This is a genomic window from Streptomyces solicavernae, from assembly GCF_029968095.1.
Lineage (GTDB): Bacteria > Actinomycetota > Actinomycetes > Streptomycetales > Streptomycetaceae > Streptomyces > Streptomyces solicavernae.
The window spans coordinates 1-112,070 of the sequence record NZ_JASCIR010000004.1; the positions used below are offsets into that span (position 1 = coordinate 1).

The following is a 112,070-nucleotide window of genomic DNA, read 5'->3' on the forward strand; positions in this document are numbered from 1 at the left end:
GTGTATTGGCTCGCAGGGGCGTCGCGGGCGGGTCCGTGCAAGACCCGCCCGCGCAGACACGCTCAGGCCCGTGCAAGACCCGCCCGCGTGGGCCCGCGCAGACACGCTCAGGCCCGCGCAGACCCGCGCCGCAGGCCCCTCTGAGGCCTCGTACCAACGAATTTGCGCTGGTCGAAAGCCTCGCGTACTGTTGTGTTCACCGACGCGGGGTGGAGCAGCTCGGTAGCTCGCTGGGCTCATAACCCAGAGGTCGCAGGTTCAAATCCTGTCCCCGCTACTGAAACCGAAGGCCCGGATCCGATGCAGGATCCGGGCCTTCGGCATGCACCCGGGCTCAAGGCCGATGGCCCACCGCCTCCGCGTACAGTCTGCGGTCCACCACCTTCTCCTCCGGGACCGCCTCGCCCTCGGCGACGCCCGCCTCGCGGTACGCGGCCTGCAGCCGGTCCGTGGTGCCCGAGCGGATCTCCCAGTCCATCCGGAGCGAGGGCGTCGACCTGAGCACCTGCTCCTCGATCTTCAGCAGCTTCGCCAGCTCGGTGACGAATCCGGGGTCCTTTTTGTAGTCGCCCGCGAAGTATGTGTTGATCGTCCGGATGTACGCGCGCAGGAAGGCGACGCCCGCGTCCGGGTCCTTCTGCAGCAGATTCGGGCCGAACAGCAGGCCGCCGAGGGGCTCGCCCTGCGGCTGGCCGCCCAGGAAGGCGTACTTCTTGTCGCCGTCGACCTTCCGCCACACCGGGTCGAGCAGCCAGGCGGAGTCGACGCCTCCGTTCTCCAGGGCGGTCAGGACGTCGGCGGAGCCGAGTCGGCGGAAGCTGACCTCGTCGAGGCCGCCGCCGTGCTTCTTCAGGGCCTTGCTCATCGGGTACGCGATGACCGAGCCCTTGCCGATCATCGTGCCGAGCGTGCGGCCGGCCATCGGCACGTGGTCCGCGGACTGGCCGTCCTTCAGGCGGACCCACAGGCCGCTGCGGGACTTCGGGTCGGAGGAGTAGTTCGCGGCGACCCACTTGATGGTGAAGCCGCCGTTGATGCCGTTCATCACGGCGGCCTCGGGGGCGGCCCACTGGGCGTCGATCTCCCCCTTGGCGAGCAGCGGCAGGGCGTCCGGCGTGGGCAGCACCTTGACGTCCACGTCCAGGCCCTCCTTCGCGAACTCGCCCTTCTCTACGGCCATTTGGAGCGGAGCCACGTACTCGGCGCTGACGGTTCCGGTGGCGACGGTGAGCTTCCGCTTCTTCTTCAGCTTCTGCGGGGCGGGGGCGCCCTTCTCGCAGCGGGCGGGTGCGCGGTCGGGGGCGAGGTCTTCCGGGTCGGTCCAGCCGTGCGCGGTGCAGCCCTCGACCGGTTCGATGGTGCGGGGTTTCGCCGAGCCGCTGCCGCCGGTGTCGTCCTCTTTCGCACAGCCCGCCGAGGCCGTGGCGAGCAGGGCTGCGGCGAGCAGTGCGATGGGCCAGGTCTTTCTCGTACGTATGCGTATGCGTATGTGTATGCGCATGCGGGGCCTCCGTCGGGGCGTGAGGGTTTCAGGACTGGCCGCGGCCGTGGTCGCGTGGGGCCCAGGGGGTGAGCAACCGGCCGACGAGGCGCACCAGTTCGGAGAAGAGGACGCCGAGTGCGGCGACGCAGACGATGCCGACGAACATGATGTCGTTCTGGAACAGGGCCCTGGAGTCGAAGATCAGGTGCCCCAGGCCCTCGTCGGCGGCGATGGACTCCGAGGCGACGATCACCAGGACGGCGACGCCCGCCGCGATCCGCGCGCCCACGAGCACCGTCGGCAGCGAGGCGGGCAGGAGCACATGCCGGAACATCTGCCAGGGCGTGGCGCCGAAGACCTGGCCGGCGTCGCGGTGCCCGGCCGGGACGGCGAGCACGGCGGCCATGGTCGAGATCCACACGAAGAAGAACACGGTCGCCGCGACCAGGGCGATCTGCGGGCCTTCGCCGAGCCCGAACATGTTGAGGAAGACCGGCAGGAGGGCGAGTTTGGGTACGACGTAGAGCGCGTCGAGGAGCGGTTCGAGTGCCGCCCGTACCAGCGAGAGCGAGCCCATGAGCAGGCCGAGGGCGTAGCCGCTGACCGTGCCGACGGCGTATCCGGCGAGGACGCGCTTCAGGGTCGCCCAGACGTCCGGCCACAGCTCGCCGGCGGCCGCGCGCGCGATGCCGTCCTCCAGGATGGTCTGCGGCGCCGGGTAGACGCGGTCGTCGATCCAGCCCTGGACGGCGGCGAGCTGCCACAGCAGGAGGAGGGCGACGGGCACGGCGGCCGCGAGGGAGAGTTCGAGGGTGCGCCGGCGGCGGTGGGTGCGGACGGGGTCGAGCTCCTGCGGGCCCGGCTCTCTGACCAGCAGGTCCGGATGGGGCGACGTGGCCGTCGTACTCATACGGGCACCGCCTCCGTACGTACCTCGCCGCGCAGAAGTTCCCACAACTCGCCCTTGAGCGCGGTGAATTCGGGGGAGTCGCGGATGTCGCCGGTGCGGGGGCGGGCGAAGGGCGGGCGGCGCTCGGCGATGATGCGGCCGGGGCGCGAGGACATCACCAGGACCCGGTCGCCGAGGACGATCGCCTCTTCGAGGCTGTGGGTGATGAACAGGGTGGTGGTGCGGGTCGCCTGGGTGAGTTCGAGCAGTTCGTCCTGGAGGATCGTGCGCAGCTGGGCGTCGAGCGCGGCGAACGGCTCGTCCATCAGCAGGATCTCGGGTTCTACGGCGAGGGCGCGGGCGATGGCGACGCGCTGCCGCATTCCGCCGGAGAGCGCGCTCGGGTAGGCCTGTGCGAAGTCGGCGAGGCCCATCCGGGCGAGCAGGGCGTGCGCGCGGGCGTCGGCCTCCTTGCGGGGAACGCGCTGGATGTCGAGGCCGAAGCGGACGTTGGCGAGGACCGTCTTCCAGTCGTAGATGCCGTAGTCCTGGAAGATCATCGCCGCCGGGCGGGCCGGGTCCGTACGGATCTCCAGGCGGCCCGAGCTGGGGCGGAGCAGGCCTGCGGCGATGCGGAGGAGTGTGGACTTCCCGCAGCCGGAGGGGCCGACGACACAGGTGAACTCGCCGGGGGCGACGGCCAGGTCTACGGGGCCCAGGGCCTCGGTGCGGGTTCGGCCGCGGCCGAACGTCCGGGTGAGGGAGGTGGCGTGGAGTTTGGGGCGCGGGGCGTCTCTCAGCTGCGGGGCGTCTCTCACGAGGGCTCCTGCGGTGCGGCGGTTTGGCTGGCGCCGCAGGGTATGACGACCCGTCAGATTCTGGAAGAGGGCTGCCTCGCCTGTACGTTCCGGGATCGCCAGGCCCGTGCGCTCCAGGGGGGCTCGCCCGTACGTTCCAGGGCTGCCCGGCCCGTGCGTTCCAGGATTGTCCCGCCTGTACGTTCCAGGGGTATGCCGCCTGTACGTTCCAGGGGTGCCCGGAGGCCGGGAGGGTCAGGCCGCCGCGCAACTGGGGCAGACCCCGCGGTACGTGACCTCGACGCCCGAGACCGTGAAGCCGAAGCGCTCCGAGGCGGGGAGGTCGGACAGCGGGTCGCCCGCCGGGTGTACGTCCCGGATCGCGCCGCACTGGGCGCAGACCAGGTGGTGGTGGGGGCGGTGGGCGTTCGGGTCGTACCGCTTCGCCCTGCGGTCGGTGGAGACTTCGAGCACCTCACCGAGGGTGACCAGCTCGCCGAGCGTGTTGTAGACGGTGGCCCGCGAGATCTCCGGGAGCTTCGTCACGGCGCGCGCGTGCACCTCGTCGGCCGTCAGGTGTACGTGGTCCCCGTCGAGGACCTCTGCCACGACGCGCCGCTGCGCGGTCAGGCGCCAGCCGCGCCCGCGCAGTCGTTCCAAGAGGTCACTCATGGGGGTCAGCCTAACAGTCGGAAGGCTTCAGTCCCGACCGGGTGTGGGTCTGGATGCCTGCTTGACTTAGACATTGTCTATCGTAGGATCGAGTTCGGAAATAGCCAAGGGACAGGACCCGTCGGGAATGACGCAGGAGGCGCACGTGACGCAGGGACCGCTGACCACGGAGGCCGGTGCTCCGGTCGCTGACAACCAGAACAGCGAGACGGCCGGTGTCGGCGGGCCTGTGCTCGTCCAGGACCAGCTGCTGCTTGAGAAGCTGGCGCACTTCAACCGGGAGCGGATCCCGGAGCGCATCGTGCACGCCCGCGGGGCCGGGGCGTACGGCACGTTCACGGTGACCGCGGACGTGACGCAGTACACGCGGGCCAAGTTCCTCTCCGAGGTCGGCAAGCAGACCGAGACGTTCCTGCGGTTCTCGACCGTGGCGGGCAACCTCGGCGCGGCCGACGCGGTGCGCGACCCGCGCGGCTGGGCGCTGAAGTTCTACACCGAGGAGGGCAACTACGACCTCGTCGGCAACAACACCCCGGTGTTCTTCATCAAGGACGCCATCAAGTTCCCGGACTTCATCCACACCCAGAAGCGCGACCCGTACACCGGCTCGCAGGAGGCGGACAACGTCTGGGACTTCTGGGGGCTCAGCCCCGAGGCCACGCACCAGGTGACCTGGCTCTTCGGTGACCGCGGCATCCCCGCCTCGTACCGCCACATGAACGGGTACGGATCGCACACCTTCCAGTGGAACAACGAGGCCGGCGAGGTCTTCTGGGTCAAGTACCACTTCAAGACCGACCAGGGGATCAAGAACCTGACCGCCGGGGAGGCGGAGCTGCTCGCGGGCAAGGACCCCGACTCGCACCAGCGTGACCTGCGGGAGTCCATCGAGCGCGGCGAGTTCCCGAGCTGGACCGTGCAGGTGCAGATCATGCCGGCGGCGGACGCGGCGAACTACCGCTTCAACCCCTTCGACCTCACCAAGGTGTGGCCGCACGAGGACTACCCGCCGATCGAGATCGGCAAGCTGGAGCTCAACCGCAACCCGGAGAACATCTTCGCCGAGGTCGAGCAGTCCATCTTCAGCCCCGCCCACTTCGTGCCGGGCATCGGTCCCTCGCCGGACAAGATGCTCCAGGGCCGCCTCTTCGCGTACGGCGACGCCCACCGGTACCGCGTCGGCATCAACGCCGACCACCTTCCGGTGAACCGCCCGCACGCCACCGAGGCGCGTACGCACGCGCGGGACGGCTTCCTGTACGACGGCCGCCACAAGGGCGCGAAGAACTACGAGCCGAACTCCTTCGGCGGGCCGCACCAGACCGACCGCCCGCTGTGGGCGTCGAGCGCGGTGACCGGCGGCACCGGCAACCACGCGGCCGCCGTGCACGCCGAGGACGACGACTTCGTGCAGGCGGGCAACCTCTACCGGCTGATGTCCGAGGACGAGAAGGGCCGCCTGGTCGACAACCTGGCGGGCTTCATCGCCAAGGTCTCGCGGGACGACATCGCCGAGCGCGCGATCGGGAACTTCCGTCGCGCGGACGGAGACTTCGGCAAGCGTCTGGACACCGCGGTCCAGGCCCTGCGCGGCTGACCAGGTCGTTTGCCGTAGGCCGGAGGGCCGGACGCCAATTGGGAGCCAATTGGGGTCCGGCCCTCTCGGCGTCGAGGGGTGGTGGGGCGGTCAGGCCTGGAGGGCCGCGCCCGCGTGGCGGTGGCGTGGGGCCCAGCAGCGGATGATGTCGCGCACGGAGACGATGCCGACCGGCTCCTTGTGGTCGAGCACGATCAGGTGCCGGAAGCCGCCGTGTGTCATGGCGTCGGCGGCCTCCTCCAGGGTCCACGACGGTGCGGCGAAGACCACGTCGGTCGTGGTGTGGGTGCTCGCGGTCTCCTGGTCCGGATCCTGGTTCGCGCCGAGGGAGTTGAGGATGTCGCGCTCGGTGAGAATGCCGAGGCCGCCGGCGTCGGTGTCGAGGACGACCGCTGCGCCGACCCGGCGGGCGGACATCAGCTTGGCGGCCTGGCGGAGGGTGTGGTCGGGTCCGATCGTGAGGACCATCGTGCTCATGGCGTCGCGGACGAGCATGGGCTGAAGCCACCTCCTGAGGGTTGCGACAAGTGATTCGTCCTTCAAAGAGAAGGGATTCACAAGTTCACAAGTAGGGGGACTCTCAGAGTGGCAGGTCCACGGAGGGTCAACAAGGGGAAGCGCGGGGCGACCCGCCTCAGTACCGCTGGTTGAGGTACCCGAGCAGCTCGTCGTGCAGCTGCCCGTTGGACGCCGCCGCGTTGCCGCTGTGCGGGCCGGGCGTGCCGTCGAGCCCGGTGAAGCTGCCGCCCGCCTCGGTCACCACGATCGCGGTGGCCGCCATGTCCCACAGCGACAGCTCGGGCTCCGCGCAGATGTCGACCGAGCCCTCGGCCACCATCATGTACGGCCAGAAGTCGCCGTACCCGCGCGTGCGCCAGCAGGCCCGCGTCAGGTCCAGGAAGCCGTCGAGGCGGCCCTGCTCCTCCCAGCCGCTCAGCGAGGAGTACGCGAACGAGGCGTCGGAGACCTGGGAGACGTTCGAGACCTGCAGCTTCGTCGCGGAGGTGAGGCTGCGCCCGGTGTACGCGCCCGAGCCCTTCGCCGCCCACCAGCGACGGCCGAGCGCGGGGGCGGAGACGACGCCGACCACCGGCTGGTAGCCCCCCTCGCCCGCTTCCATCAGGGAGATCAGGGTGGCCCACACCGGCACCCCGCGTACGTAGTTCTTCGTGCCGTCGATCGGGTCGATCACCCAGCGGCGGGGGCCCGTGCCCTCGATGCCGTACTCCTCGCCGAGGATCGCGTCGCGCGGGCGGGCGCGCTGCAGCTGGCCGCGGATCAGCTCCTCGGCCGCCTTGTCCGCCTCGCTGACCGGCGTCATGTCCGGCTTCGTCTCGACCTTCAGGTCGAGGGCCTTGAACCGGTCCATGGTCGCGCGGTCCGCGGCGTCGGCGAGGACATGGGCGAGACGCAGATCATCGAGATAGTCGGGCATGAGCGAACAGTATCGACCGCGCCGGATCAGGACCACATGGCCCTCTGGCCCTCTCAGATCCCGCTGGCCCCCTCAGGTCCCTCTGTCCCCTCAGATCCCTCTGACCCCGTCAGATCCCGCTGGTGCGCGAACTCTTGACAGTGCGTACGGTCACGTCAACTCTGCCTACGAAGCCGCAACCTACGCCGGGGTGCCGCCCGGCCGGGGAGGCAACGATGCCGGCAGCGCGGGAGTCACTGCTCGATGCGGCCTGCACGTCCCTGGCGCGCAAGCCGTGGCCGGCGGTGCGCATGGTCGACGTCGCCGCGCTCGCCGGGGTGTCCCGGCAGACCCTCTACAACGAGTTCGGCAGCAAGGACGGGCTGGCGCGCTCGCTGGTGCGCCGCGAGGCCGACCGCTACCTGGCCGGGGTCGACCGGGCCCTCGCCGAGGGCGGGCTGCCCGCCGCGGCCGACTGGACCGTGACGAGCGCAGGCGCGAACGCCCTGCTCAGGGCACTGCTCACCGGATGCTGGCCGGCCGGGCTGCCCGCCCCGGCGTCCGCCGCGGTGCCCTCCACCTCGCCGGTCCCGGCCCAGCGGAGGGCGGACCGGTCGCTGCCCTCGCCCGCCGAGGTCGTCGCCCTGGTCCGGGACCGGGCCGTCGCCGCGCTCGCCCCCGCCTCGGCTCCCGACTCGGCCCGCGCCGCCCTGGCCGCGGAGTGCGAGCTGGCGCTCCGCCTGGCCCTGTCGTGCCTGCTCGCGCCCGCGGGGGAGTGCGGTACGGCGGGGCTCGTACGGGAAGCGGTCGGCCCGGGGGCGTATGGGGCGGGCGGGTGAGCGGGGGGTCCGGGTTGCCGCGGTCCGGATGAGCGAGGCGGTCCGGGTTGCCGCGGTCCGGGTGAGCGGGCGGTCCGGGTGCGTGCGGGACGGGTGAGCGGGCGGTCCGGGTGCGTGCGGGACGGGCGGGTGGGCCCGGCGGCTCAGTGCGCCCCGCCGGAGAGCTGGAGCCCGATGACGCCCACGATGACCAGGGTGATCGAGACCAGCTTCAGCGTGGAGACCACGTCGCCGAGGAAGACCATGCCGTAGATGGCCGTGCCCGCGGCGCCGATGCCCGTCCACACCGCGTACGCCGGGCCGACGTCGAGCCGCTTCAGGGCGAGCGTCAGCAGACCGAAGCTGCTCAGCGCGAAGACCGCGAAGGACACCGTCGGCCAGAGCCGGGTGAAACCGTGGGAGAGCTTGAGGCAGACCGCGAAGCCGGTCTCCAGGATTCCGGCGACGATGACCAGCAGCCACGCCATGGTTGTCCGCCTCCTGCGCCTCGATGTCCGCCTCGTTGCGTCTGCTTCAACCGGAAACGGGCCGGGCGTCCGGCTCGGTGCGGTGCCATGCGATGCGATTATGCCTGCACCGTTCGGCCCGGACGGCACACCACGACGAGGTCAGTCCCCCTCGCGCCGCTCTCTCGTGGCGAGCAGCCGCCGCAGCGAGTACAGCCTGGCCGGGTCGGCGTGACCCTCCTCCACCCACGCGCCGAGCGCGCAGTCCTGCTCGTCGTGGCTGCAGGCGCGCGGGCACTCCGTCGTGCCCGGCTCCAGATCGGGGAAGGCGTGGATGACGCGGGACGGGTCGACGTGGTGCAGGCCGAAGGAGCGCACGCCCGGAGTGTCGATCACCCAGCCCTCGGCGTCCGTCAGTGGCAGCGCCAGCGCGGACGTCGTCGTGTGCCGTCCGCGGCCCGTGACGGCGTTGACATGTCCCGTCGTCCGCCGGCGGTCCTTCGGCACCAGGGCGTTGACCAGCGTCGTCTTGCCCACGCCCGAGTGGCCGACGAACGCCGTGACGTGTCCGTCGAGCAATTCCCGCACCCGGTCCGCCGCTTCCCCGTCGGCCAGCTCCTCGCGGCTCGTCACCACGTACGGGAAATCCAGGGCGCCGTAGGCCTCCAGGAGTTCGTCGGCCGGGGCGAGGTCGGACTTGGTGAGGACGAGGAGGGGTTCGAGGCCCGCGTCGTACGCCGCGACCAGGCAGCGGTCGATGAGGCGGGGGCGCGGCTCGGGGTCGGCGAGGGCGGTGACGATCGCCAGCTGGTCGGCGTTGGCGACGACGACGCGTTCGTACGGGTCGTCGTCGTCCGCCGTGCGGCGCAGGACCGAGCTGCGCTTCTCGATGCGCACGATGCGGGCCAGGGTGTCCTTCTTGCCGGACAGGTCCCCGACGACCGCCACCCGGTCACCCACGACCGCCGCCTTGCGGCCCAGCTCGCGGGCCTTCATCGCCATCACGACCCGGTCCTCGACGAGGCAGGTCAGCCGCCCCCGGTCCACGGTGAGGACCATGCCCTCGGCGGCATCCTCGTGCTTGGGCCTGATGTGGGTGCGGGGGCGGTTGCCCTTGCGGTTGGGGCGGACCCGGATGTCGTCCTCGTCGGGGTTCTTGCCGTAGCGGCGCATCGCGGTGCCTTATCCCTGCCGGTTCCCGGGCTGGTTCCCGAGCTGGTTCCCGAGCATCGTGGTCCACATGTCGGGGAAGTCCGGCAGGGTCTTCGCCGTCGTCGCGACGTTCTCGATCTGCACGCCCTCGACCGCGAGCCCGATCACCGAGCCAGCCGTCGCCATGCGGTGATCGTCGTACGTGTGGAACGTGCCGCCGTGCAGTGCGCGGGGGCGGATGTGCAGGCCGTCGGCGGTCTCCGTGACGTCACCGCCGAGGCCGTTGATCTCCTTGGTGAGCGCGGCCAGGCGGTCCGTCTCGTGCAGCCGCAGGTGGGCCACCCCGCGCAGCGTGGACGGGCCGTCGGCGAGCGCGGCGACGGCGGCGATCACCGGGGTGAGCTCGCCGACCTCGCTCAGGTCCACGTCGATCCCGTGGATCTTGCCGGAGCCGGTGAACTCCAGGCCCTTCTCCGTCAGTTCGCAGCTGCCGCCCATCTCCGTGAAGATCTGGCGCAGCCGGTCGCCGGGCTGCGTGGTGCGCTCCGGCCAGTCGGGGATGGTGACCCGGCCGCCGGTGACCAGGGCCGCCGCCAGGAACGGCTGGGCGTTGGACAGGTCCGGCTCGATCGTCAGGTCACGCCCCGACAGCGGGCCCGGGGCGACCTTCCATACGTTCGGCTCGCCGCCCGACTCCGGCTCCTCCACCTGGGCGCCGACCTCGCGCAGCATGTCGACCGTCATCCGGATGTGCGCCATGGACGGCAGGCTGCTGCCGACGTGGCGCACCTCCACGCCCTCCTCGAAGCGCGGCGCCGACAGCAGCAGTGCGCTCACGAACTGAGAGGACGAGGACGCGTCGATCTCGACCCGGCCGCCCTTCAGGGCACCGGCGCCGTGCACCGTCAGCGGCAGGGAACCCCGGCCCTCGTCGTCGATCTCCGCGCCGAGTGCGCGCAGCGCGTCGATCACGCCGTGCAGCGGGCGCTCGTACGACCTCGGGTCGCCGTCGAAGCGCACCGGGCCGTCGGCCAGCACGGCGACCGGGGGGACGAAGCGCATGACCGTGCCCGCGTTGCCCACGTCGACCGTGGCAGGGGCGCGCAGCGCGGCGGGTGTGACGCGCCAGGCCTCGGCGCCGTCGGATCCGGTCTCCTCCTCGATGCCGACGCCGAGGGCGCGCAGGGCGGCGGCCATCAGGAGGGTGTCGCGGGAGCGCAGCGGGCGGCGCAGGACGCCCGGCTCGGTGGCGAGGGCAGCCAGGACGAGGGCGCGGTTGGTGACCGACTTGGAACCGGGCACGTGGACCGTCGCGTCGACGGCTCCGCTCGCGGTCGGGGCGGGCCAGAGGGCGGTGTGCGCGGCATTCTCGGTCATGCCCACACTTTAATCGCTGCGCCCGCGCCCGGATTTTGCCTGTGGATAACTCTCGTACGCCGCCCGGGAAGTCGTATTACCCCTGGTCGGGACCGGTGGTCGGGGCTGGTGGCCGGGGCCGGTGGCCGGGGCCGGTGGCCGGGGCTGGTCTCACAGATCGAGAAGCCACCGTCCGCCGCCGAGCAGCGAGCAGATCGAGACCGCGTGGAACAGGAACAGCCAGAGCCAGGCCGGGACATGCGTGAGCCGCGACAGCTGGTCGGCGTCGGAGTCCGGCGCCCCGCCGTGGCGTCGCTTGCCCTGCAGCTCGAAGGCCGGGCGCACCCCGCCGAGCAGCAGGAACCAGACCACCACATACGCGAACAGCGCCTGCACCTCGGGGGCGGCCAGCCAGGAGACCAGCACGAACGCGCCGCCGGTGACGATCACCGTGAGGGCGCCGTAGGCGTTGCGGATCATCACGAGCAGGGCGAGGAGCAGGGCCGTCGCCAGCCAGAGCAGCAGCGTGATGTGGTGCGCGGCGAGCAGCCAGGCGCCGCCGAGGCCGAGCAGCGGCGGGGCGGTGTAGCCCGCGGCCGCGGTCAGGATCATGCCGATGCCGGTGGGCTTGCCGCGGCTGACGGTCAGGCCCGAGGTGTCGCTGTGCAGCCGGATGCCGTCGAGCTTGCGGCCGGTGAGCAGCGCGATCAGGCCGTGCCCGCCCTCGTGCGCGATGGTGATGGCGTTGCGGCTGAGCCGCCACAGGCCGTGCGGGACGACCGCGGCGAGGGCGACCACCGCCGTGGCGATCACCAGCCACAGGTCCGGGTCCGGCTGAGTGCCGAAGACGCGGTCCCACAGGTCGGCCATGGCCGTGGCTGAGGTGGTGTGCATACGCGGAACAGGCTCCCGTCTCGGTACGACGATCTGGCAGTGTGGCACGTATGTGCGGACGGTATGCATCCAGTCGTGGGCCCGAGGATCTCGCGGACGCCTTCGAGGTCGAGAAGTGGGAGCCGAAGGAGGCGCTCGCCGCGAACTACAACGTGGCCCCGACCGATGAGGTGTACGCGGTCCTCGACCGCCCCCTCAAGGACGCGTCCGACCGCACTCCGGTTCGCCAGCTGCGCACTCTGAAGTGGGGCCTCGTCCCGTCCTGGGCCAAGTCGCCCGAGGGCGGCGCCCGGATGATCAACGCACGCGCGGAGACGGTGCACGAGAAGCCCGCGTACCGCCGGGCGTTCGCCGCCCGCCGCTGCATCCTGCCCGCCGACGGCTACTACGAGTGGGTGACCGGCTCCGTCGAGCGGAACCTGGAGGTCGAGGGCAAGAAGAAGCGCCCCCGTAAGCAGCCCTATTTCGTCACCCCGGCCGACGGCTCGGTCTTCGCGATGGCCGGGCTCTACGAGTTCTGGCGCGACCGCACGCTCCCGGACGACCACCCGCAGGGCTGGTGGGTGACGTGCTCGGTGATCACCACGGAGGCGGAGACCGGCCCCCTGGGCGTCGCCCCCGCAGACGGCCCGCAGTCGCTCTCCGACATCCACCCGCGGATGCCGCTGATGCTGACCCCGGACCGCTGGGACGCCTGGCTCGACCCGAGGCACACCGACGTGGAGGACCTGCGTTCCCTGCTGGCCGCGCCGCCCGAGGGCCTGATGCGCGCGTATCCGGTGTCGACGGCGGTGAGCAACGTACGCAACGACGGGCCCGAGCTGCTGAAGGAGCTGGAGGGGCCGGAGGAGGGCACCCTCTTCTGAGGTGCCGTTCCGGAAACCGGCACACGCGCGGAGCGGAAACCGGCACACGCGCGGAGCGGAAACCGGCACAGGCGCGGAGCGGAAACCGGCACACGCGCGGAGCGGAAACCGGCACACGCGCGGAGCGGAAACCGGCACACGCGCGGAGCGGAAACCGGCACACGCGCGGAGCGGAAGTCCCGCACGCGCGCGGGGCGGCAGGATGGGACCGTGACCAAGAACGAGACCCTTGTCGAAACCCCGGCGGGACCGGCCAGGATCACCTGGCTTCCCGCGAAGAAGGCGCAGCTCGTCCTCGCCGTCAGCCACGGCGCGGGCGGCGGCGTCCAGGCCCGCGACCTGCAGGCGCTCGCCGCCGAACTTCCCGGGCAGGGCGTGACCGTGGCCCTCGTCGAGCAGCCCTGGCGGGTGGCCGGGAAGAAGGTCGCGCCCGCCCCGAAGACCCTGGACACCGGCTGGCGCGCGCTCTGGCCGGTGCTGCAGGAACCCGGCCTGCCTGTGATCGCCGGCGGCCGCAGCGCGGGCGCGCGCGTGGCCTGTCGTACGGCGAAGGAGCTGGGCGCGCACGCCGCGCTCGCCCTGAGCTTCCCGCTGCACCCGCCGGGCAGGCCGGAGAAGTCACGCGCCGACGAACTGCTCGGCAGCGGGGTGCCGACCCTCGTCGTGCAGGGCGGCAACGACCCCTTCGGCAGGCCCGCCGAGTTCCCGGCCGGGGGCTCGTACGAGCTGGTGGAGGTTCCGTACGGCGATCACGGGTTCGCGGTGCCGAAGCGGGCGGAGATCGGGCAGGAGGAGGCCGTCGCGGTGATCACGAGCGCGGTTTCCGCCTGGATCAAGGAACTTCGGGGGTAGCGGGCGGTTTCGTGCGCGGCTTCACACTCACGCGCGGCTTCCTTCGCGGTTTCACGCGCGGCGTCGGGAATGCTGAAGCCCTGACTGCTGTTGTGGCGGACGTCAGCCGAGAACGCAGAGTGTGAGGGAGTCCGCCGCATGGGTTCGATCGCCTGCCCGAGCCGCGCCAGCGCCGCCGACCTGGGAAGGTCCATGCTGGCTGCGGCCAAGACCGCCCCTATTCGGGCGGCGGGCGGACCGGATCGTCGTCTATCCTCCGATTCGAGCGGGGTCGGCCTCGATCCCGTCACGTCGCTTGAGGAGGTGGGTCAGGTCACTGGGACCGACGAGGGCCGTGCGCAGAAGGCGGCGGAGGAGAGCGCTGTCGAGCGCAACGCCCGCTTCGAGCGCGACGCGCTTGAGTTCCTCGACCAGATGTACTCGGCCGCGCTGCGGATGACGCGCAACCCTGCCGACGCCGAGGACCTGGTGCAGGAGACCTACGCGAAGGCGTACGCGTCCTTCCACCAGTTCCGCGAGGGCACCAACCTGAAGGCGTGGCTCTACCGCATCCTCACCAATACGTTCATCAACTCGTACCGCAAGAAGCAGCGCGAACCCCAGCGCAGCGCTGCCGAGGAGATCGAGGACTGGCAGCTGGCACGCGCCGAGTCGCACATGTCGACCGGACTGCGCTCCGCCGAGTCGCAGGCCCTCGACCGGCTGCCCGACTCGGATGTGAAGGACGCCCTGCAAGCGATCCCCGAGGAGTTCCGCATCGCCGTCTATCTGGCCGATGTCGAGGGCTTTGCCTACAAGGAGATCGCGGACATCATGGGAACCCCCATCGGTACGGTGATGTCCCGGCTGCACCGCGGCAGGCGACAGCTGCGCGGCATGCTTGAGGACTACGCGAAGGACCGCGGCCTCGTCCCCGCGGGCGCCGCGACCGGCGCGACGGAGTCGTCGAACGGAACGAAAGGCTCAGGCTCATGAGCTGCGGAGAGCCGCACGAGACGGACTGCTCTGAGGTCCTGGACCATCTCTATGAGTTCCTGGACCACGAGATGCCCGACAGTGACTGCACCAAGTTCGAGACGCACTTCGAGGAGTGCTCGCCGTGCTTGGAGAAGTACGGCCTGGAGCAGGCCGTGAAGAAGCTGGTCAAGAGGTGCTGCGGGCACGACGACGTACCGACCGACCTGCGCGCCAAGGTGATGGGCCGGATCGACCTGATCCGCTCCGGCCAGGCCGTGCCCGAGCACGACCTGACCGCCGCCCCGCCCGAGCCGGAGCAGTCGGCCGCGCAGCGTCGCTCCGCGCCGTCCCCCTCGCCCCAGGAGTCCTGAACTCCGTTCCTGTCCCGCCCCCGGAGTCCTGAACTCCGTTCCTGTCCCGCCCCCGGAGTCCTGAACTCCGTTCCTGTCTCGCCTCAGGAGTCCTGAACTCCGTTTCCGTGACGGAGAGTTGAGGCTCTCCGGGGCGCATCGTGGGCGTCCGTGCGACACCGTCACCCGATGGTGCGAATCCGCGGTCGCATAAGCCGCGGAATCACTCGATCCTCTCTCCCCGCGAGCGCCGCCGTCCTATTCTCCGGAATCTGAACGGCTCGGCGGCGCAGGGGGAGGAGAGCGTGATGCGGTCTGTTCCCCTCTGGGCCGGTGTCTACATCGGCCTCACCGCGACCGGCGCCGCCCTGTGCGCGGCCCCCGCCCTCGCCCCGTCCGCCGGCACCCCCTGGGGCGCGGTCGGCCTGCTCGCCGTGCTGTACGCGGGGTGCGAGCAGATCACCCGCTGCCGGTTCATCGGGCGCCGGGCGCCGCGCAGCATGGCCGGCTTCTTCCCCGTCCTGCTCGCCGGGGTGTTCCTCGTGCCGCCCGCCGCGGCCGCGCTCGTCGCCGTGCCCGGCGCGGCCCTCGCCCGGGTCGAGCTCGGGCCCGCGCCGCCCCGCCGGATCTGGCGCCCCGCGCGGTACGGCCTCGCCTGCTGGGCCGCGGCGAGCGTCCATGTCGCTTTGGGCGGGCGGGAGTTGCTGGCCGCCGGTACGCCCGCCGCACCCGACTTCCCGCTGGCGCTCGCGCCCGCCGCTGCCGCCGCGCTCGTCTTCGCCCTCGTCGTGGCGGCGCTCGACGGCGGCATCCTGGCGACCGCCGAGCGGGTCCCGCTGCGCGCCGCCTGGCGCGGCCTCTTCCCGCGCTCGCTCGCTCCCGTCCTCGTGCACGGCTTCGCCGGGCTGATGATGGCCGTGCTCTGGCGCAGCCCGTACGGGGCGCTGGCCGCGCTGCTCGTGCTGCTGCCGATGTACATCTCCTGCTGGGTGTTCGCCCAGTACCACCGCGAGCGGTCCGCCCACCAGGCCACCATCCGGGCACTGGTGCAGGCCGTCGACATCAAGGACGAGTACACGCGCGGGCACAGCGAGCGCGTCGGCGAGGCCTCCGTCCTCATCGCGCGGGAACTCGGCATGGAGGACGAGCGGGTCGAGGTCCTCCGCTTCGCCGGGATCCTGCACGACGTCGGCAAACTCGGCGTTCCCACCCGGCTGTTGCGCAAGGACGGACCGCTCACCCCCGAGGAGCGCCGCGTCATCGAGCTGCACCCGGAGTACGGGCACGAGATGGTGCGCGGCATCGGCTTCCTCGGCGAGGCCCGTTCGGCGATCCTGCACCACCACGAACGGCTCGACGGCAGCGGCTACCCGTACGGATTGATGGGCAGGCAGATCCCGGAGTTCGCACGGGTGGTGGCCGTCGCCGACGCCTTCGACGCGATGACCTCGACCCGGTCCTACCGGCGCGGGCGGCCCGTCGCCGACGCGCTCACCGAGCTGAAGCGGTGCGCGGGACGGCAGTTCGATCCGCAGATGGTACGGGCCCTCGTCCGCGCCCTCGACCGGCACGGCTGGCGCCCCGCCGTCACCTCCGACGAACCCGAGGCCCAGCAGGCGGCAGCCGCATCCGCAGCCCGAGCCGGCGGGGCCGCCGCACCCGTGGCAACCGCCGACCCCGCACCCGCCGCCGACCCCGCACCCGCCACCGACCCTGCCGCCGTACCCGTGCCCCACCCGCGCTCCACCCGGACTCCGCTCGCCGGGGACCTCCCGAGATGACCCGCAAGCCGACACCCCGCAACCCGCCCCCGCGCAACCTCGCGCCCCATAACCCCGCCCCCCGCAACTCCGCGCCTCCCCGCAACTCCGCGCCGCCCCGCAACCCCACCCCCCGCAAACCCCCCGCCCGCCACCCCCGCGTCCCGCTCCCCGTGCGGGCCGTGCACGTCGGGGCCGGGCTGCTCGCCGCCGGTGCGCTGGCGCACGTGCTGTGGTCCGGGCTTGCCGAGCGCGGTGTGGCCCTCGCCTTCGGCGCGCTCGTCGTCGTCGGCGAGCTGGCCCGCAGGGGCGACGGCGGCCAGGAGGAGCCCCAGGAGCGCGAGCCCGCACCGCTCGGCGCCGCCGGGGCGCTCGCGTACGCCCTGCTCGGCGAGAACGCCGGGCAGCCCACGTACCACGGCGTGCTGCAGGTGGTCGCCGTGACCGCGGCGGCATTCCTGGTCGGAGCCGTGCCGCAGCTCGCGCGCGGGCGGGCGCCCACGCCCGACCACATGGCGCGCCGCGTCCTGACCGTCGCCTTCGCCTCGGTCTGCTTCCAACCCCTGTACAACTCGGGCAAGTTCGCCGAGCTGATCGGCCACGGCCCGTACTACGCGCTGTGGCTGGTCGTGCTCGTCGCGCTCACCGGACTGTGCGACGCCGTGCTCGCCGCCGCCCTCGTGCGTGCCCGCACCCAGTGGCCGTACGGGCCGCTGCTCCGCGACGAACTGCGGGCCAAGCGCGGCATCGGCTCGGCGGTCGGGGCGAGCGGCGCGGTGATGGCGCTCGCGGTGGCCGTGGCCGGGCTGTGGGCGCTGCCGCTGTTCAGCCTGCCGCTGCTGCTCACCCAGCTCTCCTTCAGCCGGTACGCGGCCGTGCGCACGACCTACCGCCAGACCATCACGTCCCTGGCGCGCGCCACCGAGATCGCCGGGTACACCCCGCAGGGCCACGCCCGCCGCGTCGCCGCCCTCAGCCGCGCCGTCGGCCGTGACCTGGGCCTCTCCGGGGCCGACCTGGTGGTCCTGGAGTACGCGGCGCTGATGCACGACATCGGGCAGCTCTCCCTGGTCGACCCCGTGCGGCACGGCGCCACCGCCGACCTGCCCGCCGTGGAGCAGCGCCGGATCGCCCTGCTCGGCGGGGCCGTCGTACGCCAGACCGGGGTGCCGTCCGACGTCGCGGTGGTGGTCGAGCGGCAGGCCGATCCGTACCGTGACCAGCCGCTCACCGCGCGGATCGTGCGGGCGGCGAACGCATACGACGAGATGGCGCGGGGAGAAGGGCCGGGAGGGCCGCTCGCCGCCCTGGAGCGACTGCGCCTCGCCACCGGCCGCGACTACCAGCCGGAGGTCGTCGAGTCCCTCGCCAGAGTCCTCTCCCGGGGCGCCGTGGCCCCGGCCGGCGGATGAGCCCCCGGCCGGCGGATGAGCCGCCCAGTCCCGGTGCCGAGCCGTGCGGGCAGGGCCGGATCGGCGGCCCCGGGCAGGGATTGCCCGGCCCCGCACGGGTAACCCATGGGTAATGAGCGGGCGTCCGACCGGGCATGGTTGGATGCGAAGTGCAGGGTGTCCGGGGGCAAAGGCCCGAGGCTGCACTGAGAGTGGAACGACCTGGGCAGGCGGGAATCGTGAGGATCTTCGGCAAGGGACGGCACCGGCCCTCCGCCTCCTGGCGGCAGGCCACCGACCGGGCGTTCACGCTCATCGGCGACGGCCGGTACGAGGACGCGGGAGCGCTCCTGACCCGCGCCGCCGACCTCGAACCCTGGCTGTCCGAGTCCTGGTTCAACCTCGCCCTGCTGCACAAGTTCCGGCACGACTGGGAGCAGGCGCGCGCCGCGGGCCTGCGGGCCGTCGCGCTGCTCGACCGCGAGGCGGGCGCCCCGGACTGGTGGAACGTCGGAATCGCCGCGACCGCCCTGCAGGACTGGCCCCTTGCCCGCCGCGCCTGGCAGGCGTACGGGCTGAAGGTCCCCGGCGGTGCCGTCGGCGGTGAGCCCCCGCTCGGCATGGAGCTCGGCAGCGCGGCCGTGCGGCTCTCCCCGGAGGGCGAGGCCGAAGTGGTGTGGGGCCGGCGGCTCGACCCGGCCCGGATCGAGGTGCTGTCCATCCCGCTGCCGTCGTCGGGCCGGCGCTGGGGCGAGGTCGTGCTGCACGACGGCGTCCCGCACGGCGAGCGGACCACCGGCGCCGGGCCGTCGTACCCGGTCTTCGACGAGATCGAGCTGTGGGCGCCCTCCCCGGTGCCGACCTGGGTGGTCCTCCTCGAAGCCGCGTCGGAGGCCGACCGGGACGCGCTGGAGCGGCTGGCGGCGGACGCCGGTTTCGCCGCCGAGGACTGGTCGTCCTCGGTGCGCCTGCTGTGCCGGATGTGCTCGGAGAGCCGGATGCCCAGCGACGAGGGCGACGGCGAGCACCTGGACCCGCACGACCACAGTGAGCCCGGCCACCCCGGCCCGCTCGGCCACCGCAGCCCCGGCGCGCTCTGGGTCCCGGAGCGGGAGTGCGGCATCGCGGCGCCCGCGGGCCTGGTGCGCGGACTGCTCGACGGCTGGGTGGCGGACAGCCCGGACTCCCGCGACTGGCGGGACCTCGAAGAAGTCTGCTGACCGGAAGTCTGCTGACCGGAAGTCTGCTGACCCGGGACACCCTTCCGGCAGGCCCCCGTAGGCTGTACTTCCACACTTGGCTTGTCGAGGAAGGCGTACGTCGGACATGGCGCAGCAGGACACCGATCAGCAGACCGCGGCGGAGGCGGGCGTGCTCCCGGTCGACGACGAGGGCTTCGTCATCGACACCGAGGACGCCGAGGCGCGCGAGGCGGCCTACCGCGGGCGCGGCACGTCCCGGCCGATCACCGTCGTCGGCAACCCGGTCCTGCACAAGGAGTGCAAGGACGTCACGGAGTTCGACGCAGAGCTGGGGCAGCTGGTGGACGACATGTTCGCCAGCCAGCGCACCGCCGAGGGCGTCGGCCTGGCCGCGAACCAGATCGGCGTCGACAAGAAGGTCTTCGTCTATGACTGCCCCGACGACGAGGGCAAGCGGCACGTCGGCGTGATCTGCAACCCCGTACTCCAGGAGCTGCCAGCCGAGCAGCGCCGCCTCGACGACGGCAACGAGGGCTGCCTCTCGGTGCCCACCGCCTACGCCGAGCTGGCCCGCCCCGACTACGCGGTGGTGACCGGCCAGGACGAGCAGGGCAACGCGATCACCGTGCGCGGCACCGGCTTCTTCGCCCGCTGCCTGCAGCACGAGACGGACCACCTGTACGGGTACCTGTACATCGACCGCCTCTCCAAGCGCGAGCGCAAGGACGCCCTGCGCCAGATGGAGGAGGGCACGCCGCGCTACGAGGTCGTGCCCAACGGCTGAGCGTCACAAGGCGGTTCAGGGGCCGGTCACGCCACGCGGGCCGGCCCCTGAAACGTACGCCGGTACGCGTGCGGCGTGGTGCCGAGGGTGCGCAGGAAGTGGTGGCGCAGCGCGGCCGCGGTGCCGAAGCCGACGCGGCCCGCGATCGCGTCGACCGTCTCGTCGGTGGACTCAAGCAACTCCTGCGCCCGCAGCACGCGTTGGCGCAGCAGCCAGCGGTACGGGGTGGTGCCGGTCTCCTGCAGGAAGCGGCGGGCGAACGTGCGCGGCGACATATGGGCGCGGTGTGCCAGCTGCTCGACCGTGACGTCCTCGTCGAGGTGCCGCTCCAGCCAGACCAGGACCTCGCCGACGGTGTCGCAGGGCGTGGCGGGCAACGGCCGCTTCACGTACTGCGCCTGGCCGCCGTCGCGGTGCGGCGGTACGACCATGCGGCGGGCGATGGCGTTGGCGACCTCGGTGCCGTGCTCCTTGCGGACGAGGTGCAGGCAGGCGTCGATGCCCGCGGCGGTGCCGGCCGAGGTGATCACCGGGTCCTCGTCGACGTACAGGACGTCGGGCTCGACGCGGGCGCGCGGGAAGCGGACGGCGAGCTCCCGCGCGTACCGCCAGTGGACCGCGCAGCGGCGGCCGTCCAGGAGGCCCGCCTCGCCGAGCAGGAACACCCCGGAGCAGACGGACAGCACGCGGGCGCCGCGGTCCACCGCGCGGCGCAGGGCGTCGAGCAGCTCCGGCGGGTACGGACGGCCCGGGGTCTGGGCCCGGACCGCGGGGACGGCGATGAGGTCGGCCTCCTCCAGGCGGTCCAGGCCGTGCGGCGTGGAGATGGTGAAGCCCGCGTGGGTGGACAGGACCGGGCCCTCGGCGGAGACCACCGCGAAGTCGTGCACGGGCAGGCCCTCGTCGCTGCGGTCCAGGCCGAACACCTCGCTGACCACGCCGAGTTCGAAGGGGTGCACCTGGTCCAGGACCACGGCGGCCACGTTCTTCAGCATGGCTGTCAGTGTGCCGCATGGTTGGCAGGATGTCGATGGCTCATGTCAGTCCTGCCACTGCCGTCGGGGTGCCGCGGGCGCGAGAGTAAGGGGCATGGAAAACACACACACCTTTCTCAACACCCTCGGCGTCCTCGCGGTCTTCGCCCTCCTGGCCCTGCCCTCGCTCGTCGGCCACCTCCACGACCGGCGCGTGGACCGGCAGTTGAGGGCCGCCGAGCGGGGCGGGCGGCCGCAGCTTCGTACGGCTCAGGCTCAGAACTCGTCGTCGAACGACACCGAGCCCTCCACCGCCACCTGGTACGCGGACGGCCTGCGCTCGAAGAAGTTGGTCAGCTCCTGAACGCCCTGCAGCTCCATGAACGAGAAGGGGTTCTCGGAGCCGTAGACCGGGGCGAAGCCGAGGCGGGTGAGGCGCTGGTCGGCGACGCACTCCAGGTACTGCCGCATCGACTCGGTGTTCATGCCCGGCAGTCCGTCGCCGCACAGGTCCCGCGCGAACTGCAGCTCGGCCTCGACGGCCTCCCGCAGCATGTCGGTGACCTGGGCCTCAAGGCGGTCGTCGAAGAGCTCGGGCTCCTCCTTGCGGACGGTGTCCACGACCTCGAACGCGAAGTTCATGTGCATCGTCTCGTCCCGGAACACCCAGTTGGTGCCGGTGGCCAGGCCGTGCAGCAGTCCGCGGGAGCGGAACCAGTACACGTACGCGAAGGCGCCGTAGAAGAACAGGCCCTCGATGCAGGCCGCGAAGCAGATCAGGTTGAGCAGGAAGCGGCGCCGGTCGGCCCGCGTCTCCAGGCGGTCGATCTCCTCGACGGAGGCCATCCACTTGAAGCAGAACTCGGCCTTCTCGCGGATCGACGGGATGTTCTCGACGGCCGCGAACGCGGCGGCGCGGTCGTCCGGGTCCGGAAGATACGTGTCGAGCAGCGTCAGATAGAACTGGACGTGCACGGCCTCCTCGAAGAGCTGGCGGGAGAGATACAGCCGCGCCTCGGGTGAGTTGATGTGCTGGTAGAGCGTGAGCACCAGGTTGTTCGCGACGATCGAGTCACCGGTCGCGAAGAACGCGACGAGCCGGCCGATCAGGTGCTGCTCGCCCGGCGACAGCTTCGCGAGGTCGGCGACGTCCGAGTGGAGGTCGACCTCCTCGACGGTCCAGGTGTTCTTGATCGCGTCCCGGTAGCGCTCGTAGAAGTCCGGGTAGCGCATGGGGCGCAGGGTCAGCTCGAAGCCCGGGTCGAGCAGGTTCTTTTCCGAAGCTGGGGTACTCATTACTGGCAGGCCTCGCAGGACTCGGGGTTTTCCAGGGAGCAGGCGACGGCGTCGGGCTCGGCCATCTGGACCGGCACCCGGGCCGCCGCCCGTGCGATCCGCGTCGCGGGGCGGGAGCGCAGGTAGTACGTGGTTTTCAGGCCCGACTTCCAGGCGTACGCGTACATCGAGGAGAGCTTGCCGATGGTCGGGGTCTCCAGGAACAGGTTCAGGGACTGCGCCTGGTCGAGGAACGGGGTGCGGGCGGCGGCCATGTCGATGAGGCCGCGCTGCGGGATCTCCCAGGCCGTGCGGTACAGGTTCCGCACCTCCTCGGGCAGCCGGCCGAAGCCCTGCACCGAGCCGTTGGACTCGCGCAGTGCCTCCCTGGTCTGCGCGTCCCAGGCGCCGAGCCGCTTCAGCTCCTCCACCAGGTAGGCGTTGACCTGCAGGAACTCTCCGCTGAGGGTTTCCCGCTTGAACAGGTTGGACACCTGCGGCTCGATGCACTCGTACACGCCCGCGATGGACGCGATCGTCGCGGTCGGGGCGATGGCCAGAAGCAGCGAGTTGCGCAGGCCGGTGACGGAGATCCGCGCGCGCAGCGCCTCCCACCGCTCGGGCCACGCCAGGTCGACGTCGTAGTGGTCCGGATGAAGCACACCACGCGCGGTGCGCGTTTTCGCCCAGGCGGGCAACGGGCCGCTGCGCTCGGCGAGTTCGGCGGACGCCTCGTACGCGGCGAGCATGACGCGCTCGGCGATCCGGGTGGAGAGCGCCCGCGCCTCGGCCGAGTCGAAGGGCAGCCGCAGCTTGAAGAACACGTCCTGCAGCCCCATCGCGCCCAGGCCCACCGGGCGCCAGCGCGCATTGGACCGGCCGGCCTGCTCGGTCGGGTAGAAGTTGATGTCGACGACACGGTCGAGGAACGTCACGGCGGTACGAACCGTCTCGTCCAGGCGCTCCCAGTCGATGCCGCCCTCGGCCACGAAGGACCCCAGGTTGACCGACCCCAGGTTGCACACCGCCGTCTCCCCGTCGTCCGTGACCTCCAGGATCTCGGTGCACAGGTTGGAGGAGTGCACGGTGTGGCCGGGTTCGGCGGTCTGGTTGGCGGTGCGGTTGGCGGCGTCCTTGAACGTCATCCAGCCGTTGCCGGTCTGCGCGAGGGTGCGCATCATCCGGCCGTACAGCTCCCGCGCGGGGAGCGTTTTACGGGCGGTCCCCGCGGCCTCGGCCCTGCGGTACGCGGCGTCGAACTCCGCGCCCCACAGGTCGACGAGCTCCGGCACGTCCGCGGGCGAGAACAGCGACCAGTCGGCGTCGGCGGCGACCCGGCGCATGAACTCGTCGGGGATCCAGTGCGCGAGGTTGAGGTTGTGCGTACGGCGGGCGTCCTCGCCGGTGTTGTCCCGCAGCTCCAGGAACTCCTCGATGTCCGAGTGCCAGGTCTCCAGGTAGACCGCGGCCGCGCCCTTGCGCCGCCCGCCCTGGTTGACGGCGGCCACGGAGGCGTCGAGCGTCTTGAGGAACGGCACGATGCCGTTGGAGTGCCCGTTGGTCCCGCGGATCAGCGAGCCCCGGCTGCGGACCCGGGAGTACGAGAGGCCGATGCCGCCGGCGTGCTTGGAGAGGCGGGCGACCTGGTGGTAGCGGTCGTAGATGGAGTCCAGCTCGTCCAGCGGGGAGTCGAGCAGGTAGCAGGACGACATCTGCGGGTGCCGCGTACCGGAGTTGAAGAGCGTCGGCGAGGATGGCAGGTAGTCGAGGCGGCTCATCAGGCCGTACAGGGCGGCGACTTCGTCGACGGCGCGGGGCGAGTCGTCCTCGGCGAGGCCGGCCGCGACGCGCAGCAGGAAGTGCTGCGGGGTCTCGACGACCTTGCGGGTGATCGGGTGCCGGAGCAGGTAGCGGCTGTGCAGGGTGCGCAGGCCGAAGTAGCCGAAGCGGTCGTCGGCGGCGGGGTCGATCAGGGCGTCGAGGCGCGCGGCGTGCGCCCGTACGAACTCCGCCGTGCGGTCGGCGATCAGGCCCTCGCGGTGGCCGGTCCCGACGGACTCGGTGAAGCGGGTGACGCCCTGCGAGGCGGCCTCGTCGGCGATGGCGCGGGTGAGCAGGCGGGCGGCGAGCCGGGAGTAGGAGGGGTCCTCGGAGATCAGGCCGGCGGCGGCGTCCGTGGCGAGGTCGCGCAGCTCCGCCGCGTCCGACCCGGCGTGCCGGCCGCGGAGCGCGGCGGCGGCGACCCGTCCGGGGTCGGTGTCGGGCAGGTCGGCGGTCAGCTCGGTCAGGGTCCGCAGCAGCGATACCGAGGGGCGATCCGCAGGATCTCCGTTGAGGGTGGTGGCGGGAGACGGGCGGGCGGTACCCGGGGCGTCTTCGGTTGCCCGGCCTGCTTCGGCCTGGGCTGAGACCGGATCGGCTGGCGCGATGGTCACGGTGGGGCTCTCCCTCGCTCGGCGCGGGGCCTTGGGCGGGCGGGAGTGGGCGCACGGCACCGCGGGACGGCACACCGTGTCGCGTCCACCGGCCCATTCCGCGAGGCCCGGACGACATGAGCACCCGGACCGGACGGCACGGGTGCGCCGTCGGCAGGTCCTCGGACTTGACGGGTACGCGAAAGCGCACCGGTACACCGTTGCGGGACAGTTCCGGATTCGCACCGGATTCCCCTGCGGCGACAGCGAGGACGAGCATACATGTGGTGGGTGATGCTTGCGGCTGCCCCCATATGTTGTGTCGTACGACGGAGTCTTGGGTCGTACGACGGAGTCTCGGGTCGTGCGACGGAGCCTCGGGTCGTGCGACGGAGTCTCGGGTCGTACGCGCATACGGCGACGGGCCGCCGGATCGCTCCGACGGCCCGTCGTCGTACGGGAGTTACAGGAGTTACAGGAGTTGCAGGAGTTACAGGAGTTACAGGAGTTACAGGAGTTACAGGAGTTACAGGAGTTACAGGAGTTACGGGGGACTTCAGGCGGGGCTCAGTGCGAGGAGCCCGCCGTGGCCGGCGGCAGGTCGGCCTTGACGCCCGGGTCGCCCGCGTCCGCCGTGTAGTCGCCCGGCTGGGTCTGGTCGACGCCGTCGGGGGCCTTGGCCGCCCGCAGGACGAAGGTCAGGACCACGGTGACCGCGACGTTCAGGACGAACGCGGTGAGGCCGATGTAGCCGATCTCGCCGATGCCGGGGATCTCCGCGGAGGACCCGCCGAAGTGCTTCTGCGTCGGCGAGGCCACCCCGTACGCCGCGGCCGTGCCGTACACCATGCCGACCGCCCAGCCGCCGAGCAGCGCCCAGCGGTGGAACCAGCGGGTGAACAGGCCGCCGACGAGGGACGGGAAGGTCTGCAGGATCCAGATGCCGCCGAGCAGCTGGAAGTTGATCGCGACCGTCTTGTCCATGCCGAGGACGAAGACCAGTGCGCCCACCTTCACCAGGAGCGACACCAGCTTGGAGACCTTGGTCTCCTGTGCCGGGGTGGCGTCCGGCCTGATGAAGTCCTTGTAGATGTTGCGGGTGAACAGGTTCGCGGCGGCGATCGACATGATCGCGGCCGGGACCAGGGCGCCGATGCCGATCGCCGCGAAGGCGATGCCGGCGAACCAGTCCGGGAACATGTTCTCGAACAGCTGCGGGATCGCCAGCTGCCCGTTCTCCACCTTGACCCCGGCCGCGATCGCCATGAAGCCGAGCAGCGCGAGGAAGCCCAGCATCAGCGAGTACAGCGGCAGGATCGTGGTGTTGCGGCGGATCACGTCACGGCTGCGCGAGGACAGCGTCGCGGTGATCGAGTGCGGGTACATGAACAGCGCGAGCGCCGAGCCGAGCGCAAGGGTGGCGTACCCCCAGTGCCCGCCGTCGCCCGGCACCAGGCCGCCCTTGCCCTGCTCGGTGAACTTGTCACTCGCCGAGGAGAAGATGTCGGCGAAGCCGCCCAGCTTGATCGGGATGTAGATGATGGCCACGGCGATCACGATGTAGATCAGCGTGTCCTTGACGAACGCGATCAGCGCGGGCGCGCGCAGCCCCGACGAGTACGTGTACGCGGCGAGCACGCCGAAGGCGATCAGCAGCGGCAGGTCCTTGATGAACCAGTTGGTGTTCTCGCCGCCGCCGACGCCCATCACGTCCAGCACGGCCTGGATGCCGACCAGCTGGAGCGCGATGTACGGCATGGTGGCCAGGATGCCGGTGACGGCCACCGCAAGGGACAGCCCCTTCGAGCCGAACCGGCCGCGCACGAAGTCCGAGGTCGTCACGTACCCGTGCTTGTGGGAGACCGACCAGAGGCGCGGCAGGAACGTGAAGATCAGCGGGTAGACCAGGATGGTGTACGGCACCGCGAAGAAGCCGGCCGCGCCCGCCGCGTAGATCGCCGCCGGGACGGCCACGAAGGTGTACGCGGTGTACAGGTCGCCGCCGAGCAGGAACCAGGTGACCCAGGTGCCGAACGAGCGGCCGCCGAGGCCCCATTCGTCGAGGCTGTTCTCGTTCTCGGCCTTGCGCCAGCGGGCCGCCATGAAGCCCATGGCGGTGACCAGGACGAAGAAGAGGATGAAGACGGCGAGTGCGACGCCGTTCACGCCGTCGTTCACTTGGCCCCGCCTTCCCGGCGCGCGCGCTGGTCACGCTGCCAGAGCCGGTACGCGAGGACCGTGAGCGCGGTCGAGATGAGCACCCACGCCATCTGGTACCAGTAGAAGAACGGCAGCCCGATGAAGGCCGGGTCCGTCTTCGCGTAGGAACCGACCCACAGCATGGCGATGAACGGTGCGACGAGACAGAGGCCGATGACGACGCGCACCGGCGTCACCACCGGTGGTCTGTTCTCTTCTGAAGCTTGTGACATGCGGCGGGCTCCGTCCCCCTCGCTGGTGACCTCGTGCGGTGCGCACGAAATCTAGGTGACGGTGTCAAGACAGCGGAAGACCTCGTCCGCATATCGGTCCCCAACCGCAATCTCGCCGCCGCGCGTGTGCGGATTTCGCCGGAATGGCGCAGGTATCGCGGCGGCGACTTCCGGCCGTTGTGGCGACCGCCGCTACTTCTGCGGCCGTTGCAGCCGCGCCACGAACTTGTACCGGTCCCCGCGGTACACCGACCGCACCCACTCCACCGGCCGCCCCGAGGCGTCGAGGGAGTGCCGGGACAGCATCAGCATCGGCAGGCCCACGTCGGTGCCGAGCAGCGCGGCCTCGGTCGGGGTGGCGAGCGAGGTCTCGATGGTCTCCTCGGCCTCGGCGAGGTGGACGTCGTAGACCTCGTCGAGCGCGGTGTACAGCGAGGTGTACTTGGCGAGCGAACGGCGCAGCGCGGGAAAGCGCTTGGCGGACAGGTGCGTGGTCTCGATCGCCATCGGCTCGCCGTTCGCGAGGCGCAGCCGCTGGATGCGCAGGACCCGGCCGCCGGCCGCGATGCCGAGCAGCCCGGCGAGCCGGTCGTCGGCCGTGACGTACCCGATGTCCAGGAGCTGCGAGGCGGGTTCGAGCCCCTGCGCCTTCATGTCCTCCGTGTACGACGTGAGTTGGAGCGACTGGGACACCTTCGGTTTGGCGACGAACGTGCCCTTGCCCTGGATCCGCTCAAGCCGCCCCTCGACGACGAGCTCCTGCAGCGCCTGCCGCACGGTGGTCCGCGAGGTGTCGAACTCGGCGGCGAGGGTGCGCTCGGGCGGTACGGGCGTGCCGGGCGGCAGCGTTTCCGTCATGTCGAGCAAGTGCTTCTTGAGGCGGTAGTACTTGGGCACACGCGCGGTGCGTGCCGGGCCCTGCGGCTCGGCCGCCGCGGTCCCCGCCGTGCTCTGGGTGCTGTCCGCCTCGGTGGTCATCTCTCGCCCGCCCGTCTCCCGGCCGCCGCTGTTCGAAGACGCCTTCCGCGCGGCGCCCTGCTGCGGCTCCTGTGCTGCTGCCGTCACCGGCTCCTCCGTCTGTCGCGGCTCACATCGTGGCACGCCCCGGCCGGGACCGGTCGCGCTCCCTCAGGTGTCGGTCGGGTAACGGGATGGGGGACCCGTCTGATGACCCTTGACACCCCTAAAGGTCTAGGCCAAGCTCCCCGTGCTGGTCTACACCATTAAAGACCAGGTCCCAGTCCCACGAACAGTGCACTGCCACATGTCGCCGAAGTGGGTGGGGGGTTGCTGGCATCCCTGAGGAGGGTGACGTGAAGCGCAAGCTCATAGCCGCGATCGGTGCAGCGGGCCTGGTGGTGTCGGTCGCTGCCTGCGGCTCGGACGACGGCAAGGACGCGGGGGCGGACGGCTTCAAGGGTCAGACGCTGACCCTGTGGGCCATGGACGGTTCGACCCCGGACGGCTGGACGAAGGACGTCAAGGCCGCCTTCGAGAAGAAGACCGGCGCCAAGCTGAAGATCGAGATCCAGCAGTGGAACGGCATCCAGCAGAAGCTGACCACCGCACTCTCCGAGGAGAGCCCGCCGGACGTCTTCGAGATCGGCAACACCCAGACCCCGGCGTACGCGCAGACCGGCGGCCTCGCCGAACTCGACGACCTGAAGAAGTCCATCGGCGCCGACTGGACCGAGAGCCTCAACAAAGCGTCCGTCTTCGACGGCAAGCAGTACGCGGCCCCCTGGTTCGCCGCCAACCGCGTGGTCGTCTACAACAAGAAGGTCTTCAAGGAAGCCGGCGTCACCGAGATCCCGAAGACCCGCGCCGAACTCTTCAAGGCCTTCGACAGGATCGAGGCCGAGACCGACGCCGAGCCCATCTACATGCCCGGCCAGAACTGGTACTTCTTCGACGGCCTCACCATCGGCACCGGCGCCGACCTGGTGAAGAAGAAGGGCGACAAGTGGGTGTCCAACCTCGCGGACCCGAAGGTCGGCGAGGCCATGGAGATCTACCAGAAGTACGCCTCGTACTCCACCGCCCCCAAGGACAAGGACGAGGCCACCCCGCAGCAGGCCGAGGTCTTCGCCAAGGGCAAGACCGGCGCGTTCATCGGCATGGGCTGGGAGGCCGCCACCGCGATCAAGGCCAACCCGGAGATCGAGAAGCACATCGGCTACTTCACGATCCCCGGCGAGACCGCCGACAAGCCCGAGGGAGTCTTCCTCGGCGGCTCCAACCTCGCCGTCGCCGCGGGCAGCGAGCAGCAGGAACTCGCCAAGGAATTCCTGAAGATCGCGCTCTCCGACAAGTTCGAGGGCCAGCTGTCCAAGGAACTCGGCGTCATCCCCAACAAGGAGTCGCTGCAGCACAACCTGAAGGGCCAGCCCGCCGGCGAGGCCGCCGCGGCCGCCGTCGCCTCCGGCGGCACCACCCCGCTGATCCCCGAGTGGGCCGCCGTGGAGAACCCGCCGAACCCCATCAAGACGTACATGACCGCCGTCCTGAACGGTAAGTCGCACGCCGCGGCCGCCAAGCAGGTCGAGGGCGAGTTCAACAAGCGCCTGGCGCAGAAGCAGTGACCACGCGCCGGGGGCGGCACCCGGCCTCCCCGCCCCCGCCCCCGGCGCGTACCGCCTGCTCTGAACCCTCTCGTACGAAAGTGATGGCGAGCATGACCGTGCAGAGCGCACGCGCCCGCACCACCGCACTCGCGCCCTATCTGCTGCTGCTTCCCGCCCTCGCGGCGACCCTGCTGCTGCTCGGCTGGCCGCTGGTCAAGAACGGGCTCCTGTCGTTCCAGAACCTCAACATGAGGCAGCTGATCCAGCACCTCACGGAGTGGAACGGCCTCGACAACTACGCCGAGGTGCTGAGCAGTCCGGACTTCTGGCGGGTCACCGTCAGATCCGTCCTGTTCACCGGCGCCAACGTCGTACTGATCATGATCCTCGGCACCCTCGTCGGCCTGCTCCTCGCACGGCTCGGCAAGCGGATGCGGCTCACCCTGCTGATCGGGCTGGTCCTCGCCTGGGCGATGCCGCCGATCGCGGCCGTCACCGTCTACAAGTGGCTCTTCGCCCAGCGCTTCGGCGTCGTCAACTGGGTGCTCGACCGGCTCGGCTTCCACTCGATGGCCGACCACAACTGGCTCGCCACCCAGTTCTCCACCTTCGCCGTGGTCACCCTGCTCATCGTCTGGCAGTCCATCCCGTTCGTGGCGATCAACCTGTACGCCGCCACGACCACCATCCCCAAGGAGCTCTACGAGGCCGCCGCGCTGGACGGCGCCGGTGCCTGGAAGAGCTTCACCTCGGTCACCGTGCCGTTCCTGCGGCCCTTCCTCTACGCCACCACGTTCCTGGAGATCATCTGGGTCTTCAAGGCGTTCACGCAGGTCTTCGCGATCAACGAGGGCGGCCCGAACCGGCTCACCGAGATCCTGCCCGTGTACGCGTACATCGAGGGCTTCGGCAACCAGCACTTCGGCATGGGCTCCGCGATCGCGCTGCTCACCATCGTGATCCTGCTCGCCCTGACCGCGTACTACCTGCGCATCGTGCTCAAGCAAGAGGAGGACGAGCTGTGAGCCGCCCCCGAGCCGCGTCTTCGGTGCTCCGCCGCGTCTGGCCCAACGCCCTGGCCACCGTGCTGACCCTCGTCTTCGTCTTCCCCGTCTACTGGATGTTCGCCACGGCCTTCAAACCGACCGGCGACATCATCAGCGAGGACCCCGTCTGGTTCCCCGTCGACTTCACCTTCGAGCACTTCCGCACCGCCGTCACCGCCGACAACTTCTGGACGCTGGTACGGAATTCGGTGACCGTCACGGTCCTAGCGGTGCTGTTCTCCCTGGTCATCGGGTTGCTCGCGTCGTTCGCGCTGGCCCGGATGCGGTTCCGGGGGCGGCGCGGCTTCATCGTCGCGTTCATGCTCGCGCAGATGGCGCCCTGGGAAGTCATGGTCATCGCGATCTACCTGATCGTCCGCGACGCCGACATGCTCAACAGCCTGATCCCGCTCACCGTGTTCTACATGATGATGGTGCTGCCCTTCACGCTGCTCACCCTGCGCGGCTTCGTCGGGGCCATACCGAAGGACCTGGAGGAATCCGCGATGGTCGACGGGTGCAGCCGGCCGCAGGCCTTCGTCAAGGTGATCCTGCCGCTGCTCGCGCCCGGCCTGATGTCGACCTCCCTGTTCGGCTTCATCACCGCCTGGAACGAGTTCCCGATGGTGCTGATCCTCAACAAGCAGGCCGAGGCGCAGACCCTGCCGCTGTGGATCTCCAAGTTCCAGACCGTCTTCGGCGACGACTGGGGCGCCACCATGGCCGCCTCCTCGCTCTTCGCCATCCCGATCCTGCTCCTCTTCCTCTTCCTGCAGCGCAAGGCCGTCAGCGGCCTCACCGCAGGCGCCGTGAAGGGATAAACCCGCCGTATGACGACACTCCGCACCCGTGCCACGGACACCCTCACCCGGGACGCGCTGACCGTTCTGCAGCCCGGCTTCGTCGGCACCAGCGCACCGGACTGGCTGCTCCGCCGCATCGGCGAGGGCCTGCACTCGGTCGGCCTGTTCGGCCGCAACATCGCATCGCCCGAGCAACTGGCCGCGCTCACCGCCCAGTTGCGGGCCGAGCGGGACGACGTCCTGGTCGCCATCGACGAGGAGGGCGGCGACGTCACCCGCCTGGAGGTCCGCACCGGCTCCTCCTTCCCCGGCAACCACGCCCTCGGCGCGGTGGACGACGCGGCCCTGACCCGCGACGTCGCCGCCGAACTCGCCCGCCGCCTCGCCGCCTGCGGGGTCAACCTCAACTGGGCCCCGTCGGCCGACGTCAACTCCAACCCCGACAACCCGGTCATCGGCGTACGGTCCTTCGGCGCCGACCCGGCCCTCGTCGCCCGGCACACCGCCGCGTACGTCGAGGGCCTGCAGTCCACCGGGGTCGCGGCCTGCACCAAGCACTTCCCGGGCCACGGCGACACGGCCGTCGACTCGCACCATTCCCTGCCGCGTATCGACGCCTCCCTGGAGGTGCTGCGGGAACGGGAGCTGGCGCCCTTCCGCGCGGCGATCGCCGCCGGCACGAAAGCCGTGATGAGCGCGCACATCCTGCTCCCGGCCCTCGACCCTGACCACCCGGCCACCCTCTCCCGCCGCATCCTCACCGGCCTGCTCCGCGAGGAGCTGAACTTCGACGGCCTGATCGTCACCGACGGCATGGAGATGCAGGCCATCTCCGCCACCTACGGCATCGCACGCGGCAGCGTCCTCGCCGTCGCCGCGGGCGCCGACGCGATCTGCGTGGGCGGCGGCCTCGCCGACGAGCAGACGGTCCTGCGCCTGCGCGACGCCCTCGTCACGGCCGTACGCGACGGCGAACTCCCCGAGGAACGCCTCGCCGACGCGGCCGCGCGGGTGCGCGCGCTGGGGGAGTGGTCCGCGTCTGCCGTACGCGTCGAGAGCGGAACCGGCCGCGACATCGGCCGGACGGCGGCCCGCCGCGCCCTCGCGATCACCGTCAACGGCGAGCACCCACGGCTGACTTCACCCGCGTACGTGGCCGCGCTGACGCCGATGGCCAACATCGCGGTGGGCGACGAGACCCCCTGGGGCGTCGCCGCCGAGCTGGCCCGTCTGCTCCCCGGCACGGAGACCGGCAGCTACACGGCGGAATCGGACCCGCGCCAGATCCTCGCGGCGGCCGGCGACCGCCGCATCGTCGCCGTCGTCCGCGACGCCCACCGCCACGGCTGGATGTCCGAGGCCCTGGACACGCTCCTCGCCTCCCGCCCGGACACGGTGATCGTCGAAATGGGCGTCCCCCAGTCCCCACCCCGCGGCGCGATCCATCTCGCGACGTACGGCGCGGCAAGGGTGTGCGGGGCGGCGGCGGCGGAGGCGTTGGTGGGGGAGGTGTTGGTGGGGGAGGCGTAATACCGCTCGGGGCTGAAAAGAAAGGCGCCGGGCCCAACGGACCCGGCGCCTGAGGGCGAGGGGCACCCCTCAAATCCCCTGCCACTCCGGCTTGTTGTCGTACGCATGCCGAAAATACTCCGCAAGCTTCAACTTCGACGCGGCGGCCTCATCCACCACCACCGTCGCACGCGGATGCAACTGCAGGGCCGACGCCGGCACGAGCGAGGCCACCGGCCCCTCCACGGTCTGCGCCACCGCCTCCGCCTTCCCCTCGCCCGTCGCGAGCAGCACCAGATGACGCGCGTCCAGAATCGTCCCGATGCCCTGCGTGATGACGTGGTGCGGCACCTGCTCGATGTCGTTGCCGAAGAACCGGGCGTTGTCGATGCGCGTCTGCTCGGTCAGCGTCTTGATCCGCGTACGCGACGCCAGCGAGGAGCACGGCTCGTTGAACCCGATGTGCCCGTCGGTCCCGATCCCCAGGATCTGCAGGTCCACCCCGCCGGCCGCGGCCAGCGCCTCCTCGTACGCCTCGCACGCCGCCTGCACGTCCGCCGCGCTGCCATCGGGCCCCATGAACTGCTCCGCGGGCAGCCCGAGCGGCTCGACGACCTGCCGCAGCACCGTCGCGCGGTACGACTCCGGGTGTCCGGCGGGCAGTCCCACGTACTCGTCGAGCTGGCAGATCCGGGCCCGCGAGGCATCCACTCCGCCGCCCCGCACCTTCGCGATCAGCGCGTCGTAGATGGGCAGCGGGGTCGAGCCGGTGGCCACGCCGAGCAGCGCGTCGGGCTTGCGGGCCAGCAGGTCCGCGACGGCCCCCGCGATGAGCTCTCCGCCCGCCTTGGCGTCCTTGACGATGACAACTTCCACGCTGGGCCTGCCGATCTGGGTAGTGGATGTGCACGCTCTGCGGTCTAGTGGTTTAGACCAATCTAACAGAGTCATGCCCTCCCCGCCCGTCGAATCCGCACACTCTCCGCCCGTCGAATCCGCACACTCTCCGCCCGCCGAACCCGCGGCCGTCACGAAAAGTCTGCACCCCTCGGGCCCGTTTTTCTAGCGCCCGCTATACAATTCACTCCATGGTGGCGAACCCAGCAGCGCAGAGACGCACGAGCCGTCCGTCGGAACAGGCGGCCGGCGGCACGAAGCAGCGCGGCCGCCCCCGCTCCTTCGACCGCGAACAGGCCCTGCGCCAGGCGATCTGGACCTTCTGGGAGCGGGGTTACGAGGCCACGTCCGTCTCCGACCTCACCCGGGCCATGGGCATCGGCCCGCCCAGCCTGTACGCAGCCTTCGGCGACAAGCGCACGCTCTTCGAGGAAGTCCTCACGGAGTACGTGGACACGTACGGCGCCTTCGGATCCCGAGCCCTCGACGAGGAACCGACCGCCCGCGCCGGCTTCGCCCGCATGCTGCGCGAGGCCGCCGCCGAGTTCGCCGCCCCCGGCCGCCCGCACGGCTGCCTCGTCATCCACGCGGCCACCAACTGCACGACACCGGAGGTCGAGGAGACGTTGCGGGAGCGGCGCAACGCCAACATCGCCGAGTTCGCGACCCGCATCCGCGCGGACGTCGCCACCGGCGAACTCCCCGGCGGCTGCGACGCCCCCGCCCTCGCGCGCTACACCGCCGCCGTCTTCCAGGGCATGTCCCAGCAGGCCAGGGACGGCGCGAGCCGACAGGAACTGGAACGCGTCGCCGACCTGGCCATGACCGCTTGGCCCCCGGCATCATGAGACCGTTGACCCCGGATGCGGTCGGAGGAAGAAACAAGAAGAACAATCTCTGCCGACGCATGGACATCGGATAATGGTCTAGTCCACAATGCACAGGTAAAGCTTCAAAGCTCCAAGTTCCACCGCTTCGAAGCTCCACAGCTTCAACGATCCAAGCTTCCGCTCTTCCCGCACAGAAGAGCGGAGGAGGCGCCCGACGCTCTCTGCCCTGACCGCGTCGGAGCCTCCCGGTCGCGCGGGACCGCACACCCGACGACCGGATCAGCTCCGGGCTGCGGTGCCGGTGAGGGTTGAGGGTCCCTCTCAGGCGCCGCGGCCCGCGGGTGTTTCCGGGCCCGAAACCGCCGGGCCCCGCACTGTCCGAGCCGAAAGGTACGCTCGCACACGTGCCCTCCATGAACGAACTCGTACGCCAGCACACAGCCCTCGGCGACACCGACCTTGAGTGGCTGCACCTGCTGGTCTCGGAGTGGCAGCTGCTCTCCGACCTCTCCTTCGCCGACCTGGTCCTGTGGGTCCCCACACGCGACGGCACCCGTTACGTGTCGGTCGCCCAGATGCGCCCCAACACAGGCCCCACGTCGTACCAGGACGACATGGTCGGCCACCTCGTCCCCCGGGGCCGCCGCCCCCTGCTCGACGCCGCGCTCGACGAGGGCCGCATCGTGCGCGAGGGCGACCCGGAGTGGCGCGAGGAGGTCCCGGTCCGCGTCGAGTCCATTCCCGTACGCATGGAGGGACGCGTCCTCGGCGTCATCGCCCGCAACACCAACCTCCTCACGGTCCGCACGCCCAGCCGCCTGGAACTCACCTACCTCCAGAGCGCCTCCGACCTCGCCCAGATGATCGCCGCCGGGTCCTTCCCGTTCCCCGGCCAGCAGGTCGACATGGACGCGTCCCCGCGCGTGGGCGACGGCCTGATCCGCCTGGACGCCGACGGCATCGTGCAGTACGCCTCGCCGAACGCCCTCTCCGCGTACCACCGCCTGGGCCTCGCCGCCGACCTCGTCGGCCATCACCTCGGCCGGACCACCGCCGACCTCGCCCCGTCCCGCGGCCCCGTGGACGAGGCCCTGGTCAAGCTGGCCAGCGGCTGGGCCCCGCGCGAGACCGAGGTCGAGGGGGAGGACGGCGTGATCCAGCTCCGCGCCATCCCCCTCAAACCCAAGGGCACCCGCATCGGCTCCCTCGTACTGCTGCGCGACGTCACCGAACTCCGCCGCCGCGAGCGCGAGTTGATCACCAAGGACGCCACCATCCGGGAGATCCACCACCGGGTGAAGAACAACCTCCAGACCGTCGCGGCCCTGCTCCGCCTGCAGGCCCGCCGCATCGAGTCCGACCGCGGCCGCGAGGCGCTCGAAGAGGCCGTGCGCCGGGTCGGCTCGATCGCGATCGTGCACGAGACGCTCTCCCAGAACCTCGACGAACGCGTCGAGTTCGACGAGATCGCCGACCGCGTCCTCGCCATGGTCGCCGAGATCTCCCCGGGCAAGGTGACCGGCCGCCGCAGCGGCCGCTTCGGCATCCTGGACGCCGAGACCGCCACCCCCCTGTCGATGGTCCTCACCGAAGTCCTGCAGAACGCCCTGGAGCACGGCTTCCGCCAGGGCGACACCGGCACGGTCGAGGTCTCCGCGGTCCGCGGCGGCACCCGCAAGGACGCCCGCCTGCTGATCACCGTCCAGGACGACGGCGTGGGCCTGCCCGCCGACTTCGACCCGACCCGCGCCGGCAACCTCGGCCTGCAGATCGTACGGACCCTGGTGGAGGGCGAGTTGGGCGGCACGTTCGACATGGTCCCGGCGCCGGAGAAGGGCACCCGGGTGATCCTCGACATCCCGGTGCAGGGCGAGAAGTAGCACGGATCACACCGGCCCGGCGGGGGAGTCCGGCCTCAACCCGGCGTTCCCGTAAGGCAGTTGTGCCGCACCCGAACAGCAGTAAGCCCCGGACTCTGATGGGTCCGGGGCTTACTGCTCACGTTGCTGAGCGCATCGGGGGGTACTGCGCGCTGCGGCTCGGGGGCGGGAGATGCGTACTCGCCGTACGCGCCGCCGGGCTCAGGCTCGTTAGGGGTGGGGGTGTCAGGCGCTGGCCTGGCGGGCCCGGTTGCGGGCGGCGCGGCGCTTCATCGCGCGACGCTCGTCCTCGCTGAGGCCACCCCAGACGCCGGAGTCCTGGCCGGACTCAAGCGCCCACTGCAGGCACTGCTCCACGACGGGGCAGCGGCGGCAGACGGCCTTGGCTTCCTCGATCTGCAGCAGCGCAGGACCGGTGTTGCCGATGGGGAAGAACAGCTCGGGGTCTTCCTCGCGGCAAACGGCGTTGTGACGCCAGTCCATGGCTGCTACCTCTCCTTGGTGTTACGTGCTTGTGAATGTGAACGCTTTCACGAATCCCCTCGCAAGGGAAGGGCCAACCACCAGTTGCCTGGTGCAGGTCCTGTGTGAGAGAGGGGGTTCGGGCTCTCTGTGGGGCCGGTGTTGCGGGCCGTCCTGAGCGCCAAGAAGAGATTCGCAAACCTCGGCGGCGGATACAACCCCTTCCGGGAAGTTTTTTTTGATTCCTCGGTGTCGGCTAGGTCACAGCCGTCATTCTATGGGGTGGATCCTGGTCTAAACGTTCGAGTGCAAGGACTTTAGCGCCTTCCGCTCACACAATCACACGCAGTGCACGGCGTACGCCTGTGAACGTCACGCTTGTACGCAGTCCCAGGTGGTCTCCGTCCATCTGGAAGGGGAGCGGGGCCTTGGATTGCAAGGTGAAGTCCGTCAGATCGTGCAGCGCCGCCGCGTGCTTGCCGTGCGGTCCGCGCTCCGGCGTCGAGGTCAGCAGCTGGGTCGCGTAACGGGCCATCGCGGGGGTCGACAGCTTGCTCAGTCCGAGCACGTCGAGGCCGGTGTCGAAGCTCGCCTGCGGGGACGCGTACACCGGGCGATTGCCCAGGTAGGTCCAGGGTGAGGTGTTGCACACTATGGCAAGGACAAGATCGCTGACCGGGTCGTCGCCGGGCTGCTCCAGGGTGATCGTGCCGTGCCTGCGGTTCTGCTCGTCGAGGAACTGCCGCACCATCTGTCGTACGTAGAGCGCATGTGTCGAACGTTTGCCGCGCTCGCGCTCCTTCTCGACCCGGCCGATCACGCTGGCGTCGAACCCGAGGCCCGCACAGAACGTGAACCAGCGCTCCGGCACCCCTTCGTCGTCCGTGCCGGGGGTGCCGGCGGCCAGGCCGAGCCCGACCGTGCGTTCACTGCCGGTGCGCAGGGCGTCGAGCAGGGCGCCGGTGGCCTCGACCGGGTCGTTGGGCAGGCCCAGGGCGCGGGCGAAGACGTTGGTGGAGCCGCCGGGGACGATCGCGAGGCCGGGCAGGGAGGCCGGGCGCGGGCCGTTGTGCAGGAGGCCGTTCACGACCTCGTTGACCGTGCCGTCGCCGCCGAGGGCGACGACCATGTCGATGTCCTTGCTCTCCGCGGCCTGCCGTCCCAGGTCGCGGGCGTGGCCGCGGTACTCCGTGGTCACCGCCTCCAGCTTCATCTCGCTGGCGAGCGCGTGGATCAGTACGTCCCTGGTACGGGCACTGGTGGTGGTTGCCGCCGGGTTGACCACGAGGACTGCACGCATGAGCAGCAGCGTACCCATCGCTCCTTACGCGCCCCGCGCCCGCCCCGGGCCCGGCCCGCGCCCGCCCCGGGCCCGGCCCGCGCCCGCCCCGCGCCCGGCCCCCGGCCCCCGGAGTGGTCATGGGGTGGGGCTGGCTACCCTGCAGGGGTGAGCAGTGCTGAGCAGAACCCGAAGCCCGAAGGCCCGCGCCCGCCCCGCCTGACCGCCGCCGCGGCGCTCGCCGCGCTGGAGGGCCTGGTGCTCGTCGCCGCGGGCGGCTACCTCGCGGTGCGGGGGCTGGCGGGGAGCGCGGGGGACCAGCGGACCGCGCTGACCGGCGGACTGACGATGATCGCGCTGGCGCTGCTGCCGCTGATTGCCGCGCGCGGGCTGTTCAAGCTGCGCAGCTGGAGCCGTGGCCCGGCGATCATCACGCAGATCATGGCGCTGCCGGTGGCCTGGCAGCTGCTGCAGACGAACAGCGTGGCGATCCCCGGCGGGATCGCGCTCGCCGTGGTGGCGGTGACGTCGCTGGTGCTCCTGGTGAACCCGGAGACGACGGAGGCATTGGGCATCGGCCGACGGGACGCCGCCTAGACGGCCTTGCCGGGTGCGTGCGCGGGTCCGCTCGGCGACTCCGGCCGGTTGACTCGGCCGGTTACTCCTCGACCAGCAGGCGCTCGCGCAGCTGCGCGAGGGTGCGGGCGAGGAGCCGGGAGACGTGCATCTGCGAGATGCCGACCTCCTGCGCGATCTGCGACTGCGTCATGTTCCCGAAGAACCGCAGCAGCAGGATGCGCTTCTCGCGCGGCGGCAGATCCTCCAGGAGCGGCTTCAGGGACTCGCGGTACTCGACGCCCTCCAGCGCCTCGTCCTCCGCGCCCAGGGTGTCCGCGACGGCCGGGGACTCGTCGTCCGTGTCCGGGACGTCCAGGGACAGCGTGGAGTAGGCGTTCGCCGACTCCAGGCCCTCCAGGACCTCCTCCTCGGAGATGCTCAGCCGCTCGGCCAGCTCGTGCACCGTGGGGGAGCGGCCGTGCTGCTGGGAGAGCTCGGCGGTCGCGGTGGTGAGGGAGAGCCGCAGTTCCTGCAGGCGACGCGGGACGCGCACCGCCCAGCCCTTGTCGCGGAAGTGCCGCTTGATCTCGCCGACGACGGTGGGCGTCGCGTACGTCGAGAACTCGACGCCGCGCTCCGGGTCGAAGCGGTCCACCGACTTGATCAGGCCGATCGTCGCGACCTGGGTCAGGTCGTCGAGCGGCTCGCCGCGGTTGCGGAAGCGGCGGGCCAGGTGCTCCACCAGGGGCAGGTGCATGCGGACCAGCTGGTTGCGCAGCTCCGCGTACTCCGGGCTGCCGTCGGGCAGCTTGCGCAGTTCGAGGAACATCGCCCGCGCGCCGCTGCGGTCCTGCGGATCGTGGTGGTGCCCGTGCTCTGTCATGTGTCCCGCCCTCCCCCGGCTACCGCTGGGAGGCGCCCCAAGCCCGCCGCCGACCTGACGCTCGCCCGTGTCATCGCGCTGTGCCCGCTCCGTCGTGCCCGGCTCCTCCGGGTGCGGCCTGGCCTGTTGCTCGGGGATGTCCGGGGCGCGCCGCGCCCTGGGCACTCCGTCGCTGCCGTCGGTGTTCTCGGCGGGCAGACTCCTTGTGCTGCGCTCTTCGTCACGCACCGGCCCGTCCCCGTTCCTCACGCCGGCCCGGGTCCCGCGCCGCGCTGTTTGTACAGGCTGATCGAGACGGTCTTGTCGTCGGCGACATGGGAGTCGACCTTGCCCGCGAGGGCCGACAGGACCGTCCAAGCGAAGGTGTCGCGCTCGGGGGCGCGGCCGTCGGTCGTGGGCGCCGAGACCGTGACCTCAAGTGAGTCGTCGACGAGGCGGAAGACGCAGCTCAGCACCGAGCCCGGCACGGCCTGCTGGAGCAGGATCGCGCAGGCCTCGTCGACCGCGATGCGCAGGTCCTCGATCTCGTCCAGGGTGAAGTCAAGGCGTGCCGCGAGGCCGGCCGTGGCCGTCCGCAGCACCGACAGGTAGGCACCCGCAGCCGGCAGCCGGACTTCCACGAAGTCCTGAGTCCCGGGCTCGCCTGCGATCTGGGACACCCTCACCTCCAAGGTGGTACAAGCACGTTCGGGGTTCCGGCCCGCCGCTCGGCGGCGGTCCGGCACAGCGTCGCACGGGTGATGCGCTGTGTGTTCAGCAGGTGACGCTATCGCGCTCCCGCACTCCCTGTCCCGGCGGACCCCGGACCCGTCTGTTCACTCATAGTAAGTCTACGGGTACGGACAGTGGCTAGGGGTTGCGCGGTCCCAATTCGAAAGAGCGCGCGCCGGGTTGACGTACCCAGGTCGCGGGCGGTCGAACCGTCCGAAGCGGTCTCGCGGGCCGTCACTGTCCGTCGCCGTCAGACGATCGCGTCGTCCGCGAAGCACCAGCGCCAGCTCTCGCCGGGCTCGAAGCTGCGCATCACCGGATGGCCGGTGTCCTTGAAGTGGGCCGAGGCGTGCTGCAGCGGGGAGGAGTCGCAGCAGCCCACGTGTCCACAGGCCAGGCAGAGGCGCAGCTGCACGGGGTGGCTGCCGACCGCCTCGCACTCGGGGCAGGTGGCGGTGAGGGGCGGCGGCTCGGGGTGCGGCAGCAGGGAGACGTGCGGGCACTCGTTCATGATGGCCAGGTTACGACGCACCTGTGACAACGGACTTGCCGAAGGGGACGGCCCGGAGCCATGTATGTCTTGCCGTTGCTGTTGTTGGTCGCCGGCAGCGCCGCGGTCGCCGGAGCGGCCCGCCGCACCCCGGTTCCCGCGCCCCTGCTGCTCGTCGCCGCCGGTCTCGCGGTGTCGTACGTCCCCGGGGTGCCGCCGTACGAGCTCGACCCGCACGTCGTCCTGCCGCTGCTGCTGCCGCCCCTGCTGTACACCGCCGGGGTGGAGAGCTCGTACCTCGATCTGCGGGCCAACTGGCGGCCGGTGGCGCTGCTCTCGGTCGGGTACGTGCTGTTCGCGACGCTGGTGGTCGGCTACGCGGTGCATCTGCTCGTGCCGGGGCTGCCGCTGGCCGTCGCGTTCGTGCTCGGTGCGGTGATCGCGCCGCCGGACGCGGTCGCGGCGACCGCCATCGCGCGCCGGGTGGGCCTGCCCTCGCGGATCACCACGATCCTGCAGGGCGAGTCCCTGGTGAACGACGCCACCGCGATCACCGCATACAAGGTGGCGCTCGCCGCGGCCGTCGGCGAGGGCGCCGGCTGGGCGGGCGGGATCGCGGAGTTCGCGGTGGCGGCGCTCGGCGGTGTCGGAGTCGGCCTGGTCCTGATGGTGCCGCTGCACTGGCTGCGTACGCACCTCAAGGAGGCGCTGCTGCAGAACACGCTGTCGCTGCTCATCCCGTTCGTCGCCTACGCCGCGGCCGAGGAGGTGCACGCGTCCGGGGTGCTCGCGGTGGTGGTCGTCGCGCTCTATCTGGGACACCGTTCCTGGCAGGTGGACTTCGCGACCCGGCTCCAGGAGGCGGCGGTCTGGAAAATGGTGGCGTTCGTCCTGGAGTCCGCCGTCTTCGCGCTCATCGGGCTGCAACTGCCCGTCGTGCTCAGGGATCTCGGCGCGTACGAGGGTGCGCGGGCGCTCTGGTACGCGGTGGCGGTGTTCCTCGTGGTCGTGGCGGTGCGGTTCGTGTGGGTCTATCCGGCGACGTTGCTGCCGCGCGTGCTGTCGCGGCGGATCAGGGAGCGGGAGGCCGACCAGAACTGGACCGGGCCGCTGGTCGTGGGCTGGGCCGGCATGCGCGGCGTGGTGTCCCTCGCGATCGCGTTCTCCATCCCGCTCACGCTGGACGACGGGGAGCCGTTCCCCGGCCGCAACCTGGTGCTGTTCCTGACCTTCACCACGGTCATCGGGACGCTGGTCGTGCAGGGGCTCACGCTGCCGTGGCTGATCCGGGTCCTCAAGGTGCGGGGGCGGGACGAGCGGGCCGAGACGCTCGCCGAGGCGCAGGCGCAGAGCGAGGCCTCACGGGCGGCCGAGCGGCGCCTGGAGGAACTCCTCGCCGACGAGCGCAACGCCCTCCCGGGCCCCCTCGCCGACCGCCTGCGCACGGTCCTTGAGCGGCGCCGCAACGCCGTGTGGGAGCGCCTCGGCACCACCAACGCCTTGACCGGCGAGTCCGCCGACGACACCTACCGCAGGCTCTCCCGCGAGACTCTGGCCGCCGAGCGCGCCGTCTTCGTACAGCTGCGGGACCGGCGGCGGATCGACGACGAGATGCTGCGTACGCTGCTGCGCCGCCTCGACCTCGAAGAGGCGGCCGCCTATCGGGAGGAGGCCGGCTGAGCCGGTTCCCAGGGGCGGCCGGTGAGCACCGCGACGAGCCGCGTGCCGGCCGGGAAAACCCCTTCTTCTGTGAGCGTTTTCAGGGCGTACAGCATCTTGGCGACATAGTGACGTTCGAGCGGCAGGCCATGGCGGTGCTCGAAGTCCGCGGCGAAGGCGTCGAGTTCGGGGGTCGTGCGGGCGTATCCGCCGCAGTGGAAGCGGTCCTCCAGGCGCCATGCGCCGGTGCGCTCCCCGAACGTCTCGCGCTGCAGCCGCTCCACCTCCGCGGTGAGGAAGCCGCCTTTCAGTACGGAAACGCCGATCGCCCGCTGACCTGGGGCGAGTCCCGCCGCGAGGCCCGCGAGGGTGCCGCCCGTGCCGCAGGCGACGGCCACCACGTCGGCCGCCTCGCGCAGTTCGGCGCCGAGCTCCGTACAGCCCTGTACGGCGAGGGGGTTGGAGCCTCCCTCGGGGACGACGTGGATCTGCTGCGGATCGACGCCGGCCGCGGCGAGGAGGGCGTTCCGCACCTCTGGTTCGCCTTTCCGGCGATACGTCGATCTGTCGACGAAGTGCAGCCGCATGCCGTCGGCCGCGCACCGCGCGAGGGACGGGTTGAGGGGGCGGTGGGCCAGTTCGTCGCCGCGGACGACGCCGATCGTGTCGAAGCCGAGGAGGCGGCCCGCGGCGGCGGTGGCGCGCAGATGGTTGGAGTAGGCGCCGCCGAAGGTCAGGACGGGGCGTCCGGCGGCGGCCCGCAGGTTCGGGGCGAGCTTGCGCCACTTGTTGCCGGGCAGGTCGGGGTGGATCAGGTCGTCGCGCTTGAGGAGGAGCCGGACGCCGTGGCGGGTGAAGCGCTCGTCGTCGAGCCCGTGCAGCGGCGAGGGGAGCCGGGGGTGCAGTCGGGTCAGGTCGGCGGCGTTCACCTCGTCATTGTCGCCGCGCGTCCGGCACGCGCGCGTGCCGGGTCATTTGAGGCGTTCGGCGATGCGCTGCCTCATGGTGTCCATGCCGAAGCCGCGCGGGTCCACCTTGCCCGGCTGCCACTCCAGGTGGCCGATCACGGACCGCTCGTTCCAGCCGTAGCGGCGGCAGACCGCTGCGGCCGCCTTCTCGATGGCCTCCAGCTGGGCCGCCGGCCAGGGGTCCGTGCCGTCGCCGCGGTTCTCGCACTCGAAGCCGTAGAAGTAGCGGTTGCCGTCGGTGTTCGCCTCGTTGTCATGCGGCAGGCGGCGTTCGGCGATGACGGCGCGCAGCACGTCGTCGTCACCGAGGCCGGCGTGGTTGGCGCGGCCGTTGCCCACCAGGTGGACGCTGCCGTCCTTGGTGATCACGCCGTGGCAGAGCGGGCCGGGGAGCGAGGCGTGGCCGTCGTAGCAGATGCGGACGGTCTCGGCGCTGCCCGTGGTCACCGTGTGATGGATCATCACGCCGTGGACCGGGCCCCACGGCCCCTTGTGGTTGCGGCTGTGCGTGCGCCACTCGCGCACTTCGACGACCGTGAGCCCTTCGTCCCTGAGGGCGTCGAGGAAGGTTCCCGCGGACATGGGATCGGACATGACGCCTCCGTCATGGGCCGCGGCGGCGGCCGAATGCGCACCACCTCATGTCCCGCTTGTACCGGAACGTCGGTACGGGGGCCAGCAGTTCTGGCGCTTTCGACGCGGTGTGCGACACGATCCGGACACCGGGGTGACGGGTCGTCGGGGTCAGCCCCTGAGGATGCCGTCGCCATGCGCCGCGATGTGCGCCTCCACGGCCTGCAGGGCCTGCAGCGTGGCCCGCGGGTCGCCCCCGCCGTTGCGCTCCGCGTAGTACGCGGCGCCCAGCTTCTTCAAGAGGTCTCCGCCCGCGCGCTGCGCCTGCGCCTCGTCGAGCTTCTGCCTGCCCTGCGTGATGCCGCGCTGCGCCTGCTCCTTGGCGCGGTCCAGGAAGCCTGCCATGACTCGTCTCCTGTCGTGGTGCCTGTGGTGCCTGTGGTGCGGTTCGGGTGCGTGACGTGAACGGACGGCCCGATCTTCGAGTTCCTGCGGGGGTGCCCGGCGGCCGGGCGGCCCGGCTCGGAAGCGGAACACGGGATTTCGTGCAGGTGCCCCGTCAATGGGTGATCCATTCCCGCTCGTTTGTGTGATGGCGTGACAACTCTGCGTGATGAAAGCCTGGTTGTCCGCGCCGGACAGCTGACCGGCGCGGGTCACGACCGAGGGAGAGGGCACAGACATGTCGGTAGGCGAAGAGATCCGCACGGAACAGGCCGGGGCTCAGCAGAGTCTGGCCACCGGCGCCGCGCGGAATCTGGCCACCACCACGAAGTCCACCCCCCAGATGCAGGAGATCAGCTCGCGCTGGCTCCTCAGGCGCCTGCCCTGGGTGCAGGTGCAGGGCGGCACGTACCGCGTGAACCGACGGCTGAGCTACTCGGTCGGCGACGGACGCGTCACCTTCGTCAAGACCGGGGATCAGGTGCAGCTGATCCCCGCCGAGCTGGGCGAGCTGCCGGCGCTGCGGACGTACGAGGACCTGGAGGTCCTGGGCGAGCTCGCCCGCCGGTGCGAGCAGCGGGAGTTCGCGCCGGGCGAGACCCTGGCCTCGTTCGGCAGCCGGGTGGACGGCGTGTTCCTGCTCGCCCACGGCCGCGCGGAAAAGGTCGGCTCGGGTCCCTACGGCGACGACTCGGTGCTCGGCGTCCTCGCCGACGGCTCGTACTTCGGGGACGCCTGCGTCCTCGACCAGGAGGCCATCTGGGAGTACACGACGCGGGCCGTGACGAGCTGCACCGTGCTCGTGCTGCCCCGCCGGGAGCTCGAAGCGGTCGCGGCCGGCGCGGAGTCGCTGCGCACGCACCTCGCGCAGGTGCAGGCCATCCCGCAGCAGCGCACCAACAAGTACGGCGAGAAGGAGATCGACCTCTCGGCGGGCCACGTCGGCGAACCGGCCATCCCGGCCACCTTCGTGGACTACGAACCGTCCCCGCGCGAGTACGAACTGAGCGTCGCCCAGACCGTGTTGCGCGTCCACACGCGCGTGGCGGACCTCTACAACCAGCCGATGAACCAGACCGAGCAGCAGCTGCGGCTCACGGTGGAGGCACTCAAGGAGCGCCAGGAGTACGAGCTGGTCAACCACCGGGAGTTCGGCCTCCTCAACAACTGCGAGTACGACCAGCGCCTCCAGCCCCACGACGGCGCGCCGAGCCCGGACGACCTGGACGAACTGCTCAGCCGCCGGCGCGGGTCCAGGCTCTTCCTCGCCCACCCGCGCGCGATCGCCGCCTTCGGCCGCGAGTGCAACAAGCGCGGCCTGTACCCGGGGAGCGTCGAGGTGGACGGCCGGCCGGTGCCGTCCTGGCGCGGCGTGCCGATCTTCCCGTGCGACAAGATCCCGGTCAGCGAGGCCGGTACGACGTCCATCATCTGTATGCGTACGGGCGAGGAGGACTCGGGCGTCGTCGGGCTGCGACAGTCCGGCCTCCCGGACGAGATCGAGCCGGGCCTCTCGGTGCGCTTCATGGGCATCAACGAGCAGGCGATCATGTCCTATCTGGTGACGGCCTACTACTCCGCTGCGGTCCTGGTGCCCGATGCGCTGGGAATCCTGGAGAACGTCGAGATCGGGCGCTGGCGGTGAGCGAGCGGATGCTGACGGTGGACGAGGCGTCCCGCACCGCCGGCGAGGTACGAGGCGCGGTTCCGCAGGCCCGCGAGGGCGGGGGCGGCGAGAGCCAGGAGGTGGCCGCGCTCCTCGACCGCACCCGGGAGGCCGTCGAGCCCGAGCTGCGCAAGGCGGTCGACTCGATGCCCGGGACGATGCGGCGGATCGTGACGTACCACTTCGGGTGGGAGCACGCGGACGGCCGGCCCGCGGCGGGGCGGGGCGGCAAGGCGATCCGGCCGGGCCTGGTGCTGGCGGCGGCACGCGCCCTCGGCGGCTCGCCGGCGGCGGCCGTGAAGGCGGCCGCCGCGGTGGAGCTGGCCCACAACTTCACGCTGCTGCACGACGACGTGATCGACCGCGACAGCACCCGCAGACACCGCCCCACCGCCTGGACGGTGTTCGGCGACGCGGACGCGATCCTCGCCGGTGACGCGCTGCAGGCACTGGCCCTGCGGGTGCTCGCGGACGACCAGCACCCCGCCGCGGGGCGCGCGGCCGCACGGCTCGCCGCGTGTCTGGTGGAGCTCTGCGAGGGCCAGCACGTGGACACGGCCTTGGAGGACCGGCCCTGCGACCAGGTCACGCTCGATGAGTGCCTGGGCGTGGCAGAGGCGAAGACGGGCGCACTGCTCGGGTGCGCGTGTGCGCTCGGTGCGCTGTACGCGGGTGCGGGGGTGGAGCAGGTGGAGGCGATGGACGCCTTCGGCAGACAGGCGGGGCTCGCCTTCCAGTTGATCGACGACATCATCGGCATCTGGGGCGATCCGGCGCGCACCGGCAAGCCGGTCGGGGCGGATCTGCTGGCCGGCAAGAAGTCGCTGCCCGTGGTGGCGGCGCTCACCTCGGATGCGGCGGCCGGGGCGGAACTGGCCGAGCTGTACCCGGCGTTGAGACCGGCCGACGTGGACCGCGCCGCAGCCGCGATCGACCGCGCGGGCGGCCGCGACTGGGCCCAGACGCAGGCCGCCGACCGGATGTCCCAGGCGGTCGCCCAACTCTCCCGGGCGATCCCGGACCCGGAGGCGGCGGGCGGCCTGCTGGCACTCGCGGAGTTCATGACGCGACGGGTGTCGTGAGGTCCGGCCGATGAGGTCCGGTCGAGAGGTCCGTTCGGGCGAGGAAGGGGGTGGCGGAGGGGCGTAGTCGACCGCGCGGAGGAAGGTCCGGGCGGTTCGGCCGGGACGGACCACGGCAGGGTGGCCGGCCGGGCCGCGGCAGCAGAGGGGAGGAGTGACAGGGGCTACAGGCGGAGACCGGCCCGGCCCACCCGGGAGGGAGGCCTGGCCGGGCCGGTCCGAACGGGGGCGGGGGTTACAGGGGGACGGGGCGAGGGGGCGGAGGGGAAGAGAGGGAAAGAGAGGAGGGGGAAGAGAGGAGGGGGCGGGCCCTCGTGCCGCCGACATGGAGAGGAGGAGGAAGGGCGGTCGGTTCGCGCCAGTGTGCGAGGGGGCCGGGCCCGGCGCGAGGGAGTGGCGTCTACGCTTCAACAGCTCGATGTACGCCGGGAGTTGGGGGAGTGGCGCGGATGGGTGTGGCGATGCGCAGGGCGGGCGAGGGGGACAGGGAGCGCCTGGTGCGGCTGCTCGACGAGGCGTTCCAGTACGACCCGGTGAGCAGCTGGGTGTTCCCCGACGAGACGCATCGGCGCAAGGTCCACGGCGCGTTCATGGGCGTCTTCCTGGACGTCGCCCTGGGTGAGGGCTGGGTCGACATTACGGAGGACGGCGCTGCGGCCGCGCTCTGGCTCCAGGTGTCGGCGGGTGTGCCGGAGGAGGAGGACGGCACCCCCGCGCGCATGCGGGAGATCGCCGACCCGGAGAACGAACGGGCCGAGCTGGTCGGCCGGCTGACCGGCGCCGTCCACCCGCACGACCGGGCGCACCACTACCTGCTCCTGATCGCGGCGACTCCGGAACGGCAGGGCAAGGGGCTCGGCACGGCGCTCCTGACGTCGGTCCTGGAGCGCTGCGACCGCACGGGATCGCCCGCGTACCTGGAGGCGAGCAGCGAACGCAGCCGGGAGCTGTACGAGAGGCTGGGCTTCGCGCTCAGGGGTGAGCCGGTCCGACTCCCGGACGGGCCGCAGATGTTCCCGATGTGGCGGGAGCCGGTAGCCACGGCCACGCCCTGACCGGGGCCGCGCCCCCAACCGCTTTGCGTAACCACTACAACTGAAGCAGTATGAGTGCAGTGCTGCGAACGCAGTGTCGAATGTCGGGTGCAGCCAAGCTGGGTGCAATCAAGTCGGGTGCAGTCAAGCAGTGGAGGGGTCGCGTTGCGCAAGCTCTCGTATCTGATCGCCACCTCGATCGACGGGTTCATCGGAGACGTCGACGGTGAGGCGGAGTTCTTCACGAAGTACGTCGACGAGGAGTTCCTCGCGTACGGCTTCGCCGAGATGCCCGAGGCGCTGCCCACGTTCGCGCGGCGGCACTTCGGGATCGACGACCGGCCGAACCGCCGTTACGACACCGTCCTGATGGGGCGCGGTACGTACGAGGTGGGGCTGCCGCAGGGGCTCACGAGCCCGTATGCGCACCTGAAGCAGTACGTCGTCTCGCGCAGCATCGAGAAGGCGCCCGAGCCGGAGGTGGAGGTGATCGCCGGTGACGTGGCCGCCAAGGTGCGGGAGCTCAAGCAGCAGGACGGGCTCGACATCTGGCTCTGTGGCGGCGCGGACCTGGCGGGCCAACTGGTCGACGAGATAGACGAGTTGGTGATCAAGACGTACCCCTGCTTCCTGGGGTCCGGCATGCCGCTGGCCAAGGCGGGGTTCGGGATCAGGGAGTTCGCGCTGGAGGCGGTGAGGTCGTTCGGCAGCGGGGTCGTGATCACCACGTACGGCAGGGAGTAGCAGGTCGCGCACGGCTGGGTGCGGACGGCTGGTCGGGGGTGACGAACGGGAATAACCTGGACGTATGGCCAAGGAAGAAGACCGGGCCGCGCCGCGCCGTGCCGAGCAGGTGTGCCCGGCGTGCAAACAGCCGGTGGAGACGGTCGTCAAGCGCCGCAAGGTGCTCGGGGCGTACGTCCCCAGCTGGGGTCCGGGCCCGTGCCACCACGACGGATGCGCCGCGCGTGTGGCGGAGGGCGAGGGTGAGGGTGAGGGCGACGACCGGGCCGAGAACGCCACGTCGCACGGGAAGCCGAGCCGCAGCGAGCGCCTTGAAAGGCTGCGCCATCCGTGAACGGGCAAGCACCGCCGTAGAAGACACGCCGCCTTACCCGTAGAAGACACGCCGCCTTAGAAAACACCGCCTAAGAAAACACTTCGCCGCGATTCGTCGAGTGGTGTCGAGAACCGCCGGGGCGCTCCGACGTCCCCTGTGACAGTCGCCCCACAGGGGCCCGAGCAAGGAGTGGACCATGAAGTACCTGGTGATGGTGCAGGGCACGCAGTCCGACTACGAGGCCATGAGCGGCAAGCCGAACGAGCACAGCCCGGCGGCCTGGAGCGAGGAGGACATGCAGGCGATGTTCTCGTTCATGGAGAACCTCAACAACGACCTCGCCGAGTCCGGCGAGATGGTCGACGGGCAGGGGCTCACGGAGCCGGCGCAGACGCGGTTCGTCGGCAGGGACAAGGAGGGCCGTCCTGTCATCACAGACGGCCCGTACGGGGAGTCGAAGGAGGTACTCGCCGGGTACTGGGTCCTCGACTGCGAGAGCCTGGAGCGGGTCACCGAGATCGCCAACCGGATCATGGAGTGCCCGCAGCCGGCCGGCGCGCCCGAGTACCCGGTGGTCATCCGGCCGATCCAGGGCGCCGAGAGCTGAACCGAGAACCGGGCCGAGGGTCCTCCTGGAGCGCGCCGGCGACCGGCGACCGCGAGGCTGCGCGCTTCGCCCGCGCGTCCCGGCGCACGCTCAGCGCCCCCGAAATGCACTGCCTACGCGTGCGACCGTCCCGACTGGGCGAGCGGGACGCGGACTGATCAGCACGTACCAGCCGCCCCGGCCGTCCCGGTCGTCCCGGTCGTCCCGGTCGTCCCGGTCGTCCCGGCCTCCCCGGCTGCCGCCAGGCACTCCCGCAGCGACCGCACCATCCGCCCCACGAACCGCTCCCGCACCTCCGGCGCGACCAGGTCGAGCGAGAGATACGGATTGAGGTCCTCCAGCTCCACGAGCAGCAGTTCGCCGTCCGGGGCGCGGCAGGCGTCGACGCGCTGGATGCCGTGGTCGAGCGTGTTCCAGGCGATGAAGCGCCGCGCGAACTCAAGGTCGGCGGGGGCCGGTTCGTACGGCTGAAGCTCCCAGCGCTCGCCGCCCTCGGCGGTGCGCAGGGCGTACTGGAAGTCGTCGTCGACGAAGTAGAACGACACCTCGTACGAGAACGGGATGCGCGGCTGGACGAGGAGCCGCGAGCCGGTGTCGTCAAAGGCTCGGGAGAGCCCGGCGCGCGGTACGACCCGCAGGCCGATGGAGTCCGCCCCGAGCGCGGGCTTCACGACGTACTCGGCCGCGGCGGGCAGCCGGTCGAGGTGCGCGGCACGGTCGACGGTCGGGATGACGGGGAACCCGGCGGAGGTCAGGTCGAGCAGATACTGCTTGCCCGCCATGTCGGCCCGGCCGGTCAACGGGTTGTGGACGGCCTTCCCGGAGGCGAGCGCGCGGGACCTGAACTCCTCGTACGCGTCCAGGTAGTTGAGGACGGGTCCGCTGTTGCGTACGACGACCAGGTCGAAGGCGTCCAGGAGCGCGGCGGCGTCCAGCGGGTGGCAGAGCGCGACGTCGAAGCCGGACTCGGCCCGCAGTCGCCCGCTGAGAAAGATGTCCTCGTCGCAGTACCGCCGCCCGCGGGCCTCGTAGCCGAGGTCGGTGACGTAGAGGAGGCGGGGGTGTGGGTGTGGGTGGGGGTGGGCGTGGGGGTCGCGGGGACTCATGGTTCTCCTATCCGCTATCCGCTATCCGCTATCCGCTATCCGCTATCCGCGCAGCCACGCCGAGGCGTCCAGGCCGAACGACTCGGCCGGGGTGACCGTGCGCAGGGCGTCCTCCAGGTCGCGCAGGCGGTCGCCGCCGAGGGCCGTGGCCCAGCGGGTGCGCAGAGCCTCGAAGATCGCCGCGGAGCGGGCCAGGGCGTCGCGGCCGTGCGGAGTGAGGCGCACCAGCTTGCGGCGGGCGTCGGCGGGGTCGTCGGAGCGCTCCGCGTAGCCGAGTTCGACGAGCCGGTCGACGGTCTTGCCGGCCGCCTGCTTGCTCACGCCGAGGCTCCGGCCGACCTCGGTGGTGCTTGCCGCGTCCGGCCCGAGGCCGATGGCCTGCAGGGCGAAGCCGTGGGCGGGGCGCACGTCGGGATGGCCCTGGCGGGCGAGTTCGGCGTGCAGTTCGTCGATGAGGGTGCGGAATCCCGCGAAGAGGAGGAGGGGCAGCTCGAAGCCCGGAGTCTCCCGCTCGCCCGGCGCCTTGTCGAAATCGACAACCTGCTTTACTTTCTTTTCGTCAAGCACGTTGTCGATTCTAGTCGATTCCAGTCGATTCCAGTCGATTCCAGGGGGAGTCATGTCGCAGCAAACGATGTTCGAGGAGTACACGCCGGCCTCCGCACCGGCCGGTTCCCGGCGGGCCCTTGAGCGGATCGAGCGCAGCCTGGGGTTTGTGCCGGCCGCGGCGGCGCGCCTCGCAGGGTCGCCCGAACTCCTCGACGGATTTCAGCGGTTGAGCGGAATGTTCGAGCAGAGCACGCTCGACCCGCTCGCCCGCGAGACGGTCATCATGACCGTGGCCGTGCGCAACGACTGCCAGGTCTGCGTGGCCATGCACACCGCGAAGCTGGCCGCGCTCGGCGCCCCGCAGGCGACGGTCGACGCGATGTGCGGGCAGCGCCCGCTGGACGACGAACGCCTCGAAGCCGTACGCCGGTTCACCCTCGCGGTGCTGACCTCGGCCGGCGCGGTCAGTGACGCGGACCTGTCGGACTTCCTCGCCCACGGTCACACCCGGCGCAACGCCCTGGAAGTCGTCCTCGGCATCGGCACGTACACGATGTCAACCTTCGCCAACCGCCTGGTGCGGGCGCCGGCGAACGAGCGCCGAGACCCAGCGCAGACCGCCTGAGGCGTGACCGACCGCGACCGCCTCGCGGGGAGCGCCTGCAACGGTGACCGGGACCTGGCCGCCCGGCAGTCCTCTACCAGTGGCAGCGGCCCCGCTACGACCTGCCCGGCATGCTCGCCGATGCACCTGGTGCGGTCGCGGTCGCGGTGGCGGATGCGAGGCTTCCGTTGGCTTCGGCGAGTGTCGACGCCGCTCTGGCCATGCACATGCTCTACCACGCGCCGGACATCCCCCACTTACGGGTCGCCCAGACCTCGACGTACGGCCCCCGATCCACACCGTCGACCGCGAAGCCCGCATCAGCCACCGCGGCGGCGAACTCGTCCGGGTCCCAGACCGTGTACCACCGTCGGCCGTCGGGTTCGTCGAGCCAGCCCGTGCTGCCAGAGGCCTTGAGGCACACGTACATCCGGCCCCCGGGGCGCAGCAGTTCGGCGAACTGGCCCAGCACGTCCACCGCGTCCGCCGTGTCGAGGTGGACGAGTGACGCGGACGCCCAGATTCCATCGAACGTTCCGGCCGGGAACCGCCTCCCGACCTCACGCAGGTCGCCCACAGAGGTGGGTGCGTGCGCGTTGGCCATCGCCACGAACACCGGGTTGAGGTCGACACCGCGCACCACATGCCCGTAAGTGCGGAGCCTCGCCAGGTCGCGGCCCGGACCGCAGCCCGCGTCGAGAATCAGTGAAGGCGCAGGCAGGGAGCCCGCGAACCGCTCGGCACGATCCGCCATCTTCGGGGCGTGCACCGCCGCGTAGGCGTCGGCGTGGCCGCTGTAGGCGGCGACCGACTCGGCGACCGGGTCCATGTCCATCTCCATGAGCTGCACTCCAGAAACGCAAGACCGCACCCGGTCCGTCATGGACGTCATACTCGGCGTCCTGCGGACCGGGTGCGGACCAGAAGACCAAGCAACCAAGGAAGTTGCAGGTCAGGCGGCTTGATTCAAGATCAAGCCTTCTTCGTCTCCCAGAAGATCTTGTCGATCTGGGCGATGTAGTCCAGCGCCTTCTGGCCCGTGGCCGGGTCCGTCGAGCCCTTGGCGGCCGAGAGGGCCTTCAGGGCGTCGTTGACCAGCTGGTGCAGCTCCGGGTACTTCTCGAAGTGCGGGGGCTTGAAGTAGTCGCTCCAGAGCACCGAGACGTGGTGCTTGGCGAGCTCGGCGCGCTGCTCCTTGATGACCGTCGCGCGGGCCTGGAAGTGGGCGTCGTCGTTCGCCGCCATCTTCTCCTGGACGGCCTTGACCGACTCCGCCTCGATGCGGGCCTGGGCCGGGTCGTACACACCGCAGGGCAGGTCGCAGTGGGCGCTGACCTTCACCTTGGGGGCAAACAGGCGGGAGAGCATTGAGCTGTCCTTCCTCGTGATCGTCTTCTCAGGGGGGACATTACTCCGTGAGAGAGGGGATTTCGCGGGCGGCCCAGGGGCTGGGACAAAAGTCCAGGACGGAACTCGGACCTTCGGCGGATGCGACCGGCAGACTGGGGAGGCGACCCGGCGGACCCGGGATGCGACCGGCGGACCGGGGATGCGACCGCCGGACCAGGGATACGACCGCCGGACCGGGGGCATCCGTTGACATGCGTGCGAGCGGCATGCGTGCGAGCGGCATGCGTGCGAGCGGCATGCGTGGGAACGGCATGAGTGGGAACGGCATGAGTGGGAACGGCGGGCGAGAGGTGCGGAATGCGGGAGCAGGGGAGCGAGCCGGGGCGGGCCGAGGTGCGGGTGCCGTTCGGGGTGGCCGAGGTGCACGGGCCGTCGATGGTGCCCACCCTGCGCCACGGCGACCAGCTGCTCGTCCGGTACGGGGCGCGAGTCCGGGCGGGTGACGTGGTCGTGCTCCGGCACCCGTTCCAGCAGGACCTGCTCGTGGTGAAGCGGGCCGTCGAGCGGCGCGGGGCCGGCTGGTGGGTGCTCGGCGACAACTCCTTCGCGGGCGGGGACAGTACGGACTACGGGACCGTGCCCGAGGAGCTGGTCCTCGCCCGTGTCGTGGGCCGGTTCCGGCCGCGGCCGGCCGGTCAGCGCTCGCCGCTCCGCGCACTGCTCTGGGCGCTGTCCGCCGTACGTCCGGTGCTGTGCGACCGGTCGGCCTCCTCGCGCTTGCGGGCCCGGTAGGCGGCGACGTTGGCGCGGGTCGCGCAGCGGTCCGAACAGTAGCGCCGGGAGCGGTTGGTGGACGTGTCCAGGTACGCGTTGCGGCAGGGCGTGGCCTCGCAGATGCCGAGGCGCTCCACGCCGTGCTCGGTGAGGTGGAAGGCCAGGCCCATGGAGGCGACGGCGGCGTAGCCCGCGGTCGCGTTCGACGGGTGGTCGGCGAGGTGCATGTGCCACAGCGGGCGGTAGTCCTCGTCGCGGTGGTCGTGCCCGGAGATCTGCGGGCTGACCGGGAATTCGAGCAGCAGTGAGTTGAGCAGGTCGACGGCGAGGGTCTCCTCGCCCCTGTCCGCCGCCTCGAAGACCGCGCGCAGGCGGGCCCGTACGGAGCGGAACCGGGTCACGTCGGCGTCGGTGGCGCGGCGGGCCGCGGTGGAGCCCGGCCCGAAGAGCTCGCGCACCGCGTCCACGGAGGTGAGGGAGTCCGTGTTCCTGGCCGGCTCCTCGCTGTTGACCAGGCGCACGGCGTAGTCCGAGTAATAGGCCAGTTCCACTTGTAGTCCTTACTGGGGCGGGCTATCGTCGACTCTGCTGAGGTAATGGGCGTCTCTGCGTCCAGGGTATTACGAGTACGTGATTCAGTACGGGAGGGTGGGCGCCATGACGGAGACCACTGCGGGCGCCGGCGCGGGAACCGCCGACTGGCAAGCCTGGCAGACGAGCTGGGACCGGCAGCAGGAGTGGTACATGCCGGACCGCGAGGAGCGGTTCCGCGTGATGCTCGACATGGTCGAGGCCCTCGTCGGCCCGAGCCCCCGCGTGCTCGACCTGGCCTGCGGCACCGGCAGCATCACCGACCGGCTGCTGGGGCGGTTCCCGGACGCCGTCAGCACGGGCGTCGACCTGGACCCGGCGCTGCTCGCCATCGCCGAGGGCACCTTCGCCGGGGACGACCGCGTCACCTTCGTCACCGCCGACCTCAAGGACCCGGACTGGCGCGCGAAGCTGCCGTACGAGTCGTACGACGCGGTCCTCACCGCCACCGCCCTGCACTGGCTGCACAGCGAACCGCTCGCCGTGCTCTACGGCCAGGTCGCCGAACTCGTCCGGGACGGCGGGGTCTTCATGAACGCCGACCACATGCCCGACCCGTCCACCCCGCGCATCAACGCCGCAGACCGCGCCCAGCGGCACGCGCGCCAGGACCGGGCCAAGGCCGCGGGCGCCCTGGACTGGGCGGACTGGTGGCAGCTGGCCGCCAAGGACCCGGTACTCGCCGAGCCGACCGCGCAGCGGTTCGCGATCTATGGCGAGCACGCGGACGGCGACACCCCGCCCGCCGAGTGGCACGCGCGCGTACTGCGCGAGAAGGGCTTCGCCGAGGCGCGGACGGTCTGGCGGTCGCCCTCGGACGGGCTTGTGCTCGCGGTGAAGCAGGCCCCCAGTACGTGAAGCAGGCCCCAGTACGTGAAGCAGGCCCCAGTACGTGAAGAGGGCGGTACGGGAAGCTCCCGTACCGCCCTCCACGTATGACGAACCGTTACAGCACCTTGGACAGGAACGACTTCGTCCGCTCGTGCTGCGGGTCGGTCAGGACGTCCCTGGGGTTGCCGGACTCGACGACGACGCCGCCGTCCATGAAGACCAGGCTGTCGCCGACCTCGCGGGCGAAGCCCATCTCGTGGGTGACGACGACCATGGTCATGCCGGTCTCCGCCAGGTCGCGCATGACGTCGAGGACGTCGCCGACCAGCTCGGGGTCGAGGGCCGAGGTCGGCTCGTCGAAGAGCATCAGCTTCGGCTCCATGGCGAGCGCGCGGGCGATCGCCACGCGCTGCTGCTGGCCGCCGGAGAGCTGCGAGGGGTAGTTGCCCGCCTTGTCGGCGAGGCCCACCCGCTCCAGGAGGGCGCCGGCGCGCTCGCGGGCCGCCGCCTTCGACTCGCCCTTGACCTGGACCGGCGCCTCCATGACGTTCTCCAGGGCCGTCATGTGCGGGAACAGGTTGAAGCGCTGGAAGACCATGCCGATGTCCCGGCGCTTCAGGGCGACTTCGCTGTCCTTGAGCTCGTGGAGCTTGTCGCCCTTCTGCCGGTAGCCGACCAGCTCGCCGTCGACGTAGAGCCGCCCCGCGTTGACCTTCTCCAGGTGGTTGATGCAGCGCAGGAACGTCGACTTGCCGGAGCCCGACGGGCCGATCAGGCAGAAGACCTCGCCCTGCTTGACCTCCAGGTCGATGCCCTTGAGGACCTCGACGTGCCCGAACGACTTGTGCACGTTCTCGGCCTTGACCATGGCGTTCATCGGGCGACCTCCGGACGGCGCAGCGACAGCATGTTGGCCTTGACCTTCTGCCAGGGCGTCGGCGGGAGCTGGCGGGACGAGCCGCGGGCGTAGTACCGCTCCAGGTAGTACTGCCCGACGCTCAGGATCGACGTCATGATCAGGTACCAGGTCGCGGCGAGGAACAGCACCTCGACCGTGGCGCCGGAGCTCTGGCCGATGTCCTGGGCGTTGCGCAGGAGTTCGTAGTACTGGACGGCGGCCACCAGGGACGTCGTCTTCAGCATGTTGATGACTTCGTTGCCGGTCGGCGGGACGATCACGCGCATCGCCTGCGGCAGCACCACGCGCCGCAGGGTCTTGCTGTGGCTCATGCCGAGCGCGTGCGCCGCCTCGGTCTGGCCCTCGTCGACGGCGAGCAGGCCGGCGCGGCAGATCTCCGCCATGTACGCGGCCTCGTTGAGGCCGAGCCCGAGCAGCGCCGTCAGGAACGGCGTCATGAAGTCGGACCACTCGTCCTTGTAGATCGGGCCGAGGTTGATGTACTCGAAGACGAAGCCCAGGTTGAACCAGACGAACAGCTGCACCAGGACCGGGGTGCCGCGGAAGAACCAGATGTAGAACCAGGCGATGGACGATGTCACCGGGTTCTTGGAGAGCCGCATCACCGCGAGCAGGATGCCGCCGGCCACGCCGATCGCCATCGAGAGCACGGTCAGGAGCAGCGTCTCCCGCATGCCGCCGACGATGCGGGAGTCGAAGAAGTACTCGGGGATCGCGTCCCAGTTGATCTCTCCCTGCGCGAACGCGAAGACGATCGCGCCGAGCGCCGCGAGGGCGACGACGGCCGAGACATAGCGGCCGTAGTGCCGTACCGGCACGGCCTTGATGGCCTGCGGGGCCGACGGAGGGGTGTCCTCCGGGCCCTTCTTTTCAGTGTCCACAGTCACGAGGTGCCTTTCACCGATGCCTTTCACCGACGGCCCGGAGCCGTCGTACCGACGACTGGGAGCCGTCTCACCGACGGCTCGGAGCCGTCACTTGCCGCCGTTGACCTTGGCCTCGGTGACGGCGCCGGCCTCGACGCCCCACTTCGAGATGATCTTGTCGTACTCGCCGTTCTTGATGATGGCGTCGAGCGCGGCCTTGATGGCGTCCCGCAGTTCGGGGTTGTTCTTGGGTACGGCGATGCCGTACGGAGCCGCGTCGACCTGCTTGCCGACCAGTTCAAAATCCTTGCCGCCGCCGGAGGTCTTCACGGCGAACGCGGCGACGGGGAAGTCGGAGGAGCCGGCGTCGGCGCCACCGGAGCGCAGCCGGGTCTGGGCCTGCTGGTCGTTGTCGAAGGCCTCGATGGCGATCTTCTTGCCGCCCTTGCACTTCTCCGACTCGGCCTTGGCCAGGTCGTGCGAGACGGTGCCGCGCTGCAGGACGACCTTCTTGCCGCACAGGTCGGACCAGGTCTCGATGCCCTGGGTCTCGCCCTTGTTGGTGTAGATCGAGACGCCGGCGTTGAAGTAGTCGACGAAGTCGACGCCCTCGCCGACCTTCTTGCCGGTGTCGGAGTCGATGCCGTTCTGGCGGTGCTTCGTGTCCGTCATGGCGGACATGGCGATGTCGTACCGCTTCGAGCGGAGGCCGCCGAGGAGGGTGTCGAAGGTGCCGTTCTTGAAGGTGAACTCGACGCCGAGCTGCTCGCCGAGCGCCTCGGCGATGTCCAGGTCGATGCCGACGACCTTGCCGTTCTTGTCCTTGTACTCCACCGGGGGGTACGCGATGTCGGAGCCGACCTTGATCTCGCCCGCGTCCCTGATGCTCTGCGGGAGCTTGTCGGCGAGCGGCGCGTTCTCGTTGCTGCGGGCGCGCTGGGCCGCGTCCGTCTGGTCCCCGCAGCCGGTCAGCAGCAGGGCGCCCGCGACCGCGAGGGCACCGACCGCGCGTATTCGTGACGTGCCTGCGGCCGTGCGACATGTGGTGCTTGCGGTCATGTTGTGGTTCCTCCGGCGGATGAGGGAGCTGCCGTGCGATGAGGCCGTCCGGCACGCGCTTCGGGTGCTCCGGCCTCGGGTGATTGACGCATCTTGCCATTCGGACGCACGGCTTCAGGGGGTCGGCGATGTCAAAATCGGATAACGGGTGCCGGATACCGGGCGGAGGGGCATGTGCGGTCCGTCTTCTGGGGAGAACGCGGCGTAACCGGTGAACGTGCGCTAACTCCACCATCTCCGGCGAATCTCGCCATGTGGACAGAAGTGACCGGGGCTGACCGGGTATTCAGTGTGCGCCTTGTGCCCTTTTGTGGCGACTCGGGTACGGCCGGTCCGCGGCGGGCCGCCCACTCACCCGTACGGAATCGGGGCTACGGGCAACACCGCAGGTGGGAAGCGTGCAGGGCAACGCCCGATGGCCGCTCGATGAACGATGATCGTTCGTTTCGCACCCGATGTGCGGGTGGGCAAAAGGGCCTTACCGGGCAGTGACGAACGCCGCTCGCCGGGCCGTGCGGTCTTCAGGTAAAAAGGGCTGTTACACCCCTCATCCGGGGCTCAGGGCGCGTGTGCGGCGCGCCCGCGCGTACGTACCTCCCCTCGCGGAGGCGGGCCAACCGCCGAAGCGAGTCACGGACGCGGTGCCCGCCCACCCCTAAACAGGAGTGGTCACCCTCAACGAAAAAGACTTAAGGGGTCAGACAAAAGTGGCAGCGGAGATCGTCAACCCTCGCAGCGACGCCGGTGCGGAGGGCGCGGAAGAGCCCTTCGATCCCGCGTTCGCCCTGCACCGCGGCGGCAAGATGGCCGTCCAGGCCACCGTGCCGGTGCGTGACAAGGACGACCTGTCCCTCGCGTACACGCCTGGCGTGGCCAAGGTGTGCAGCGCCATCGCCGAGCAGCCCGAGCTCGTGAACGACTACACGTGGAAGTCCAACGTCGTCGCCGTCGTCACCGACGGCACGGCCGTGCTCGGACTCGGCGACATCGGTCCGGAAGCCTCCCTCCCCGTGATGGAGGGCAAGGCCATTCTGTTCAAGCAGTTCGGCGGCGTGGACGCCGTCCCGATCGCCCTCCAGACCACCAGTGTCGACGAGATCGTCGAGACCGTGGTCCGGCTCGCCCCGTCCTTCGGCGGCGTGAACCTGGAGGACATCTCGGCGCCGCGCTGCTTCGAGATCGAGGACCGCCTCAAGGAGGCCCTCGACATTCCCGTCTTCCACGACGACCAGCACGGCACGGCCGTCGTCACCCTCGCCGCGCTGCGCAACGCCGCGAAGCTCACGAACCGGACCCTCGGCGACCTGCGCGCCGTGATCTCCGGTGCGGGCGCGGCCGGCGTCGCCATCGCCAAGTTCCTCCTGGAGGCGGGCATCGGCGACGTGGCGGTGGCCGACCGCAAGGGCGTCGTCAGCAAGGACCGGGACGACCTCACCCCGGTCAAGCAGGAGCTCGCGGAGCTCACCAACAAGGCGGGCCTGTCCGGTCCCCTGGAGTCGGCGCTTGCGGGCGCGGACGTGTTCATCGGTGTCTCCGGCGGTACGGTCCCGGAGCCCGCGGTGGCGTCCATGGCGGAGAACTCCTTCGTGTTCGCCATGGCCAACCCGAACCCCGAGGTGCACCCCGACATCGCGCACAAGTACGCGGCGGTCGTGGCCACCGGGCGCTCGGACTACCCGAACCAGATCAACAACGTGCTCGCGTTCCCGGGCATCTTCGCGGGCGCCCTCCAGGTGCGCGCCTCGCAGATCACCGAGGGCATGAAGATCGCGGCGGCCGACGCGCTCGCCGAGGTCGTCGGCGCGGACCTGTCCGCGGAGTACGTGATCCCGTCGCCGTTCGACGAGCGGGTCGGCCCGGCGGTCACCGCCGCGGTCGCGGCGGCTGCCCGGGCGGAGGGCGTCGCCCGACGCTGAGCGTTCGACACGGGAATTCGACACGGGAATTCGACACGGGAAAGGGCCTTGCCGGTGGGCGGGGCCCTTTCCCGCGTCTGCGGGCGGCCGCTGCGCCGGGCAGAATCAGCCCGTCAGGCCCTAGCCCGGAGGGCGATCGACGGCGACCGATTCGACGGCGCCGGTCAACGTCACACCCGGGCACGGTTACGGCGCACCCCCTCCCCGCAATACCGTCGGGTACATGTTCGCCGCATACGCCGCCCGTATCGACCGTGACCAGCCGCTGAACGGCCTTGAGTTGGGGGAGCGCCCGGCCCCCGAGGAACGCCCCGGCTGGACGACCGTCAACGTCAGGGCCGCCTCCCTCAACCACCACGACCTCTGGTCCCTGCGAGGCGTCGGCCTCGGTGAGGACAAGCTTCCGATGATCCTCGGCTGTGACGCCGCCGGGGTCGACGCGGACGGCAACGAGGTCGTGCTGCACTCCGTCATCGGCCAGTCCGGGCACGGCGTCGGCCCGGACGAGCCCCGCTCGATCCTGACCGAGCGCTACCAGGGCACCTTCGCCGAGCAGGTCTCCGTACCGACCTGGAACGTGCTGCCCAAGCCCAAGGAGCTCAGCTTCGCCGAGGCCGCCTGTCTGCCGACCGCCTGGCTGACCGCGTACCGCATGCTGTTCACCAACGCCGGCGTACGGCCCGGGGATTCGGTGCTCGTGCAGGGCGCGGGCGGCGGCGTCGCCACGGCCGCGATCGTGCTCGGCAAGGCGGCGGGCCTGAAGGTCTTCGCCACCAGCCGCGACGAGGCCAAGCGCAAGCGGGCCCTGGAGCTCGGCGCCGTGGAGGCCGTGGAGTCGGGCGCCCGGCTGCCGCAGCGGGTGGACGCGGTGATCGAGACGGTCGGCGCGGCCACCTGGTCGCACTCCGTGAAGTCGCTGCGGCCCGGCGGCACCCTGGTGATCTCCGGCGCGACCAGCGGCGACCGGCCCTCGCACGCCGAGCTGACCCGGATCTTCTTCCTGGAGCTGAAGGTCGTCGGCTCGACGATGGGCTCCAAGGACGAGCTGGAGGACCTGCTCGCGTTCTGCGCCAACACCGGCATCCGCCCGGTCATCGACGAGGAACTTCCCCTGGACCGGGCCCGCGAGGGCTTCGAGCGGATGGCGGACGGGGGGCAGTTCGGCAAGATCGTGCTGACGGTCTGAACCGCCCCTTCCGCCGACCGGCCCGGCCCCTTCGTACGGGGGCCGGGCCTTTCGCGTATCCCGCACTCGTGTCCGGTACGCATCCCGCACTCGTATCCCGCACTCGTATCCCGTACTCGTATCCCGTACTCGTATCCCGTACTCGTATCCGGTCCTCGTCTCCCGTACGCGATGTGTCAATCGTGGTTGACGATGCCGGGATGTCAACGTAAGTTGACAGCATGACCGAGGCAACGGATCTCGCCGAGCGAGCCGGAGATCGTGACCCACGCGTCGGGCTGCGGGCCGTCGCCGCGCTGCGGCGGCTGCTCGAACAGCTGGAGTCCGTCCAGGTGCGCAGCGCCCGGAATCAGGGCTGGTCGTGGCAGGAGATCGCCGCCGAGCTGGGCGTCAGCAGGCAGGCCGTGCACAAGAAGTACGGGAGGCAGTGATGTTCGAGAGGTTCACGCGCGGGGCGCGGGACGTGGTGGAGGGCGCGGTCGGGCACGCCGAGCGGGCCGACGACGCCGAGGTCACCGCGGAGCATCTGCTCCTCGCCCTCCTCGACGCCGAGGGGACGAAGGCCGCGTACGCCCTCGCGGCCCTCGGTGTGACGGGCCGGCGCGAGGCGGTCGTCGCCGCGCTCGCCGAGGCGCGGCGGCGCGGGGGAGTGTCGGCGGCCGACGAGGAAGCCCTGGCCGGGCTCGGGATCGACGTCGGGGCGATCGTCTCGTGCGTCGAACAGGCGCATGGGGAGGGGGCGTTGGGGCGCGAGCGCACGCGCACGAAGCGCCGGTTCACCGGGCACCGCCCGTTCGCCCGCGAGTCCAAGGACGTCCTGGAGCAGGCGCTGCGGGTCGCGATCGGCCGCGGGGACCGGACCATCGGCGATGAGCATCTGCTGCTGGCGTTGGCCGTACGGCCGGGGGTCGCGCGGGATGTGCTGGGGGCGTACGGGTCTTCTTACGATGCGGTGGTGCGGGTGTTGGGGACGGGCTGATTCGTCCCCTGAATTGAACCCCTCCGGCGATAAATTGAGCCCCTCCGGCGATTGAGGAGCGGGGTCCGGGGGCGGAGCCCCCTGGGGGCGGGGTGCCTCAGTCCCCGTCCGCCCCCCGCAGTACCACCCCGATATGCGCCGCCGCGGCGGACAAGTGACGGCGTGCGTCGCGGAGTTGGGCCTCCGTCACCCCGTGGTCGCGGGCCGCGTCGCGGATGTCGTCGCGGAAGCGGTCCAGGAGGCGGTCCAGGTCGCGGGCCGGGTCGCCGGTGGAGACCGCGTCCTGCGTGGCCCACTCCGGCTCGGCCACGGACCCGGGGGCCGGCCGGGGCCTGCCGAAGCGGCCGAACTCCTTGGTGATCTCGGCCAGTCCCTCCCGGAGCCCCGTCGGCCAGTCCCCGCGCGTGAAGTGGTCCTGCACCTGGTCCTGTACGCGCTTCGCGATCCGCTGGACCTCGTCGCGCGCCTCGTCCTCGGCCTCCTTGGCCTGGCGGCGGGCGCGCTGCGCCTCCTCGCGGGCCCGGCGCGACTCGTCCTTCGCGCGGCGGGCCTGCTCCTTCCACTCCTGCTTCGCGCGGCGCAGCTCCTCCTTCGCCGCCCGCCAGGACTCCGGCTCGCCCTGCGCGGTCGTGCTGCCGGACCCCCGCCGCGTCTCGTTCGCCGCGGCCCGCATCTCGCGCCGCAGGTCACCGGCGGCGCCGCGGACGTCGTCCCGGATCTCGGCGGCCAGCTCCGCTACGGACTCGCGGATCTCCAACTCCAGGTCCGCCAACTCGCCGCTGCGGTCCGCCAGTTCGGCCCGGCCCGCGTCGGTGATCGAGTAGACCTTGCGGCCGCCCTCGGTGGTGTGCGTGACCAGCCCCTCGGCCTCCAGCTTCGCCAGGCGCGGGTAGACGGTGCCCGCCGAGGGCGCGTACAGGCCCTGGAAGCGCTCCTCCAGGAGCCGGATCACCTCGTAGCCGTGGCGCGGCGCCTCGTCGAGGAGCCCCAGGAGGTAGAGGCGCAGGCGGCCGTGGGCGAAGACGGGGGGCATGTCAGAGCACCTTCCCGGTCGTGCTGTCACCGGCGGGCGGAGTGTCCGCCGGGGGCGTGTCCGTAGGAGGATTGTTCCCGTCCGCTTGTGGACCCGGTGCGCCGGGGGTGGGGCCCTCGCCGTGCGTCCCGTACGCGTCCGGCTGTGGGCGGCGCAGCAGGGCGATGGCGCCGGAGACGGTGGTGGCCTTGAGGGTGCCGGTGCCGGCGCCGAGGCGGCCGGTGATCCGCTTCGTGCCCCAGCCGCCGCCGACCCGCAGGTCCTCGAACGCGTTGGAGACCGTGCCGCTGGTCGTGTCCGCCTCCACGACCGCGTCCGCCGGGTGCGGGAGCCGGATCGCGATCTCGCCGGAGACGCTGGACAGCCGTACGTCCGGGGCGCGGTCCGAGCCGTCCAGGTCCACGATCATGTCGCCGCTGACGGACTCCGCCCGTACGGACGCGCTCGCCGCGACGACCGTCAGGTCGCCGGAGACCGAGCCGAACTTCAAGTCGCCCGTCACGCCCTGCGCTTCGACGGTGCCGCTCACCGTCTCGGCGCGCACGTCGCCGGACAGGCCGGCCAGGGTGGTCTCGCCGTGCACGCCCCGGACCGTGGTGCGGCCCTCGACGCCGGAGACCATGGCGGTCGCGCCGACCGTGCCCACCTCGACGTCGGCGCCCGACGGCACCGCGAGCGAGACCACCGCGTGCCGCCGCCACCCCTTGGGGTCCAGCCACTTGAGGAAGCCCTTCCAGGGCAGGTCGTCGTACGCGACGCTGAGCGTCGTGCCCTCCCGCACCACCCGCAGCGGCGGTCCGTCGATCTCCGAGAGCTCCAGGTGTGTCGCGCCCTCCTCCGTGCCGACCACGTTCACCGCGCCGCCCGCGATGCGTACGCGCACCGAGCTCACCGGTTCGCCGAAGCTGAACTTCCGCGGCTCGGCGATCTCCCAGCTGGACTCCGCCATGGCTGCCTCCCTCGGCCGCGACGCTGACGCGCCATATCGCGTTCTCTCGTACACACGATATATCGCGGATACGTGACGTCAAGAGTGCCGGGCCCGCTGCGCTGCACGGCATACCAGAGCCAACGCGGACAAATTGCCCTAGCGTGGATCTGTGCCGACCCCGCGCGAACCCGATTCCGAAGAATCCGGCGTACCCGCCGCCGGCGCGCTGCTGTTCTGCCGCGCCGCACCCGCCGACATCCGCCCCGCCGCCGGGCTCCTCCGCACCCGCCTGCACCTCGCCCCGGCCGGGCCGGAGTGGAGTGTCCTGGTGCCCGACGGCGCCCCGTGGGTGCGCGCGGGCGAGCCCGTCGACCGGGTGCTCGCGGGCTGGGCGACCGCGCTCGCCGTCGGCGCGCCCTGGCCGGTGCTCGCGCTCTGGTGGGACGGGGACCGCAGCGGCTACCTCCTCGCCGCCGGCTTCCGCCGCGGTGTCGGGTACGTGTGGCTGGCCGACGGCACGCCCGTCGGCGAGGACGAGGCGATGCGTACGTTCGCCGCCCGGCTCGGCCTCGACCCCGTCCTCGACGTGCAGTCCCTCGAACCGCTGACCCGGTCCGACCCCGCGGCCGACGCCGACGACCGGCTGCGCGTCCTGCTCGCCGTGCTCGCCCGCGCCGGACTCACCGTGCCCAGGGGCCTCACCCCGGGGGCGAGCGCGGACGGCCTGCGCTCGGCGGCCCGCGCGCTCCCGGACGCCGAGACGGTGGAGTGGCCCGGCCTGCGCGAAGCCGTACGTGCCGAACTCGCCCCCGAGGGCGGCAGCCTGACCGCCCGCGCCCTGGCCGCCGCCCACCTCGCGGCGGGCCTCCCGCTCACCCTCTGGGGCCTACGGCGCCACAGCGCAGGCTGGACGGCGGCAGGAGTGCTGCTCCTCGTCCACGGCGCGCTCGGTCTCGTACGGGAGATTCGGCGGCCGCTCGACTGACGGGGTCGTCCCGTCGGCCGGGCTCGCGCTGCGTGTCCCTACTTACCCCTGTTTTCCCTGGTCGTCACAGCGCATCCCTGCTTGCCCCTGATTGCCCCTGCTCGCCCCTACTCGTCCTCGTCCTCGTCCTCGTCGTCCAGGCGGGCCAGCCAGGTGGCGAGGCGTTCGACCGGAACCTCGAAGTCCGGGTTCAGATCGACGAACGTACGGAGCTGCTCGGCGAGCCACTCGAAGGTGACCTCCTCCTCGCCGCGCCGCTTCTCCAGCTCTTCGATGCCTCGGTCGGTGAAGTACATGTGCTTGCTGCTCCTGTCGCCACGTCCGAGCGGCGCCGGTGGTGATGCGGGATCTCCGGGCCTCGCGGGGGCCGGGACCCCGTCCACTTTAATCGAGCGCGACCCGACCGATCAGATCGAGCCAGCCCCTGACCGGCCTGAACAGAGTTATCCACAGGGGTCGCCCCGCAACCGGCCCGGTGGCTAACCTCGTCGTAGATCAAGAGCCGGTGCGGCCAAGGGAGTTGGCGGGCGCGCACCGGCCGGTTGAGGCTGCGTACGGACGGGGGCGTCATGGCGGACAGCATGTGGACGGACGAGGCGGCGGGGGAGCCGGACCGGAGTCGGGGAGAGGCCGGCGAAGCGCCGGGGGTGATCCCCGGGGACGCGCTGCCCCAGGGCGTGTGGCCCATCACCCTGCCCGGCGGCGCGGGTCGGATCATGGCCCGGGTCACCCCCACCGACCAGTACGAGGACCAGGACATCGGAGTCCTCGACACCGCGGGCGCCAGGCTGGAGCAGCTGGGCGAGCTGATCCAGGGCGTGGGCACTTCCGTGCTCGACGCCGCGCGGGCGGTGCGGCCGGACGAGGCGGCGATCACCTTCGGCGTCGAGCTGAGCACGAAGTCGGGCCGGGCGTTCGCGATCCTCGCCGAGGGGGAGGCGAAGGCGTCCGTGCAGGTCACCCTCACCTGGCGCCTCGGCGACGGCGATGCCTGACCTGTCGGACCGGCTCGGGCGGCTGGTCGGGGCGGCCACCGTGCAGATTCACGCGCCCAAGTCCGACGCCGCCGAGCGGACCCGGCTGTGGGGGACGGGGTTCTTCGTTGCGCCGGGCTGGATCCTCACCTGCGCGCATGTGGTCCGCCCCTACCTGGACGCGTCGCGCAAGGGACGCTTCGGTGTGACCGGCGCGGTGGTCGGCGCGAGCACACCGGTGGAGGCGCGGCTTGAGGGCATGCTCTGGCGGGGCGGCAAGGACGGGGACATCCCCTTCGAGCAGGACCTCGCCCTGCTGCGCCTCGCGGACGACGCCTCGGCCGAGCGGCACTCCTGCGTCTGGTTCGCCGATTGGGCGGGGCGCACACTCGGCGACGAACGCTTCGTCCACGGGTACTACCTCGACGGATCCGGTCAGGTGCGGACCCGTGAGGCGCTGGCCAAGGTCAGCGTGGCGGACGGCGCGGCGCGGCGGTTCGAGCCCATGGTGCAGTTCAAGAGCGGCCTGTCGGGGTCCCCGGTCGTCGCGCCGGAGTCCGGGGCCGTCGTCGGGGTGATGAAGGCGGGCCAGCAGGGGTACGGCGGCGCGGCCATGGACATCACGGCCCTGCGCGGCTTCGGCGAGCTGTACGCGGAGGTCGCCGCCGCCCACGATGTGTGGCACCACGGACGGCTCGGCCGGCCGGACAGCTGGGTCGCTCTGCAGGACCGGGCGGCCCGCGCCCCGGGCCGCGGCGCCACCGCTGACGCGTGGACACCCGTGGACCGCGCCACCGCCCTGCACCACCTCGCCGTGCTGCGCCGGGCCGTCCCCCGGAGCGCGGAGAGCGAGAAGCCCGGGGACATCTGTGTGCTGGTGCGCCAGGCCATGGGGCGCCGCTGGCTGTCCAACAGTCGCCCGCTGCCCCGGATTTGGCGGGACGGTCACGGCGAGCTGTACGACGGCGCGCGTCCCCTGGAGGCCCGGGTCTTCCTGCGGTACCTGCGCCGGGTGACCGAGTACGCGGAGTCCGACGGCCTGCACACCGGCCCGCTGACGGCCTGGCTGGACGCACGGGAGGCGCGGCTCTCCGGGAAGCGGGAGGCCGCCGGGCCACGCAGCCCCGCACCACCCCCGGCCCCTCATGCGCCCGGGAACGGCGGCCTGCCCGGAGAGGCCCCGCCCGCGCACCTCGACACCGAGACCCGCCCCGCGCACCCCGCCCCGGAGGCTCTGCCCGCGCGCCCCGGTCCGCAGGCTCTGCCCGCGCACCCCGGCCCCGAGGTTCTGCCCGCGCACCTCGACCCCCGGACCCGCCCCGCTCGCCCTGACCCCGGGCCCCGCCCTGACCCCGGGCCCCGCCCTGACCCCGGGCCCCGCCCCGACCCCGGGCCCCGCCCCGGCCCCGCGGTCCAGCCGGTCCACGCGCGGGCCGCGGAGGCCGCGGAACCGGTGGCGTACCCGCACCCGGGCAGCGCGCGCTCCATCGTCGTCCTGGAGATAGAGGAGGTCTCCTGCGAGGACCGCCGCTTCCGCTGGACCGTCCGCCTGGACCACATCGGCGAGGACGAGGAACTCCTCGGCGGCAGCGACGCGGGCGGCCCCGGCGTGCCCTACCGCGACCTGCTGCACGAGGTGGGCGAAGCCCTGACCGGCGCCTTCGAACGGGTCGACCTCGGCGGCTCGCCCGCACCGCTCGAAGTCGCCCTGCCGTACGACCACTTCGACGAGCCGGTGCACCAGTGGCAGCTCAACCACACCGTTCCGCTGCACCAGGACCCGGCCAAGGAGCCGCTCGGGGTGCACCGGCCGGTGGTGGTGCGCAGCCTGGAGCGGTTGCGCGCACCGGACCCTGAGCGCAACGCCCGCCACGCCGACCGCTGGCACGACCTGCACGCAGCCGAGCGCATCAGCTCCCTCCGGCTGCCGCCCGCGGGCAAGTCGCTGCAGGCAGCGGTCGAGGGGAAGGCACCCGGCGAGGTGCCCGTGATGTGCCGGTCGGCCGGGGAGCGGACCGGGAAGCACGCGCTCGGCGAGGTCCTCGGGCAGGACCACGGTGTCGCCCTGTGGCACGGCACGGGCCATGCGGGCAGCCCCTGTGGCGACGCCTGCACCGCACTGCACGAACAGATCGGCGACGTCTTCCGGGTCAGCCGACGGGCCGACCGGCTCGCCTACTCCGTATGGCAGTTGCGCCGGGACATCGCGCGTCACAACAACGGCCCGCACCCGGCATCCGGCCTCGTGCTGTTCTACGACCGCCCGTTGGAGGACACGGACGTACTGGACGCACCGGCATGAGCGCCCGGACCGCGGGGCCGGAGTTCGGCCAGGAGTGCGCGCCAACGGTATGGCTGGAAAAGGCCGTTCGCGAGGGTGGCTTTGGGTACATTTTCAGGGGCCCGTTGTGGGCGAGGGCCACCCTCGTCGGCCAGCGCGCGGCAAGCCATCGAACGCTGACGAGGAGCGAGCCATGAGCGACTGGCTGATCTTCCGGGGCACGGGGAAGCCCGCCCGGAACCGCATCGCGGACCTGCCCGAAGCACCCCACTGGCGGCGCTTCGACGGTACGCCGCCGCCCGAGGACGAGGACCGGGCTCCCGAGATCGACCACTCCTCGCTGCGCCGCCTCGGCGACAACCCGATCCTCCGCATCCAGGAGGAGCGCACCCTCCAACTGATCAACGCCGCCCTCTATTTGAGGCGTCCGCTCCTGGTCACCGGAGCCCCCGGCGCCGGCAAGAGCACCCTCGCGCACGCGGTCGCCCATGAGCTCGGGCTCGGCCGGGTGCTGCAGTGGCCGGTGGTCAGCCGCACCGAACTGAAGGACGGCCTGTACGCCTACGATGCCATCGGCCGCCTCCAGGACACCCAGCTCGACGCCCACCGGTCGGGCGCGCCCCGGTCCGCAGCCGCGCGGGCAGGCGGCGGTGCCCGCCCACGCCCCGGCGGCCGCCTCGCGGGGACCCGGCGCAGGAGCGACATCGGCCGGTACATCAGGCTCGGGCCGCTCGGCACCGCACTGCTGCCGACCCGGCAGCCGCGGGTGCTGCTCATCGACGAGCTGGACAAGAGCGACATCGACCTGCCCGGCGACCTCCTCAACGTCATGGAGGAGGGCGAGTTCGCCATCCCCGAGCTCGAACGCATCGCGGGCCGCGACGGCCGGGACCAGGTGACGGTGCTCAGCGACGACGGCCGGCCCGTGGTCGTGACCGGAGGACGGGTGCGCTGCCGGGCCTTCCCGTTCATCGTGATGACCAGCAACGGCGAGCGGGAGTTCCCGCCCGCGCTGCTCCGCCGCTGCATCCACCTCAACCTCGAACCACCCAGGGGCCGGCGCCTCGCCGCCATGGTCCAGGCCCACTTCGGCGAGCGGGCGGACGAGACGCACAGCGATGTCTTCGACCTGTTCACCCAGGACGGTGGCGGGATCCACCGCCCCACCGACCAGCTCCTGAACGCCATCTTCCTCACCCAGCACGCGGCCCAGCAGGAGGACCCGGCCCGCCGCGCGGAGATCGCCCGGCTGCTCATCGAGGCCCCCGACCAAGAACCCAGGCGCTAGCCGTCATGCCCGTCGAGCCCCCGCACGTCGAGCCGTCGGCCGTCGAGCCGTCGCACCCCGACCCCCTCACCCTGCTCGTGTCGCGGCTGCGCGACGTGGGCGTGGAGCCGGACCCGGAGGAGCTCGCCGACGCCCTGTGGCTCGCCCGGTGGGTGCCGCCCGACACCGTCGCGGACCCCCGCCCGGGCGCCGCCGACCCCGTGCACCCGGCGGAACCCGCACCGCCGCATCCGCCCGGCGGGCAGCACCGGCAGCAGCCCCCCGCCGTACCCCCGGCGCCCGCCCCGACCGCCGACCGGCAGCAGCGCAGGCCGGCCGGGACCGTCGAGCTGACGGTGCCGGGCGCGGACGGCGACCGCCTCCGCGAGGGCACGAGGCCCGTGCGGGTACCGACCGCCGTCACGTTCCCCGACGCCCAGTCGCTGCAGCGCGCCCTGCGCCCGTTGCGCCGGTTCCGGCCCGGCGGCGGAAGCGGCGGAGGCGGCGGTGCGCGCAGCGTCCTTGACGAGCGGGCCACCGCCGAGCGCACCGCGGACACCGGCCTGATCCTGCCGGTCCTGCGCCGCTCCCGGCGCCGCGAGGCCCGACTGCGCCTGGTCATGGACGTATCGACGTCCATGGTCGTCTGGGAGGACACCTTCACCGAACTGCGGGAGATCTGCGAGCGGTCCGGCGCCTTCCGCGAGGTGCGCCCGCACTTCCTCCGCGAAGGCCCGCACGGCGAGCCCGCCGTCACCGCGACCCCGGACGGCGGCGGTCCCCCGCAGTCCGCCGCGCAGCTGCGCGACCCCGCCGGCCACCAGGTGATCCTCGTCCTCAGCGACTGCGTGGGGCCGATGTGGCGCGACGGCGGCATGCAGCGACTCCTGCACAGCTGGGCCCTCGACAGCCCGGTCGCCGTGGTCCAGCCGCTGCCCCAGCGGCACTGGCGCCGCACCCATCTGCCCGCGTACGAGGGCGAGTTACGGCGCCACGAGGGAACCGCCGGGCGGATGGACTTCCGGCCCGGGCGTGGCGCGGCACCGCCGCCGCGCGGGGCGCTCCCGGTGCCGGTGATCGCGCCCCGGCCCGGGCCGCTCGGCGCCTGGGCGCGGCTGGTGTGCGGCGGCACCGAGCAGCGGCTGCGCGCCTCCGCCGGCTGGGTGCGGGCCGACCACCCGCGGTCCACCGCCGTACGCGGCTCGGACCGGGTGGTGTCCCCGCGCGAGAGGCTGCGGTCCTTCATCCGCACCGCCTCGCCCGCGGCGGTCCGTCTCGTCGGGCATCTGTCGGCCGCGCCCCTGGTGCTGCCGGTGATGCGCCTGGTTCAGCGGGCGATGCTCTCCGGCAGCGGGCCGGACGTACTCGCCGAGGTGCTGGTCGGCGGCCTGGTGCGGCGCGCGCGGGACATCGAGGGGCTGCACACCTACGCATTCGTCGACGGGGTGCAGGAAGAGCTGCTGCGGCGCAGCGAACAGAGCGACCTGCACCTCGTCCTGAAGCACTGCTCGAAGTACGTCGAGCAGCGGTACGGCAGGTCGGTGCGGAACTTCCCCGCGCTGGCGGCCGCCCATGTCGAGGGGCACGGGCCGGCCGGCGCGGCCCCGCTGCTCGGGCCGGACGGAGTGCCGCAGGACCCGGTGCTCCGGGAGTTCGCGCGGGTCTCCGCCGCGGTGATCGGACGGTTCGGCGGCGACCTCGCCGTACCCCTCGTCACCGGCGCGACCGGAACGGACGGCACCGTCGCCGCACCCGGGGAACTCCTCGCGCGCGCCCGGGTGTTGCTGCGGACCTTCGAGGGGGACGGCGGCGACTGGGCGCTTGACGACGCCGAGGAGCTGCTCCGCCACCTCGGCGCCGACGACACCTTCGCGGACGCCGTCACGGCCCGCATCGAGCTGGGCGACGTACTGCTGCAGCGCTGGCGGACGAGCGCCCGGCCCGGCGATCTCCTGGAGGCGTACGACACCGTCCGGGCGCATGCCGGGCGGCACCCCGTGGCGGCCCTGACGTACGCCCGGGTCCTGGACGCCATGGCGGAGGAAGAGCTGCGCTCGGGGCCGGGCTCGGCGGTGCTGCCGAACCGGGTGCGCGTCGAGGTCGCCCAGATCGCCGCGGAGGCACCGGAGTCCGTCCGCGTCGGCAGCCTGCGCAGAGCCTTGGCGGCGCTGCTGTTGCTGCGGGACGAGGACGAGACGCTGGCCGCTGCCTTCGACCGGCTCGACCGGCTCGACCGGCTCGACCGGCGCGGGGCACCGCAGGACGAACCGATGCTCCGCACCCTCGGCGTGCTCCGGGCCGGGGCGCTGCGCCGGGCGGCGCAGTCCGCCGCCGCGGTCGCCCGGCTGGCCGGACAGGGCGAGGCCACCGTGGACCGCGCCTTCGGCGAGGCCCTGGACCGGCTGGCGGAGTGGACGGACCACCTGGTGCGGAGACTGGAGCGCGGTACGGGCGTCAAGCCCGACCTGCGCCTGCTGCGCGGACTCGCCCAGCTCGACCTGGCCCGCCGGAACGCCGGACGCGGCCCGCAGCCACGCCCCCCGGCCCGGCGGGACCCGCAGGCGCGGCGCTGGAGCGCGGAGCGGGCGGTCCAGGACCTGGAAACCGCGCTAGGGAGTGGCTCCCCGATTTCTGCGGGTCAACGACGATCGGAGGGGCACTCCCTAGGCCTCCCGCGCGGCGAGCGCCCGCACCCCCCAGGCGAACTGAGCATGCACTGGCTGGAGTTGGCCGCGGCGTACGAGCTCTGCGACGAGCCGGAGGACGCGTCGCCCGAACGTCTTGGCCGGATCCGCGCAGCGCTCGACCAGGCGGCGCTGGCGGCCGAGAGCACCCCCCAGCTGATCAGGAGCCTGACGCACCGGGCGCTGCACTACGCCGGGTTCGGCCACCCGTACGGCACCCCCGCGGACGACCGCGCCAGAGCCGTTGCCGACCTGGACCGGGCCGTCGGACTCGGCTCCGAGGACGCCGGCCTGTACGCCCTGCGCGGCCGCCTCCTGCTCGGCGCGGACGAGGCGCCGGGGACGTACGGCTACGCGGTCCGGTACGAGGCATCCGACCCGCAGCTCGAAGACGCGGTGCGGTCCCTGCGCGCGGCCCTCGACCTGACCGTCGGCAGCGACCCCCGGGCGTCCGGCCGCCACCTGCTGTTCGCCGTGGCGCTGCGCGCCAGGTTCCGTCGCGGGGCGGCGCTGTCCGACCTCCACGAGGCGGACTGGGCCCTGGGCGTGGCCATGCGGGAGGGGGAGGACGACGTCGTCGCGTATGCCGCGTACCACCGCGGCCAGGTCGCCGACGCGCTCGCTCGCCGCACGGGGGCGCACAAGTACCGGGTGACGGCCGCCGACCACTACCGCAGGTGCGCGACGCAGGCCGAACAGCTCGACTTCGCCACGCTGGCCGCGGCGGCGCGCGTCGAACGTGCCGGCGCCCTGCTGGCGACGGCGGGCCCGCACGTGGCCAGGGCGGAGCTGCGGCGGGCCGCCGCCCTGCTGAACGACGGACCCGAGGGGGACGACGGCCCCGCAGGGGACCCGGAGGGCGCGGTGGACGCCTCCGGTCTGCTGAGTCGCGGCCGGGAAGAGGACCCGGAGGAGCCGGAGGAGCCGGAGGACCCGGAGGAGCCGGAGGAGCCGGAGGACCCGGAGGACCCGGAGGACCCGGAAGGCACGGTCGACGCCGGCGGCCTGCGCCGCGCGGATCTCCTGAGGCGCATCCGGCGGGAGCTGGACGCCTTGGACGCGGCGGCCCCGGCCGCGCACCGGCCCCACCGATCCCCGGACTCCCGCCCATGACGCCTCCCCACCTGGGGGCCGACGCCTCCGCGGAGAAGCCCCTGCCCGCATTCCCCCGCCCGGGCCCCGGCACGGTCAGCCACCCCGTGCTCGCCGCGGTCCTGGCGGAGGTCGAGGAGCGCGAGGCGTCCGGCGAGGCGGGGCCGGCGTACTACTCGGACGCGGCGGACCCCAGGTGAGCAGGCCCGGGAGGTACGGGGAAGAGCCGGGCGGCGGACACGGGGGCGGAGCGCGGGACGGGTTCCGGCAGTTCGTCCTCAAGGTCCACAGCCGCTGCAACCTCGCCTGCACCTACTGCTACATCTACACCGGCCCGGACGGCAGTTGGCGGGACCGCCCCCGCCGCGTCCCCGACGCCACGGTCCGCCAGGTCGCCCACCGCATCGCCGAGCACACCGCCCGGCACGGCCTCGCCCGGATCCGGATCGACCTGCACGGGGGCGAGCCGCTGCTCTCCGGCGCCGGGTTCCTCGTCGCGTACGCCGACACGGTGCGTGCGGCGGTACGGCGGGCGGCGCCGGCGGCACGCGTCGACGTCACCGTGCAGACCAACGGCACCCTCCTCACCGAGGCCGCCCTGGACCGGCTCGCCGCCGCCCGGATCCGGGTCGGCCTCAGCCTGGACGGCGGCACGGCCGCGCTGAACGCCCGCCGGGTCGACCACACGGGCCGCTCGTCCTGGCCGGCAGTCCGCCGGGCCGCCGGACTCCTGGCGTCCCGCCCCGATTCGTACGCGGGCCTGCTGAGCACCATCGACCTGGCCACCGACCCCCGCGAGGTGTACCGCTCGCTGCGCCGCCTCGGCCCGCCCGCCCTGGACTTCCTGCTCCCGCACGCCCACTGGGCCGACCGGGCGCCCGGCCGCCACCGGCCGAGCCCCACGCCGTACGCGGACTGGCTGATCCCCGCGTTCGAGCTGTGGTGGGCCGACCGGGAGGAGGGGCGGCCCCGGCTGCGGCTGTTCAGTGAGATCCTGGCCGTGCTGCTCGGCGCCGACAGCGCCACGGAGGCCGTGGGCCTGTCCCCGCTGGCCGTGGTCGTCGTCGACACGGACGGCGCGATCGAGCAGGTGGACGCGCTCAAGTCCGCGTACGAGGGCGCGCCCGCCACGGGGCTCGACGTGTTCCGCCACTCCTTCGACGAGGCGCTCCGCCACCCCGGGGTCGCCGCCCGCAGGCAGGGGCTGCGAGCGCTGGCCGAGGTGTGTCTGTCCTGCCCCGTGGTGCGGGTCTGCGGGGGCGGCAACTACGCCCATCGGTACGCCGCCCGCACCGGGGGCTTCCGGCACCCCAGCGTGTACTGCGCCGACCTGGAACGCCTCATCCGGCACCTGGCCGACCGGCTGGCCGGCGAACTGGACCCCGCCCGCGACGCCCGCGCCCGCGAAGCCCCCGCCCGCGACGCTCGCCCCCATGACGCACCGGAAGGGACCGCTGAGGCATTCCTGAGCAATCGGGGAACAGACTGTTGCAACTGACCTATCTTTAACGGTACTTGACGGTACTTGACGAACAGCAACGTAACCTCCCGAAGAGGCACGGAGGAGGCTCCCCCGCATGACCGCTCCAGACCAGCCACAGCACCTCGCCCTCGTCCACGCAGGCCAGTCCGCCCACTGGGCCGCCTGGATGAGCGAGCGGCTGTCCAGGCTGGGCGCAGAGACCAGCTCGGTGCTGTGGGACCCGCTGCGCCGGCGTCCGGACGCCGAGGACCTCGCCGGGATCACCGCCCGGCCGGGGCCGATCGTGCTCGTCCTCGACGACTGGTTCCTGCGCGTGGACCACCGCCGCCCCGACGCCTGGGGCGACCTCGTCCGCGAGCTGGCGCCGGACGTCCGCGAACGCCTCGTCATGGTCTCCGTGACCGCCTCACCGGTGCCGGAGGGGCTCACCCGGCTGGGGCCGGTCCTGGAGCTCCGCGGGTTCAGGGCCGAGGTCGTCGAGGCCCGGCTGCTCGCCGCCATCGGCCTGACCCCGGTGTCGGACCGGCCCGTCGACCTCAGCCGCGGACGCTTCCCCGACACCACCTGGAAGGCGCGGAACACCCCCCGCCACAACAGCCGCTTCACCGGCCGGGAGGCCGTACTCGCCGAGCTGCATGAGAAGTTCACCACCGGCGGTGACGGCGCGCGCGTCGCGCTGCACGGCGTCCAGGGAGTCGGCAAGCGGCACACCGCCATCGAGTACGTGCACCGGCACGCCGCCGAGTACGACACGGTGTGGTGGGTCAACGCGGCCAAACGCGCCACCGCCCGGGAGGAGTTCGCGGGACTCGCCGACAAGCTGGGCCTGCCCGTGGACCACGGCGACGCGCTGCCCGGCCGCATCGACGCGGTCAAACGGGCGCTGGAGAAGCGGAGCGGCTGGCTGATCGTCCTCGACGGGGCCGAGGAGCCCGAAGAGCACGCCGCGATCCTGCCCGAGGGCCCCGGCGACCTGCTGATCACCACGACGAACACCCTGTGGGGCGGCAGCGGAGCGGAGCTCGTGGAGCTGAAGCCCTTCGAGCGGGACGAGTCCGTCACCTTCGCCTGCCTGCGTACCAACAGACTCAGCAGGGACGCGGCGGCCGAACTCGCCGACGCCGTGCAGGACCTGCCCCTGCTGCTCGCCCAGACGGCGGCCTGGCTCGACAGCAACGCCACCGTCGACGTCGCCGGCTACCTACGAGACCTCCGCGAGGCGAACCCGCACGAGATCGACGTCTCGACCGACGGCGCCGACCGCACGTTCCAGATGGTCTGGGGCATCACCCTCAACACGCTGCGCGACAAGCACCCGCACGCGCACGAACTCCTCTGCCTGCTGGTGTTCTTCTCGCCGGACGCCATCCCCGTACGCCTGCTGCGCACCGCGCGGGCAGCCGACCTGCCGGACCATCTGGCCGCGCTCGTGGCCGAGCCGAGCAGCTGGAACGCGACCCTGCGCAAGCTGTCCGAGGCCACCTCGATGCGCCTGGAGTACGACCAGGGGCCGTATCTGGACACCAAGGTCGTGTCCGCGCTGCAGATGCACCGCATGTTCCACCGCTTCGTCCGCCTGCAGCTCAGCGCGGAACGGCAGGCGGCGGCCTCCGCGATCGCCTGCCAGGTACTGGTCGCGGCCGATCCGAGGGACCCGGGGGACGCGGGCAACTGGGCGCGGTACGCCGAGCTGATCCCGCACCTGGAGGAGACCGGCGCGCTCACCTCCACCTCCCCCGACGTGCGCACCCTCGTCCTCAACTGCATCGAGTACCTGCGGGTGCGCGGCGAGTACAAGGAGGGCGTCCGGCTCTGCCGGGCCACCGTGGACGCGTGGACGCCGGTGTCCGGGGCCACCGACCCGAAGGTGCTCGTCGCCTCCCACCAACTCATGGTGATGGAACGGCGGTTGGGCGACTACGGCGCGGCGGAGCAGCTGGGCCGCCAGGTCCTGGCCGCGGTGACCTCCGTACCGGAACCGGGCCCGGTCCAGGTGGTGCGGGCCAAGAACGGGCTCGCCGGCACCCTGATGGCCCTCGGCCACTACGAGGAGGCCCGCTCCCTGCTCGCGGACGCAGCGGCCCTGTCCGCCGATGCCCTCGGCGAGGAGGGGGTGCCGCGCACGCTGGCCACGCGCAGCAACCTGGCCATCGCGCTCGGCCTCAGCGGCCGCTACGAGGAGTCGCACGAGCTGCACCAGGCCGTTCTGCGGTCCAGCATCGAACTCCTCGGCGGCAGAAGCCAGTCCACCCTGCACGCGGGCCTGCACACCGCCTGGATGCTCCGCCTTCTCGGGCGGTACGGCGAGGCCCTGGACCTCCAGGAGCAGAACAGCCATCTGCACTCCCAGGTCTTCGACAAGAACCACAGCCAGAGCCTGCTCTCGCAGCACAACCTCGCGCTGTGCCGGCGCCGCGAGGGCGACATCGGCTTCGCCCGGCTGATGATGAAGTCGGTCCTGGACCGCCTCTCCCGCCGCCGCGGCCCCGGCCACCCGGAGACGCTGCTCGTGAGTACGGACTACGCGATGCTGCTGCGCGAGCAGGGCACCCTCGACGAGGCGCGGGAACTGGCCGAGGACACCCTCGGCCGCTACCGGCTGCTGCTCGGGGGGCACCACCCTTACGCGGCGGGCGTGTTGGACAACTGCGCGCTGATCCAGCGCTGCCAGGGCGAGCACGAAGGCGCCCTGGCCCGCGCCGAGGAGGCCCGCTGGCGGATGGAGCGGGCCCTGGGCCGGCAGCACGTCTGGGCCATCGGCTGCGCGATGAACAGCGCGTCCGCGCGGGCGGCCACCGGTGACCTGGCCGGTGCCGTGGACCTGGGGCGGGACGCGCTGGGCCGGGCCCGCGCCGAGATCGGCGAGCGGCACGTGCTGTCCCTGAACGTGGCGGCGGGCCTGGCACAGGACCTGCGCGCGAGCGGTGCCGCCGAGGAGGCCGAGCAGGTGCACCAAGAGGCGCTGACCGTCCTTGAGGAGAACCTCTACGACAAGCACCGGCAGGTGCGGTACATGTTCGAGGGGCGTCGGCCCTACTGGGACTTCGAGCCGCAGACCATCTGACGGAGCCTGCCCGGCAGGCAAGGAAACCGCGCCGCACCCCGACCACGAAACCGCGCCGCACCCCGACCACGAAACCGCGCCGCACCCCGACCACGAAACCGCGCCGCACCCCGACCACGAAACCGGGCCGCACCCCGAAAAAGGGGTGCGGCCCGGTTCACGTACCGCTCAAGCTAGCGCGGCGTCACGCGTCGAAGACCTCCGCGACCAGCGCCTCCTGTTCGGCCTGGTGGCGCTTGGCCGAGCCGACCGCCGGGGACGAGCCGTGCGAACGCGAGATGCGGCGCAGGCGCTCGCCGTGCGGGATGTCGGCGCCGACGGCCAGGTCCAGGTGGTCGATCAGGTTGAGCGCGATGAACGGCCAGGCACCCTGGTTCGCCGGCTCCTCCTGCGCCCACAGGTATTTCTCGGCGTTCGGGAACTTGGCGATCTCCTCCTGGAGCTCGGCACCCGGCAGCGGGTACAGACGCTCGATGCGGATAATCGCCGTGTCCGTGGCGCCGCGCTTCTGCCGCTCGGCCTCCAGGTCGTAGTAGACCTTGCCCGCGCAGAAGACGACCTTGCGGACGGCGGCCGGGTCGACCGACTCGTCGCCGATGACCGGACGGAAGCCGCCCGTCGTGAACTCCTCCGCCTTGGACGCCGCGGCCTTCAGGCGCAGCATCGACTTCGGGGTGAAGACGATCAGCGGCTTGTGGTGCGGGTTGTGCACCTGCCAGCGCAGAAGGTGGAAGTAGTTCGACGGGAGCGTCGGCATCGCGACCGTCATGTTGTTCTGCGCGCACAGCTGCAGGAACCGCTCCGGGCGTGCGGACGAGTGGTCCGGGCCCTGGCCCTCGTACCCGTGCGGGAGCAGCAGGGTCACACCGGAGTGCTGGCCCCACTTCTGCTCCGCGGACGAGATGAACTCGTCCACCACCGTCTGCGCGCCGTTGACGAAGTCACCGAACTGCGCCTCCCACATCACGAGCGCCTCGGGACGGGCCAGCGAGTAGCCGTACTCGAAGCCCATCGCCGCGTACTCGGAGAGGAGGGAGTCGTAGACGTTGTAGCGCGCCTGGTCGTCCGAGAGGTAAAGGAGCGGCGTGAAGTCGTCGCCGGTCTCGCGGTCGATGAGGACCGCGTGGCGCTGGCCGAAGGTGCCGCGGCGGGAGTCCTGGCCCGCGAGGCGGACCGGGGTGCCCTCCAGGAGCAGCGAGCCGATGGCCAGGGTCTCGCCCATGCCCCAGTCGATCGTGCCGTCCTCGACCATGGCCGCGCGGCGCTGCAGCTGGGGCAGCAGGCGCGGGTGCACGGTGACCCGGTCGGGGATGTTGACCTGGGACTCGGCGATCCGCTTGACGACCTCCTGCGAGACGGCCGTCCTGACCGTGACCGGGAACTCGGCCTCGGCGCCCGGGACCTCACCCGGAACGGACTGCTGGGTGGCCTCGCGGACCTCGGTGAAGACCTTCTCCAGCTGGCCCTGGTAGTCCTGCAGCGCCTGCTCGGCCTCTTCGAGGGTGATGTCGCCGCGACCGATCAGGGACTCGGTGTAGAGCTTGCGCACCGAGCGCTTCTTGTCGATCAGGTCGTACATCAGCGGCTGCGTGAACGCCGGGTTGTCCGACTCGTTGTGCCCGCGGCGGCGGTAGCAGATGAGGTCGATGACCACGTCCTTGTTGAACGCCTGCCGGAACTCGAAGGCCAGGCGCGCGACGCGGACGACGGCCTCGGGGTCGTCGCCGTTGACGTGGAAGATCGGGGCCTCGATCATCCGGGCCACGTCGGTCGAGTACATGGAGGAGCGCGAGGACTCGGGCGCCGCCGTGAAGCCGACCTGGTTGTTGATGACGACGTGCACGGTGCCGCCGGTGCGGTAGCCGCGCAGCTGCGACATGTTCAGGGTCTCGGCCACGACGCCCTGGCCCGCGAAGGCCGCGTCGCCGTGGATCGCGACCGGCAGGACCGTGAAGTCCGTGCCGCCCTTGTTGATGATGTCCTGCTTGGCGCGGGCGATGCCCTCCAGGACCGGGTCGACCGCCTCCAGGTGCGAGGGGTTCGCGGCGAGGGAGACCTTGATCTGCTCGCCGTCGAGACCGGTGAAGGTGCCCTCGGCGCCCAGGTGGTACTTCACGTCGCCGGAGCCGTGCATCGACTTCGGGTCGAGGTTGCCCTCGAACTCCCGGAAGATCTGCGCGTACGACTTGCCGACGATGTTGGCGAGGACGTTGAGGCGGCCGCGGTGGGCCATGCCGATGACGACCTCGTCCAGGCGCGACTCGGCGGCCGAGTCGATGACCGCGTCGAGCAGCGGGATGACGGACTCGCCGCCCTCCAGGGAGAACCGCTTCTGGCCGACGTACTTGGTCTGCAGGAACGTCTCGAACGCCTCGGCGGCGTTCAGGCGGCGCAGGATGCGCAGCTGCTCCTCGCGCTCCGGCTTGTTGCGCGGGCGCTCGATGCGGTCCTGCAGCCACTTGCGCTGCTTCGGGTCCTGGATGTGCATGAACTCGACGCCGGTGGTGCGGCAGTACGACTCACGCAGCACGCCGAGGATGTCGCGCAGCTTCATCATCGACTGACCGGCGAAGCCGCCGACCGCGAACTCCCGCTCCAGGTCCCACAGGGTGAGGCCGTGCTCGGTGATGTCCAGGTCGGGGTGCTTGCGCTGGCGGTACTCCAGCGGGTCGGTGTCGGCCATGACGTGGCCGCGGACCCGGTAGGAGTGGATCAGCTCGAAGACGCGGGCGGCCTTCGTGACGTCGTCGTCGTGCGAGGCGTCGATGTCCTTGAGCCAGCGGACCGGCTCGTAGGGGATGCGCAGCGACTTGAAGATGTCGTCGTAGAAGCCCTCCTCGCCGAGGAGGAAGTTGGCGACGATGCGCAGGAACTCGCCGGAGGCGGCGCCCTGGATGACCCGGTGGTCGTAGGTCGACGTGAGCGTCATGACCTTCGAGATGCCGAGCTTGTTCAGGGTGTCCTGGGAGGTGCCCTGGAACTCCGCCGGATAGTCCATGGAGCCGACGCCCATGATCACGGACTGGCCGGGCATCAGGCGCGGCACGGAGTGGACGGTGCCGAGGCCGCCGGGGTTGGTCAGGGAGACCGTGACGCCGGAGAAGTCCTCCATCGTCAGCTTGTTGTTGCGGGCGCGGCGGACGATGTCCTCGTAGGCCTGCCAGAACTCGAAGAAGTTCAGGGTCTCGGCCTTCTTGATGCCCGCGACCACGAGCTGGCGGTCGCCGTTGGGCTTGACCAGGTCGATGGCGAGGCCGAAGTTGATGTGCTCCGGCTTGACCAGGGTCGGCTTGCCGTCCTTCTCGGCGAAGGAGTGGTTCATCGACGGCATGGCCTTGATGGCCTGCACCATCGCGTACCCGATGAGGTGGGTGAAGGAGATCTTCCCGCCCCGGGCGCGCTTCAGGTGGTTGTTGATGACGATCCGGTTGTCGAAGAGCAGCTTCACCGGGACCGCGCGCACGGACGTGGCCGTGGGGACGTCGATCGAGGCGTTCATGTTCTTCGCGACGGCCGCGGCGGGGCCGCGCAGCGTGACCAGCTCGGGGCCCGCGGGGGCCTCAGCGGCGGGCTCGGCCTTCTTCGCCGCGGGCGCGGCGGGCGCGGGCTTCGCGGCGGGAGCGGCGGCCGGCTTGGCGGCGGGCGCGGCCTGGGCCGCGGGCTTCGCCGGGGCGGCAGCGGGGACGGGAGCGTCCGCTGCGGGCCTGGCCGGGGCCGGGGTCTGCGTCGAGACGCCGGCGGGGGCGCTCGGCTTGGTGGGGGTCCCCGCAGCCCCCGCGGCCGCGGTACCGGTGGCGGGAGCCTGCGTCGGCTGCGCCGGAGCGGCGGTGGCGCCCCCCGGCTTGTAGTCGGCGAAGAAGTCCCACCAGGCTCGGTCAACCGAGTTCGGGTCCTGGAGGTACTGCTGGTAGATCTCGTCGACGAGCCACTCGTTGGGACCGAAGGCGGCGGCAGGGCTCTTGCCCTGCTGGCCTTGGCCGGTCTCGGTCGTGGTGCTCGCGTTACTGGGGGACTCTGGCGACACGGCGGTAACCGCCCTCTTCCGCTTCACAAGGTGATGGACAGCGGGAATAAAGGCTACGCCTCCGTGGCCGAGAGGTGCAGACCGGGCGGGACTTTGGTCGCGTAAGTCACATTGGATCGCGTGTTTCGGTGCCGTAAATGGCGGGAAACAAGCGAGGTTCCGCTGCGGCTGGGTACGACGGCCCGCGGTTGCGGCCTCTTCGCGGGCCGCACCCTCGGCTCGGAGCACGTCGCTCCCCGTGAACTCCCCGCTGCGATGTTCGCGTCGAGCCGAAGATTCGAAGATCTTGTGCTTCCGCTTCGAACCCTACGTCAACGGCGGGTGTCAGGGGATTCCCGGAAGGGTGACCTGGATCCGGGCGCCGCGAGTGGATTCGGCCACCCCGATCCGGCCGCCGTGCAGATCGACCGCCCAGCGCGCGATGGCGAGGCCGAGACCGGTGCCGCCGTCGTTGTCCGGGCCGTGCTTGCCCGCCGCCGTACCGCGGTTGAACCGCTCGAAGACGCGGTGCCACTCGGACTCGGGGATGCCGGGGCCCTCGTCGAGCACTTCCAGGTCGAGCGACTCGGGCGCCGGCCCGCGCCGGGCCCGAACCGTGACCCGGCCGTGCGGCGGTGAGTGCTTCACCGCGTTGTCGATGAGGTTCGCCACGACCTGGTGCAGCCGCTCCGCGTCGGCGTGCGCGGTCAGCTCCGGCGGCGACACGTCGAGGTGCAGATGGACGTCCGTACGCGTGTGCCGGCCCGAGCCGGACGGCATGCCCTGACGCTGCACGCCGGCCGCGCCGGACAGCTGGGCCTCCTTCAGGACGCCCGACAGATACGGCCACACCTCGAAGCGGCGGGCGCGCAGCGGGACCACGCCGTTGTCCAGGCGGGACAGGTCGAGCAGCGTCTCCACCAGGCGGCCGAGGCGCTCGGTCTGCTTCAGGGCGGTCCGCATGGTCTCCGGGTCGGCCTCGGAGACGCCGTCGACGACGTTCTCCAGGACCGCGCGCAGGGCCGCGATCGGGGTGCGCAGCTCGTGCGACACGTTGGCCACCAGCTCCTTGCGGTGCTGGTCCTGGGCCTCCAGGTCGTCGGCCATGCGGTTGATCGTGCCGGCCAGGTCGCCGAGTTCGTCGCGGCGCCCTGCACCACGGACCCGGCGGGTGTAGTCGCCGTGCGAGATGGACCGGGCCACGGTGTTCATCTCGTCCAGGGGCGCGGTCAGCGAGTGCGCCACGAACTGGGTGATGAGCAGGGTGGCGATCACCGAGAAGACGGTGATGAAGCGCAGCTCGGTCTCGGTGCGCACGGCGACCATCAGCAGGCCCGTGGTGATGAAGACCGAGACCACCACGAGGGTGCCGAGCTTCGTCTTGATCGAGAACGGCCGCAGGTCGTGCATCGCGGCCGGCTGCCGCAGCAGCCCCGCGAGGAGCGCCTTGGGCTGCCGCACCGCCGCGAACAGCCGCCTCGACCGCAGCGCCGCGAGCAGCCGCGCGGGGCGCAGCGCCGCGCGCAGTGTGGTGCGCCCGCTCACGGCGTGGGGGTCTCCAGGGCGTACCCCACCCCGTGCACCGTACGGATGCGCTCCGCGCCGATCTTCCGGCGGAGCGCCTTGATGTGGCTGTCGACGGTACGGGTGCCGGAGGCGTCCGCCCAGTCCCAGACCTCGGCGAGCAGCTGCTCGCGGGAGAGCACCGCGCGCGGGGTGTTGGCCAGGCAGACGAGCAGGTCGAACTCGGTGGGCGTGAGGTGCACGTCCTCGGAGCGCACCCGCACCCGGCGCTGCGCGTGGTCGATCTCCAGCTCGCCGAGGCGGAGTATGCCGCTGCGCGGCGTCGCGGCGGCGAGCGCGGCGCGCTCCACCCGGCGGAGCAGGACGTGCACGCGGGCGGCCAGCTCCCGCATGGAGAACGGCTTCGTCATGTAGTCGTCGGCGCCGACACCGAGACCGACCAGCATGTCCGTCTCGTCGTCACGCGCCGTCAGCATCAGGACCGGCACCGGGCGCTGTGCCTGGACCCGGCGGCAGACCTCAAGGCCGTCGAAGCCGGGCAGCATGATGTCCAGGATCAGCAGGTCGGGCTGCCAGGCCTCGGCGGTGTCCACGGCGGACGGGCCGTCGGCCGCGGTCTGGACGAGGAAGCCCTCGGCGCGCAGCCGGGCGGCGATGGCGTCGACGATGGTCGGATCGTCCTCGATGACGAGGACCCGGCGCTGGGCACCCGGCGTGGGCGCCGTGCCGTTGTGGGAGGTGTGTGTCTGCTCCATGGCCCCGCCCCTGAAGATGCGCCTTGAATGCCTTCGGTGGATCCGCAGTAAAGATCCTGCGTGTGTCGGGTCAGAGCGTACGGGGAGTTACGGGCCCTCGGCTACGCAGCCCTGACGCCGAGGTGCACGACGTCCGGAACGCCCCGGGCAACGGCGACTTCTTCCGTACGTACCGCGTCGAAACCGGCATTGCGCAGAGCCTTCTCGAATCCGGCGGACGGCTGGGCGGACCAGACGGCGAGGATGCCGCCGGGGTGCAGCCGGGCCGCGCAGGCGGCGAGTCCGGCGGGGGAGTAGAGGCTGTCGTTGTCCTCGGTGACGGTCCAGTCGGGGCCGTTGTCGATGTCCAGGCAGAGCGCGTCGTACTGCCCGGCGCGCTCGTCGTGGAGGTGGGCGACGAGGTCGGCCTCGACGATCCGGGTGCGCGGGTCGGCGAACGCCTCGGCGGTGTACGGGGCGAGGGGGCCGGTGCGGTGCCAGTCGACGATGGCGGCCTCGCGCTCGACGACGGTGATCCGGCCCCAGCGCGGGTCGGCGGCGGCGTGCGCGAGGGAGAAGCCGACGCCCAGGCCGCCGATCAGGACGGAAGGGCCCGGCCGGTCGTCGAGGGCGTCGCGGGCGGCGTCCACGAGCAGCCGCTCGGAGCGCCCGTCCGAGGTGTCCATCAGGAACGTGCCGTTGGCGATGATCTGCAGCAGCTCGCCGTGCCTGCGCAGCACCACTTCGCCGTGCGGTCCGGTGCGGCGGTCGAGGACGACGGGCTGCTGCCCGGTGGCGTACGGGTCGTGCATGCGGTCCATTCTGCGGGGTGGGGCGGGGCGGCCCGGGTGCGCCCTGCGGGTGGTCACCCCCGTAACGGCCGGTGGCGGCCGGTACGGGGGTGACCAACTCGTGTCCAACCAGTGTCCAACGGGAGGTCAGGGCAAGGGGGTTCGCGGGCTCGGGGCGGTCGGGGTCAGTGGCGGAACAGGGTGTGCTGCGGTTCCGGGCGGGCGGCCTGGCGCAGGAGCAGCGTGAGGAAGCCGAGGGTGCCGCGGTAGCCGCGCAGCCACTCCTCGCGGTGCTGGGCGGCGGTCTGCAGGGCCTCCGCGCTGTCCGGGTCGCCCGGGTTGTCCAGGGCCCAGCGCGACAGGGTGCCGGTCCAGGCCCATTCGTACGCGTCCCACTCGGCGAGCGAGCTGACGTGGCCGTGGACGGGGATCCACTGGTCGAGCAGAGCCTGGTCGACGGTGTTCGACAGGGACATGAACTCGTCCTCGGCGAAGCCGGCCCGCAGGGTCTCGGGGCCGGGCGCCTTCTCCCAGAACCCGTCGCCGACGATCAGCGTGCCGCCGGGCGCGAGGTGTTTGCGGGCCGCCTCCAGGGTGGGCAGCAGGCCGCCGAAGGCGTGCGTGGCGCCGACGCAGAGGACGACGTCGTACTGGTTCGGGGCGCTGTACGCGGTGGCGTCCTCCTGGTGCAGCGCGACCCGGTCGGCGAGCCCGGCGGCGGCGATCCGCTCGCGGCCGATGTCGAGCGCCCACTCGTTCACGTCGACCCCGTCGGCGCGGACGCCGGGGCGCTCGGCGGCGGCCCGCAGCAGCCAGGCGCCCTCGCCGCAGCCGAGGTCGAGGACGCGCTCGTCGCCGTGCGGCAGGGCGAGGTCGAGGAGGTCGCGCACCGTTGATTCGTGCAGGGGGCCGGCGATGGGGTGGTCGCCGTGCGCGATCGTGCTGAGCTTCTGTCGGAGTCGGTCCATGGGCGCATCATGCCGAAGGGGGGCGCGGGTTGTCGTGGGGGTCTGCTCTGCGGCGCCGTCGTGGCTGGTCGCGCAGTTCGCCGCGCCCCCTTCGTGGCCGCTGATCGCTTACAGCGAACGTCCCCGAGGGAACATCCCGCCCCCCAGCGGCATTGAGTCCACATAGCTCAACTTGACTGCCGAAGGGGAGATCATGGCATCGACGTCCGCACCGCTCACCCTGCCCGTCCTTCCGCTCGACGACGAGGTCGTGCTGCCCGGCATGGTGGTGCCCCTGGACCTCAACGACCCCGACGTACGAGCCGCGGTGGAGGCCGCACAGGCCGCGGCGCGCGGGCAGACCGGGAAGCCACAGGTCCTGCTCGTCCCGCGTATCGACGGCACGTACGCCGCGACCGGCGTCCTCGGCACCGTCGAGCAGGTGGGCCGCCTCGCCGACGGCGACCCCGGCGCGCTGATCAAGGGCCGTGGGCGCGTGCAGATCGGCGCGGGCACGACCGGGCCCGGCGCCGCCCTGTGGGTGGAGGGCATCGAGGTCGACGAGACCGTGCCCGAACCGCTGCCGGGCGCCGTCACCGAACTGGCCAAGGAGTACAAGGCGCTGGCCACCAGCTGGCTGAAGAAGCGCGGCGCCTGGCAGGTCGTGGACCGGGTCCAGCAGATTGACGACATCTCCGCGCTCGCCGACAACTCCGGCTACTCGCCCTTCCTGACCACCGCGCAGAAGGTCGAACTCCTGGAGACCGCCGACCCGGTGGAGCGCCTGAAGCTCGCCGCGAAGCTGCTCAGCGACCACCTCGCCGAACAGGACGTGGCCGAGTCCATCGCCAAGGACGTCCAGGAGGGCGTCGACAAGCAGCAGCGCGAGTTCCTGCTCCGCCGCCAGCTCGAAGCCGTACGCAAGGAGCTGCGCGAGCTGGGCGGGGAGGCGGAGGGCGAGGAGTCCGACGACTACCGCGCCCGCGTCGAGGCCGCCGACCTGCCCGAGCACGTCCGCGAGGCCGCGCTCAAGGAGGTCGACAAGCTGGAGCGGGCCAGCGACCAGTCCCCGGAGGGCTCGTGGATCCGCACCTGGCTGGACACCGTCCTCGAACTGCCGTGGAACGAGCGCACGGAGGACGCGTACGACATCCGGGGCGCGCGGGCCGTGCTCGACGCCGAGCACGCGGGCCTGGAGGACGTGAAGGAGCGGATCACCGAGTACCTGGCGGTGCGCAAGCGGCGTGCCGACCGGGGCCTGGGTGTGGTCGGCGGGCGTCGCGGCGGCGCCGTGCTCGCCCTGGTCGGCCCGCCCGGCGTCGGCAAGACCTCGCTCGGCGAGTCCGTCGCGCACGCCATGGGACGCGAGTTCGTCCGCGTCGCCCTCGGCGGCGTCCGCGACGAGGCGGAGATCCGGGGCCACCGGCGTACGTACGTGGGGGCGCTGCCCGGCCGGATCGTACGGGCGGTCAAGGAGGCGGGCTCGATGAACCCCGTCGTCCTCCTCGACGAGATCGACAAGGTCGGCTCCGACTTCCGCGGGGACCCGGCCGCGGCCCTGCTCGAAGTCCTCGACCCGGCACAGAACCACACGTTCCGCGACCACTACCTGGAGGTCGAACTCGACCTGAGCGACGTCGTCTTCCTGGCCACGGCCAACGTCCTGGAGGCCATCCCGGAGGCGCTGCTCGACCGCATGGAGCTGGTCCGGCTCGACGGGTACACCGAGGACGAGAAGGTCGTCATCGCCCGCGACCACCTGCTCCCGCGCCAGCTGGAGCGGGCCGGTCTTGAGCCGGGCGAGGTGGCCCTGGACGAGGGCGCGCTGCGCAAGCTGGCGGGCGAGTACACCCGGGAGGCCGGCGTACGCAACCTCGAACGCTCGGTGGCCCGGCTGCTCCGCAAGGTCGCCGCGCAGAGCGAACTCGGCGAGCGCGAGCTGCCGTTCACGGTCACGGCGGACGACCTGCGCGGCCTGATCGGACGGCCGCACCACGTGCCCGAGTCCGCCCAGGACCCGGCCGAGCGGCGCACCGCCGTGCCGGGCGTGGCCACCGGCCTCGCGGTCACCGGCGCGGGCGGCGACGTGCTGTACGTGGAGGCGTCCCTGGCCGACCCGGAGACGGGCGCGGCGGGGCTGACCCTGACCGGTCAGCTGGGCGACGTGATGAAGGAGTCCGCGCAGATCGCGCTCTCCTTCCTGCGCTCGCACGGCGCCGAACTTGAGCTGCCCGTGGGCGACTTGAAGGACCGGGGCGCGCACATCCACTTCCCGGCGGGCGCGGTCCCGAAGGACGGGCCGAGCGCGGGCATCACGATGACGACCGCGCTCGCGTCGCTGCTCTCCGGCCGGTTGGTCCGTACGGATGTGGCGATGACCGGCGAGGTGTCCCTGACGGGACGTGTGCTGCCGATCGGCGGCGTCAAGCAGAAGCTGCTCGCGGCGCACCGGGCGGGGGTCACGACGGTGGTCATCCCGAAGCGCAACGAGGCGGACCTCGACGACGTCCCGGCGGAGGTCCTGGACAAGCTGGACGTCCACCCGGTCACGGATGTCCGCCAGGTCCTGGAACTGGCGCTGACCCCGGCGGAGGTGGGGGTGCCGGTGGCGGCGTAACGGGGGCTCCGGCCCCGGACCTCCCGCTCCTCAAACGCCGGACGGGCTGAATTTCAGCCCGTCCGGCGCTCGGCGCTCGGCGTCCGGCGCCCGGCGTCAGCCGTTGGCCAGCGCCTGCAGCCGGTCGTACGCCCCGTTGAACCGGTTGTGGTCGCCCACGATCGGGCCGGAGGACGTGTACTGCCACATCGTGTAGAAGCTCCAGCCCGCCGGAAGCTCCCCCGGCGTCGAGTTGTAGCGGGCGATCCACAGCGGATGGTTCGTGGCGAAGCCCGCGTAGTTGCCGGTGCAGGTCTTCCACCAGCTGGTCGCCGTGTAGATCACCGGATAGCGCCCGGTGCGGGTCTTGTAGCGGTTGACGAAGTCCCAGATCCAGCTGACCATCCCGGCCTGCGACTTGCCGAAGCACTGGTTCCCGTACGGGTTCCACTCGATGTCGAGCGCCCCCGGCAGCGTCTTGCCGTCCCGCGACCAGCCGCCGCCGTGGTCGACGAAGTAGTCCGCCTGCGCAGCGCCGCTCGTCGTGTCCGGAGTGGCGAAGTGGTACGCGCCCCGGATCATCCCGACGTTGTACGAGCCGTTGTACTGCTGCGCGAAGTACGGGTTCCGGTAGTACGTCCCCTCGGTCGCCTTCACGTACGCCCACTTGACGCCGCTGTTCCAGAGCGCCGGCCAGTTGACGTTGCCCTGGTGGCTGGAGACGTCCACGCCCTCCGTCTGGACGACGGCGGCGCGCGGGGCGCCGGGCGGCAGCGGGCCCTGGCCGTCGTGCTCGATCACGCCCATGCCCATGTACGCGCTGCCTCGCGGCGGCACGTCCCCGGCCGCCTGCGCGGTGGCGGGGTACGCGAATAACAGGGACAGAACGGTCAGGAGAACCGCGAGCGCCGACCGGCGGGAGCGGTGTGAGCGGTGTGAGCGGTGTGAGCGGAGGGAGCGGAGGGAGCGGAGGGAGCGGGGGGAGCGGTGCGGTCTGGTGGGGGATCCGGATCTGTGCACAGGCATGGCATGCCTCCGAAGGCCTCAAGAGTGCGGTGGGGGGACCTGGAACGAACCGGCGCCGAAGCAGTCGAACGTGTGCATGTCATACCCGACGCTACGCACGTAGAACCCCGTCCGGGAGAGAGTCCGAGGGCTGCCGATGGTCTACTCCTGCGGAATACTGGCCGAGCTGCGGCGATCCGACGCCGCGTGCCGAAACTTTCAGGAACGGGAACCAGATTCATGGCTGCTGACGTGCACGAGAGCGGCGGAGCGAGCGGAGCGGAGCCGCGCCCCGACACCAACGCGGACCGCGAAGGCGTGGACCACGAAGGCGCGGACCGCGAAGGTGCGGACGTCGAATTCCTCGCTCTCGAACGCGAGTTGACCGTCTTCCTGCGCCGCGCCCGCGCCTCCTCCGGTGAGATGGCCCGCGCCGTCCACCCCGACCTGGAGCCCGCCGCGTACGGACTGCTCGTCCGTCTGGAGGAGGGCGGGCCGCAGCGGGCCACCGAACTCGCCGCGTACATCGGTGTCGGCAAGGCCACGATGAGCCGGCAGCTGCGGGCCCTGGAGGAGCTGGGCCTCGTCGCGCGCGACCCGGACCCGGTCGACGGGCGGGCCTCCCTGATGCGGCTCACCGAGGAGGGCCGGGCCCGCTACCGCACGGTCCGGGACGCGCGCCGCGCGAAGTACGTGCAGCACCTCGCAGGCTGGGACCGGCGTGAGGTGGCCGAACTGGCCCGGCTGCTCGGCCAGCTGAACGACAGCGGCGACAGCGGCGACAGTGGCGACAGCTCCGAGAGCTGATCCCGCGCGGGTTACAGCTCGACGAACACCGCCGCCGCGTCGTCGTGCACCTTGCCGCGCGGCGCCGCCCGCCCCTGCGGGTCCGCGGACTCCAGCGCCCTGACCCGGTCGATCAACTCCTGCGGGCCCGCCTTCCGGAGCAGCGCCAGGCACTCCGGCCAGTCGCCCGCGCCGAACCGCTCCACCCAGCGCGCCGCCCCGTCCGTCAGCGCCGCGACACTGCGCACCCCGGCGCGCGCCCGCACCCCGCACACCGCGCGCCGGGCGACCTCCGGGTCGGCCGCCGCCGTGAAGAAGCCGCCCTCCGCGTTCCGCAGCGCCTCCACCCCGGCGACGTACTCCCGTGCCGCCGCGGCCCGTTCGGGCGAGCCCTCGGGCAGGGCGCGTACGGCGGAGCGCAGCCGGTCGATCTCCGGGGGCAGGGTGTCGAGGCGCCCGTCGAGGACCGGGGTGACCGTGCCGTCGGCCGCCTCCACCAGCAATGCCGAGTCGGACAGGACCAGATGCTCGACCCGCTCCTCGTCCCACCGCACGAGCACCACGGTGGCCTGCGGCGTGCGGGAGTGAGAAAGGTCACAGGTTAGGCGGTGGGCTTCGGCGGTACGCGCGATGGCCTCGGCCAGGACCTCCCGCAAGCCCAGATCCCGCCGCGAACCGGACAGTTCACCGAGGGCGCCGCCCAGGCGGGCCGTGAACCAGGGGACGGAATGCAGACAGCCGTAGTCCCCGGCCGGCGGCGTGACCCCGTCGAGCAGGACCAGGGTTCCCCCCTTGCCGGAAGCGGGGAGCGCGACCGAGGCGTAGTCCTCGTTGGGGCGCCCCGGGTCGCCGGGCTCCGTGGCCAGTTCGATGCGCATACGGCCAGTCTGCACGAGCTCTGCACACGACGGGACTTGGGCGGGCCCGGAGCCCGGATGGGCGGCCCGAACGCCGGGTTTCCGCCGGATTGATAGCCTCCGGGCAGCGAGCGGCGGGGCATCCTGCCAAAGCGGGCCCGGCCCGTCCAACCGGCGCTCCGCGTGCGGTCGATGCGTGTTCCAGGGGAACTTGCCGGGGCCCTCCCGTCGATGTTCACTCCTTCGGGTGGCCCGGCGGAGGATGGGCGACCACTGCTCAACCGCACTGGAATGGTCATGAGCCGTACCAGAGGGGCCTGGTGCCGACCCGTCGTCACCCGCGCCCCCGGTGAGGAACGAGAACTTCAAGAATGCGAGCACGGGTGCAGATGAAGCGGCCTCGGGGCAAGGGCGACAAGGCCGCGGCGCGGCCCGTGGACGCCGAGGGCGCGACCTCCGAGGCGCGCGCCAACACACCTGAGAGCACCGGGACACCTGAGAGCACAGGCACGCCTGAGAGCACCGGGACACCCGAGAGCACAGGGACACCCGAGAGCACAGGGACACCCCAGAGCCCCGGCACACCCGAGAGCCCCCAGGGCGCCGCCGCCCAGCGGTCGCAGCCCGAATCCGCGGGCCGCCGCAAGCGGGTCCGCAACCGCCTGGTCGTGGCCGTCGCCGTGGTCGCCGCCACCGTCGCGGGCGCGGGCGCACCCGGCATCACCGCCTCCTCCGCGCAGCTCGCCGAGTCCCAGGAACTCGTCACGTTCGCCGAACTCACCAAGAGCGCGGTCACCCTGGCCCACGTCCTCGCCGACGAGCGCGACGAGGTCACCGCCCACATCGCCGCCGGCCGCCCCACCGACGCCGCCGCCCTGGACGCGCTGCTCGACGACCGCGGCACGGTCGACCGCCGCATCAAGGAAGTACGAGCCGAGGCCCCCGCCGCGCTCCGCAAGGACCTCGACGCCCTCGAACAGGTCCGCCGCAGCGCCACCGAGGGCAAGGGCACCGCCCTCGACGCGCACGACGCCTACAGCAAGGCCATCGGCGAACTGCACGCCCTCGTCGAGGACCTGGCCGAGCGGCTGCCGGCCCGCGCGGGCTCCGGCGCCCGTGCGCTCGCCGACCTGGACCGCGCCGTCGAGCAGGCCGGCGCCACCCGCGGCCTGCTGCTCGCCGCCCTCGCCACGCCCCGCGACCCGGCCGGCGGCATCGACCCGGTCACCGGCCGCCCGCAGACCGCGGCCAGTGTCAACTCCCGCAACCGCAACGCCCTCGTGGCCGCCGCACAGCAGGCCCGGGTCAGCGAACAGGCCGCCCGCGCCGACTTCGAGCGCGCCGCCCCCGACGCCGACCGCGCCAAGCTCGGCTCCACGGTCACCGGACCCGACGTCGCCACCGCCGAGCGGTACCTGGCCCGGCTCACCGACCAGCCCACGCTCTCCGCCGCCGAACTCCGCTACGACCGCAGGCGGGTGGAGGCCGCGCTCTCCGCCCGCGTCGAGCAGCTGCGCAGCGTCGAGAACACCCTGAGCGCGGAGCGCGTCGAGAGCCTGTCGGCCCTCCGCGACGACGACGTCACCGCCCTCGAAGTGCGCATCGCGCTCGTCGGCGTCCTGCTCCTTCTCGCCGTCGGCATCGCCACCGCGGTCGCCCGTACGCTGACCCGCCCGCTCGCCGTCCTCCGGCTCGGCTCCGCCCGGCTCGCCGAGACCCCGGCCACGGACGAGCCGATCCGCTTCACCGGCCGCAACGACGAGTTCGCCGCCGTCGTCCGCTCCGTCAACACGCTGCACGCACACACCCAGCGCCTGCAGGAGCGGCTGACGTTCCTGGAGGGCGACCGCAAGCACCTGGTCGGGCAGCGCGAGAAGCTCGCCGACGAGCGCGAGGAGCTGCGCGAACAGCTCGACGAGGCCATCGCCGCGGCGGAGCGGACCGGCAAGGACGGCGACGGCACCGTCGTCCAGCTGGCCCTGCGCAACCTCACGCTCGTGGAGCGCCAGCTCGGCGTGATCGAGAACCTGGAGGAGCGCGAGCAGGACCCCGACCGCCTCGGCACCCTCTTCAAGCTCGACCACTTCGCCACGGTCATGCGCCGCCACAGCGAGAACCTGCTGGTCCTCGCGGGCGCCGAGCACCGCGACAGCCACCCCGGACCGGTCCCGCTGGTCGACGTCGTACGGGCGGCCGTCAGCGAGATCGACGCGTACGACCGGGTCCGCATCGCAGCCCTGCCGCCGCACGCGCACCTCGCGGGCTCCACGGCCGACGACATCAGCCACCTGGTCGCCGAACTCCTGGAGAACGCCACCACGTTCTCCCCGCCGGACTCCGCCGTCGAAGCCTCCGGCTGGCTCCTGGAGAGCGGCGACGTCACGCTCTCGGTACGCGACGAGGGCATCGGCCTGCCCGAGGACCGCCTGCGCGAACTCAACGCCCGCCTCGCCGGGTTCGATCCGCTTCAGCCGTACGAGCCCGTGGGCGAGGGCGCCGAAGGGCTGGGGCTCGGCCTGTACGTCGTGGCCCGGCTCGCCGCCCGGCACGGACTGCGGGTCGAGCTGCGCGAGCAGAAGCAGGGCGGCCTCGCGGCGCTGGTGGTGCTGCCCGCGTCGATCCTCGCCGCCGCCCCGGCCGAGGCGGCCCCGCAGCACACGGCGGCGGTCACGGCGGTGCCGCAGGTACGGCTGCCGGGCGCGGAGGCGGAGGCCAACTCCCATGCCCTGGACCGGCGTGCGCCGGAGGACGAGCAGGACCGGTTCGAGGAGGCCGACGCGGCCGACGAGGCCGTCGCGGCCGACCCGTTCATCCGCGCGGCGGAGCAGGCCTTCGACGAGGCGGCGGCCGGGCCGGACGCGGATGCCGACGACTCGCTGGACACCTCGTTCGACACCTCGCCGGACGACTCGTACGAACCGCCGTACGCGGAGACCGAGTTCGGGACCGGCGACCTCACGCCGAGCGCCACCCCCGAACACGCTCCCGAGCCCGAGCCCGAACACGCCCCGGAGCCCGCCCCCGAGCCGGGGCACACCTCCGAGCCCGAGCCCGAGCCCGAGCCCGTACCGCAGAGCACACCGGCCGACCTCGACGACCCGCTCTCCCCGGAAGCCGAGGCCGACCGCGAACTCCTCGGCGAGGAGCGGAAGGCGGCGGACGGCTCCGGCCACCGTGACGCACTGGCGGACGCGGCGGACGCGGCGGAGGCGGACGCCGAGGCCCCCGAGCCCCTGCCCGCGCCGGCGACCGAGTCCGCGCTCACGCCCGAGCCGGACGACCGCCACGAACGCGCCGCCGACGCCGGAGACGGAGACGGAGCCGGAGCCGGAGCCGCCGAAACCGTCCCGCACCAGGCCACGCGCGAGCAGCGAGACGCCCTGCTTCGGCGAGACGCCCTGCCGCAGCGGGAGCGCACCACCGAGACGGGGCTGCCCATGCGCACGCCCAAGGCCACCGGGCCCGCCCCCGAGCCCGTGGCCCCTCGGCGCTCCGTCGACCCGGAGGAGCTGCGCCGCAGGCTCGGCAGCTTCCACCGGGGAGCCAACTCCGGCCGCCGAGACGTGAATGCCGAACTCGCCGAGCGGACCACCCGGTCCGAAGCCGGTGACGACGTGCCCCCCGGGGAGGTGCCCGACCGGGCGACCCGGACCGATCAGGGGGACCCAGCCGAGGAGGCCCGCAGTTGACCGCACCCAGTACGTCCCGTGCGTACCGTCTCAGCAGCGAAGCCCAGAACCTGCACTGGCTGCTCGACAACCTGGTCCGGGAGGTGCCCGGACTGCAGTCGGTGGCCGTGGTCTCGTCCGACGGGCTGCTGCTGCTCTCCTCCGACCCGGAGGTGAACGCCGCGGCCCAGGAGCCGCGGGCCGCCGCCGGACCGAAGGGGTCGAGCGCCGACCTCGCCACGATCGTCTCCGGCATCGGCAGCCTCACCATCGGGGCGGCCAAGCTGATGGACGGCGGCGGCATCAAGCAGACCGTGGTCGCCATGGACGAGGGCAGCCTCTTCGTCATGTCGATCAGTGACGGCTCGCTGCTCGGCGTGCACGCCGCGCCGGAGTGCGACGTGAGCGTGGTCGCGTACCACATGGCACTCTTCGTCGGCCGCGCCGGACACGTCCTGACCCCCGAACTCCGCAGCGAGCTGCGGCAGTCGATGGAGGGCGGACGGTGACCGCCGCGGGCGCCGCCGCGCCGCTGCCGGTGCGCGGCCGGGGACGCAGGCCCGCGCGGGTCCGCCCGTACTCGCTCACCGGCGGCCGTACGCGCTTCGCGCACGTGCTGCTCGTCGAGACCTTCGTCGCCGCGAGCCAGGCGCCCGGGGGCGAGGAGCGGCCGGCCGTGGCGCCGCGCGGCCGGGGCGTGGCCGAGATGCGGGCGATCGTCGAGGTGTGCCGCAGGATGCGCACCGTCGCCGAGATAGCCGCACTCCTGAAGATGCCGCTCGGCGTGGTCCGGGTCCTCCTCAGCGACCTCGCCGACCAGGGAAGGATCCGGGTGTACGGCACCGGGCACGGGCCAGGACAGCCGGACCGCGCACTGCTCGAAAGGGTGCTGGGTGGACTCCGCCGCCTCTGACACGCTCGCCGCACACGAACCGGCCGCGCTCCCCGAGGAAGAGGGAGCGCAGCCCTGGCAGTCCGACCTCAGCCGGGCCCCCATATCCACGAAGATCGTGGTCGCGGGCGGCTTCGGCGCGGGCAAGACCACCCTCGTCGGCGCCGTCTCCGAGATCAGCCCGCTGCGCACCGAGTCCCTGATGACCGAGGCGAGCGCCGCGACCGGGGACGACGATCTGGGCCCGGTCCCGCAGAAGGCCACGACCACGGTCGCCATGGACTTCGGCCGGATCACGCTCGACGACGACCTGGTCCTGTATCTCTTCGGCACGCCCGGCCAGGCCCGGTTCTGGTTCATGTGGGACGACCTGGTGCGCGGCGCGGTCGGCGTGGTCGTGCTCGCCGACACCCGCCGCCTGGACGACTGCTTCCCCGCCCTGGACTACGTGGAGGGCTGCGGCCTTCCCTACGTGGTGGCCGTCAACCACTTCGACGGCTCCGAGCGGTTCGAGGCCGACGAGGTGCGCGAGGCGCTCGACGTGCCCGCGCATGTGCCGGTCCTGGTCATGGACGCGCGCCGCCGGATCAGCGTCGTCGAGACGCTGCTCGCCCTCGTGCGGCACGCCTGCGACAACGCCCCGGAGTAGCCGTATGCGGAAGATCCTCATCGCCGGAGCCGGCCAGTCCGGTCTCCAGCTCGCCCTGGGACTCCAGGCGCAGGGGTACGAGGTCACCCTCATGTCCCACCGCACCGCCGACGAGATCCGCGCGGGCCGGGTCACGTCCACACAAGTGCTCTTCCCCACCGCCCTGCAGCACGAGCGGGACCTCAGGCTGAACTTCTGGGAGTCCCAGGCCCCGGACATCGAGGCGCTCGGCGTCACCGTCGCCGCCCCCGACAGCCACGACCCCGGCCCCGCCCACCGCGCCGTCGACTGGCTCGGCCCGCTCGACGGCGCCGCCCAGTCCGTGGACCACCGGGTGAAGCTGGCCGGCTGGCTGGACACGTTCGCGCAGCGCGGCGGCCGGCTGGTCATCCACGGCGCGGCCGTCTCCGACCTGGACCACCTCTCCCGCCTGTACGACCTGGTCCTGGTGGCGTCCGGCAAGGGCGAGCTGGTCGACCTCTTCGACCGCGACCCGGCCCACTCCCCGTACACCCGGCCCCAGCGCTCCCTCGCCGTCTCGTACGTGCACGGGCTCGCGCCGCGCCCCGACGGGCCCGGGACGGGACAGCTCCGGCTGACCATGGTGCCGGGGGTGGGCGAGCTGATCGTCATGCCGACGCTCACGACCTCGGGCCCGGCCGACATCCTGTTCTGGGAGGGGGTGCCGGGCGGCCCGGTCGACGCGTTCCGCGGCGTCGCCGGCCCGGCGGAGCACCTGGCCCTGACCCTGTCCCTGATGGAGCGGCACACGCCGTGGGAGTACGCGCGGGCCGTCAAGGCCGAACTCACGGACGGCGGCTCCACGCTGGCCGGCCGTTACCCGCCCGTCGTGCGCAACCCGGTCGCCGTGCTGCCCTCCGGCGGGCTTGTCCTGGGCGTCGGCGACGCCGTGGTCACCAACGACCCGCTCACCGGCCAGGGCGCCAACGCGGCCGCCAAGTGCGCCGCCGCGTACCTCGCCGCGATCCTGGAACACGGCGACCGGCCGTTCGACGAGGCGTGGATGCGCACGGCCTTCGACCGCTACTGGGGGCCGGTGGGCCGCCCCACGACCCGCTGGACCAATGCGATGCTGGCCCCGCTGCCTGCGCATGCGGTGGGCCTGCTCGCCGCGGCGTCCGATCACCCCGAGGTGGCCCGTCGGTTCGCGAACGGCTTCGACGACCCGTCGGACTTCGAGCACTATTTCTACGACCCGGCGCGCACGGAAAGCTACTTGGCGACGCTGACCTGAGCCCGCTGGATCCGGGCTCAGGATGCGTGCCCCGACAGGGGCGGGGAGGGCCACCCGGCCGGGGGACTAACCCTCCCCGGACCCCTCGCCGGGCGCCTCCCCGGGCCCCTCCCCGGACCCCTCGCCGGGCGCCTCGCCGCGCCCTTCCCCGGGCCCCGCCCCGGGCCTGTACCCCAGGTCCGACCCCTCCGTCGCTCCCTCCGGCAGCTCCGGCGGCCGGTACGCGTCCAACGGCCGCCCACCCGGATCCGGTCGCACCGCCCCGAGCAGCGGATTCGCCGCGATCGGCGAGACCTTGACCCGCGCCCCGGGCCGCGGCGCATGCACCACCTTGCCGTCGCCCCAGTAGAGGGCGACATGCGTGGCCTCGGGGAAGTACACGACCAGATCACCGGGCCGCAGCCGCCGCAACGGCACCCGCTCCAACTGCTCCCACTGCTCCTGCGAGGTACGCGGAATCTCCACCCCCGCCCGCGCCCAGGCCCGCGAGGTGAGCCCCGAGCAGTCGAAGGCCTCCGGGCCCTCCGCGCCCCACACGTACGGCTTGCCGAGCTGCCGCACCGCGTACCGCAGCGCCGCGGCGCCCGCCTTCGACGGGGCCCGGGTGCGGGCGGGCGAGCCGGGCGGGCCGCCGAGCGCGCCGGACCCGAGCAGGTCGCGCTGGGCGTCCGCGGTGCCCTGGTCCTCCAGGCGGCGCAGCGCGTCCAGCTGGTCGGCGGTGAGGTCGGCGAGCATCTCCTCGACGTCGCGCAGGCGCCGCCGCACCTCGTCCCGCTGCTCCTTCTGCCGTGCGGCCAGGGCGAGTTGGGCGTCCAGGGCCTTCCGGGAGCGGGCGGCCAGCGCGTCGGCCCGCTGCTCCCGGTCGACGAGCCGCCCGACCGTACGGACCCGCTGGGCCGCGAGCCGCCGCACCACGTGCTCCTGGTCGAGCGCGCGCTGCGGATCGCGGGAGAGGAGCAGCTTCAGGTACGGGGAGAGCTCGCTCTCGCCCTGGTACTGGCGGCGCGCGAGGCGGCCGGCGGCGGTGCGGCTGTCGTGCAGGTCGGTGCGCGCCCGCTTCAGCTCGGCGGCCAGCTTCTTCGTCGCGGCTCGCTGCTTCCCGAGCTTCTCCGCCGTGGCGTTGTACGACTCGGTGGCCTGCTCGGTCCTGCGGTACAGCTTCCGGAGATCCGTGAGGAGCCCCGCGACGGAACCTTCCCCGGACCCGGACCCGGACCCGGACCCGGACCCGGACCCGGACCCGGACCCGGACCCGGACCCGGACCCGGACCCGGACCCGGGGGCGGCCGTGGCCTGGGGCCCACTCACCAGCCCCGCCACCACCACCGCCGCGGCGCAGACGGCCCTGCCGATGCTCTTGGCTGACACGCCATCACCTCCGCGGCGAGCATGCAGCGCTGGGTGCGGGGGCACCTGGTGGGTGCGGCCCGGTGGGGGTACCGGGTCACTCGTCCCGGGTGGGGCGGGGCGGGCCGGGTGCGGCGCGGTTGACAGCGTCCCCCTCCCCCTCCCGACGCGAACCCCGACGCGAACCCCGACGCGAACCCCGCCCCGGCCACGGCCACTTGACCCCGTCGGCCCCCCGCCCCTCCGGGTCGTACACGTACTTCCATCCCCGCTGGACCCCCAGCCGTCGGCTGAACCCCGCCGCCTCGCGGCGATAGACCAGCACGGTCGGGGGCCCGCCGTCCGCGTCCGGCACCGGCACCTCGTACCGCTTCGGCGGCTGACCGGTCGGGCCGAGGAGGATGGGGAGGGTGCGGCCGTCCAGGGGGCCGCCCTCGAAGGGGATGTCCTCGCTTCTCACGCGACCAGTCTCACAGCAGGTGGGCCGCGTCGCTGACCACCGGCAGCACCCGCCCGGCGAGCGAGGCGGCGATGCCTCCCGACTCCTCCAGTTCGAGCGCCGCCCGCAGCACCTCGGCCGTCTGCGGGTCGGACGCGGCGGTCGCCGTCGTCACGGCGAGGAAGTGGTCGAGGAGCCAGTCCCGCAGCTCCTCGGCCGACGGCTGCTTGCCCTCGTCCAGCCAGATCAGGGACGCGGCCTCGACGGCGGAGATCCAGGTGCGCACCATCAGCTGCAGCCGCGGCCCGGGCTCCGAGACCGGCAGGTGCGACAGGATGCGTTCGGCGGCGACGGCCCGCACCTCGTCCACGATGGCGCTGGTGCTCGACGTGGAGACGACGCTGCCGCCCTGGAGCAGTGCGCTGAACCCGGTGTCGTGCTCGTCGACGAACCTGAGGTACCGGGTCAGGGCGCGGGCGAGGCGGGCGGTGAGGGGGCCGTGCGGCGGCTCGTCGAAGCACTGCTCAAGGGCGTCGGCAGCGGTGCGCAGGGCGGCCTCGTACAACTGCTGTTTGCCGCCGGGGAAGTACCGGTAGACCAGCGGCCGGGAGACGCCCGCCGCCTCGGCGACGTCGTCCAGGGAGACCTCCTCCGGCGCGCGGTGCGCGAAGAGAGACAGGGCGGCGTCGAGGAGCTGGCTGCGCCGCTCCTCGACGCTGAGCCGTCGGTAGGCGGGGGTCGTTGCGCGCGGGGTGGCTGCCGGGGACATGCCCGCAGCGTATCGGCACCACGCGGCACCCGACCCACGGGTTGTGCGCACCGCTTTCGCAGTACGTCCACATCCGGACGGCCCGGACGGCCCGGACGGCCCGGGCGTGCGGCCGCACCCGCCCCTGATCCGGGACGGTGCGCCTTGTTGACCCGGTGTCTCATACGTGTGAGCCTGCCGATGAGCCTCAACGGCCCTGTCCCGTACGGCAGTTCGCGAGTCCGAGAAGCGAAGGAGGCGTCGGGTGTCGACGCAGGAGCTCTACGCAAAAGACCCGGGCGAGCCGGTCTGGCAGGTCCCGGCGACCGGTTCGGCCCGTTTCACCTGGGAGTACGACAACGGCCGCGACCGCCTCCTCGCCCTCTACCAGAAGGGCAAGGACAAGCAGTGGGACGGCGCGAAGCGGATCGACTGGGACCTGGAGGTCGACCCGTACAACCCGCTCGGCACCCCCGACGAGGCGCTGACGCTGCACGGCACCCGGCACTGGTCGAAGATGACCGAGAAGGACAAGGGCGAGCTGCGCCGGCACTACGCGGGCTGGCAGTTCAGCTGGGATCTTGCGAGGAACCCCGGTCGTTTATGGCCGGCCGCGGACCAGGAGGCGGTCGGTGAACACGCCGCCCAGGGCCTTGGACGTGAAGGCCAAGTGTGTGCGACGGCCGTGGACGCCACTGCGTCCACTGCGCATGTCGGGGTTTGGTCCCCATTCCGGGGACATGGGTTGATCGCGGGCGTTAGCCTGGCGGTGTGAAGCTGGTGGTGCAGGTCAGACTTGAGCCAACGCCCTTGCAGGCAGCGGCACTTAAGGCGACTCTCACTGCCTGCAACGAGGCGGCCAGCTGGGTCAGCGGTGTGGCGTTCGACAGGGATGTGAAGCGGAACTTCACACTGCGCGAGTACACCTACGACGAGATCAAGGCCCGGTGGAACCTCGGCGCGCAGGCCGCCCAGCACGTCATCAAGAAAACCTGTGACGCGTACGCGACCCTCAAGGCCAACCTGAAGGCGGGCAACCTCGGCCGGCCCGGGTCCAGGCGCCACACGAGGGCGACCGGGAAGCCGATCGTCTTCCGCTCGGAGTCGGCGCAGCCTTACGACGACCGGATGCTGTCCTGGCAGATGGACGAACGCCGCATCTCGATCTGGACCGTGCACGGGCGGATCAAGAACGTGGCGTTCACCGGCGCCGCCGGGCAGCTGGCCACCCTGGCGCAGTACCGCAGGGGCGAGTCCGACCTGCTGTACCGGGACGGGATGTGGTTCCTGCTGGCCACCTGCGAGGTCCCCGAACAGCCGCTGAACACCGCGGTGGACGACTTCCTCGGCATCGACCTGGGCATCGTGAACATCGCCACGACGTCGGACGGCGAGATCATGGCCGGGCGCAAGGTCAACCGTATGCGGGCGCGGGAACGCACTCTGCGTTCGAAGCTGCAGAAGAAGAACACCCCGTCGGCCCGACGCCGTTTGAACAAGCGGCGGCGCAAGGAGCAGCGGCGGGTGCGGGACATCAACCACAAGATTGCCAAGCATGTGGTGGCCGAGGCAGAACGCACCGGACGCGGTATCGCCCTGGAAGACCTGGGCGGGATCCGTGAGCGGGTACGGCTTCGCAAGCCCATGGGGGTACCTCCCTGCTCGAACGAAGTTGAGAGCTTGGGGGAGGGCCACCCTGCATTCCTGGGCGTTCGCCCAGCTCGGCGACTTCATCACGTACAAGGCTCGCCGTGCGGGCGTGCCGGTGGTGCATGTCGAGGCGGCGTACACCTCCCGCACGTGCGCCGAGTGCGGGCACATCGACAGGGCGAACCGGGCCTCGCAGGCCCGGTTCGTGTGCCGGTCCTGCGGATTCGTTGATCACGCAGACCGGAACAGCTCCCGCAACATTCGTGCGCGTGCGTGCGCGGTGTGGCGGCGACGCGGGGTCGAGTCAACGGCCCCTGTCCCACGCCCGAGACCCGGGCACGGGACTGGACGCAAGCGCACCGCCACAGCCAGTGGCGCCCGCTCTGCAAGCCCCTCGCTTTAGCGAGGGGTCGTTGACCCAGTTCCTGCACGGCGAGCAGGGCGCGATGGTGTGCGCGGCCCGCATCGTGGAGTCGGTGCTGGCCCAGGCGCCGGACGCCTACGACGTCGACCGAGAGTTCAGCGTCAAACTGAACGACCGCAACAGGCCGGAGCCGGATGTGTCGGTCATCCACGCCGAAGCCGCCACGGGCCCGGAACAGACCTGGTACCGCCCCGAAGACGTCCTCCTCGCCGTGGAAGTCGTCTCCAAGGACTCCGAGGACCGCGACCGTGAAGTGAAGCCCCGCAAGTACGCGGAGGCGGGCATCCCGCACTACTGGCGCGTCGAGGAGAACGGCGGGCAGCCTGTGGTCTACGTCTACGAACTGGACCCGGCCACGCGTACGTACGCGCCGACCGGCATCTTCCACGACCGCATCGCGCTCAAAGTCCCCTTCGCCATCGACATCGACCTCACCGCGGTCGACCGCCGTCGTTAGGACTCCTCCGGCGGGAACGAAGTCCGCAGCGTGAACGCGTACGGCGTCGGACCCTCCGCGCGGAGGCGGAGCAGTCGCTGTTCCGCCTCCCTGACCGTCGGCCGGTGCCCCGCGGGCACCCACCACAGGGCCGTCACGGCCGCCTCGACCTGCTCGAACCACTCGCGCCGCCGGGCCAGCAACTCGCGGTGCCGCCCCTGGTACATGAAGGCCGTGAGCGCGTCCGGGTTCCGCCACACCGACATGTTGACGATCAGCCAGGAGTCCCCGAACACCGGCACGTCCGTCGCGTTGCCCGACTCGCTCTGCAGCCGCCACACGAACCCCTCCGCCGCGTCCGCGACCGCGTTCACGGGGTCGAGCGCGTCCACGAAGCCCTTCAACTCCGGTGAGTCCAACGGGTACTTGAGGCGGGCGATGTTGACCTGGGCGAGTTCGTACGCGGAGTCAGTGGCCATGAGCGCACCCTAGGCAGACCCCGCCCCGGCCCCCACCCCCGTCTCACAACGCGAGCGCCGCCTTCATCACGGCCCGCGCGATCGGCGCCGCGCTGCCGCCGCCGCTGATGTCGTCCCGGTCCGCCGCCGCGTCCTCCACGACCACCGCGACCGCGACCCCGGGCCGCGGCTCGCCCTCGGCCTGCGCCCAGGAGATGAACCAGGCGTACGGCAGGCCCGCGTTGCCGATGCCGTGCTGGGCGGTGCCGGTCTTGCCGCCGACGACCGCGCCCTCGATGGCCGCGTTGGACCCGGTGCCCTCCTCGACCACGCCGACCATCAGCTCCCGAAGGAGCGAGGCCGTGCCCGGGTTGAAGGTCTGGCGCAGCGACGTGGGCTGCGTGGTGGACAGGACACGGCCAAAGGCGTCCGTCGTACGGTCCACCAGGTGCGGTGACTTGAGGTCCCCGTTGTTGGCCACGGCCGCGGCGACCATCGCCATCTGCAGCGGCGTCGCCGTCGTGTCGTACTGCCCGATCGCGGAGAGCGCGACGCTCGACGGCTCCATCTCCCGGTTGACGTTGCTCTGCGCGACCCGCGCCGGGATGCGCAGCCCCGCGTCGTTGAAGCCGAACCGCTCCGCCGTCTCGACCAGACCGTCCAGGCCGACCTGCGTGCCCAGGTTGGCGAAGACCGTGTTGCAGGACCACTCGAAGGCGTACCGGAGCGAGGCGTTCTTGCAGCCCTCGACCTCATTGGTGAGCTTGGTGGCGGTGCCGGGCAGCGTGTACGGGTCGGGGGAGCGGGTCCTGGCGTCCAGGTCGGTGACGACGCCCGCGTCCAGGGCGGCGGCCGCGGTCACCACCTTGAACGCCGAACCGGGCGGATAGGTCTGCCGGATGGCCCGGTTGAGCATCGGCTTGCTCGCCGCGTTGTTCAGGGTGGTCCAGTGCTGCGCCTCCGAGACCCCGTTGCCGGAGAGCAGTTCCGGGTCGTACGACGGGGTGGAGACCAGGGCCAGGATCCGTCCCGTCGTCGGGTCGAGGGCGGCCACCGCGCCCTGCTTGTCGCCGAGCGCGTCGTACGCGGCCCGCTGCACGGACGGCGCGATCGTGGTGTGCACCGCCCCGCCCGCGCGCCGGGTCCGCGTCACCTCGTCCACGATCGGGAACGGCGCGAGCCGCGGGTCGGTGCCGGAGAGCAGCGGGTCGGCGGCGTCCTCCAGGAGGGTGGTGCCGTAGGTCTGCGAGGCGTAGCCGGTCACCGGCGCGTACAGCGGGCCGTTCTTGTACGTCCGTTCGTAGCGCAGCTGCTCGCCGGTGTCGACGGAGCCGGTGATCGGCCGCCCGTCGACGTAGATGTCGCCGCGCTCCTGGCTGTAGCGGGCGATGCTCTGGCGGCGGTTGGCCGGGTTGGCGTCGTACGACTCGGCCTCGATGACCTGGATGCGGGTGGCGTTCAGGGCGAGGGCGAGCATCAGGAGCAGGCAGAACGCGGCGGCGCGGCGGATGTGACGGGTCAAACCTCAGTCCTCTTCGTCGAGTGCGAGTGGGTCGTACGCGTCCGGCGGCTGGGAGCGGGCGTAGGAGCTGAGGCGGACGAGCAGCGCGACGATGATCCAGTTGGTGACGACGGACGAGCCGCCCTGCGCGAGGAACGGCATCGCCATTCCGGTGAGCGGGATGAGCCCGGTGACGCCGCCCGCGATCACGAAGACCTGAAGGGCCAGGATCGAGGCGAGCCCGATCGCGAGCAGCCGCCCGAACGGGTCGCGCAGGGCGAGCCCCGCCCTGCAGCCGCGGGCGACGAGCACCGCGTAGAGCAGGAAGATCGCGCAGAGTCCGGTCAGGCCCAGCTCCTCGCCGGCCGTGGCGAGGATGAAGTCGGACTTCGCGGCGAAGCCGATCAGGATGGAGTGGCCCTGCCCGAGCCCGGTGCCGAGCAGCCCGCCGGCCGCGAACGCGAAGAGGGACTGGGCGAGTTGGTTCGGCCCGCGGCCCTCCTCGATGGTGGCGAAGGGGTGCAGCCAGTCCTGGACGCGGCTGTGCACATGCGGTTCCAGCGAGCCGACGGCGAACGCCCCGACGCAGGCGAGCAGCAGCCCCACCGCGATCCACCCGGTCCGACCGGTGGCCACGTAAAGCAGCACCACGAAGATCCCGAAGAACAGCAGCGAGGTCCCGAGGTCCCGCTCCAGGACCAGCACGCCCACGCTGAGCAGCCAGATGGCGACGATCGGCCCGAGCACCCGCCCGGTGGGGAACTGCAGCCTCCACACCCGCCTGCCCGCGTACGCGAGCGCCGTGCGGTTGGCCGCCAGGTACGCGGCGAAGAACACCGCGAGCAGGATCTTCGCGAACTCGGCGGGCTGCAGCGAGAATCCGGCGATCCGCACCCAGATCCGGGCGCCGTTGACCGCCGGGAAGAACACCGGCGAGACGAGCAGGGCGAGCGCGGCGGCGACGGACAGATACGCGTACCGCTGCAGCCACCGGTGGTCGCGCAGCACCAGCACCACCACCATGAACAGCGCCACCCCGGCCGTGGACCAGGTGAGTTGGGCCAGGGCGGCCTGGTCGTCGGGGGTCTCCTGGTCGAGCCGGTAGATGAGGACCAGGCCCAGGCCGTTGAGCAGGACGGCGATCGGAAGGAGCAGCGGATCGGCGTACGGGGCGCGCAGCCGCACCGCCACATGGGCGAGCAGCGCGAGCGCCCCGAGGCCGAGCGCGTAGTCGGTGACGTTGCCCGGGACGGTGCCGTACTGGGCGAGGCCGACGTTCAGGTAGCCGAGCACGCACAGGCCGACCGCGAGGACGAGCAGCGCGAGTTCGGTGCCGCGCCGCTTGGCGACCGGGACCACTGGAACGGACGTATCCACCCTGTCTGTCACATCAGCGGTTCTTCCGGTTCTTCCGGTCATGCGGGGCAAGTTAGCAAGCGGGCGGGGGGATTCCTGGTACGTCGGTCGGGAACGCTGTCCTTTCCCGGCCCGCCCGCCTCGCCCCTTCCCGAAACCCTTCCCGAACCCCTCCCCGAACCCTTCCCCGAACCCCTCCCCACCGCCCCCTTGTTGCCCGTCCGTCCCACACCTGTTCCCATGGTCGTGGGGGTGAGGCGACATGTCCGCACTGCGCGTCGTGCCGACCCGGCGGCACGGCAGGGAGCTCTACCACGTGCTGTTGCCGAACGGCAGGAACGTCGCCTGGTACGAGCGCGGGACGGGCCGCGTCCACCTGCTGAGCGAGGACCGCCGGGAGAGCGTCCTGGACGCGCTCGCGCCGTACCTCACCGGCCCCGTCACGGTCGGCCCGCCGCCCCTGCCCACCGCCGCCGAGCTGGCCGGCCTCGCCCTGCACCCCGACGACGACCTGGCCCCGAACCGTCCCGGCGAGGCCCTGCTCGTCGACCTCGACCGCTCCCCGGCCCCGCCGCACCGCCTCCGTGCCGACCCGCGCCGCCTGGGCCTCGCCGCCGAGCAGGCCGTGGGCGACGCCCTGGACCGGCTGGACGGCGCGGGCTGGCGCGCCCTGCACTCCGTACCGCTGCCCGGTGGCGCCCGGCTGCACCACCTGCTGATCGGGCCCGGCGGCGTGTACTGCCTGCGCAGCCTGTGGGCGCGGGGGCGCCGGGTGCGGGTCGAGGCGCCGTACGTCGCCGTGGGCCGGGCGGCGCCGCAGCCGCTGCTGCGCGGCCTCGCCTTCGACGCGGACCGGGCGTCCCTCGCCCTGACGGTCGAGGTGCGCCCGGTCCTGGCCGTGTTCGGGGCCGCCCGGACCGAGGTCGTACGGGCGGCGCACGAGGTCCGCGTCGTACCGGCGGCCGAGCTCGCGTCCCTCGCCGCGAGCGGCGGACTCCTCAAGCCCGCCGACGTGGACGCCCTCTACGCCCAGGCCCGCGACCGGCACACCTGGTCGCGGGCCTGAGGCGTACGCGTACGGCCGGAGGTTCTGGGGGTTCTGGGGGTTCTGGGGGTTTCAGAGGTTCTAGAGGTTGTCGCCCCAGCCGCCCTGCAGCATCGTCTGGAACGCCCACTTCCCGTCGCGCCTGATCAGGATGTCGGCGTACCTGAGCTGCTGCGACTGTCCCTGGGAGGTCATGGTCGAGTCGGTGAACACCACGGCCATGGCGGGGGACAGGAACACCGGTGTGCGGACGGAGTCAAAGGTGATGTCCTCGCTCCCGTCGCCCATCACCTGGGTCATGGTCTCCGTGAACTGCTTGCGGTCCCACTGCGCCGACCGGCCGTCGCCCGCGGAGTCGTCGCTCACCAGGTTGAGCGGGAACACCGCCAGGTCGGCCATGCGCTCGATGTCCCGCCGCCCGCTCGCGGCGTCGTACTCGGCGAACCAGGCGTCCAGGCTCTCCCGGTCCTCGGCGGTGGGGGCGTATCCGGTGTCGGGCAGAACGGTCATGCAGGCTCCTCCGGAAGGTCGGTCGCATTGGCTGGTCAAGCTTGACTACTCGCCAGAAAAGTACGCCACTGACGAGCATTAGTCAAACTTGATTAATGGGTTACGGCTCCGGGCTGCGGAACCGCACCACCGCCGCCGTCCGGTGCCGCGTCGCCTGCTGCCGGACCTCGGCCGTGAGCTCCGCGGGAACGGTCCGGTACGTGATGTCGCCGAAGCCGATCGCGTTCATCCCGGCCTCCCCGTCCGGCGCGGGCAGCAGCTCGGCGGCCCGCGCCCGCACCGCCGGCGCCAGCGGGCTCGAAAGCAGCGGGTCGTCGTCCCCCGGCAGTACCAGGACCAGCGCCTGCGGCCGCGCCGGGCTGCCGGTGAAGCCGACCACGACCGCGTCCCGGGTGTCGCTGTGCCGCAGCTTCAGCCAGGCCCGGCGGCCGCTCGGGTACGGCTGGTCGAGCCGCTTGATGACCAGGCCCTCCACACCGGTCGCGCGCAGCGACTCGTACCAGAGGGCCGCCAGCTCCGGATCCGTCGTCATCGGCACCGGCTGGAGCGGCGGGCCGAGCGGCGCGAGCAGCGCGAGCAGGCGCTCCCGCCGCTCCCCGTACGCCCGCGCGCGCAGGTCCGCGCCCGCCTCGGCGAGCAGGTCGAACGCCGCGTACGAGGCGGGCAGGGTGCGCGCGAGTTCCGGCGCGCGCCCCGGTGTGGCCGCCGCGCGCCGCTGCACCGCCGCGAAGTCGATCCGCCCCTGGGTCCACACCACCACCTCGCCGTCGACCACCGTCCCCTCCGGCAGCGCCCGCGCCGCCTCGGCCAGGTCGGGGAAGGCCGCGGTCACCGTCCGCCCGGACCGCGCCTGCAACAGCACCCCGCGCGGGCCCGCGCCCCGGAACAGCACGAGCCGGTGCCCGTCGAACTTCGGCTCGTACGCCCACGGCCCCTCCGTCGGCAGCTCCGCCACGGACTCGGCGAGCGCGACCCGGACCGGCGGGGCCGGCGGCCGTGCGGGAGGCGGAGTCACCGGAACCTCCGCGGCAGCTTCCGCGCCCGGTTGAGGTTGATCAGCGGGCCGAGCAGATCCCCGTACGCGGCGAGCCGGGGCGCGATCTCCGGGGCGAGGAACGACAGCTCGCCCGGCTCCTCGCAGCCCTCGATCTCCTCCCAGGTCACCGGCGCGGACACGGTCGGCTCGGCGCGGGCGCGCAGCGTGTACGGGGTGGCGGTGGTCTTGGCGGCCGCGTTCTGGCTGAAGTCGACGAACACCTTGCCGGGCCTCAGGCTCCGCGTCATCCGGTGCAGCGCGAGCCCCGGCAGCTCCCGCTCGGCCTCCACGGCCAGCTCCTTCGCGTACGCGGTGACCTTCTCGGACGGCGTCGGCTCGATCGGCACGAGGACGTGCAGGCCCTTCGAGCCGGAGGTCTTGGCGCAGACGTGCAGGCCGTCCGCCGCCAGCCGCTCGCGCAGCCAGAGCGCCACCGTGCAGCACTCCACGACCGTCGCGGGCGCGCCGGGGTCCAGGTCGAAGACCATCCGGTCGGCCGTGCCGGGGGAGTCGGCCTGCCACTGCGGGGTGTGGAACTCGGTCACCAGATTGGCCGCCCAGACCAGGGACGACATGTCCTGGACGAGGACGTGGGTCGCGGTGCCCTCCTCCCGGTGTCGCGGCACCTCGGCGGTGCGCACCCAGCCGGGCGTGCCGGGCGGCACGTTCTTCGTGAAGAACTGCTGGCCGTCCGGCCCGTCCGGGAAGCGCAGGAACGAGACGGGGCGGTTGTAGAGGTGCGCGAGCAGCGCTCCGGCGCAGGTCGCGTAGTAGTGCAGCGCCTCGCCCTTGGTGAATCCGATGGAGGGATACAGCACCTTGTCGAGGTTGGTGAGCGCGAGCCGCCGCCCCTCCACCTCGGTGATGGGCGTCATACGATGAGGATGACCCGTACGGACATAACGGGCGAATCCTAGCGAATACCTACGTGCTGCTCGTGTGTCACTCCCGTACCCACCCGCGTAAGGGGTTCTCACTGTGCGATCCATATGGAACGGCGCCATCTCGTTCGGCCTGGTCAGCATCCCGATCAAGGTCGTCAACGCCACCGAGAACCACAACGTCTCCTTCCGCCAGATCCACACCGCCGACGGCGGCCGGATCCGCTACCGCAAGGTCTGCGAAGTGGAGGAGAAGGAGGTCTCGGCCGACGAGATCGGCAAGGGGTACGAGGACGCCGACGGGTCGATCATCCCCATCACGGAGGAGGACCTGGCGTCGCTGCCCATCCCGACGGCCAGGACCATCGAGATCGTCGCCTTCGTCCCGCAGGAACGGATCGATCCGCTCCAGATGGACGCCGCGTACTACCTGGCCGCGAACGGCGTCCCGGCCGCCAAGCCGTACACGCTGCTGCGCGAGGCGCTCAAGCGCAGCAAGAAGGTCGCCGTCGCCAAGTTCGCCCTCCGCGGCCGCGAACGCCTCGGCATGCTGCGCGTCGTCGGCGATGCGATCGCCATGCACGGCCTGCTCTGGCCGGACGAGATCCGCACCCCGGAGGAGGTCGCCCCGGACACCCAGGTCACGGTCAGGGACGCGGAGCTGGACCTGGCGGACGCCCTGATGGACACCCTCGGCGAGGTCGACCTGGAGACGCTGCACGACGACTACCGCGAGGCCGTCGAGGAGATGATCTCCGCGAAGGTCGAGGGCACGGAACCGGCGAAGGCCCCCGAGGCGGCGGCCGGCGGCGGCAAGGTGATCGACCTGATGGCCGCCCTGGAGAGCTCGGTCAAGGCGGCCCAGGCGGCCCGCGGCGAGGAGGCGGAACCGGCGGAGGTCACGCCGATCGGCCGTACGCGCAAGAAGACGCAGTCCACGCCGAAGGCCGTGGGCGGCAAGAAGTCCACCGCCTCGGGCGCGAATGCCTCGGGCGCGAAGAAGACGGCGTCCTCCTCGACGAAGAAGTCGACCTCCACGGCGACGAAGAAGACGTCCTCGGCCGGAACCGCGAAGAAGGCCGCGACCAAGAAGACGGCGGCGAAGAAGTCGACCTCGACGCCGCGCAAGAAGACATCGGCCTGAGGGCGCTGCGGCTGCTCAGACGGTCGGGGGCGCCGTGCCGATCACGACGGTGGCCCCGAGCTCATCGCACCCCTCGACCCGCGCGACCAGCCCCCCGTCCACCATCGCCCGCACGGTCCGCTCCGCCTGCCGCTCACTGGTCTCGATCAGCAGCCGCCCTGCGGGCGCGAGCCACGCATGAGCCTGGGCGGCTACCCGCCGCTGCACCTCGACCCCGTCGCCCCCGCCGTCGAGCGCGATCAGCGGCTCGTACTCCCGCGCCTCGGGCGGCAGCAGCCCGATCTCGCCGCTGGGTACGTACGGGGCGTTCACGACCAGTACGTCCACCCGGCCCCGCAGCCGCGCGGGCACCCCCGCGTACAGATCGCTCACGTACACCTGCCCGCCGACCCCGGCGAGGTTGCGCCGCGCACACGCCACGGCGACGGGATCGATATCGGCGGCGTGCACCTCACCCGCCGCCCCGCCCGCCGCGACGGCGAGCCCGAGCGCCCCGCTCCCGCAGCACAGGTCGAGTACGACGCCCTGCGCGGGCAGTACCTCCAGGGCGTGCCGCACCAGGAACTCCGTACGCCGCCGGGGCACGAACACCCCGGCCTCGACCCCGACCCGCAGCCCGCAGAACTCGGCGAACCCGACGACCTGCTCCAACGGCAGCCCGCGCACACGCTGTTCGACCATGGCGCCGACGTGCCCGTCATCCCGCGCCACGGAAAAGATCAGCGCAGCCTCGTCCTCGGCGAACACACAACCGGCCCGCCGGAGTTGCCCGACGACGTCGGAGGGGAAGGCCGGAGAGGAGGCAGAGGACGAGACGGGGGAGGAGGCAGAGGAGGAGACAGGGAGGGAGAAACGGGAAGAACCCATGAGAGAAAGCACCTTTACGCGAAGTGAAAGGGGCCCTCTCAGGTCACCGCTGTCCGGCAACCGCACCACGACAAGGCGAGAACCCCCGACCGACTGCAGCGTTGATGGGACTCACCTCCTCGTTCCTGCGCACTGCGTAGATCAGCAAGGGTAGCGGAGCCGCAGCCGCCCCCGACTCCGGGCGGCCCTAACTCCC

Annotated in this window: 103 protein-coding genes, 1 tRNA gene, 3 pseudogenes and 1 riboswitch (1 of these 108 running past the window's edge); of the genes and pseudogenes, 53 read left to right on the forward strand and 54 right to left on the reverse strand. The window is 71.9% G+C overall.

The window, feature by feature from the left end; translation table 11 throughout:
- The first annotated feature begins 203 nt into the window (after positions 1–203).
- Positions 204–277: transfer RNA gene (locus QIS99_RS06610), tRNA-Met, on the forward strand.
- Positions 278–334: 57 nt separating this feature from the next.
- Here the strand turns inward: QIS99_RS06610 and QIS99_RS06615 are convergent.
- The 4 genes from QIS99_RS06615 to QIS99_RS06630 all read right to left on the reverse strand — a co-directional run bounded on the left by QIS99_RS06615 (position 335) and on the right by QIS99_RS06630 (position 3,841).
- The gene (locus QIS99_RS06615) at positions 335–1,501 is read right to left on the reverse strand and encodes an ABC transporter substrate-binding protein (protein WP_282511446.1); all 1,167 of its coding nucleotides are present in this window, start codon (positions 1,499–1,501) and stop codon (positions 335–337) included.
- A 28-nt stretch (positions 1,502–1,529) separates the two neighbouring features.
- Positions 1,530–2,393 (reverse strand): ABC transporter permease, encoded by an 864-nt coding sequence (locus QIS99_RS06620; protein ID WP_282511447.1) that lies wholly within the window; start codon positions 2,391–2,393, stop codon positions 1,530–1,532.
- Positions 2,390–3,190 carry an ABC transporter ATP-binding protein gene (locus QIS99_RS06625; RefSeq protein ID WP_282511449.1) on the reverse strand — a complete coding sequence of 267 codons (801 nt, stop codon included), beginning with the start codon at positions 3,188–3,190 and terminating at the stop codon, positions 2,390–2,392. Before QIS99_RS06625 ends, QIS99_RS06620 begins: the two co-directional genes overlap by 4 nt.
- Positions 3,191–3,424: 234 nt before the next feature.
- Positions 3,425–3,841 carry a Fur family transcriptional regulator gene (locus QIS99_RS06630; protein ID WP_282511451.1) on the reverse strand — a complete coding sequence of 139 codons (417 nt, stop codon included), beginning with the start codon at positions 3,839–3,841 and terminating at the stop codon, positions 3,425–3,427.
- A 127-nt stretch (positions 3,842–3,968) separates the two neighbouring features.
- On the opposite strand from QIS99_RS06630, the gene QIS99_RS06635 reads away from it, so the two are divergent.
- On the forward strand, positions 3,969–5,438 hold the full coding sequence (locus tag QIS99_RS06635; RefSeq protein WP_282511453.1) for a catalase: 1,470 nt from the start codon (positions 3,969–3,971) through the stop codon (positions 5,436–5,438).
- Between the two features lie 90 nt (positions 5,439–5,528).
- Here the strand turns inward: QIS99_RS06635 and QIS99_RS06640 are convergent, their stop codons facing one another.
- A complete protein-coding gene (locus QIS99_RS06640) occupies positions 5,529–5,933 on the reverse strand; it encodes a CBS domain-containing protein (RefSeq protein ID WP_282511455.1) in 405 nt (134 codons plus the stop codon).
- A gap of 139 nt (positions 5,934–6,072) precedes the next feature.
- On the reverse strand, positions 6,073–6,873 hold the full coding sequence (gene hisN, locus QIS99_RS06645) for a histidinol-phosphatase (protein WP_282511457.1): 801 nt from the start codon (positions 6,871–6,873) through the stop codon (positions 6,073–6,075).
- 215 nt (positions 6,874–7,088) lie between these two features.
- On the opposite strand from hisN, the gene QIS99_RS06650 reads away from it, so the two are divergent.
- Positions 7,089–7,691 (forward strand): TetR/AcrR family transcriptional regulator, encoded by a 603-nt coding sequence (locus QIS99_RS06650; protein WP_282511459.1) that lies wholly within the window; start codon positions 7,089–7,091, stop codon positions 7,689–7,691.
- Positions 7,692–7,834: 143 nt separating this feature from the next.
- On the opposite strand, the gene QIS99_RS06655 is transcribed toward QIS99_RS06650, so the two are convergent.
- From QIS99_RS06655 to QIS99_RS06670, 4 genes are all read right to left on the reverse strand, one after another.
- On the reverse strand, positions 7,835–8,158 hold the full coding sequence (locus QIS99_RS06655) for a DMT family transporter (protein ID WP_282511461.1): 324 nt from the start codon (positions 8,156–8,158) through the stop codon (positions 7,835–7,837).
- 141 nt (positions 8,159–8,299) lie between these two features.
- Positions 8,300–9,310 (reverse strand): ribosome small subunit-dependent GTPase A, encoded by a 1,011-nt coding sequence (rsgA, locus tag QIS99_RS06660; protein WP_282511463.1) that lies wholly within the window; start codon positions 9,308–9,310, stop codon positions 8,300–8,302.
- Positions 9,311–9,319: 9 nt separating this feature from the next.
- Positions 9,320–10,666: a 3-phosphoshikimate 1-carboxyvinyltransferase gene (aroA, locus tag QIS99_RS06665; RefSeq protein ID WP_282511465.1), complete on the reverse strand. Its 1,347-nt coding sequence runs from the start codon at positions 10,664–10,666 to the stop codon at positions 9,320–9,322.
- A gap of 150 nt (positions 10,667–10,816) precedes the next feature.
- Positions 10,817–11,539, reverse strand: a complete 723-nt coding sequence (locus QIS99_RS06670) for a M50 family metallopeptidase (RefSeq protein ID WP_282511467.1) — start codon at positions 11,537–11,539, stop codon at positions 10,817–10,819.
- A 50-nt stretch (positions 11,540–11,589) separates the two neighbouring features.
- On the opposite strand from QIS99_RS06670, the gene QIS99_RS06675 reads away from it, so the two are divergent.
- The 8 genes from QIS99_RS06675 to def all read left to right on the forward strand — a co-directional run bounded on the left by QIS99_RS06675 (position 11,590) and on the right by def (position 19,701).
- Positions 11,590–12,405, forward strand: coding sequence for an SOS response-associated peptidase (locus QIS99_RS06675; RefSeq protein WP_282511469.1), 816 nt, complete (start codon positions 11,590–11,592; stop codon positions 12,403–12,405).
- A gap of 210 nt (positions 12,406–12,615) precedes the next feature.
- Complete coding sequence (locus tag QIS99_RS06680; protein ID WP_282511471.1) at positions 12,616–13,257, forward strand: alpha/beta hydrolase family protein; 642 nt, start codon at positions 12,616–12,618, stop codon at positions 13,255–13,257.
- Positions 13,258–13,560: 303 nt separating this feature from the next.
- Positions 13,561–14,232 carry a sigma-70 family RNA polymerase sigma factor gene (locus QIS99_RS06685; protein ID WP_408909492.1) on the forward strand — a complete coding sequence of 224 codons (672 nt, stop codon included), beginning with the start codon at positions 13,561–13,563 and terminating at the stop codon, positions 14,230–14,232.
- Positions 14,229–14,585 carry a mycothiol system anti-sigma-R factor gene (gene rsrA, locus QIS99_RS06690; RefSeq protein ID WP_282511475.1) on the forward strand — a complete coding sequence of 119 codons (357 nt, stop codon included), beginning with the start codon at positions 14,229–14,231 and terminating at the stop codon, positions 14,583–14,585. Before QIS99_RS06685 ends, rsrA begins: the two co-directional genes overlap by 4 nt.
- A gap of 287 nt (positions 14,586–14,872) precedes the next feature.
- A complete protein-coding gene (locus tag QIS99_RS06695) occupies positions 14,873–16,345 on the forward strand; it encodes an HD-GYP domain-containing protein (protein ID WP_282511477.1) in 1,473 nt (490 codons plus the stop codon).
- Complete coding sequence (locus QIS99_RS06700; RefSeq protein WP_282511479.1) at positions 16,342–17,736, forward strand: HD-GYP domain-containing protein; 1,395 nt, start codon at positions 16,342–16,344, stop codon at positions 17,734–17,736. Before QIS99_RS06695 ends, QIS99_RS06700 begins: the two co-directional genes overlap by 4 nt.
- 218 nt (positions 17,737–17,954) lie before the next feature.
- Positions 17,955–18,935 carry a tetratricopeptide repeat protein gene (locus QIS99_RS06705; RefSeq protein ID WP_282511481.1) on the forward strand — a complete coding sequence of 327 codons (981 nt, stop codon included), beginning with the start codon at positions 17,955–17,957 and terminating at the stop codon, positions 18,933–18,935.
- A 106-nt stretch (positions 18,936–19,041) separates the two neighbouring features.
- Positions 19,042–19,701: a peptide deformylase gene (def, locus tag QIS99_RS06710; protein WP_282511483.1), complete on the forward strand. Its 660-nt coding sequence runs from the start codon at positions 19,042–19,044 to the stop codon at positions 19,699–19,701.
- Between the two features lie 26 nt (positions 19,702–19,727).
- On the opposite strand, the gene QIS99_RS06715 is transcribed toward def, so the two are convergent.
- Positions 19,728–20,696, reverse strand: a complete 969-nt coding sequence (locus QIS99_RS06715; RefSeq protein ID WP_282511485.1) for a helix-turn-helix domain-containing protein — start codon at positions 20,694–20,696, stop codon at positions 19,728–19,730.
- Positions 20,697–20,790: 94 nt separating this feature from the next.
- On the opposite strand from QIS99_RS06715, the gene QIS99_RS06720 reads away from it, so the two are divergent.
- The gene (locus tag QIS99_RS06720) at positions 20,791–21,039 is read left to right on the forward strand and encodes a hypothetical protein (protein ID WP_282511487.1); all 249 of its coding nucleotides are present in this window, start codon (positions 20,791–20,793) and stop codon (positions 21,037–21,039) included.
- On the opposite strand, the gene QIS99_RS06725 is transcribed toward QIS99_RS06720, so the two are convergent.
- The 5 genes from QIS99_RS06725 to QIS99_RS06745 form a co-directional block, all read right to left on the reverse strand.
- Positions 20,952–21,971 carry a ribonucleotide-diphosphate reductase subunit beta gene (locus QIS99_RS06725; RefSeq protein WP_282511488.1) on the reverse strand — a complete coding sequence of 340 codons (1,020 nt, stop codon included), beginning with the start codon at positions 21,969–21,971 and terminating at the stop codon, positions 20,952–20,954. The genes QIS99_RS06720 and QIS99_RS06725 overlap by 88 nt on opposite strands.
- Positions 21,971–24,385: a ribonucleoside-diphosphate reductase subunit alpha gene (locus tag QIS99_RS06730; protein ID WP_282511489.1), complete on the reverse strand. Its 2,415-nt coding sequence runs from the start codon at positions 24,383–24,385 to the stop codon at positions 21,971–21,973. Before QIS99_RS06730 ends, QIS99_RS06725 begins: the two co-directional genes overlap by 1 nt.
- Positions 24,386–24,520: 135 nt before the next feature.
- Positions 24,521–24,650, reverse strand: a riboswitch (cobalamin riboswitch).
- 281 nt (positions 24,651–24,931) lie between these two features.
- Positions 24,932–26,542, reverse strand: coding sequence for a monocarboxylate uptake permease MctP (gene mctP / locus QIS99_RS06735; protein WP_282511490.1), 1,611 nt, complete (start codon positions 26,540–26,542; stop codon positions 24,932–24,934).
- The gene (locus QIS99_RS06740; protein ID WP_282511492.1) at positions 26,539–26,796 is read right to left on the reverse strand and encodes a DUF3311 domain-containing protein; all 258 of its coding nucleotides are present in this window, start codon (positions 26,794–26,796) and stop codon (positions 26,539–26,541) included. Before QIS99_RS06740 ends, mctP begins: the two co-directional genes overlap by 4 nt.
- Before the next feature lie 192 nt (positions 26,797–26,988).
- The gene (locus tag QIS99_RS06745) at positions 26,989–27,774 is read right to left on the reverse strand and encodes a GntR family transcriptional regulator (RefSeq protein WP_282511949.1); all 786 of its coding nucleotides are present in this window, start codon (positions 27,772–27,774) and stop codon (positions 26,989–26,991) included.
- A 335-nt stretch (positions 27,775–28,109) separates the two neighbouring features.
- Here QIS99_RS06745 and QIS99_RS06750 point away from each other — a divergent pair, with 335 nt between their 5' ends.
- The 4 genes from QIS99_RS06750 to QIS99_RS06765 all read left to right on the forward strand — a co-directional run bounded on the left by QIS99_RS06750 (position 28,110) and on the right by QIS99_RS06765 (position 32,739).
- The gene (locus tag QIS99_RS06750; RefSeq protein ID WP_282511494.1) at positions 28,110–29,378 is read left to right on the forward strand and encodes an extracellular solute-binding protein; all 1,269 of its coding nucleotides are present in this window, start codon (positions 28,110–28,112) and stop codon (positions 29,376–29,378) included.
- Positions 29,379–29,461: 83 nt separating this feature from the next.
- Entirely contained in the window at positions 29,462–30,385 is a 924-nt protein-coding gene (locus tag QIS99_RS06755) for a carbohydrate ABC transporter permease (protein ID WP_282511496.1), read from the forward strand.
- Entirely contained in the window at positions 30,382–31,227 is an 846-nt protein-coding gene (locus QIS99_RS06760) for a carbohydrate ABC transporter permease (protein ID WP_282511497.1), read from the forward strand. The genes QIS99_RS06755 and QIS99_RS06760 overlap by 4 nt, the downstream gene beginning before the upstream one ends.
- 9 nt (positions 31,228–31,236) lie before the next feature.
- A complete protein-coding gene (locus QIS99_RS06765) occupies positions 31,237–32,739 on the forward strand; it encodes a glycoside hydrolase family 3 protein (RefSeq protein ID WP_282511499.1) in 1,503 nt (500 codons plus the stop codon).
- A gap of 69 nt (positions 32,740–32,808) precedes the next feature.
- On the opposite strand, the gene nagB is transcribed toward QIS99_RS06765, so the two are convergent.
- Entirely contained in the window at positions 32,809–33,594 is a 786-nt protein-coding gene (gene nagB / locus QIS99_RS06770; protein WP_282511504.1) for a glucosamine-6-phosphate deaminase, read from the reverse strand.
- A 212-nt stretch (positions 33,595–33,806) separates the two neighbouring features.
- Here nagB and QIS99_RS06775 point away from each other — a divergent pair, with 212 nt between their 5' ends.
- Together QIS99_RS06775 and QIS99_RS06780 are read left to right on the forward strand one after the other, a co-directional pair.
- Complete coding sequence (locus QIS99_RS06775) at positions 33,807–34,463, forward strand: TetR/AcrR family transcriptional regulator (RefSeq protein ID WP_282511506.1); 657 nt, start codon at positions 33,807–33,809, stop codon at positions 34,461–34,463.
- 395 nt (positions 34,464–34,858) lie between these two features.
- Positions 34,859–36,325, forward strand: a complete 1,467-nt coding sequence (locus QIS99_RS06780; protein ID WP_282511951.1) for a sensor histidine kinase — start codon at positions 34,859–34,861, stop codon at positions 36,323–36,325.
- A gap of 225 nt (positions 36,326–36,550) precedes the next feature.
- On the opposite strand, the gene QIS99_RS06785 is transcribed toward QIS99_RS06780, so the two are convergent.
- Both QIS99_RS06785 and QIS99_RS06790 read right to left on the reverse strand, forming a co-directional pair.
- The gene (locus QIS99_RS06785) at positions 36,551–36,808 is read right to left on the reverse strand and encodes a WhiB family transcriptional regulator (RefSeq protein WP_040248489.1); all 258 of its coding nucleotides are present in this window, start codon (positions 36,806–36,808) and stop codon (positions 36,551–36,553) included.
- Positions 36,809–37,118: 310 nt separating this feature from the next.
- Positions 37,119–38,087 carry a diacylglycerol/lipid kinase family protein gene (locus QIS99_RS06790; RefSeq protein ID WP_282511510.1) on the reverse strand — a complete coding sequence of 323 codons (969 nt, stop codon included), beginning with the start codon at positions 38,085–38,087 and terminating at the stop codon, positions 37,119–37,121.
- 147 nt (positions 38,088–38,234) lie between these two features.
- Between QIS99_RS06790 and QIS99_RS06795 the strand changes: the two genes are divergently transcribed.
- Positions 38,235–38,663: a hypothetical protein gene (locus QIS99_RS06795; protein ID WP_282511511.1), complete on the forward strand. Its 429-nt coding sequence runs from the start codon at positions 38,235–38,237 to the stop codon at positions 38,661–38,663.
- 61 nt (positions 38,664–38,724) lie between these two features.
- On the opposite strand, the gene QIS99_RS06800 is transcribed toward QIS99_RS06795, so the two are convergent.
- The 3 genes from QIS99_RS06800 to QIS99_RS06810 form a co-directional block, all read right to left on the reverse strand.
- Positions 38,725–39,735 carry an RNA polymerase sigma factor SigF gene (locus QIS99_RS06800; RefSeq protein ID WP_408909493.1) on the reverse strand — a complete coding sequence of 337 codons (1,011 nt, stop codon included), beginning with the start codon at positions 39,733–39,735 and terminating at the stop codon, positions 38,725–38,727.
- 17 nt (positions 39,736–39,752) lie between these two features.
- Positions 39,753–40,166: an ATP-binding protein gene (locus QIS99_RS06805; RefSeq protein ID WP_282511513.1), complete on the reverse strand. Its 414-nt coding sequence runs from the start codon at positions 40,164–40,166 to the stop codon at positions 39,753–39,755.
- Positions 40,167–40,468: 302 nt separating this feature from the next.
- Positions 40,469–40,729 (reverse strand): UBP-type zinc finger domain-containing protein, encoded by a 261-nt coding sequence (locus tag QIS99_RS06810; protein ID WP_282511514.1) that lies wholly within the window; start codon positions 40,727–40,729, stop codon positions 40,469–40,471.
- A gap of 60 nt (positions 40,730–40,789) precedes the next feature.
- Between QIS99_RS06810 and QIS99_RS06815 the strand changes: the two genes are divergently transcribed.
- Positions 40,790–42,388, forward strand: coding sequence for a Na+/H+ antiporter (locus tag QIS99_RS06815; RefSeq protein WP_282511515.1), 1,599 nt, complete (start codon positions 40,790–40,792; stop codon positions 42,386–42,388).
- Here QIS99_RS06815 and QIS99_RS06820 read toward each other — a convergent pair.
- From QIS99_RS06820 to QIS99_RS06830, 3 genes are all read right to left on the reverse strand, one after another.
- Positions 42,367–43,296, reverse strand: coding sequence for a 1-aminocyclopropane-1-carboxylate deaminase/D-cysteine desulfhydrase (locus tag QIS99_RS06820; protein ID WP_282511516.1), 930 nt, complete (start codon positions 43,294–43,296; stop codon positions 42,367–42,369). The two genes, QIS99_RS06815 and QIS99_RS06820, sit on opposite strands and share 22 nt — an antisense overlap.
- Positions 43,297–43,338: 42 nt before the next feature.
- A complete protein-coding gene (locus QIS99_RS06825; protein WP_282511517.1) occupies positions 43,339–43,929 on the reverse strand; it encodes an N-acetylmuramoyl-L-alanine amidase in 591 nt (196 codons plus the stop codon).
- A 150-nt stretch (positions 43,930–44,079) separates the two neighbouring features.
- Positions 44,080–44,313, reverse strand: a complete 234-nt coding sequence (locus QIS99_RS06830; RefSeq protein WP_282511518.1) for a hypothetical protein — start codon at positions 44,311–44,313, stop codon at positions 44,080–44,082.
- A 277-nt stretch (positions 44,314–44,590) separates the two neighbouring features.
- Here QIS99_RS06830 and QIS99_RS06835 point away from each other — a divergent pair, with 277 nt between their 5' ends.
- The 6 genes from QIS99_RS06835 (at position 44,591) to QIS99_RS06860 (ending at position 49,801) form a co-directional block, all read left to right on the forward strand.
- Positions 44,591–45,997: a family 2B encapsulin nanocompartment shell protein gene (locus QIS99_RS06835; RefSeq protein WP_282511519.1), complete on the forward strand. Its 1,407-nt coding sequence runs from the start codon at positions 44,591–44,593 to the stop codon at positions 45,995–45,997.
- A gap of 8 nt (positions 45,998–46,005) precedes the next feature.
- On the forward strand, positions 46,006–47,100 hold the full coding sequence (locus QIS99_RS06840) for a family 2 encapsulin nanocompartment cargo protein polyprenyl transferase (protein ID WP_408909503.1): 1,095 nt from the start codon (positions 46,006–46,008) through the stop codon (positions 47,098–47,100).
- A 449-nt stretch (positions 47,101–47,549) separates the two neighbouring features.
- Complete coding sequence (locus QIS99_RS06845; protein WP_282511521.1) at positions 47,550–48,155, forward strand: GNAT family N-acetyltransferase; 606 nt, start codon at positions 47,550–47,552, stop codon at positions 48,153–48,155.
- Between the two features lie 144 nt (positions 48,156–48,299).
- A complete protein-coding gene (locus tag QIS99_RS06850) occupies positions 48,300–48,878 on the forward strand; it encodes a dihydrofolate reductase family protein (RefSeq protein ID WP_282511522.1) in 579 nt (192 codons plus the stop codon).
- Positions 48,879–48,942: 64 nt separating this feature from the next.
- Positions 48,943–49,212 (forward strand): hypothetical protein, encoded by a 270-nt coding sequence (locus QIS99_RS06855; protein ID WP_282511523.1) that lies wholly within the window; start codon positions 48,943–48,945, stop codon positions 49,210–49,212.
- Between the two features lie 178 nt (positions 49,213–49,390).
- The gene (locus QIS99_RS06860; protein WP_282511524.1) at positions 49,391–49,801 is read left to right on the forward strand and encodes a YciI family protein; all 411 of its coding nucleotides are present in this window, start codon (positions 49,391–49,393) and stop codon (positions 49,799–49,801) included.
- Between the two features lie 158 nt (positions 49,802–49,959).
- On the opposite strand, the gene QIS99_RS06865 is transcribed toward QIS99_RS06860, so the two are convergent.
- Together QIS99_RS06865 and QIS99_RS06870 are read right to left on the reverse strand one after the other, a co-directional pair.
- The gene (locus tag QIS99_RS06865) at positions 49,960–50,907 is read right to left on the reverse strand and encodes an ATP-grasp domain-containing protein (RefSeq protein ID WP_282511525.1); all 948 of its coding nucleotides are present in this window, start codon (positions 50,905–50,907) and stop codon (positions 49,960–49,962) included.
- 42 nt (positions 50,908–50,949) lie between these two features.
- Positions 50,950–51,483: a MarR family winged helix-turn-helix transcriptional regulator gene (locus QIS99_RS06870; protein ID WP_282511953.1), complete on the reverse strand. Its 534-nt coding sequence runs from the start codon at positions 51,481–51,483 to the stop codon at positions 50,950–50,952.
- Between the two features lie 43 nt (positions 51,484–51,526).
- Between QIS99_RS06870 and QIS99_RS06875 the strand changes: the two genes are divergently transcribed.
- Positions 51,527–52,081: a carboxymuconolactone decarboxylase family protein gene (locus QIS99_RS06875; protein WP_282511526.1), complete on the forward strand. Its 555-nt coding sequence runs from the start codon at positions 51,527–51,529 to the stop codon at positions 52,079–52,081.
- 211 nt (positions 52,082–52,292) lie between these two features.
- Here the strand turns inward: QIS99_RS06875 and QIS99_RS06885 are convergent, their stop codons facing one another.
- Both QIS99_RS06885 and sodN read right to left on the reverse strand, forming a co-directional pair.
- The gene (locus QIS99_RS06885) at positions 52,293–52,901 is read right to left on the reverse strand and encodes a class I SAM-dependent methyltransferase (protein WP_408909494.1); all 609 of its coding nucleotides are present in this window, start codon (positions 52,899–52,901) and stop codon (positions 52,293–52,295) included.
- A 131-nt stretch (positions 52,902–53,032) separates the two neighbouring features.
- A complete protein-coding gene (gene sodN / locus QIS99_RS06890; RefSeq protein ID WP_055531247.1) occupies positions 53,033–53,428 on the reverse strand; it encodes a superoxide dismutase, Ni in 396 nt (131 codons plus the stop codon).
- Positions 53,429–53,767: 339 nt separating this feature from the next.
- Between sodN and sodX the strand changes: the two genes are divergently transcribed.
- On the forward strand, positions 53,768–54,202 hold the full coding sequence (gene sodX, locus QIS99_RS06895; protein ID WP_282511527.1) for a nickel-type superoxide dismutase maturation protease: 435 nt from the start codon (positions 53,768–53,770) through the stop codon (positions 54,200–54,202).
- Here the strand turns inward: sodX and QIS99_RS06900 are convergent.
- Complete coding sequence (locus QIS99_RS06900; RefSeq protein ID WP_282511528.1) at positions 54,106–54,735, reverse strand: CGNR zinc finger domain-containing protein; 630 nt, start codon at positions 54,733–54,735, stop codon at positions 54,106–54,108. The genes sodX and QIS99_RS06900 overlap by 97 nt on opposite strands.
- A gap of 106 nt (positions 54,736–54,841) precedes the next feature.
- Here QIS99_RS06900 and QIS99_RS06905 point away from each other — a divergent pair, with 106 nt between their 5' ends.
- Positions 54,842–55,633, forward strand: coding sequence for a class I SAM-dependent methyltransferase (locus QIS99_RS06905; protein ID WP_282511529.1), 792 nt, complete (start codon positions 54,842–54,844; stop codon positions 55,631–55,633).
- Between the two features lie 88 nt (positions 55,634–55,721).
- Here QIS99_RS06905 and QIS99_RS06910 read toward each other — a convergent pair whose 3' ends face one another.
- From QIS99_RS06910 to QIS99_RS06920, 3 genes are all read right to left on the reverse strand, one after another.
- A complete protein-coding gene (locus tag QIS99_RS06910; RefSeq protein WP_282511530.1) occupies positions 55,722–56,483 on the reverse strand; it encodes an amino acid ABC transporter ATP-binding protein in 762 nt (253 codons plus the stop codon).
- Positions 56,480–57,412, reverse strand: coding sequence for an amino acid ABC transporter permease (locus QIS99_RS06915; protein WP_282511531.1), 933 nt, complete (start codon positions 57,410–57,412; stop codon positions 56,480–56,482). Before QIS99_RS06915 ends, QIS99_RS06910 begins: the two co-directional genes overlap by 4 nt.
- A gap of 87 nt (positions 57,413–57,499) precedes the next feature.
- Complete coding sequence (locus tag QIS99_RS06920; RefSeq protein WP_282511532.1) at positions 57,500–58,450, reverse strand: ABC transporter substrate-binding protein; 951 nt, start codon at positions 58,448–58,450, stop codon at positions 57,500–57,502.
- A gap of 707 nt (positions 58,451–59,157) precedes the next feature.
- On the opposite strand from QIS99_RS06920, the gene QIS99_RS06925 reads away from it, so the two are divergent.
- The 4 genes from QIS99_RS06925 (at position 59,158) to QIS99_RS06940 (ending at position 62,531) form a co-directional block, all read left to right on the forward strand.
- Positions 59,158–60,366 (forward strand): NAD(P)-dependent malic enzyme, encoded by a 1,209-nt coding sequence (locus QIS99_RS06925; RefSeq protein ID WP_282511534.1) that lies wholly within the window; start codon positions 59,158–59,160, stop codon positions 60,364–60,366.
- Positions 60,367–60,589: 223 nt separating this feature from the next.
- Positions 60,590–61,552: a zinc-binding dehydrogenase gene (locus QIS99_RS06930; RefSeq protein ID WP_282511536.1), complete on the forward strand. Its 963-nt coding sequence runs from the start codon at positions 60,590–60,592 to the stop codon at positions 61,550–61,552.
- Positions 61,553–61,773: 221 nt separating this feature from the next.
- Entirely contained in the window at positions 61,774–61,983 is a 210-nt protein-coding gene (locus QIS99_RS06935) for a helix-turn-helix domain-containing protein (RefSeq protein ID WP_282511538.1), read from the forward strand.
- Positions 61,983–62,531, forward strand: coding sequence for a Clp protease N-terminal domain-containing protein (locus tag QIS99_RS06940; protein WP_282511540.1), 549 nt, complete (start codon positions 61,983–61,985; stop codon positions 62,529–62,531). Before QIS99_RS06935 ends, QIS99_RS06940 begins: the two co-directional genes overlap by 1 nt.
- 97 nt (positions 62,532–62,628) lie before the next feature.
- Here QIS99_RS06940 and QIS99_RS06945 read toward each other — a convergent pair whose 3' ends face one another.
- Together QIS99_RS06945 and QIS99_RS06950 are read right to left on the reverse strand one after the other, a co-directional pair.
- Positions 62,629–63,564: a PadR family transcriptional regulator gene (locus tag QIS99_RS06945; protein WP_282511541.1), complete on the reverse strand. Its 936-nt coding sequence runs from the start codon at positions 63,562–63,564 to the stop codon at positions 62,629–62,631.
- 1 nt (position 63,565) lies between these two features.
- The gene (locus QIS99_RS06950) at positions 63,566–64,513 is read right to left on the reverse strand and encodes a DUF4097 family beta strand repeat-containing protein (protein ID WP_282511542.1); all 948 of its coding nucleotides are present in this window, start codon (positions 64,511–64,513) and stop codon (positions 63,566–63,568) included.
- 151 nt (positions 64,514–64,664) lie between these two features.
- On the opposite strand from QIS99_RS06950, the gene QIS99_RS06955 reads away from it, so the two are divergent.
- Positions 64,665–65,480 carry a hypothetical protein gene (locus QIS99_RS06955; RefSeq protein ID WP_282511544.1) on the forward strand — a complete coding sequence of 272 codons (816 nt, stop codon included), beginning with the start codon at positions 64,665–64,667 and terminating at the stop codon, positions 65,478–65,480.
- A 107-nt stretch (positions 65,481–65,587) separates the two neighbouring features.
- Here QIS99_RS06955 and QIS99_RS06960 read toward each other — a convergent pair whose 3' ends face one another.
- A complete protein-coding gene (locus tag QIS99_RS06960; RefSeq protein WP_136236161.1) occupies positions 65,588–65,776 on the reverse strand; it encodes a DUF6104 family protein in 189 nt (62 codons plus the stop codon).
- A 273-nt stretch (positions 65,777–66,049) separates the two neighbouring features.
- On the opposite strand from QIS99_RS06960, the gene QIS99_RS06965 reads away from it, so the two are divergent.
- From QIS99_RS06965 to fxsT, 7 genes are all read left to right on the forward strand, one after another.
- Entirely contained in the window at positions 66,050–66,475 is a 426-nt protein-coding gene (locus tag QIS99_RS06965) for a CU044_2847 family protein (protein WP_282511547.1), read from the forward strand.
- Positions 66,468–68,756, forward strand: a complete 2,289-nt coding sequence (locus QIS99_RS06970) for a VMAP-C domain-containing protein (RefSeq protein ID WP_282511549.1) — start codon at positions 66,468–66,470, stop codon at positions 68,754–68,756. The genes QIS99_RS06965 and QIS99_RS06970 overlap by 8 nt, the downstream gene beginning before the upstream one ends.
- A 172-nt stretch (positions 68,757–68,928) precedes the next feature.
- On the forward strand, positions 68,929–70,023 hold the full coding sequence (locus tag QIS99_RS06975) for a MoxR family ATPase (protein ID WP_282511550.1): 1,095 nt from the start codon (positions 68,929–68,931) through the stop codon (positions 70,021–70,023).
- A 5-nt stretch (positions 70,024–70,028) separates the two neighbouring features.
- Entirely contained in the window at positions 70,029–73,799 is a 3,771-nt protein-coding gene (locus QIS99_RS06980) for an SAV_2336 N-terminal domain-related protein (RefSeq protein ID WP_282511552.1), read from the forward strand.
- Positions 73,796–73,978: a hypothetical protein gene (locus QIS99_RS06985; protein WP_282511554.1), complete on the forward strand. Its 183-nt coding sequence runs from the start codon at positions 73,796–73,798 to the stop codon at positions 73,976–73,978. The genes QIS99_RS06980 and QIS99_RS06985 overlap by 4 nt, the downstream gene beginning before the upstream one ends.
- Positions 73,975–75,276, forward strand: coding sequence for an FxsB family cyclophane-forming radical SAM/SPASM peptide maturase (locus QIS99_RS06990; RefSeq protein ID WP_282511556.1), 1,302 nt, complete (start codon positions 73,975–73,977; stop codon positions 75,274–75,276). The genes QIS99_RS06985 and QIS99_RS06990 overlap by 4 nt, the downstream gene beginning before the upstream one ends.
- A 79-nt stretch (positions 75,277–75,355) precedes the next feature.
- Positions 75,356–78,325 (forward strand): FxSxx-COOH system tetratricopeptide repeat protein, encoded by a 2,970-nt coding sequence (gene fxsT / locus QIS99_RS06995; protein WP_282511559.1) that lies wholly within the window; start codon positions 75,356–75,358, stop codon positions 78,323–78,325.
- A 184-nt stretch (positions 78,326–78,509) separates the two neighbouring features.
- On the opposite strand, the gene QIS99_RS07000 is transcribed toward fxsT, so the two are convergent.
- The 5 genes from QIS99_RS07000 to QIS99_RS07020 all read right to left on the reverse strand — a co-directional run bounded on the left by QIS99_RS07000 (position 78,510) and on the right by QIS99_RS07020 (position 86,345).
- On the reverse strand, positions 78,510–82,349 hold the full coding sequence (locus tag QIS99_RS07000; protein ID WP_282511561.1) for a multifunctional oxoglutarate decarboxylase/oxoglutarate dehydrogenase thiamine pyrophosphate-binding subunit/dihydrolipoyllysine-residue succinyltransferase subunit: 3,840 nt from the start codon (positions 82,347–82,349) through the stop codon (positions 78,510–78,512).
- Positions 82,350–82,673: 324 nt separating this feature from the next.
- On the reverse strand, positions 82,674–83,738 hold the full coding sequence (locus QIS99_RS07005) for a HAMP domain-containing sensor histidine kinase (RefSeq protein WP_282511957.1): 1,065 nt from the start codon (positions 83,736–83,738) through the stop codon (positions 82,674–82,676).
- A 131-nt stretch (positions 83,739–83,869) separates the two neighbouring features.
- Positions 83,870–84,607, reverse strand: coding sequence for a response regulator transcription factor (locus QIS99_RS07010; protein ID WP_282511563.1), 738 nt, complete (start codon positions 84,605–84,607; stop codon positions 83,870–83,872).
- A 101-nt stretch (positions 84,608–84,708) separates the two neighbouring features.
- Positions 84,709–85,398, reverse strand: coding sequence for a spermidine synthase family protein (locus tag QIS99_RS07015; RefSeq protein ID WP_408909495.1), 690 nt, complete (start codon positions 85,396–85,398; stop codon positions 84,709–84,711).
- A gap of 164 nt (positions 85,399–85,562) precedes the next feature.
- The gene (locus QIS99_RS07020; RefSeq protein WP_282511567.1) at positions 85,563–86,345 is read right to left on the reverse strand and encodes an SAM-dependent methyltransferase; all 783 of its coding nucleotides are present in this window, start codon (positions 86,343–86,345) and stop codon (positions 85,563–85,565) included.
- 193 nt (positions 86,346–86,538) lie between these two features.
- On the opposite strand from QIS99_RS07020, the gene lon reads away from it, so the two are divergent.
- On the forward strand, positions 86,539–88,941 hold the full coding sequence (gene lon, locus QIS99_RS07025) for an endopeptidase La (RefSeq protein ID WP_282511569.1): 2,403 nt from the start codon (positions 86,539–86,541) through the stop codon (positions 88,939–88,941).
- A gap of 96 nt (positions 88,942–89,037) precedes the next feature.
- On the opposite strand, the gene QIS99_RS07030 is transcribed toward lon, so the two are convergent.
- On the reverse strand, positions 89,038–89,946 hold the full coding sequence (locus QIS99_RS07030) for a lysozyme (protein ID WP_282511571.1): 909 nt from the start codon (positions 89,944–89,946) through the stop codon (positions 89,038–89,040).
- 219 nt (positions 89,947–90,165) lie between these two features.
- Between QIS99_RS07030 and QIS99_RS07035 the strand changes: the two genes are divergently transcribed.
- Positions 90,166–90,732 (forward strand): MarR family winged helix-turn-helix transcriptional regulator, encoded by a 567-nt coding sequence (locus tag QIS99_RS07035; protein ID WP_349017279.1) that lies wholly within the window; start codon positions 90,166–90,168, stop codon positions 90,730–90,732.
- An 11-nt stretch (positions 90,733–90,743) separates the two neighbouring features.
- On the opposite strand, the gene QIS99_RS07040 is transcribed toward QIS99_RS07035, so the two are convergent.
- Entirely contained in the window at positions 90,744–91,589 is an 846-nt protein-coding gene (locus tag QIS99_RS07040; protein WP_282511573.1) for a hypothetical protein, read from the reverse strand.
- A 350-nt stretch (positions 91,590–91,939) separates the two neighbouring features.
- Here QIS99_RS07040 and QIS99_RS07045 point away from each other — a divergent pair, with 350 nt between their 5' ends.
- From QIS99_RS07045 to QIS99_RS07065, 5 genes are read left to right on the forward strand one after another with little or no spacing between them, the layout of a single operon-like run.
- Entirely contained in the window at positions 91,940–95,257 is a 3,318-nt protein-coding gene (locus QIS99_RS07045; protein ID WP_282511575.1) for a sensor histidine kinase, read from the forward strand.
- Positions 95,254–95,745 carry a roadblock/LC7 domain-containing protein gene (locus tag QIS99_RS07050; protein WP_282511577.1) on the forward strand — a complete coding sequence of 164 codons (492 nt, stop codon included), beginning with the start codon at positions 95,254–95,256 and terminating at the stop codon, positions 95,743–95,745. Before QIS99_RS07045 ends, QIS99_RS07050 begins: the two co-directional genes overlap by 4 nt.
- Complete coding sequence (locus QIS99_RS07055; protein ID WP_282511579.1) at positions 95,742–96,149, forward strand: DUF742 domain-containing protein; 408 nt, start codon at positions 95,742–95,744, stop codon at positions 96,147–96,149. The genes QIS99_RS07050 and QIS99_RS07055 overlap by 4 nt, the downstream gene beginning before the upstream one ends.
- Positions 96,130–96,777, forward strand: coding sequence for a GTP-binding protein (locus QIS99_RS07060; protein ID WP_282511581.1), 648 nt, complete (start codon positions 96,130–96,132; stop codon positions 96,775–96,777). Before QIS99_RS07055 ends, QIS99_RS07060 begins: the two co-directional genes overlap by 20 nt.
- 4 nt (positions 96,778–96,781) lie before the next feature.
- Positions 96,782–98,032 carry a styrene monooxygenase/indole monooxygenase family protein gene (locus tag QIS99_RS07065; RefSeq protein ID WP_282511583.1) on the forward strand — a complete coding sequence of 417 codons (1,251 nt, stop codon included), beginning with the start codon at positions 96,782–96,784 and terminating at the stop codon, positions 98,030–98,032.
- A gap of 66 nt (positions 98,033–98,098) precedes the next feature.
- On the opposite strand, the gene QIS99_RS07070 is transcribed toward QIS99_RS07065, so the two are convergent.
- The 3 genes from QIS99_RS07070 to QIS99_RS07080 form a co-directional block, all read right to left on the reverse strand.
- Positions 98,099–99,400 (reverse strand): C40 family peptidase, encoded by a 1,302-nt coding sequence (locus QIS99_RS07070; protein ID WP_282511585.1) that lies wholly within the window; start codon positions 99,398–99,400, stop codon positions 98,099–98,101.
- 76 nt (positions 99,401–99,476) lie between these two features.
- Positions 99,477–99,839 (reverse strand): hypothetical protein, encoded by a 363-nt coding sequence (locus tag QIS99_RS07075; RefSeq protein WP_282511587.1) that lies wholly within the window; start codon positions 99,837–99,839, stop codon positions 99,477–99,479.
- Between the two features lie 10 nt (positions 99,840–99,849).
- Positions 99,850–100,587: a TetR/AcrR family transcriptional regulator gene (locus tag QIS99_RS07080; RefSeq protein WP_282511589.1), complete on the reverse strand. Its 738-nt coding sequence runs from the start codon at positions 100,585–100,587 to the stop codon at positions 99,850–99,852.
- A 244-nt stretch (positions 100,588–100,831) separates the two neighbouring features.
- Between QIS99_RS07080 and QIS99_RS07085 the strand changes: the two are divergent.
- From QIS99_RS07085 to QIS99_RS07095, 3 pseudogenes are all read left to right on the forward strand, one after another.
- Positions 100,832–101,182 (forward strand): annotated as a pseudogene (locus QIS99_RS07085) (aminobenzoate oxygenase); the annotation flags it as partial.
- Between the two features lie 155 nt (positions 101,183–101,337).
- Positions 101,338–102,619 (forward strand): annotated as a pseudogene (locus QIS99_RS07090) (RNA-guided endonuclease InsQ/TnpB family protein).
- Positions 102,620–102,671: 52 nt separating this feature from the next.
- Positions 102,672–103,097, forward strand: a pseudogene (locus tag QIS99_RS07095) (Uma2 family endonuclease); the annotation flags it as partial.
- On the opposite strand, the gene QIS99_RS07100 reads toward QIS99_RS07095, so the two are convergent.
- Genes QIS99_RS07100 through QIS99_RS07110 form a run of 3 tightly spaced genes read right to left on the reverse strand, consistent with a single transcriptional unit; the run spans position 103,094 to position 106,454 of the window.
- Positions 103,094–103,555 (reverse strand): DUF3291 domain-containing protein, encoded by a 462-nt coding sequence (locus tag QIS99_RS07100; protein ID WP_282511591.1) that lies wholly within the window; start codon positions 103,553–103,555, stop codon positions 103,094–103,096. The pseudogene QIS99_RS07095 and the gene QIS99_RS07100 sit on opposite strands and share 4 nt — an antisense overlap.
- 43 nt (positions 103,556–103,598) lie before the next feature.
- Complete coding sequence (locus QIS99_RS07105; protein WP_282511594.1) at positions 103,599–105,056, reverse strand: penicillin-binding transpeptidase domain-containing protein; 1,458 nt, start codon at positions 105,054–105,056, stop codon at positions 103,599–103,601.
- A 3-nt stretch (positions 105,057–105,059) separates the two neighbouring features.
- The gene (locus QIS99_RS07110) at positions 105,060–106,454 is read right to left on the reverse strand and encodes an FtsW/RodA/SpoVE family cell cycle protein (RefSeq protein WP_282511596.1); all 1,395 of its coding nucleotides are present in this window, start codon (positions 106,452–106,454) and stop codon (positions 105,060–105,062) included.
- 199 nt (positions 106,455–106,653) lie between these two features.
- Between QIS99_RS07110 and QIS99_RS07115 the strand changes: the two genes are divergently transcribed.
- Positions 106,654–107,457, forward strand: a complete 804-nt coding sequence (locus QIS99_RS07115) for a nuclease-related domain-containing protein (RefSeq protein ID WP_282511598.1) — start codon at positions 106,654–106,656, stop codon at positions 107,455–107,457.
- A 60-nt stretch (positions 107,458–107,517) separates the two neighbouring features.
- On the opposite strand, the gene QIS99_RS07120 is transcribed toward QIS99_RS07115, so the two are convergent.
- The 3 genes from QIS99_RS07120 to ligD all read right to left on the reverse strand — a co-directional run bounded on the left by QIS99_RS07120 (position 107,518) and on the right by ligD (position 109,857).
- The gene (locus QIS99_RS07120) at positions 107,518–107,946 is read right to left on the reverse strand and encodes a nuclear transport factor 2 family protein (protein ID WP_282511600.1); all 429 of its coding nucleotides are present in this window, start codon (positions 107,944–107,946) and stop codon (positions 107,518–107,520) included.
- 100 nt (positions 107,947–108,046) lie between these two features.
- The gene (locus QIS99_RS07125; RefSeq protein WP_282511602.1) at positions 108,047–108,961 is read right to left on the reverse strand and encodes an ATP-dependent DNA ligase; all 915 of its coding nucleotides are present in this window, start codon (positions 108,959–108,961) and stop codon (positions 108,047–108,049) included.
- Complete coding sequence (gene ligD / locus QIS99_RS07130; protein WP_282511604.1) at positions 108,958–109,857, reverse strand: non-homologous end-joining DNA ligase; 900 nt, start codon at positions 109,855–109,857, stop codon at positions 108,958–108,960. Before ligD ends, QIS99_RS07125 begins: the two co-directional genes overlap by 4 nt.
- A gap of 103 nt (positions 109,858–109,960) precedes the next feature.
- Between ligD and ku the strand changes: the two genes are divergently transcribed.
- Positions 109,961–111,007, forward strand: a complete 1,047-nt coding sequence (gene ku, locus QIS99_RS07135; protein WP_282511606.1) for a non-homologous end joining protein Ku — start codon at positions 109,961–109,963, stop codon at positions 111,005–111,007.
- Between the two features lie 15 nt (positions 111,008–111,022).
- Here ku and QIS99_RS07140 read toward each other — a convergent pair whose 3' ends face one another.
- A complete protein-coding gene (locus QIS99_RS07140) occupies positions 111,023–111,874 on the reverse strand; it encodes a putative protein N(5)-glutamine methyltransferase (RefSeq protein WP_282511608.1) in 852 nt (283 codons plus the stop codon).
- Between the two features lie 187 nt (positions 111,875–112,061).
- On the reverse strand, positions 112,062–112,070 hold the 3' end of the coding sequence (locus QIS99_RS07145; RefSeq protein WP_282511610.1) for a YceI family protein. It continues 630 nt past the right edge of the window; the window shows 9 of its 639 coding nt (coding positions 631–639); the start codon falls outside the window, past its right edge; it ends in the stop codon at positions 112,062–112,064.

Bases quoted from the DNA above. Each gene is read 5' to 3' on its own strand.
- QIS99_RS06615 (WP_282511446.1), bottom strand. From the start codon at position 1,501: ATGCGCATACACATACGCATACGCATACGTACGAGAAAGACCTGGCCC.
- QIS99_RS06620 (WP_282511447.1), bottom strand. From the start codon at position 2,393: ATGAGTACGACGGCCACGTCGCCCCATCCGGACCTGCTGGTCAGAGAG.
- QIS99_RS06630 (WP_282511451.1), bottom strand. From the start codon at position 3,841: ATGAGTGACCTCTTGGAACGACTGCGCGGGCGCGGCTGGCGCCTGACC.
- QIS99_RS06635 (WP_282511453.1), top strand. From the start codon at position 3,969: ATGACGCAGGAGGCGCACGTGACGCAGGGACCGCTGACCACGGAGGCC.
- QIS99_RS06640 (WP_282511455.1), bottom strand. From the start codon at position 5,933: ATGCTCGTCCGCGACGCCATGAGCACGATGGTCCTCACGATCGGACCC.
- hisN (WP_282511457.1), bottom strand. From the start codon at position 6,873: ATGCCCGACTATCTCGATGATCTGCGTCTCGCCCATGTCCTCGCCGAC.
- QIS99_RS06650 (WP_282511459.1), top strand. From the start codon at position 7,089: ATGCCGGCAGCGCGGGAGTCACTGCTCGATGCGGCCTGCACGTCCCTG.
- QIS99_RS06655 (WP_282511461.1), bottom strand. From the start codon at position 8,158: ATGGCGTGGCTGCTGGTCATCGTCGCCGGAATCCTGGAGACCGGCTTC.
- rsgA (WP_282511463.1), bottom strand. From the start codon at position 9,310: ATGCGCCGCTACGGCAAGAACCCCGACGAGGACGACATCCGGGTCCGC.
- aroA (WP_282511465.1), bottom strand. From the start codon at position 10,666: ATGACCGAGAATGCCGCGCACACCGCCCTCTGGCCCGCCCCGACCGCG.
- QIS99_RS06670 (WP_282511467.1), bottom strand. From the start codon at position 11,539: ATGCACACCACCTCAGCCACGGCCATGGCCGACCTGTGGGACCGCGTC.
- QIS99_RS06675 (WP_282511469.1), top strand. From the start codon at position 11,590: ATGTGCGGACGGTATGCATCCAGTCGTGGGCCCGAGGATCTCGCGGAC.
- rsrA (WP_282511475.1), top strand. From the start codon at position 14,229: ATGAGCTGCGGAGAGCCGCACGAGACGGACTGCTCTGAGGTCCTGGAC.
- QIS99_RS06695 (WP_282511477.1), top strand. From the start codon at position 14,873: ATGCGGTCTGTTCCCCTCTGGGCCGGTGTCTACATCGGCCTCACCGCG.
- QIS99_RS06700 (WP_282511479.1), top strand. From the start codon at position 16,342: ATGACCCGCAAGCCGACACCCCGCAACCCGCCCCCGCGCAACCTCGCG.
- def (WP_282511483.1), top strand. From the start codon at position 19,042: ATGGCGCAGCAGGACACCGATCAGCAGACCGCGGCGGAGGCGGGCGTG.
- QIS99_RS06715 (WP_282511485.1), bottom strand. From the start codon at position 20,696: ATGCTGAAGAACGTGGCCGCCGTGGTCCTGGACCAGGTGCACCCCTTC.
- QIS99_RS06720 (WP_282511487.1), top strand. From the start codon at position 20,791: ATGGAAAACACACACACCTTTCTCAACACCCTCGGCGTCCTCGCGGTC.
- QIS99_RS06725 (WP_282511488.1), bottom strand. From the start codon at position 21,971: ATGAGTACCCCAGCTTCGGAAAAGAACCTGCTCGACCCGGGCTTCGAG.
- QIS99_RS06740 (WP_282511492.1), bottom strand. From the start codon at position 26,796: ATGTCACAAGCTTCAGAAGAGAACAGACCACCGGTGGTGACGCCGGTG.
- QIS99_RS06745 (WP_282511949.1), bottom strand. From the start codon at position 27,774: ATGACCACCGAGGCGGACAGCACCCAGAGCACGGCGGGGACCGCGGCG.
- QIS99_RS06755 (WP_282511496.1), top strand. From the start codon at position 29,462: ATGGCGAGCATGACCGTGCAGAGCGCACGCGCCCGCACCACCGCACTC.
- QIS99_RS06765 (WP_282511499.1), top strand. From the start codon at position 31,237: ATGACGACACTCCGCACCCGTGCCACGGACACCCTCACCCGGGACGCG.
- QIS99_RS06775 (WP_282511506.1), top strand. From the start codon at position 33,807: ATGGTGGCGAACCCAGCAGCGCAGAGACGCACGAGCCGTCCGTCGGAA.
- QIS99_RS06780 (WP_282511951.1), top strand. From the start codon at position 34,859: ATGAACGAACTCGTACGCCAGCACACAGCCCTCGGCGACACCGACCTT.
- QIS99_RS06785 (WP_040248489.1), bottom strand. From the start codon at position 36,808: ATGGACTGGCGTCACAACGCCGTTTGCCGCGAGGAAGACCCCGAGCTG.
- QIS99_RS06790 (WP_282511510.1), bottom strand. From the start codon at position 38,087: ATGCGTGCAGTCCTCGTGGTCAACCCGGCGGCAACCACCACCAGTGCC.
- QIS99_RS06810 (WP_282511514.1), bottom strand. From the start codon at position 40,729: ATGAACGAGTGCCCGCACGTCTCCCTGCTGCCGCACCCCGAGCCGCCG.
- QIS99_RS06815 (WP_282511515.1), top strand. From the start codon at position 40,790: ATGTATGTCTTGCCGTTGCTGTTGTTGGTCGCCGGCAGCGCCGCGGTC.
- QIS99_RS06825 (WP_282511517.1), bottom strand. From the start codon at position 43,929: ATGTCCGATCCCATGTCCGCGGGAACCTTCCTCGACGCCCTCAGGGAC.
- QIS99_RS06830 (WP_282511518.1), bottom strand. From the start codon at position 44,313: ATGGCAGGCTTCCTGGACCGCGCCAAGGAGCAGGCGCAGCGCGGCATC.
- QIS99_RS06835 (WP_282511519.1), top strand. From the start codon at position 44,591: ATGTCGGTAGGCGAAGAGATCCGCACGGAACAGGCCGGGGCTCAGCAG.
- QIS99_RS06840 (WP_408909503.1), top strand. From the start codon at position 46,006: ATGCTGACGGTGGACGAGGCGTCCCGCACCGCCGGCGAGGTACGAGGC.
- QIS99_RS06845 (WP_282511521.1), top strand. From the start codon at position 47,550: ATGGGTGTGGCGATGCGCAGGGCGGGCGAGGGGGACAGGGAGCGCCTG.
- QIS99_RS06855 (WP_282511523.1), top strand. From the start codon at position 48,943: ATGGCCAAGGAAGAAGACCGGGCCGCGCCGCGCCGTGCCGAGCAGGTG.
- QIS99_RS06860 (WP_282511524.1), top strand. From the start codon at position 49,391: ATGAAGTACCTGGTGATGGTGCAGGGCACGCAGTCCGACTACGAGGCC.
- QIS99_RS06865 (WP_282511525.1), bottom strand. From the start codon at position 50,907: ATGAGTCCCCGCGACCCCCACGCCCACCCCCACCCACACCCACACCCC.
- QIS99_RS06875 (WP_282511526.1), top strand. From the start codon at position 51,527: ATGTCGCAGCAAACGATGTTCGAGGAGTACACGCCGGCCTCCGCACCG.
- QIS99_RS06885 (WP_408909494.1), bottom strand. From the start codon at position 52,901: ATGGAGATGGACATGGACCCGGTCGCCGAGTCGGTCGCCGCCTACAGC.
- sodN (WP_055531247.1), bottom strand. From the start codon at position 53,428: ATGCTCTCCCGCCTGTTTGCCCCCAAGGTGAAGGTCAGCGCCCACTGC.
- sodX (WP_282511527.1), top strand. From the start codon at position 53,768: ATGCGGGAGCAGGGGAGCGAGCCGGGGCGGGCCGAGGTGCGGGTGCCG.
- QIS99_RS06905 (WP_282511529.1), top strand. From the start codon at position 54,842: ATGACGGAGACCACTGCGGGCGCCGGCGCGGGAACCGCCGACTGGCAA.
- QIS99_RS06910 (WP_282511530.1), bottom strand. From the start codon at position 56,483: ATGAACGCCATGGTCAAGGCCGAGAACGTGCACAAGTCGTTCGGGCAC.
- QIS99_RS06920 (WP_282511532.1), bottom strand. From the start codon at position 58,450: ATGACCGCAAGCACCACATGTCGCACGGCCGCAGGCACGTCACGAATA.
- QIS99_RS06930 (WP_282511536.1), top strand. From the start codon at position 60,590: ATGTTCGCCGCATACGCCGCCCGTATCGACCGTGACCAGCCGCTGAAC.
- QIS99_RS06935 (WP_282511538.1), top strand. From the start codon at position 61,774: ATGACCGAGGCAACGGATCTCGCCGAGCGAGCCGGAGATCGTGACCCA.
- QIS99_RS06940 (WP_282511540.1), top strand. From the start codon at position 61,983: ATGTTCGAGAGGTTCACGCGCGGGGCGCGGGACGTGGTGGAGGGCGCG.
- QIS99_RS06945 (WP_282511541.1), bottom strand. From the start codon at position 63,564: ATGCCCCCCGTCTTCGCCCACGGCCGCCTGCGCCTCTACCTCCTGGGG.
- QIS99_RS06950 (WP_282511542.1), bottom strand. From the start codon at position 64,513: ATGGCGGAGTCCAGCTGGGAGATCGCCGAGCCGCGGAAGTTCAGCTTC.
- QIS99_RS06960 (WP_136236161.1), bottom strand. From the start codon at position 65,776: ATGTACTTCACCGACCGAGGCATCGAAGAGCTGGAGAAGCGGCGCGGC.
- QIS99_RS06965 (WP_282511547.1), top strand. From the start codon at position 66,050: ATGGCGGACAGCATGTGGACGGACGAGGCGGCGGGGGAGCCGGACCGG.
- QIS99_RS06970 (WP_282511549.1), top strand. From the start codon at position 66,468: ATGCCTGACCTGTCGGACCGGCTCGGGCGGCTGGTCGGGGCGGCCACC.
- QIS99_RS06975 (WP_282511550.1), top strand. From the start codon at position 68,929: ATGAGCGACTGGCTGATCTTCCGGGGCACGGGGAAGCCCGCCCGGAAC.
- QIS99_RS06980 (WP_282511552.1), top strand. From the start codon at position 70,029: ATGCCCGTCGAGCCCCCGCACGTCGAGCCGTCGGCCGTCGAGCCGTCG.
- QIS99_RS06985 (WP_282511554.1), top strand. From the start codon at position 73,796: ATGACGCCTCCCCACCTGGGGGCCGACGCCTCCGCGGAGAAGCCCCTG.
- fxsT (WP_282511559.1), top strand. From the start codon at position 75,356: ATGACCGCTCCAGACCAGCCACAGCACCTCGCCCTCGTCCACGCAGGC.
- QIS99_RS07005 (WP_282511957.1), bottom strand. From the start codon at position 83,738: ATGCACGACCTGCGGCCGTTCTCGATCAAGACGAAGCTCGGCACCCTC.
- QIS99_RS07010 (WP_282511563.1), bottom strand. From the start codon at position 84,607: ATGGAGCAGACACACACCTCCCACAACGGCACGGCGCCCACGCCGGGT.
- QIS99_RS07015 (WP_408909495.1), bottom strand. From the start codon at position 85,398: ATGCACGACCCGTACGCCACCGGGCAGCAGCCCGTCGTCCTCGACCGC.
- QIS99_RS07020 (WP_282511567.1), bottom strand. From the start codon at position 86,345: ATGGACCGACTCCGACAGAAGCTCAGCACGATCGCGCACGGCGACCAC.
- lon (WP_282511569.1), top strand. From the start codon at position 86,539: ATGGCATCGACGTCCGCACCGCTCACCCTGCCCGTCCTTCCGCTCGAC.
- QIS99_RS07030 (WP_282511571.1), bottom strand. From the start codon at position 89,946: ATGCCTGTGCACAGATCCGGATCCCCCACCAGACCGCACCGCTCCCCC.
- QIS99_RS07035 (WP_349017279.1), top strand. From the start codon at position 90,166: ATGGCTGCTGACGTGCACGAGAGCGGCGGAGCGAGCGGAGCGGAGCCG.
- QIS99_RS07040 (WP_282511573.1), bottom strand. From the start codon at position 91,589: ATGCGCATCGAACTGGCCACGGAGCCCGGCGACCCGGGGCGCCCCAAC.
- QIS99_RS07045 (WP_282511575.1), top strand. From the start codon at position 91,940: ATGCGAGCACGGGTGCAGATGAAGCGGCCTCGGGGCAAGGGCGACAAG.
- QIS99_RS07065 (WP_282511583.1), top strand. From the start codon at position 96,782: ATGCGGAAGATCCTCATCGCCGGAGCCGGCCAGTCCGGTCTCCAGCTC.
- QIS99_RS07080 (WP_282511589.1), bottom strand. From the start codon at position 100,587: ATGTCCCCGGCAGCCACCCCGCGCGCAACGACCCCCGCCTACCGACGG.
- QIS99_RS07100 (WP_282511591.1), bottom strand. From the start codon at position 103,555: ATGGCCACTGACTCCGCGTACGAACTCGCCCAGGTCAACATCGCCCGC.
- QIS99_RS07110 (WP_282511596.1), bottom strand. From the start codon at position 106,454: ATGACCGGAAGAACCGGAAGAACCGCTGATGTGACAGACAGGGTGGAT.
- QIS99_RS07115 (WP_282511598.1), top strand. From the start codon at position 106,654: ATGTCCGCACTGCGCGTCGTGCCGACCCGGCGGCACGGCAGGGAGCTC.
- QIS99_RS07120 (WP_282511600.1), bottom strand. From the start codon at position 107,946: ATGACCGTTCTGCCCGACACCGGATACGCCCCCACCGCCGAGGACCGG.
- ligD (WP_282511604.1), bottom strand. From the start codon at position 109,857: ATGACGCCCATCACCGAGGTGGAGGGGCGGCGGCTCGCGCTCACCAAC.
- QIS99_RS07140 (WP_282511608.1), bottom strand. From the start codon at position 111,874: ATGGGTTCTTCCCGTTTCTCCCTCCCTGTCTCCTCCTCTGCCTCCTCC.